The organism is Sphingomonas jaspsi DSM 18422, from assembly GCF_000585415.1.
GTDB lineage: Bacteria > Pseudomonadota > Alphaproteobacteria > Sphingomonadales > Sphingomonadaceae > Sphingomicrobium > Sphingomicrobium jaspsi.
On the sequence record NZ_KK073876.1, the window covers coordinates 810,975 to 920,831 of the forward strand.

The following is a 109,857-nucleotide window of genomic DNA, read 5'->3' on the forward strand; positions in this document are numbered from 1 at the left end:
CGCGACCGGCTAGCGGCGCAGCTCGCGGGCCTTGGCGACGGCCAGAGCGAACGTGCGGCCATCGAAGAGGCGCAAAAGGCCGGCGAAAGGGCCGCGAAAGAATTGGCCGAAGCCGAAGCCGCGATGGCGACGGCGGAAACAGCGCGCGCCGAGGCCGCCAGCGCACGCGACGAAGCGGAAAGCGCGCTCGCCGCAGCCCGGGCTGCTTTGTCGGCGGCCAAGGCCGAACGTGACGCGCTGGCCCGTGCTCTCGCCCATGGCGGCGGAGCGGCGCTGAGCGAATTGAAAGCCAAGCCGGGCTATGAACGCGCGCTAGCGGCGGCGCTGGGCGAAGATATCGAAGCGGTGCTGGGCAAGGACGGCCCGCGCCGCTGGGAAGGCAGCGAGGCGCAGGCAGGCGATCCCCCGCTTGCGTCCGGCCTCGACAGGCTGATCGACCATGTCGAAGCGCCCGCCGCATTGCGCCGCCGCCTCTCGCAGGTCGGCGTGGCGGACAGCGACAGCGGCCAGCCGCTCGCCGTCGGCCAGCGCATCGTCACCCGCGACGGCGTGATGCGGCGCTGGGACGGCTTCGTCAGCGTCGGTGGCGGCGCGGCGGCGGCCGAACGGCTGATGCGCGCCAACCGCCTTGCCGAAATCGACAAGCAATTGCCGGGGCTAGAAGGCGCGGTTGCCGAGGAGCAGGGTGCCCGCGACGCCGCCGCCGTAGCGGTCGAAACCCACCGCCGCGAAGCCGAACAGGCCCGGCAAGCAGCAGCCCAGGCCGAACGCGCCCAGCGCGACGCGGCGCGGGCAGGGGACAGCGCCGCCACCGCGCTCGAACGGCTCGACGGTCAGCGCGCTGGTCTCGAAGAGCGACAGGCAGACCTCCGACCCTTGATCGAGGCGGCCGAGGAAGCGGTCGCGGCGGCAGCCCGTTCGCTCGCCGCGCTGCCCGACCCCGACGCCATGCGGCACGAGGTCGACGACGCCCGCGCCAAGGCCTCGGCGGCTGGCGAGGCGGTTGCCGATTGCCGCGCCCGATCCGCCACCCGCGCCCGCGAAACCGCCGCAGACCGCGAGCGCCACGCCGCCGCCGGTCGCGAAAAGGGCGAATGGCGCGCGCGTTCGCTGCAGGCCGAGCAACGCCTCGCCGAAACCGCCGGTCGTGCCATGGCGCTGGAGGAAGAGCAGGAAGAGCTGACGGGCGAGCCCGAACGCCACGCCGCCGAAATCGAGCGGCTGGAAAAGGACAGCGCCGCCAGTGAAGCCGAAGTCGCCAAGGCCGCCGATGCCGAGCGCGACGCGCAGGAAGCCGTCGGTATCGCCCAGCGCGCGCTGGCCCAAGCGGGGGAAGCATTTGCCCTAGCCCGCGAGTCCCGCGCCGGGGCCTCGGCCCGCGCCGACGCCCAAGTTGCCCGCCGCCAGGAATATGCGCAGCGCTGCGGCGAACTGTTCGAATGCCCGCCGCCGCTGTTGCCCGAACGAATCGGCTTCGACGGCGACGACCTCGGCGATCCCGACGCCGAGAAGGAGACGCTCGAGCGCCTCACCGCCGAGCGCGAACGGATCGGGCCGGTCAACCTCGTCGCCGAACAGGAGCTGGCCGAACTCGACACCAGCCGCGAAGCCAATGTTGCAGAGAAAGAGGAGCTGGCGCAGGCCATCGCTCGGCTGCGCGGGTCGATCGGCAGCCTCAACCGCGAAGGCCGCATCCGCCTGCTCGACGCCTTCGAGAAGGTCGACGCCCATTTCCGCAGCCTGTTCAGTACGTTGTTCGGCGGTGGCGAAGCGCATCTGGAACTGGTCGAAAGCGACGATCCGCTCGAGGCCGGGCTCGAAATCATGGCCCAGCCGCCGGGTAAGAAGCTGCAGTCACTGACCCTGTTGTCGGGCGGCGAGCAGGCGCTGACCGCGGTGGCGCTGATCTTCGGCCTGTTCCTGACCAACCCAGCGCCGATCTGCGTGCTCGACGAAGTCGACGCGCCGCTCGACGATGCCAATGTCGAACGATTTTGCGACCTCCTCCAGCGGATGAGCGGCGAGACCGACACCCGCTACCTCATCGTCACCCATAATGCGGTGACGATGAGCCGGATGGACCGCCTGTACGGCGTCACCATGATCGAGCGCGGCGTCAGCCGGCTGGTCTCGGTCGACCTCGGCGGGGCGGAGGAATTGCTGGCCGCCGAATGAACGAGGCGCTTCCCAGTTATACCGATGCCGAGGTCAAGGCCGCGCTGCTCGCCGCGGGCGCATCGGGCACCATCTATTCGCTAGTCATGCCCGAAAGCGAGGCGGCGTTCGAAGCGGTGCTCGACCGCGACCGCGGCGGCTTGCTCGACCTGTACCGCGAAGCGTGGACGCAGAAGCAGGACGCAATGCACCGCGACTATTTCGACCTGTGGGTCGGCTGGTCGCGACCCGCGCTCGACTGGTCGCCGGACGCCTTTCCGTTCCGCTATCCCACCGCCGGGGCGAGCGAAGGCATCGTCAAGCTGATGGCCGAATATCTGGGCGATTGCCGCGCCGCAGGACGGGTGCCGCAGGTCCATATCTTCGATGGCGACTATGAAGGTTTCCCGGCCTTTGCCGCTTCGCTCGGCATCGCGGTGGTGCGGCACCCGCGGGAGGAATGGCAACGGGTCGCCGCCGCAGCCGTTCCCGCTGGCGCCCAATTCTGGATCAGCCAGCCGAGTGCGATCGACGGGATCGTCTGGCCGCATTTCGACGCCTTTGCTGCGGCGCTCGCGGCGTCGCAGCCTACGGCCGAACTGGTTCCTGATCTTACCTATGTCGGCAGCGTTGCGCGGGACTATCGCATACCGCTCGCTGCGCCCAACATCCGCGCCTTCGTGATGAGCCACAGCAAGCCGTTCGGTGGCTATTACCATCGCGTTGGCGGCGTCTTCGCCAAGGAAGAGCGACCCAGCCTGTTGGGCAACCGCTGGTTCAAGAACCTCTTGTCGCTGGCCTGGGGCAGCGAAATGATGCGTCGCCACGACGTGTATGATCTTCCGCGAAAGTATCGGCCGGTCCAGGAGGAGGCGGCCGGCCGCGTAGGCGCGGCGCTGGGGATCGAGTTGCAAGCGGCCGACGTCAACCTGCTGGCGACCGCGCCGTGGTGCGAGGGGCTCGGCCAGCCGCTAGCCAGCGTCGGCCGCGGCAGCGGCAGCGAAAAGGTCGTGCGGCTGTGCGTGACGGCGGCGATGGCCAGCCTGATCGATCCCGCGCTTGCGCCATCGACCGCGCCCGATTTGCTCGCCCGCTGGAAAGGCATGGCATGAAACTGGATTCGATCGTTCGCCTGACCGACCGCGCGGACATCCACGATTATGTGATGAGCCTGTGGAGCGACAGTCCGATCCGCCGCAGCCATGCCGAGGGCGGACTGGTTCACCGGGTCATCGACCGCTTCGCCCGCATGCCGCGCTTCTTCTTTGCGCCATCGGAGCAGGCGATCGAATGGACCCACTTTTCGCCTTGGTGGGGCGGAATCCTGCTCTGCGACTACGACAACCCGGTCATCCGCGACCTGCGCTACCTGCATGAAATCTTCCACGCCGCGACGATGCCCTATGTCCGCGATGCCAATGCCCCGACCTTCGAAGCGATGAATTTCCGCAACGAGCGCGAGGCGAGCAGCTTCACCGAACTGGCCATCTATTGCGAGTTGCCCGATCTGCGGCCCATCGCTTTCGACCATGTGATCTTCGCGGATCGATTCCTGTTCCCCAACGGCGACCGGACCAGCCTTGATCCGGAGTGGGCGGCGCGATGGAAGGAGGATAGGGGCCTCGCCTTCCAGGCGCTGATGTACGAACGGGCCAAGGTCATCCTCGCCAGTGACGAGGAAATCGATCCCGACGACCCACAGATCGTGTGGTTGCGTCGATATGGCGAGCAGGGCGCGGCCTGGGTGCGGATCTGGAGCGACCGTTTTCGCGACGTACAGCATGCCATGCTCGACCTCGAACGGCGCAGCCGCGACGGCGATCGCAGGGGCGCGCTTGACGCCCATCTCGATTGGCTTCTGGATGACTCGCGCACCGACCGCAGCACTGTCCCCTTCCGGCATGAAGCGGAAAGGTTCCGTACCACCTTCGACGATCTTATTCGGGTCTATGACGAAGCGATGCGCGCCCGCCACCAGACTGCGGTCAGCGGGAGAGGCGAAAACTGATCATATTCGCTATTGCGAATGACTATCAGTAACGATAATAGAGCCCTGCCAAAGTGTCCGGGTAGGGGAAGTTTTCGTGTTTCGTCCGTCGTTGTTCGCCATGCTCGCCGCAACCACCATGCACGGCGCACCCGCGCCGGCCCAAGCTGCGTCGAACGAAGAAGAACTGAAGCTGGCGATGGTCGATACGGTGGTCGTGACCGGAAGGCGCGACGGCTATGACCAGCACTCCACGTCGACCGCAACCAAGACCGACACCCCGCTGAAGGACGTGCCGCAGGCGGTCAGCGTGGTCACCGCCGAACAGATTGCCGATCAGGGGCTGCGCTCGGTCACCGACGTGCTGCGCACCGTGCCTGGCGCGACGGTCGCTTCGGGCGAAGGGCATCGCGACCAAATCCTCCTGCGCGGCCAGAACAGCACCGCCGACTTCTTCGTCGACGGCATCCGCGACGACGTCCAATATTATCGCGGCCTCTACAACCTTGAACGGGTCGAGGTGCTGAAGGGCCCTAACGCCATGATTTTCGGCCGCGGCGGCGGCGGCGGCATCGTCAACCGCGTCACCAAAAAGGCAAGCGACCGCAATTTCGTGCGCGGCGCGACGGGCCTCGACAGCCATGGCGGCTGGTTCGTCGGCGGCGATGGCAACGTGCGACTGGCCGACGGCCTCGGCGCCCGCCTCAATGCCACCTATGAAGATTTCAGCAGCTTCCGCGATCATGTCGACGGTCACCGTTTCGCGATCAACCCGACGCTGGGTTGGGACCTTGGCGACGAGACCCGCATCGACCTGTCGTACGAATATAACCACGACCGCCGCACCGTCGATCGCGGCATTCCGTCGCTGAACGGTCGACCGCTAAAAGGTGCACAGGACGATTTCTTCGGCGACCCGGACGTCAACAAGAGCCGACTCGACGCGCATGTCGTCGATCTTTCGGTCTCGCACCGCTTCAGCGACAGCATCCGCTGGTCGGGCAAGGCGCGCTATGGCGATTATGACAAGGCCTATGCCAATGCGCTGGCGGCGACCCCGGTTCAGGCCGACGGCACCGTGGGGATGGAAGCCTATCGTTCGACCAACAAGCGCCAGTCGCTGCTGATCCAGAACGACTTCATCGCCGACTTCGCGACCGGCCCGGTCCGTCACACGCTGCTGTTCGGCGTCGACTATGCCAACCAGGACAGCCGTGCGACGCGCCAGCAGGGCTATTTCGATGCCTCGCCAACCGCCGTCAATTCGCGTCGTCGCCTGTTCGTGCCGATCGCCAGCGCCGACGACCTGCCGACGATTACTTTCCGCGACGGCGCCACCGCCGCCACCGACGGCAGCACCGACGCGGTTGCCTGGGGCGTCTATGTCCAGGACCAGGCCAAGATCGGCGAGCATGTCGAGCTGGTCGCGGGCCTGCGCCGCGACTGGTTCAGCCTCGATTATCGAAACAATGTGAACGGCCAGAAGCTTTCGCGCGACGATGCGCTGTGGTCGCCGCGCCTCGGCCTGGTGCTGAAGCCAAACGAGAACGTCTCGGTTTACGGCAGCTGGTCGAAGAGCTTCTTGCCGCAATCGGGCGACCAATTCTCTTCGCTCGCTGCGACCACCGCGGCGTTCGAGCCGGAGGAATTCCGCAACCGCGAAGTCGGGGTGAAATGGGCGCTCGCGCCGCGGCTCGACCTCACGCTTGCCGCCTATGTCCTCGACCGCAGCAACACCCGCGCGATCGACAACAGCGGCAATACGGTGCTGAGCGGCGAGCAGCGTTCGAAGGGGATCGAGGCCAGCCTGTCGGGCAAGGTCAACGACCGACTGTCGATCGCCGCATCGGCTGCGCTGCAGCGCGCCCGTTACCGTACCACCAGCACCGCCGGGGCGGCGGGCAACGACGTCGCCAGCGTGCCGCACTTCACCACCTCGGTCTGGGGCCGCTACGATTTCGACCAGCGGTTCGGCGTCGGCGCAGGCGTCTATCACCAGTCGAAATTCTACGCCTCGTCGTCCAACGCGGTGAAGGTCCCGGGCTATACCCGCATCGATGCGGCGGCCTACATCGGACTGACCGACTATGCCGAGCTCCAGCTCAATGTCGAAAATTTGCTGGGCAAGGATTATATCGGCCTCACCCATACCGACAATAATCTGACCCCCGGCGCACCGCGCACGCTGCGCGGCACGGTCCGCTTCAGCTTCTAGGCCACTAGCGCCTCTGCACGGTCGCGGACGCGTTTGAGGTCGTCGATGAAGCGCGCATGCTCCAGCGTGCGTGCGCTTTCGTCGGGCAGGCGCAGTAGGTAGCTGGGGTGGACGGTGATCCACGCTTCGCTGCCGTCGGAGAGGCTTAGCGGCTGGCCGCGATTGGCGCCGACGGCCATCACCTTGCCGAACAGGCTGCGCGCTGCGGTTGCGCCCAGCGCGACGGTCAGCGGCGGGCGGACGATCTCGCGCTCCCGCTCCAGCCACCAGCGGCAATGCTGGATTTCGCCGGCGTTGGGGCTTTGGTGAAGCCGCCGCGGCCCGCGCTGGATATATTTGAAATGCTTGACCGCGTTGGTGACATAGGTTTGTCGCCGGTCGATCCCTGCCGTCACAAGCGCTTGATCGAACAGCTCACCCGCCGGGCCGACGAACGGGCGACCGGCCAGATCCTCCTGGTCCCCCGGCTGTTCGCCGACGAACATGATCCGCGCGTCCAGCGGTCCTTCGCCGAACACCGTTTGCGTCGCGCAGCGGTGGAGGTCGCAGCGGGTGCAGCGCATCGCGTCGGCGCGCAGCGCGGCCCACGCTGCGTCGGCGTTGCTCGGCGGGGGTGCGGGCATCGCCGCGCTGCGCTCGATCATCGCCGCTTCGCGCGCCTGCGCACCCGCCAGCAATTCGCCGACCAGCGCGGTCTCCGGCATGTTGGCCCAATATTTCTTGGGCATTTCCTTCAGCATCGCCTTCACCTTGACCCGCGCCGGGTTGAAGATGTTGGCATAATAGGTCTTCCACGCCTCCTCGGTCGGATCGCCGTCGGGCGCGTCGGCGCGCGTCGCCCCGGGGCCTTCGCTGACCCGCTCGCCGTCCCAGTGGATCGACAGTTCGGGTGTCAGGATCGACCAGTGCATCCCGGCGAAGCGGCGGACAAAAAAGCCCGCTTCGCGCCGGACGATGTGATGGTCGGGTTCGAAAAATGCGACGAAGCGCGGCTTGCCGTGATCGCCCTCTACCTCGCGGAAACGAACGAAGGCATGCATCTTGTGCGCGTCGCGCCGCACTTCCTTCGCCAACTTTTCCAGCCGATCGACGAGCGGATCCGCGCGATCCTCCATCGCCCGCCGATTGCCGCGGATCTTCATCAGCAGGCGATACAGCAGCGCGAACCGCTCGGGATCGGAATGGCAGATGGCGGCCTTGGCCAAGGCGACAAAATCGCGGGGGACGGCAAAGCTGGCACCGGCTTCGGGCGGCGCAGCGCCGATGGCGAACAATTCGCCGTCCTCACCGTCGACCTGCCAGCTGATCGCATCGGGGGAAACGCCCGCTTCGGCCAGCCCGCGCGCGGCGTCGCGCCAGCCGTCGAAATCGTCAGGAGTGGAAAGGCGGACGTGGAACCGCTGCCGGGTCGCGTCCGCCAATCCCATCAACCGATCTTTTCGTTGATCTTCTCGTCGCAGCCAGCTTCGGCGCGTTCGATTTCCTGCGGCTTCTGCGCCTCGAATTCGGCGGTCAGCTCGACCGCCCGCTCTTCGCCAATGTCCTTCAGCGCGTCGGTGAAGATCGTCTCTTCCTCTTCCTTCAGGTGGTTGAGATATTCCTTCTTCAGCGTCGCGAACTTGTTGAGCCAGCCGGACGAGGCCATGTCCATCTCGTCGAGCTCCTTGAACAGATTCTCGATCTCGTGATGGTCCTTCGCCGCATGCTGGGCATAGGCGCGCATCTTACTCTCGCCCATCAGGTCGTGGTACAGCGTCAGCTCTTCGGTCGCCGCATGGGCGGTCGCGTCGGTCTTGAATTCGGCGAACAGGGCCTGGCGGTCGTCGCTATCGCCGGTCGTTTCCTCGATCTTCGCGATGAGGTCGCGGTGCTTGTCGTGATCGGCCTTCAGCCGTTCGAAAATATCGGTCGCCATAGAAAGTCTCCTTCGCCCCGCTCAACGCGTCAGGCGGCGAACAGGTCCAATTGCTTGGCCTTGGGCGCCACCAGCAGGCGCAGGTCGGCGCGATCGGTCAGCAATGTCGGGCGCCAGTCGGAGGTCACGATGAAGGGACGGACCTTGGCGATGCTGACCGTCAGCCGCGCGACATCGTCGAGCGTGATCGATCGCCAGCGACGGCTTTTGAGGATCCGGCCGACCGCCTTGGTCCCGAGGCCCGGAACGCGCAGCAACTGCTCCTTGGTCGCGCGATTGACGTCGACCGGAAAGCTTTCGCGAAACTTCAACGCCCAGGCGAGCTTGGGATCGATGTCGAGCGGCAGCATCCCGCCATCGGTCGCCGCGACCACTTCCTTCGGCTTGAACCCGTAAAAGCGCATCAGCCAGTCCGACTGATAGAGCCGATGTTCGCGCATCAAAGGCGGACGCTTCAGCGGCAGCACCGCGCTCGGCGAGGGGATCGGTGAAAAGGCGCTGTAATAGACCCTGCGCAGGCGGAAGCGGTCGTAAAGCTGGCTCGCCCGCATCACGATCGCGCCGTCGTCGGCGGCATCGGCGCCGACGATCATCTGGGTCGATTGGCCCGCCGGCGCGAATTTCGGCGCGTGCTTGAAGCGCTTGCGATTGTCTTTCCCCTCTTCGATCGCGCCCTTCATGTTCTTCATCGCGCCTTCGATCTGGGGCACGCTCTTTTCGGGCGCGAGGTCGATGAGGCCGCGCTCGGTCGGCAGCTCGACGTTGATCGACACGCGGTCGGCGAACAGGCCCGCCTGCCGCACCAGTTCCGAGTCGGCGTCGGGAATGGTTTTGAGGTGGATATAACCGCGGAAGTCATGAACCTCGCGCAACTGCCGCGCGACCTCGACGATCTGCTCCATCGTATAGTTGGACGAGCGGATGATGCCCGACGACAGGAACAGGCCCTCGATATAGTTGCGCTTGTAGAAGGCGAGGGTGAGCTGGACGATTTCTTCGACCGTGAAGCGCGCGCGGCGGACGTTCGAGCTCTTGCGATTGATGCAATAATGGCAGTCGAAGATGCAGCTGTTGGTCAGCAGGATCTTCAGCAGCGAAATGCAGCGCCCGTCCGGCGCATAGGCGTGGCAGATGCCCATGCCTTCGGTCGAGCCGATGCCACCGCTGCGGCTGTCGCGTTTGCTCGTGCCCGACGAGGCGCAGGACGCGTCATATTTCGCCGCATCGGCGAGAATCGCGAGCTTCTGGCGCGTGTCGAGCTGGGCCATGCGTTCACTTTACGTTCCCGCTTCGAAAAGTCGAGACCGCTAGCCGACACAAGCGCGCAACTCAGCGCAGGATGAGCGTTTCCGCCGCGGCGTAGCGCCGGGCAATCTCGCTTGCGGGTACCCGCCGCCCCTGGTCGATCCAGTCACGCAGCAACGACAGGAACCCAGCCGCCAGCAGCGATGCGATCGTCCGCCGGTCGGTCGTATCCAGTGCGGGCCGCCGCGCTTCCAGTCGCTGCTCGGCGACGCGGCGCAGCGCCTTTTCTCCGGCCAGCGACATGGCCGGGAAGTTGCGGTTGGTGGCCAGCCGGTCGGCACCGGCACCGGCGGCGGCGACATGGTCGAGGATCGATCCGACGGGAAGGATCGCCTCGCTCCGCTCCCCGTCGCCGCGCGCGAAATGCTCCAGCATGTCGGCGAAGCTGCGCGCCAGATAATCGTCGAGGCCCTGATAATGGGCGTAGAAGGTCGATCGGGCGATCCCCGCCTCGCGCGCAAGGTCGCCGACGCGAATATCGTCGATCGCGCGCAACCCGCCGAGCCGCAGCAGCGCCTCGCCAAGCCGCATCCGCGTTTCGCGCGCGCGCCGATCGATCTGGCCGTTCATGGACAGCGGGCCCCCTTTCGTCCGGCATCATGGGCTGATCGCCGCGGTCCGCGCAAGCTAGTCCTTGGGCCTCAACAACGGGGAACAATCATGACCAATTGGATCTGGGGCGGGCGGGCGCTGATCGCCATCGCCATCGCCACCATCATTACCTTCATCGTCCATCCGGTGCGCGGCGGCGACCATATGGTGGGCGCGTTCGATGCCAATGTGCTGACCCATGGCTTCGCCCTGATGTTCGTGCCACTGATCGCGTTCGGAAGCTACGCCTTTGCCGAATCGCTGGGCCTTGACCGTCCGGTCGTGCGCCTGGCACTGACCTTCAACCTTCTCGCGGTGGCACTGATGGCCATTGCGCCGCTGATTTCGGGGTGGGTGACCATGGCCGGTTTCGAACTCAGCGAGGAAGCGGGGCATCTCTCGGCACTGCTCAATCAGGCGATGGACCGCGGCTATGTCTGCTACAGCGCGGTCGCCATGCTGCTCTACGGCTTCGCGATCGATCGCCGTCGCATTGGATTTCGAATCCTCAGCTGGGTGGCGGGTGCGCTGCCGCTTGCCTGGCTCGCCAGCGGCCTGTTCGCACCGCATGTCCATGCCATGCTGATCCTCGCCTTCCTGCAGGGAAGCTGGTTCATCGTCGCCGGGCGCAGCCTGACGCAGGCTTCAGCCGAATAGCCAGTCGCCCAGCAACCGCCCGAACGGGAGGGTGAAGAACCCGGCCACCAGCAGGGCGCCCAGGACCATGCCGCGCACCGCAGACTTGTGGCGCGCGGCATCGTGCCGGCGTGCGGCCAGGATGATCACCGGCACCTGGATGATGGTCCAGATCGACAGCAGGTGGATGATCGAAAAGCCGCCGCGATTGATGCCGCGGATGAACAAGGTGTCGATGGCGGTCAGGAACATGGCGCCCGCCCAGACCCATCCCAGCCGCCGGTGCAGCCGGTCGCCGCGCCGCCGCAGCAGCATGACCGGCGTCAGCACCATCGCCACCGCGATCGTTGCAAGGTGGAACCAGATGACAGCCGGGATTCGCGCCCAGTCGTCATGCCCGCGCGCGACAGCAAGGGCCAGCACCACCGCCATCGCCACCGCGCCGGCGGCGAGCAGCCGATCGAATGGCGTGACAGCCAGCGGCGAATGCCGGATCGGCGAATTGGCGGCAGTGGCCATGATATTTCCCCCCGTTTCGGAATTGACCGACAGGCCGCCTCCGCTGCCATGCTACCACGGTCATGTTACGGTCCAAGCCCCGATTCCACCGTTAGTCGAACAGGCTTTGCCTACGCGGTCCGCGCGCCTAGTCTCCCGCCCAACAGGGAGGCTCATCATGACCATTCGTACCGTGCTGCTCGCCGCAACCATGCTCGCCGCTACGCCCGCGCTCGCCGCGCCGGTCGACGATTTCAAGCGGCTGCAGGACGATTATTGGGCCGCCTATCTGAAGGACAATCCGGCGACCGCGACCTCCGTCGGGGTCAGCACCTACGACCGCGAACTGGGGACGTTTACGCTGGCCGAAATGGACCGCCAGGCGGCGGAGGCAAAGGCGTTCCTGACCCGCCTCGACGCGATCCCGCTGTCGTCGCTGCCGCCGTCGGAAAAGGCCAATTACGCCATCCTCAGGGACAATCTGCAAAGCCAGATCACGGCCAACGGGTTCGGCCAGCGGCAGGTCAACTATTCGATCCTCGGCAGCGTTCACAGCGGCCTTGCCGGGATGGGCGAGGGCCAGCCGTTCCGCACCTATGCCGACTATGACAACTACCTCGCGCGCATCGCCCACGTGCCGCAGGTCATGGCCGACTATTCGGCGATGAGCGTCAAGGCGGCCAGGGAAGGTTATACTCAGCCGTGCGTCGCGATGGTCGGTTTCGACCAGACCATCACCGGCGTCATCGCTGCCGATCCCGCCAAGTCGCGCTTCTACGCACCCTTCGCGACCGACAAGCCTGCCAGCGTCACCGACGCACAATGGGCCGACCTGCAGGCGCGGGCCAAGGCGCTGATCGCAGGCAAGATAAACCCCAGCTACCAGGCCTTCGCCGCGACCTACGACCGCGACATCAAGGGCCGTTGCCGCACCAATGCATCGATCTCGTCGATGCCGCAGGGCAAGGACTATTACGCCTTCCAGGTCCGCCAGCAGACGACGACCAACCTCACGCCCGACCAGATCCACGACATCGGATTGCGCGAGGTCGCGCGCATCCGCGCCGAGATGGTCGAAGTCGCGAAAAAGGCCGGCTTCGCCAGCCGCGAGGCGATGATCGCCGATATGCGGACCAATCCCAAATATTATGCCAAGACGCCCGAAGAGCTGATGGCCGCCGCCTCGCGCATGGCCAAGATCATCGACGGCAAGATGCCCAGCCTGTTCACCCGCCTGCCGCGGCTGCCCTACGGCGTGAAGGAGATCCCTGCCGAAATCGCCGCCGGCACGACCACGGCCTATTACAATCCGGGCAGCCCCGACGCGGGCCTTGCCGGCTTCTATTTCGTCAACACCTCGAAGCTCGATCAGCGCCCGTTGTGGGAGCTTCCGGCGCTGACCGTCCATGAAGCAGTGCCCGGCCACCACATGCAGATCGCGACACAGCAGGAACTCGACACGCCGGCGTGGCGCAAGGCGACGGCATTTTACACCGCCTTTGTCGAGGGCTGGGGCCTCTACTCCGAACGGCTCGGCATCGAAATGGGCATCTACGACACGCCGCAAAAGAACATGGGCCGGCTAAGCTACGAAATGTGGCGCGCCTGCCGCCTGGTCGTCGACACCGGGATCCATGCCAAGGGCTGGACAAAGGAGCAGGCGGTAGCCTTCATGAAGGACAACAGCGCGCTGACCGATGCCAACATCGATGCCGAAGTGAACCGCTACATCAGCAATCCCGGCCAGGCGCTGGCGTACAAGCTGGGCGAACTCAAAATCCGCGAACTGCGCGCGCGGGCAGAAAAGGAACTCGGGGCCAAGTTCGACCTGCGCCGGTTCCACGATGCCGTGCTGGGGCAGGGTGCCTTGCCGCTCGACGCGCTGGACACGCAGATCAACGACTGGATCGCGGCGGAAAAGGCGAAGGGGTAGGCGTTAAGGCCTATCCCAATCACTCCTCGGGCGCAGTGTCGGCTTGGTTTTGCTCGCCGCGTTCGTTGAACGCTTGGGCAATGATCTGCTGGTTGCAGCCGGTAAAGCCGCCCGGGCCGACCGGGGAGCAGCTGTTGATGCCGTTCTTGCCGTAGGTTTCGAGCGCGATGGCGCGATTGGCCCAGCTCTGGCGCGATTGCAGCGAGCCGGTCGTGCGCAGCTTTTCGGGAATGCGGTAGCGTTCGGCCTCGGGCTTGCGGGCGCAGACGACCACTTCGTCATCGGTCGATCGCGGGCACGGATCGGTGCCGTAGACGATGATTTCGCTGATCTTGGCGCCGCTCTGGGCCTGCGCGGGCGCGACCGGAGCCAAAGCGGGAATCGCCAGCACGGCGGCGGTCAGGGTGAGGGACAATTTGCTCATTTCACTCGTCCTTTGCTCTGGTTCCAGCGCATGAAGCCCGCGGCCGGTTCCGTCATATCCTCTTCGACAGGGCGATGGCGACCCGGCATCCCGCGCGGATTGCGGCAGTCAGCACCGGATAAGCGATGGCCTGCTGCGCGCCATGTTCGCGGGCAGTTTCGCGATGCTCCAGCTCCTCGGCCTGGAAATCGGCGATGTCCGCCGCCAGTTCCGGATCGCTGTCGCCCAGTTCGGCCAGTTGTTCAGCGTAATGGCGGTCGATCTCGGTCTCTACCGCGTCGGTGCAGGCCATTGCCGCCTTTTCGCTGATCAGCGCGGTCGCGGCGCCGAGCGCGAACCCCGCGACGTTCCAGATCGGCTGCAGCGCGGTCGGGCGCACGCGGCGTTCGGCCAAAAGGTGGTTGAACCGCTTCAGATGACGCTCTTCCTGCGCCGCCATGCGCGCGATCTGATGCGCTGCGGGGCTGCCGCGGCCGAGGACCGCCAGCTGGCCGGCATAGATGCGGGTCGCGCCATATTCGCCGGCCTGGTCGACGCGCAGCATCGATTCAGTGGCGGGCTTTTTCTGGCCGGGCTGCCAGCGGCTCATGCGCTTTTCCGCAAGGCCAAAACAGCGATAACCGCTGCCGAGGTAAGCGAGACGATCGCGTTCCAGCCGGCGATCGAAATACCGAACAGCGACCAGGGAATTTGGTCGCAGCGGATCAGCGGCTGGTTCATCAGCTCGTCCAGCGTCATCGCACCGCCCGCCGTGCAAGTGGTGAGGCCCTCCCACCATTTCTGCTCGACCCCGGCGTGGAAGACGCCGATCCCGCCCGAGATTGCGATTGCCAGCGCCGCCAGCAGGACCAGCGGACGCGCCTTTGCCGGGCCCACGGCGAAGGACGCCAGTGCGATCAGGATGGCGGCGAAATGCGGATAACGCTGCCACCAGCACATCTCGCACGGCGGCAGGCCGCCGACATATTGGAATAGGTAAGCGCCGCCGATCAGCGCCGCCGGCACCAGCAGCGCCAGCAATCGCGCCTGCTTCAGGCGCACCGTCGAGGCGTCGCGCGGCGGGGCCAGCATCAGCGCGTCGCCACCTTCGCCGGCGCGGCCGCGGGCGGCGCCAGCCGCTTCAGCGTCTTCAGGGCGTAGTCGAGCTGGAAGTCCTTGACGCCCTTCTTCTCAAGCTCTTCCGCCGTGGCGGTGAAGCGCGGATCGGACGTCGTATCTTCTTCCAGCACGTCGTCCTTGATGTTCGCCTGGCTCAGCAGGTGGCGGCGAAGGTCCGCTTCGCGAAGCCGCGGCCGCTTCTTGGCGAAATCGGGGTCGCTCAGCTGCGGCACGGCAATGTCGGGATCGATCCCGCCCGCCTGCACCGACCGGCCCGACGGCGTATAATAGCGCGCGGTGGTCAGGCGCAGCGCGGCCTGCGGCCCCATCTGCACCACCGACTGGACCGAACCCTTGCCGAAGCTGCGCTCGCCCATGACGATCGCGCGGCGATGATCCTGCAGCGCGCCGGCGACGATTTCGGCCGCCGAGGCGGTGCCGGCGTCGACCAGAATGATGATCGGCTTGCCATGCGACAGGTCGCCCGGCTTGGCATAGAAGCGCTCGATATCGCTCGGGTCGCGGCCGCGTTCGGACACGACCTCGCCCTGCTCGAGGAAGGCGTCGCTGACCTCGACCGCCTGGTCGAGCAGCCCGCCCGGATTGTTGCGCAGGTCGATGATATAGCCGGTGGCCTTGCCGCCCGTCGCCTGGTCGATGCTGATCAGCGCTTCACGCGTCAGCGCGCCGGTGTTGGCCGAAAAGCCATTGATGTTGATGACGCCGACATTGTCCTTGACCTCCCACTTGACCGGCTTCAGCTCGATCTTCTCGCGGGTGACCTTGACGTCGAACGGCGCGTCGCGGCCGGGGCGGACGATGGTCAGCTTGACCGTCGTGCCCGGCTTGCCGCGCATCTTGTCGACCGCCTCGTCGAGCGAATAGCCGTAGAGGAATTCGCCATCGATATGGGTGATATAGTCGCCGGCCTTGACCCCGGCGCGGTCGGCCGGGCTGTCTTCGGTCGGGGCGATCACCTTCACCGCGCCGTCTTCGGTCGACACGGTCAGGCCCAGCCCGCCGTAATTGCCTTCGGTGGTGGTTCGCAGCTGGGCGAAATCCGCGGCCTCGGCATAGCTCGAATGCGGGTCCAGCGCCGACAGCATGCCGTCGATCGCGCCCTTGATCAGCGTATGGTCGTCGACCTTGTCGACATAATTTTCGCGGACCCGTTCGAAGACGCTGAAAAATGTTTCCAGCTCTTTCTGGGTGTTGCTTTCGGATGCGGCCATCGCGGTGGTCGCGATCGGCACCAACGACAGCGCGCCGACCAGGGCCAGCGGCGGAAGCAGGTTCGACAGGCGTGACTTGGTCATGATTCCCTTTAAGGCTCCTTGCCGCCCAGCCTAGCGGGCTTTCCCGGCATTGGACAGCGGTACAGATGAAGCTGCGATGAAGGCAGGCGATTTTGGCACGCCCTTGTCCCGAAATTCGACAGACAGCGGTCCCAGCGCGCGTCCGATCTGCTCGCCCGCCCTCACACGGCTTCCGGCCTTGAGGTCAGACGACAGGCCCAGCAGCATGGTCGACCGGCCACCGCCATGGTCGATGATCATCACCCCGTCGTAACCGCGATAGGGCGCCGCGAAGAGGATGGTACCGTCCGCCGGCGCGCGCACGGCGGCGCCGCGGTCGGTGGCGAAGGTGACCCCGCGTGCGACGATCCCGCTCGGGCTGACCGAACCCAGCCCGTCGCTCACCGGCGCGTCGACTGGAAGCATGTAGGGCAGGGGCGCACGATAAGGCTCGCCCTCCGGCCCCGCCGGTCGGGGCGGTGACAGGCCCATCGGCACCAGTTCGGCGGCCATTGCCAGCGCATTGCGCCGCAGGGCCGCGCTCTCTTCGGCGCCGGACAGCGTCTCGCTGCTCGCCAGCACGGCATCGCCCGCGACCAGCGACTGGCCGGCCAGCGCTTGTTGCCGGGCGATCGCTTGCCGCTCCAGGTCGGCGAAGCGGACGCGGCGCGATTCCAGCAGTCGCCGGTTCTCGGCCAGCGCCGTGCGTGCGTCCGCGGCCTGCCGTGCCAGCGCCGTCCGCCGGTCGAGGTCGGCACGCAGCGCGGCGCTGCGCCGTTCGATCACCGGCCGGGTCGCATCGACCAGCGCCTTTACCCGCACCAGCTCCTCCACACCGCCGCCGTCGGCCAGCACCAGCAGCGGCGGCTGGCGGCCCATCGTGACCAGGCCCGCCAGCAGCGATGCCAGCGGGGCGCGGCGCTCGGCCAACCGCCGCTCGGATAGCGCCCGTGCTGCGTTGGCAGCCCGGACTTCGGCCTCGGACTGGCTGATCCGCGCTTCGGCCTCGTCGATGGCGGCGCCCGCGGCCGCCTGTTCGCGGCGAAGGCGCGACGCCTCGTCGCCGGCCCTGGCGGCATCGCCCTCCAGCTTCGCCAGGCGGTCGGCGGCGGCCCTGGCGTCCTTGCGCGCCGCCGCAACCAGCGCATCGCTCGTCGGGATCGACGAGGTCACGGGCCCGCTGGCGGCAATGGCCATGCACGCCAGCGCCGGGAGAAGGGCCGCCGCCCGCATCAGCCTTCCCGATGATAGGGGTGGTTGGCGAGGATGCTGGTCGCGCGGAACAACTGTTCGGCCAGCATCGCGCGCGCCATCATGTGCGGCCAGGTCGCGGGCCCGAAGCTCAGCAGCAGGTCGGCGTCCGCCTTCAGCGCCTCGTCATGCCCATCGGCGGCGCCGATCAGGAAACGTGCCTCGCGCCGGCCGGTATCGCGCCAGCCTTCCAGCTTTTTCGCGAAGTCCATCGACGACAGCGGCTTGCCGCGCTCGTCGAGCACCACCGTTACCGCATTGGACGCGGCCTCGGGCAGCGTCCCGCCGCGGTCGGGCAGCTCGCTGACCTTTGTCGGCCAGCTTATCCGTTTCAGGTAGCGATCGGTCAGTTCCGCCTCCGGCGACCGACCGATCTTTCCGCGCGCGATGATGTGGAGCAGCATCGCTAGCTCAGGGCCTGTTCGTCAGGCGCCGGGCGTGGCCGTCTTGGCCGGGGCGTCGTCGCCGAACGCCCACATCCGCTCAAGATTGTAGAAGGTGCGCACTTCGGGGCGGAACAGGTGGACGATGACGTCGTCGGCATCGATCAGCACCCAGTCGGCGACCGGCAGGCCTTCGATCCGCACGATGCGGCCGAACTGCTGCTTGATCTTTTCGGCGAGCTTGGTCGCCATCGACGCGACCTGGCGCGACGAGCGGCCCGATGCGATCACCATATGGTCCGCGATCGACGATTTGCCGGCCAGCGGGATGGTCACCATCTCCACCGCCTGGTCGTCGTCGAGGCTCTTGAGGACGAGCTGGTGCAGCGCCTCCACATCGGCATCATTCGCCGCGGGTGCAGGGGGCGCAGTTACGGGATCGGCCAAGGTCACTCCTTTGGATGCACGCGCGGTGCGCCGGGATTGGCGAAACGGCGGTGCCAGTTCGGGTCGAGCGCGCGCAGGCGTGTGGCAGAGGTCCGGTCGGGCGGCAGGCGAAGGAAGATAATCGCCGGTGCACTCCAGTCCGTCCACTGCCTTGCCATGGCCGAGGGTCGGACGAATTTCCTCAACCAGCCCATCGCGCGCGCCGCGCGGGCATCGTCATCATAGCTTGGACGGCTCAGCACCGCAATCGGCACGCTCCGCACCAGGCGTCGCCAGTCCTTCCAGCGATGCAGATCGGGGATCGTATCCTCGCCCATCAGCCAGATGAAGCGGTGCATCGGCCAGCGTTTCAGCAGCGCCGCGACCGTGTCGACGGTGTAGCGGGTGCCCGCCTCGCGCTCGAAATCGCTCACTTTGATCCGGCTGCGCCGCGCCATGACCCGCGCCGATGCCAGCCGGGCGTCATAGGGTGCCATGCCCTTGGCGGGCTTCAGCGGATTGCCCGGGCTGACCAGCCACCACACTTCATCCAGCCCCAGCGCCGCCATCGCCGCCAGGCTCATCCGCCGGTGGCCGCGGTGCGCGGGGTTGAAGCTCCCCCCCAGTAGGCCGATGCGCTTGGTCATTCGCGTGTCTGGCTAGCATCCCCCCTTGGCGCGCGCCACTGCCCCGGCTTAAGAGGGCGGCTCAAGGGGGACATGATGGGCGAATTCGAAGCGATCGGTGATGTGGTGAGCGGCGGCATGCTGGGCCGGGCGGTCGAGCCGCGCGCCGGCGAAGTCGGTGCCGACGGTCACACCCACGAAACCGAATGCCTCAATTGCGGCACCGCGCTGCAGGGCGAATTCTGCCACGCCTGCGGCCAGCACGGCCATGTCCATCGCACCTTGAGCGCCTTCTTCCACGACATCCTGCACGGTGTGCTGCATTTCGAGGGCAAGACCTGGCGCACCCTGCCGCTGCTGGCCTGGCGTCCGGGCGAGCTCACCCGCCGCTACATCGACGGCGAACGCGCCAAGTTCGTTTCGCCGATGGGCCTGTTCCTGTTCAGCGTGTTCCTGATGTTCGCCGTCATCGGCTTCACCAACATCGTCCATTTCGCCGAAGCGCCCGAAGTGCGGAGCCAGATCCAGGCCGACGTGGCCAAGGACGAAGCGAAGCTGAAGGCGCTCCAGGCCGACCGCGCGGCAGCCAAGGCGGCAGGAAAATCGACCGCCGCGATCGACGATCGCATGGCCAAGGTCGAAGAAGACCTCAAGGTCGAGCGCGAAATGGTCAAGCGCGGCGTCGTCCAGGGCACGGTCAACAAGGTCAGCACCGATATCCCCGGCCCGATCGGGGAGGCCATTCGCAAGGCCAACGCCAACCCCGACCTGTTCCTCTACAAGCTGAAGTCCAGCGCCTACAAATGGAGCTGGGCACTGATCCCGCTGTCGATTCCGTTCATGTGGCTGCTGTTCCCCTTCAGCCGCCGCTTCCGCCTTTACGATCACACTGTGTTCGTGACCTATTCGCTGTGTTTCATGACCTTGCTGGCATGCGTCGCCGCGATCTTCGGCGCGGTCGGGCTTGGGCCGGTGGCGGGGCTCATGGTGCTGGTCCCGCCCGTCCACATCTATCGACAGCTGAAGGGCGCCTACGGCCTCGGCCGGTTCGGCGCGCTTTGGCGCACCGCCGTGCTCGTGGTAGTCGGCTTCGCCGTCCTGGTTGGCTTCATCATCCTGCTGGCCGCGCTAGGCCTGTTCGAATGATCATTTTCCGCAGGGGAATTTGACCGCCAGAATGCGGTTGGTCGCCTCGGTCATGTTGATCTTCGCCCGATCGGCCGCGGGGATCGCGCCCAGCCGCTGCATGAATTCGTCGGACGTCATCTTCTGCGGTCCCGGCGGCGGGCAATAACGGCGGGGCTGGCCAGCTTTTTCTGCTGCCAGACGCTGCTGTCGAGCCGCCTCGCCCGACGCCTGGCCCTCGTGCATCAGCGCCTTGATCTCGCCACCTGAGAATAGCGCCATCGCACCCTTTGCCTTTAGCGCGGTAGCGCGGCGGTGAAACTCTTCCGCATTCATCGACTGGGCCTGCGCCGTGCCCGCAACACTCACCAACGCCAACACCACCGCAACATATGCACGCATGAAAAAACCCTCCCTGCCTCTTACCGCTGGCGACCAAGGCAGGGAGGGGATGAACGCAGGTTTAACCGCGGCTCAGGCGCCGGCCGGGGCCGCTCCGCCAAGGCCGGTCTTTGGCCGCTTGGCTTTCGGGATCGACGATCCGGCGGTCGGCAGGTTGGGCTTGGTCGGCCCGCTGCGGTCGATCTTGCCGCCACCGATCAGCGTCTTGATCTCCTCGCCGGTCAGCGTCTCGAACTCCAGCAGCGCCTGGGCGATCAGGTGCAGCTGGTCGATGTTGGTGGTCAGGATATGCCGCGCCCGTTCAAGGCCCTGCTCGACGAAGCGCTTCACCTCCGAATCGATCAGCTTGATCGTTTCGCCCGACATCCGCTTCTGTTGGGGCGCGAAATAACCCGTCGGGGTCTCGTCGCCTTCGGAGAAGTCGAGCGGGCCGAGCTTGTCCGACATGCCCCATTTGGTGACCATCGCACGGGCCAGCCGGGTCGCCTGCTGGATGTCGCTCGATGCGCCCGACGACACCTTGTCGTGGCCGAAGATGATTTCTTCCGCCGCGCGCCCACCGAAGGCGACGGCGATATCGGCATGCATCTTGTCACGGTGGTAGCTGTAGCTGTCGCGTTCCGGCAGCGGCTGCACCATGCCCAGCGCGAAGCCGCGCGGGATGATGGTCGCCTTGTGGATCGGGTCGGCCGTCGGCTCATGCGCGAAGACGAGGGCATGACCGGCTTCGTGATAGGCGGTCATCTTCTTTTCGTCGTCGGTCATTGCCATCGACCGGCGCTCCGCGCCCATCATCACCTTGTCGCGCGCATCGTCGAATTCCTGCGCCGCGACCAGCCGCTTGCCGCGGCGGGCCGCCAGTAGCGCGGCTTCGTTGACGAGGTTGGCGAGGTCCGCCCCCGAAAAGCCCGGGGTTCCGCGGGCGATGGTGCGAGCATCGACGTCGGGCGCCAGCGGCACCTTCTTCATATGCACGCCAAGGATCTGCTCGCGCCCGTCGATGTCGGGACGCGGCACGACGACCTGGCGGTCGAAACGGCCCGGGCGCAGCAACGCGGGGTCGAGCACGTCGGGCCGGTTGGTCGCGGCGATGATGATGATGCCTTCGTTGGCTTCGAAGCCGTCCATTTCGACCAGCAGCTGGTTCAGCGTCTGTTCGCGCTCGTCGTTGCCGTTGCCGAGGCCGGCGCCGCGATGGCGACCGACTGCGTCGATTTCGTCGATGAAGACGATGCACGGCGCCGACCGCTTGGCCTGCTCGAACATGTCGCGGACACGGGATGCGCCGACGCCGACGAACATCTCGACGAAGTCCGAACCCGAAATGGTGAAGAAGGGCACGCCCGCTTCACCCGCGATGGCGCGGGCCAGCAGCGTCTTGCCGGTGCCGGGGCTGCCGACCAGCAGCGCACCCTTGGGGATCTTGCCGCCCAGCCGCGCAAACTTGCCCGGGTCCTTCAGATATTCGACGATTTCCTGCAGCTCTTCGCGCGCTTCGTCGATGCCCGCGACGTCGGCGAAGGTCACGCGGCCTTCCTTCTGCGTCAGCATCCGCGCGCGGCTCTTGCCGAAGCCCATCGCCCCGCCGCCCGCATTTTTCTGCATCTGGCGCATGATGAAGAAGCTGATGCCCAGGATCAGCAGGAAGGGCAGCGAATTGTAGAGGAGGAGGAGCCACAGGCTCGACCCTTCCTCGGCCTTCACCTGAACCGCGACGCCCTTGGCGATCAGACGGTCGGTGAAGTTCGCGCCCGGGGGCGAAATGGTGTGGAAGGTCTTGCCGTCCTGCATCTTGCCGCTGATCGCGGCGCTGCCGGTGGTCGATGTGGCGATGGTGATCGACTGCACATCGCCTTCGTCGGCGGCCTTGATGAACTGCGAATAGGTGATGCTGTCGCCCGGCGCTGCGGTGCTGCCACTGTCGAAAGCGCGTACGAACAGGATCAGCCCGAAGATGATCGCCATCCAGATCAGCAGCGACTTGGTCCAGGGATTGCCCGGCTTCTTGTCTTGATTCTTCTCGTCCACGGACGTGAGTCTCCTTATCCGCCCTAAGATAGGCGCTGCCGCCTCAATGACAATGGACCGCCGATCAGGCGCGGCGGGGCGGTTCGCTCGACACGCGCCATGGCGTCCCGGCCCTGACCAGCAGGCCCGACAGGCTGGCGTTGCGGCCCTCGTCGAGTGCGGCGATCGCCCGCATCAGCTCGGCCCCGCGCGGTTCGCTGGCGCCAAGTCGCCGAAACGCCGCCACCAGCAGGCGACGTACCATGTCGCGTGGCAGGCCCGCAGGGTCGATCGTGACCGCATCGCCATCGATCACCATCCGCTCCGCGATTAGCTTTTCCATTGCCCATTGCAGCGCCTGTTCGGCATCGGACAGGGCTTCGGCGCTGGTCGCCAGCCGGTCGACGTCGAGATCTGCACCTGTCATCCATTGGCGAACCCGCGCTCGGTCGTGGCGCGGATCGCAATTGCTCGGATCGTCGACCGGCTCGACCCCGGCCGCCTCGCAGAGTGCGACCAGTTCCCGCTTGCGCCAGCCCAGCAGCGGCCGCACCAGCCGTAGCCCGTCGTCGCGCCGCATGTCGGCCCTGACCCCCGCCAGCCCCGATAGCCCCGCACCGCGGCCCAGCCGCATCAACAGCGTCTCCGCCTGGTCGTCGGCATGGTGCGCCGTCGCCACCGCCGGCAAGGCCCGCTCGTCCGCCCACGCGGCCAGCAGCCGATATCGTTCAGCGCGTGCGCGGGCCTGGACATTGGCGGTCGGCACCTCATCCCATTGCGCTTCGAGGGCGCGGTGCGGGACGTTCAGGCGGCTGCACAGCGCGGCGACCATCGCCGCTTCGTCCGCCGCGGCTTCGCGCAATCCGTGGTCGACCGTCGAGGCTTCCACCAGCCCCGGTCGCGCCGCTGCGGACAGCAGCAACAGCGCAAGGCTGTCGGGCCCGCCCGATACGGCCAGCCCGATCCGCGTACCGGGCGCGATTAGGGCGTCGAGATCGTGCCCGAAGCGGCGCACCGCCTGCGGGTCGGGCGTCATCGACCCAGCGGCACGCTGCGTGTCAGCGGCACCGGGCCTCGGCCTTGGCCGCCGGAAGCTCGGCGGCTAGCTGCGGACGGATCTGGCCGCGATAGACTTCTTCCAGCTCGGCGTAGGCCTTGCACGCCTGCCCGGCCTGGCCAAGCTTCATCAGCGACTTGCCGAGGTAGAAGACGCTGTCCTGCGCCCGCTCGCCCTTGGGGTCGCGGCGGTAATTGGCCAGCAGCGCTTCGGCCGCCGCGCGCGGCTGGCCCTTGTCGAGCATCGCCCGGCCGGCCAAATTGTAGGCCCAGCTTTCGCGGCGGTGGCCCGGATATTTCTTGGCCATCGCATTGAGCGCGGTGATCGCCTGGTCGTACTTGCCCTGCTGCCACAGCTGGAAGCCGGCATCATAGGCCGCTTCGCCGGCGGCGTCGAAATCGCTCGACGCCGGCGACACCGGCGTGACGGCGGCGGGCTTGGGATCGCGCTTGTTGTTTTCGACCTTGGGACGCGACGGCGGCGGCGGACCGTCGTTCGTCGTTTCCTGGACCGGCTCGGCGGAATCGTCGCCCGCCGGGTTGGCGTCGCCGCCATTTTCGACCCCGCGCAACCTTTTGTCGTAGTCGGCGCGCATCCGGAACAGTTCGGTTTCCAGCGTCGACACGCGATTGGCATTTTCTTCCGACGTGCGGACGATGTCGGCCATTTGCCGCTCGATCGCGTCGAGGCGGGTCATCAGGCCGTTGACGCTGTCCTGGGTCGCGGCGGGGTCGTCGCTGAACCCGGCAGTGTCGGCCGGCTGGCCCTTGGGGAAGACCTGCTTCTGCACTTGGCGGACCTGCTTTTCCAGGCGATCGATACGCTGCTCCGGCGTCGGCGGTGCCTTGGCCAGCGCGGGGCCGGTCAGTGCGGTCATCGCCATCAGGGGAATCAGAATCTTGAAACGCATCGTCCGGGGTCCTTCAGGGTCTTCGAAACAGGCGCGACTTGGATGCCAGACGGCGGCTGTCGCGCGGGTGAATATCATTCGGTGATGTTGGCCTGTTCGCTGCTGTTGCCGCCGCTCGCGGTCGTGGCCGCCGGTTCTGGTGAAGGCTGGACGGACGGTTGCGCCTTGGGCGCCGCGGGCCGGCTTGCCGGCCGCTTCGGAGCGTCGGCGGCCGGCGCGGTCGCGGCCGAGGGCGGCGGCGCGGGTGTCGTCGCGGCGGCTGGCGCTTTCAGCAGGTCCTCACCCTTCAGGCTGACGTCGGACGCGCGCTGTCCGGCCGGGCCGACGGTGGGCACCGCCTGATCGCCGACCATGATCTGCAGCGCTTCGGGGCGGCTGGTGGTCAGCGTCGGGGCAATCGCCTCGGCCGGCACGTCATAACGTTCGCCCGCGGCCAGTTCGCCCTGTTTCAGGATCGCCTGCCCGTCGCGGATGTCGATCCACACGCGGTCCTTCGCGGTGATGCTGACGAGCGGGGCAGCAACCGGGGTCGGCGCAGCGATTGCGGCGTTGGCCAGCGGGTCTTCGCTTGCCGCCACCGGCGCCGGATCGGCTTCGAGCGACCGCGTCCGCGCCCACATCAGGCCCGCCACGACCAGGGCAAGCAGGATCAGCGCACCGATCACCAGTCCCTTGGGCATCGAGCGCGCCGGATCGGCGGCTTCATAGACTTCGGGCTGGCCGTAGATCGGGCGGCTGCCGCCCATCTCTTCGCGCAGCGCATCGCCGATCTCGGTCCGGTCGAGCCCGACCGCGCCGGCGTAATTCTTGGCGAAACCGATGCTGTAGGTGGCGGCCGGCAGCTTGTCCCATTCGCTGTTTTCCAGCGCCAGCAGGTGGCGCGTCGGGATCCGGGTCGACGCCGCAATTTCCTCGACCGAAAGTTTCCTGGCCTCGCGCGCCTCGCGCAGCCTCTGGCCGACCGTCAACGCCGTCACTTCCACCGTCTCGTCCATTCCCATCCCCCGGGCCTATCAGCCTGATTTCGCGTCTGTTGTCGGGGCCGTCGGAGGCGCTGTCAATGGCCGCCCGCGCCGCCGGTCAGCCCAGGTCAACGCCTTGTCTTTTTGCCCAGTCGGCCAACGACTTGCGCATGTTGGGGGGCGGTTTGGCCAGCAGGCCTTTCAGCTTCTGGGCGACCGCCCCGGCGTCGAGCGAGCGGACCATCGCCTTGATCGGTCCGACCGCCGCGGGGGTGATCGACAGGCTGTCGACCCCGATCCCGATCAGCGCCATCGCTTCCAACGGCCGGCCGCCCATTTCGCCGCAGACGCGGACGGTGACGTCGGCGTCCTTGCACTGCTTCACCACGCGCGAAAGGAAGCGCAGGATTGCCGGGCTCAGCCAGTCGTAGCGCTCGGCAAGGCGCGGGTCGGCACGGTCGGCGGCGAACAGGAATTGGGTCAGGTCGTTGGTGCCGATCGAAATGAAGTCGACCCGCGGCAGCAGCTGGTCGAGCATCTCGGCAAGGCTCGGCACCTCCAGCATCGCGCCGTACAGGATGCGCGAGGGAAGGGGCCGCTTAGACTTGTGCAGCCATTCGACCTGTTCCTCGAACAGCTTTCGCGCTTCTTCATATTCCCACGGTTCGCTGACCATCGGAAACATGACGCGCAATATCTTGCCGTCGGCGGCTTCCAGCAGCGCGCGCGCCTGCGCCTTCATCAGCGCCTGCCGCTCCAGGCTGAGGCGGAGCGCGCGCCAGCCCATCGCCGGGTTTTCCGCCTCGTCGCGGTCGTCGCTGAGGTAGGGCAGCGCCTTGTCGCCGCCGATGTCGACCGTGCGGAACACCACCGGCCGGTCGCCGGCAACGTCGAGGACCGACTTGTACAGCCGGTACTGGCTTTCGCGGCCGGGCAAAGTGGCGGCAACCAGGAACTGGAATTCGGTACGGAACAGGCCGATCCCTTCCGCACCCGAACTTTCGAGCAGCGCGACATCCTCGGCCAGCCCCGCATTGACCATCAGCCCGACATGCTTGCCGTCCTTGGTTTCCGACGGCTTGGTTTTCAGCGCGGCATATTCGGCGCGGCGCTTCTGGCTCATCGCCATGCGCTGGTCGAAGCTGTTGGTGATCGGACGGGTCGGGCGGACGATGATGGTGGCGGTATCGCCGTCGACCAGGATCGGATCGCCTTCGTTGGCGATATGGCGGATGTCGGTCACACGGCCGACCACCGGCACGCCCATGGCGCGGGCGACGATGGTAACGTGCGCGGTCAGGCTGCCTTCTTCCAGCACCACGCCCTTCAACCGCCGCCGGTCATATTCCAGCAGTTCGGCCGGCCCCAGGTTGCGCGCGATCAGGATGGTGTCTCGGGCCAGACCGGTCTGTGCGGCGGTGCCCATCCGCCCGCTGACGATGCGCAGCAGCCGGTTCGACAGATCCTCGAGGTCGTGCATCCGCTCCTTCAGCAGCGGGTCGTCGATTTCGCGCATCCTTGCGCGGGTGCGTTGCTGGACCCGCTCGATCGCAGCTTCGGCGGTCAGGCCGCTGTCAATCGCCTCGTTGATCCGCCGCGACCAGCCTTCGTCGTAGGCGAACATCTTGTAGGTCTCGAGGATCTCGTTGTGCTCGCCGGTCGTGCCGAATTCGGCCTCGCGGGTCATATTGTCGATCTGTTCGCGCATCCGGCGGAAGGCGGCGTAGACTCGCGCGCGCTCGGCCTCCGTATCCTCGGCGACGGTATGCTCGATGACCACCTTGGGCTGGTGGAAGACGGCGACGCCCTTGGCCATGCCGGTGACCAGCTTCAGCCCGGTTTCGCGCTGCATGCCGGCACCGCGATCGCCGGTCCGACTGCCGTCGACCAGCCGGGCGCTGGCCATCAATTCGCTCAGCACCATGGCGACCGTCTGCAGCGCCTCGATCTCGACCTCTTCATACCGGCGCGGATCGGCATGCTGGACCGCCAGCACCCCGATCGCGCTTTCGCGGCGGATGATCGGCACCCCGGCAAAACTGTGAAACCGTTCTTCGCCGGTTTCGGGGCGATAGGCGAAGCTGGGATGGTCGGCGGCTTCGGCCAAATTGAGGATGCGCCCTTCCTCGGCGATCGTCCCGACCAGCCCTTCGCCCAGCGCCAGCCGGGTGACATGCACCGCTTCCTTGCGCAGGCCGTGCGTCGCGAACAGTTCAAGGCCCTGGTCGCGCAACAGGTAGATCGAACAGACCTCGCTGCGCATCGCCTCGGCGATAAGGTCGACGACATGGTCAAGCTTGCCCTGCGCCGACCCGCGCTTGGCCATCACGTCGTGAAGGCCGGTCAGAATCTCCCGGGCGGCGGTGGCGGCAGTTGGCATCGCCGACAGGGCTAGCAGGGAAGGGGCCGTTTTTCCAAGCGCTGACGAACGCATCCGTTTCGGTTTGATGCGAAACAGGCCGGTAAGTCGCTGGCCCCACGGTGCCCGGCGACCAGTCCGGGAGTAAAGCGATGCCCAGTACCGCCAACCTGCGCCGCCAGCATGACGCCGCCATGACCCTTGCCTCGCAGATCATCGACCTGATGGACCGGTGCGAAAGCTGCAACGACGCCTATCGGATCTCGCTGGCGCTGGCCAAATTGCTCGGCTTGCTGCGCATCCACCTCGCGCAGGAAGACCAGGGGCTTTACCCGGCGATGATCCGTTCGGGCGATGCCGACGCCGCGGCAACCGCTCAGGCATTCGCCACCGAAATGGGCGGATTGGCCGAACAGCTTGAACGCTTCGCCGCTCGCTGGACCTGCTCGGCGGCGATTTTCGCAGCGCTCGCGGAATTCAGGGCCGAAGCGATGGCGGTGTTCGCCGCCCTCGCAACCCGCATTCACCGCGAAAATGAAGAGCTTTATCCGCTCGCGCAGCGGGTCGTCGCCGCCCGCATGCACCAGGACGCGGCCTAGCGCGCCCCCAGCGCGTGCGCCGCCTCGTCGACCAGTTCCCTGACGATGTCGGCCACGGGTTCCTCGCGCTTGACCATGCCCACCGACTGGCCGGCCATGACGCTGCCGCTCTCGACGTCGCCGTCGATCACCGCTCGGCGCAGCGCTCCCGCCCAATAATGTTCGATCTGCAGCTGGGCCTCGCCCATCTCGATCTCGCCGCTGTCGAGCTTGGCCGCGACTTCGCGTTGCTTGGCCGAGAAATTTTCCATCTCGCGATTCTTCAGCGCGCGCACCGGGATCACCGGCAGGCGCGGGTCGATCTGCACCGACGGGATCGCGTCGCGGGCCGAGGCGCGCAGGAACGCCTTCTTGAAATTGGGGTGCGCAATGCACTCGGTCGCGCAGACGAAGCGAGTGCCGAGCTGGACGCCGACCGCACCCATCTCAAGGTATGCCGCCATCGCCTCGCCGCGGCCGATCCCACCGGCGACGAACACCGGCACCTGCTCTGCGACTTCCGGCAAAATCTCCTGCGCCAGCACGCTGGTCGACACCGGACCGATATGGCCGCCAGCCTCCATCCCTTCGATTACCAGCGCATCGACGCCCGAGCGAATGAGCTTCTTGGCCAGCGCCAGCGCGGGCGCAAAGGCGATCAGCTTGGCGCCGCTCGCCTTGATCCGCTCGATCGACCCCGCCGGCGGCAGCCCGCCCGCCAGCACGACATGGCCGACCTGATGCTTGGCGCAGATATCGATCAGCTCGTTCAGCTGCGGGTGCATGGTGATGAGGTTCACGCCGAATGGCTTGTCGGTCATCGCCTTGGTTGCCGCGATTTCCTTGTCGAGCAGTTCGGGCGGCATCGCGCCGCAGGCAATGACGCCGAACCCGCCGGCGTTCGAAATCGCGCTGACCAGGTTGCGCTCGGAAATCCAGCTCATCGCCCCGCCGAGGATCGCCCATTCGGTGCCAAGGAATTCGCACCCGCGCGCCATCAGTTCCTTCAGGCGCAGCATCCCCGCATCGCCATGCATGACGCGCGCTTCCGCGATCAGGCCTTCACCGCTCATCCTTATTCTCCCCGCGGCGCGTCGAGGCCGAAGGCGGTGTGGAGCACGCGCACGGCCAGCTCCATCTCGTCCTCGGCGACCAATGCGCTCACCTTGATCTCGCTCGCGCTCACCGCCAGCAGGTTGATGTTCCGCTCGGCCAGCGTCGCGAACATCCGCGCCGCCAGTTCCGGATTGGACCTTATGCCGACCCCGACGATCGACACTTTCGCCACCGCATCGTCGGTCAATATGTCGCCCTCGATCCCCGCGCTCTTCAGCACGCTCACCGCCTGCGCAAGGCTCGCGCGCGGCACGGTAAAGGTAAGGTCGCTCGACCCCGCACCCTCGGTCGCGGCGTGGACGATCATGTCGACCTGGATACCCGCATCGGCCAGCGGTCCCATCACCGCCGCGACCGTCCCCGGCCTGTCGGCGATGCGGGTCAGCGTGATGCGCGCCTCGTTGCGGTCCGCGGCGATCCCCGCGATGGCGTTGCGCTCCATATCCTCTGCTCCCAGTTCGGGGACGATCTCGGTCCCCGGCAAATCGTCGAAGGCGGTAAGCACGCGCAGCGGCATCCGCTCGCGCATCGCCAGCCCCACGCTGCGCACCTGCAGCACCTTGGCCCCGACCCCGGCCAGCTCCAGCATTTCTTCAAAGGTGATGCGGTCCAGCTTCCTCGCCCGTGGCACGATGCGCGGGTCGGTGGTGTAGACCCCGTCGACGTCGGTGTAGATGTCGCAGCGGTCGGCCTTGACCCCGGCCGCGATCGCCACCGCGCTGGTATCCGACCCGCCGCGGCCCAGCGTCGCCACGCGTCCGTCCTCGCTGACGCCCTGGAAGCCGGGGATGACGCAGACCATGCCGCCTTTCAGCGCCTCGTCCAGCGCGCCGCCCTCAACATCCTCGATCCGCGCGTTGCCATGGACGCCGCTGGCGCGAACCAGCTGCCAGCCCATGAAGCTGCGCGCCTTCACGCCCATATTCTGCAGCGTCATGGCCAGCAGCCCGCTGGTGACCTGCTCGCCGCTGGCGACGACCACGTCATATTCCTTGGGGTCATGGATGGCGGCGGCTTCCTTGCAGAATTGGACCAGCCGGTCGGTCTCGCCCGCCATCGCCGATACCACCACCAGCACTTCGTTGCCGGCATCGGCCTCGCGCTTCACCCGCGCCGCGACCGACCGGATGCGCTCGATCCCGGCCATCGACGTTCCGCCGAATTTCATGACGATGCGGGGCATGGGCTGGACGTTTTCCTCGTGACCTCGTTGCGCCACGCCTGTTAGGGAGAGGGCATGAGCAAGACAAGCATTGTCGATCACGAAGCCGCCCATTTCGGCAGCATGGCGGGCGATTGGTGGGACCCCAACGGCGCCTCGGCGATGCTGCACAAGCTCAACCCGGTGCGCCTGTCTTACGTCCGCGACATGGTCGACCAGCATTGGAGCGGCGACGAATGCGGCTTCCGCCCGCTGGAAGGCAAGAGCGCACTCGACGTCGGTTGCGGCGCGGGGCTGCTGGCGGAACCGCTCGCGCGGCTGGGCGCGACAGTCACCGCCATCGACGCCGCCCCCGAACTCATCGCCGCCGCCAGGGCCCATGCGGAGGGCGCGGGGCTCAGCATCGACTATCGGGCGATGGGCGTCGAAGACCTCGGCGGCCAGTACGACCTCGTCACCTCGATGGAGGTGATCGAACATGTCGCCGACCCGCAGGCATTCGTCACCAGCCTCGCCGCGCGGCTGGCGCCCGGCGGCCTCCTCATCCTCTCCACCCCCAACCGCACCGCCTGGTCGAAGCTGCTGACGATCACCCTGGCGGAAGGTTTCGGGCGGATTCCGAAAGGCACCCACGACTTCGAAAAATTCATCGACCCCGACCAAATGCGCGGCCTTCTAGCCAACGCGGGGCTCGAAGTGATCGACGTCGAAGGCATCGCAGTGAGCCCGATGAAGGGCCTGCATTTGAGCGAGGACACGCGGCTGAATTATCTGATTGCGGCCCGTCGACTTAGCTAGGGGCCAAAGGGGGGCATAATGTTTGGACGGAAGAAGTCTCAGGTCGACCGTCACCGTGATGAATTGTCCGCAATCGCCGACAACGTCGCAACGCTGGCGTCCTTGCTGTCGAAGGTGAAGGCGCATCAGGCGAGGCTCGGGGCCCGGCCGCTGTTAGACGTTGGGATAAAGGGCGCTGAAACTATCACCCGGGTCTACGCAAACATCACCCAGCTTTATCGCACGACCAACAACGAAAGCCCGGTCTTCGATCAGACGATGGCCGCTTTCCGGGAAAACCTTCCCGTACAGCTCTCGCTGATGTCTTATTTCGCCATGCTGGGTGACGGCATGTTGCTTGCGGAATCGACAGGAAAAACCTCTCCATCGGACGGAGAGGCCTGGAATGCATTGCTCGATTATGCAGACGATCAGGTGGTGAAGATGCGCGCCGAAATCGCCTCGCTCGAAAATCTGAAGGCCGATCATCAAGAGATTTGGCCTGCAATACTGGACCTCGCGGCGATGCGGGCGGGAACAGACGACAAGGCGGAGGCGCTGTCGCATTATCGCGATAATGTCGCAGCACATGGCGATTTGCCGCGACCCTCCGCCGCGACCCTCGGCGAAATCATCGGCACCTTCACCAACAGCTTCGATATCATCCAGACCGAACGGCAGAACTTGGCCATGACCATCGCGGCGCGATCGGCCTTGCGGCAACACGATTAGCCTGTCTCGCAGGCCGCCCTTGGCGCTCCGACGCTGATCAAACTGTCAATGACTGCTTTTCGCTGTCCTACATCCGCCCATTTGTGCGAGCGTCTGCTTCGGCTCTTTAATCCCGTTGCATAATCTCCCACTGTCGCGGCGGACGTCGTCATGACCGTGAAAAGTGTGAAAAGTCGCGGTGTCCATGCTCGCCAGTCCCCCGGACAGGCTGCGCGAGGCCTTAAGTTCACGCAAACTGCCCAAAATGGCCGTTTTCGTGAGCCGATAGTGAAGTTAAGTACCGAGCTATGCGCGCGCATTAGGTCATTTGCCCTTGCCCGTGCTACAAGGTCGTATCGCGCCCTTATCCAGTAGGCATTGCGCGACTGAGAGACCGACTTGCGCTCCCGCTTACACGCCCGGAGCCCCAATGGACCTCAACTACATCTACGAACGCCACGCCGTGTCGCTGCGCAATGCGGAGCAGGCGGTCTGCGCGCCGTCGCGACTTGCTCATCATGAGCTGGCGGCAGGCTATGCCCGCCTCATCGCGCGGGCGAAAATCCATGGCACGCGGACGTGCCGCCCATGACCCGCTGGATCACGCGCCGCGAAGCCGCCGAGGAATCGCGCGACCAGGCCCAGTCCTTCCGCGAACTCGCCAGCCGGGCCCGGACCGCCAGTGGCGCGACGGCCCTGGCGGCCGTTTCACGCTTCTTCGATGACGATGCGCGCCGGATCGATCCGGCCAGTGAGCGTCGCTCATGAGCCGGGTGCTGTTCTTGGCGATGGATGAAAGCGAGATCATCGCCCGCTGCAAGACGGAAGCCGTCGGCATCTCGACCATGGAAAGCCTGCCGGCCGGCGGCACGCGCCTGGTGTGCATGAGCATGAGCGGCGCGGACGCGCTGCGGTCCAAGCTCAAATCGAAATTGATCAAGGGGGCAGTTTCGAGGGACAAGTTCCGTCCGCGAACACCGCTTTGGTGATCGGCGCTGGGGACAGCGCCGATCATCATGATGTTATCCCAGCACTTCCATCGCGGCGGCATAGGCCACCCGGTTGCGGATCATGGGGACGGTGCGCGACGGGGCGCGCACGGGGGTAAACTTGCGGGCGGTTCGTTCCGCCTTCTTGAAAATCGTCTTCATCATTCTTCCTGCGGCTGGGCCGCCTTTTCACTTTCTCTTGCCAATCGTTTGGCTTCGGTTGCGGCGAGACGGTCGCCAAGGACCGTCCACGCCTCTTCGGAACGGCGGCAACGCTCGCGCACATGCTCGAGCGTTGCAGCCTCTCCATCGCGCCGCGCGTCAGCCGCGCGGTCGCGATAGAATTGGAGGGTGGTGTTGGCCAACCGCTGCCTTACTCGGCCGCGGTTTCGGCGGCCTTGAGGTTGCACGCGCTCATCTTGCCACGGCGATCTTCTTCGAGATCGTAGGCGATGCGGTTGCCTTCCCGCAGCGTGCGCATCCCGGCCTTTTCGACCGCAGTGATATGCACGAACGCGTCCTGGCCGCCTTCATCGGGCGTGATAAAACCAAAACCCTTGGTTTCGTTGAAAAATTTAACAGTGCCTGTGGTCATGTTCGGTTCCTTCGATAGGGAACCGGACGTCGGCTCCCCTCAGCTAAGAGAGGCTAGGGAAGGAAGTGGAGCCGCAAAGCGCCGAAGACCATCAATTGCGACTGGTAGCGCGACTTATATAGTCCATCGGGCCCGAAATAGATAGGGCGGGACAGAAATGAGCGTTCGGAGATCGATATTCCGGATCGGCTGAAACGCTAAACATCATCTGGTAACGCCCCAGTAGAACGCCGGCCCATCGACATTTTCTGCTCTTCGCGCGGCGACTTCAACGGTTGTCCGACCACCGCAAATCGCTGGATTTGTTGAGTTGACGAAGAATTTCGGCGAGGCGACCCGGCTCAATGGCTGCGGCAGGAACGCCCGGTTGCGCAATTGGCCGGGATGGGCGATGGTCCGGCCAGCCACGACGCTGCCGACGTCGGGCTGTGGTGGGAGTATTGGGGCTGGCGAACATCTTCCTGAGCTATGCACGTGAAGACCGCGACGCGGCCGAAGGGCTAGCAGCGGCGATCGCCGCCGCGGGCCACGACGTGTGGTGGGATCGCCAGATCAACGCCGGAACCAGCTTTAGCGAGGAAATCGACCGCGCCCTCACCGAAAGCGAGGCGGTTGTCGTCCTTTGGTCGCCTGCCGCGATCGCCTCGACCTGGGTACTCGATGAAGCTGCCGAAGGGCGCGATGCGGGCAAGCTGGTCCCGGTCACGCTCCGCAATTGCAAGCCGCCGCTCGGCTTCCGCCAGTTCCAGACCATCGACGTCACCGGCTGGACGGCGGGCAGCGCGCTGCCATCGGACCTTGCCGACGCCATCGTCCGCCTGTCGAAGCACAAGCCGCCCGCCGCCGCGCCCAAGGCCGCCGAGCGGAGCCGGATCGCGATCTGCGTCCTGCCCTTTCTCAACATGAGCGGCGACCCCGAACAGGAATATTTTTCCGACGGCATTTCCGAAGACATCATCACCGACCTGTCGAAGGTGTCCGCCCTGTCGGTCGTGGCTCGCAACACCGCCTTCACCTTCAAGGGCGAGTCGCTCGATGTGAAAGACGTCGCCCGGCAGCTGAATGTCAGCCACGTGCTTGAAGGAAGCGTTCGCAAGGCCGGCGGCCGAGTCCGCATTACCGCCCAGCTGATCGACGGCAAGGCCGGCGACCATTTGTGGGCCGACCGCTACGACCGCGACCTCGATGACATCTTCGCCATCCAGGACGAAATCAGCCAGGCGATCGTGGCGGCCCTGAAGCTTAAGCTGCTGCCCAAGGAAAAGTCCGCGATCACCCAGCGCGGCACCAACAATGTGGAGGCTTACAACCTCTACCTGATGGCCCATCAATATTGGATCCAGGGGAATTGGGGCGACATCCGCCAGCTCGAGTTGGTGGTGAAACTGTGCCAGCGCTCGGCCGATTTGGACGCCCGCTATGCTCGACCGCTGGGCCTGATGGCGATTGTCCAAAACATCCTGCACAATGCCTTCGACCATAGCGCCGACGACGGTTTTGCCGCGGCCGAGCGGGCCTTGGCGCTGGATCCGACGCTGGCCGAGGCGCATTGCGTCGTCGCCCGCCGCAAGTTCGAAGAAGGCGACGTCGCTGGTGCCGAGGAAGCGATTACCCGCGCCTTGGCGCTCGATCCTGACAGCTGGGCGGTGCACAAGGAAGCCGCGCGGCTCGCCTATCACAAGGGCGACAATCCGACCGCGGCCCTCCACTTTGACCGCGCGGTCGAAATAGACCCCAAGGATTTCTACACCTGGGGAATGTTGGTCGGCCTCTATCCGGCGGTCGGCATGGAGGAAAAGCGCCAGCACGCCGCGAAAATGTCGGTAAGCGAATCCGAGCGCGCGCTGCAGCAGGATCCGACCAACGGCGCGGCGATCATCAGTGGCGTCGCCGGCCTCGCCGCGCTGGGCCAGCACGACCGCGCCCGCGAATGGATCGCCCGCGCGCAGGTGATGTGCCCGGATAACGACATCCTGCGCTACAACCTCGCGTGCTGCCTTGCGGACCTGAAGGATGTCGAAGGCGCGCTCGACATGCTCGAAACGGTCAAGAACCCGACTTCGTGGATCCTTTACGCGATCAATTCCGACCCCGACCTCGCGCCGCTACGCAGCAATCCGCGTTACAAGCCGATCGTCGAACGCCTGACCGAAGGCGTCAGTCTCCCACCGGTCGCGCCCAAGCCCTAGTGTCTACCGCCAGTCGATAGCGGCTTAGAAGTCGACCTTGTCGTAATGCTGCGGGGGGACGATGACTTCCATCCGCTCGCCCAGCAAGGGGCGGAAGCAGGGACGGCTCTTCATCACCGCGTACCAGTCCTTGGTCTGCTTGTGCCCGCGCCAGTCGAGCGCGCCGAGATAATCGACCACGCTCAAATGCGCCGCCGCGGTGAAGTCGGCGAGGCTTAAGGACGGCCCCGCGATCCAGCGGCGGTGGTCGAGGAGATAGTCGAGATAGTCGAGGTGGCCGTTGGCGATCCGCATCGCCTCGCGCAGCACGCGTGTGTCGGGGCTTTCGCGGCTAACCAGGCGCTTCCTCATCCGCTCGTACATCAGCGGCTCGACCACTTCGCGGAACAGCTTTTCGTCGAACCATTGGGTAAGGCGGCGGATTTCGGCGCGGGCGGGAGCATTGCCGTGGATCATCGGCACCTTGTCGACCGTCTCTTCGAAATATTCGACGATCGGCTGCGATCCGATCAGCGTGATGCCCGCGCTGGTGTCGACCAGCACCGGGGTTTCGCCCGCGGGGTTGAGGTCGATGAACTCGTCGCGGCGCTCCCACGGGTTTTCGCGCACCAGTTCATGCGCCACGCCCTTCTCGCCAAGGACGAGGCGGACTTTGCGGGAGAAAGGACAAAGCGGGAATTGGAACAGCTGCCACATGTTGGTCGCCAGCTTTAGCGACCACGAAGCTTACGTCCACCGCCCGCGCGGCAAATATTTCAGCGTTTGGGATAAGTTGGGTCGGGGATGTTCGACACCGCCCGGTCGATCTCGGCCTCGACGCCGTCCAGCGCCTTCATGATGCCGGGCAGGGCCTTGATCATCGCCTGAGCGCCGGCCTGCATCATACGGCCCGATTGCGTAGCCTTTGCCTCGACCTGCCGTTCGGCGTCGGGGCCGCCGATGGCGTCGCGAACGCGGCGATCGCGGTCGGCGGCAGTCGGCTCGCGCCCCTCGACGGCGGCCTCAACCTCGCCCACCGGCATGTCCATCAACGCCTTGGTCAGCGCGCCGGCCACCTTGCCCAGCTTGTCGGCCATGGCAGGGTCGCTCAGCTCGCGCGGCAACTCCGGCGCCGGGGCGGCGGTGGCAGGCAGGGCGATGAGGGCGAGGGGTAGGGCAACAACAGCAGCGCGCATGACGAAACTCCCGCGAATCGCGTGGCAGGTCAGCAGCTTATAGCGATCGGTACGCTTGCGGCAGGCTGAACGGCCTAGCGCATGCCCAGCCATACCAGCGCGGCCGCGCCGGCGATGATGCGATACCAGGCAAAGGGCGAGAAGCCGTAACGCTGGATGATCGCGACGAAGGCTTTGACGACCACCACCGCGACCACGAAGCTGACCAGCGCGCCGAGCAGGATCAATTGGCCCATGCCCGGCGGCATGTCGTGGCCATGCTTGTACAGCTGCAGCGTCGTCGCGCCCGTAAGCGTCGGGACGGCAAGGAAGAAGCTGAACTCCGCCGCGGTCTTGCGGTCGACGCCCATGCCCATCGCGCCGAGGATGGTCGCGCCTGATCGGCTGACGCCCGGGATCATGGCAAGGCATTGGACCAGGCCGATGCCGATCGAATGCTTGAGGGTGACATTGGCGACCCCGCCCTTGTCGGTCGGCTTGGCCAGCTTCTCGACGATCAGGATGGCGACGCCGCCGATGATCAAGGCCCAGGCGACGATGGTCGCGCTGCCGAGCAGCGTTTCAAGATAGTCGCCGAACGCCAGCCCCAGCACCACGGCCGGGATGAAGGCGACGATGAGGTTGCGCACGAAGCGCCATGCACTGGGCTCCGCCTTGAACATGCCCTTCAACACGTCGAGGAAGGTGCGCCAGTAGAGCACGACGATGGCCAGGATCGCACCAGGCTGGATCGCGACGTTGAACAGCGCCCATTTGTCGGCATCGAACCCCATCAGCTCGGTCGCGAGGATCAGGTGCCCGGTCGAGCTGACGGGCAGATATTCGGTGACGCCCTCGACGATGCCGAGGATGATGACGAGCCAGAGGATGGGCATGGCTTACGCGGTCGCGCGCGGAGCGAAGCGGCCGCCGGTGCGGAAGCGGCCGAGCCATTCGCCCGCAACCGATCCAAGCGCCGTCGGCGCGATGCCGAAGGCCTTGAGGTCGGTGCCGCCCTTGGCGACGACATTGTCCTTCTGCAGCATGATCCACTGGTCGCGGGTCAGCGGCGCGCCGGGCAGGAAGCCGAGGCTGGCCATGGCCGAACCGGCAAAGTCGGGCAGGTCGACGATCTGCGGCGACTGGCCCGACAGGTCGGCGATGGCGCCGACCAATGCACGCATGGTCATGACGTCGGGTCCGCCCAGTTCGTAGGTCTTGCCGCCATGCGTCTTGGGATCGAGCGCCGCGGCGGCGATCGCCTTGCCAAGGTCGGCGGCAAAGATCGGCTGGAACCGGCTATTCGGCGCGACCACCGGCAGCACCGGGAATCTGGCGAGGCCGGCGAAGCGATTGGTGAACTGGTCTTCCGGCCCGAACACCACGCTGGGGCGGATGATCGTCGCCTTGGAATAGGCTGCACGGACCGCTTCTTCGCCCATGCCCTTGGTTTTCCCGTAGCCGGATTCGCTGGCGGCATCGGCGCCGATGGCGCTGACATGGACGAAGGCCGCGCCGTTGGCCTTGGCGGCCTCCGCGATGGTGCGCGGGCCGCCGACATGGATCGCCTCAAGGTCGCCCTTGAATACCCCGACCAGGTTGACGACCGCATCGGCTCCTTCGACCGCCAGGGCGACCGTGGCCGGCTTGGTGACGTCGGCAGCGATGGTCTGGACCATGCCGACCCCGCCCAGCGGCTGCAGGAACCAGGCCTTGCGCGGATCGCGTTCGGCAACGCGGATACGGGCACCGGCCTTCAGCAGCGCTTCGCAGACATAGCGGCCGACAAAGCCGCTGCCGCCGAAAACGGTGACGAGCGGTGGGATTCCGGGGTTGGCCATGGCGAACGCGAGTCCTCTTGAAAAACGAACGGAAAATGCGCTGCGTCCTTGGGCCAAGCGGCTTTTCTTCGCAAGGGGCGATGCGGCCTGTTGACAGACCCCCGCGCCGCCCCCTAGAGGCCGCCGCCTACCGAGCGATGCTCCTGTGCCCAGGTGGCGGAATTGGTAGACGCACCGTCTTCAGGTGGCGGCGCTGGAAACGGCGTGGAGGTTCGAGTCCTCTCCTGGGCACCATCATCACGCACAGGATTGCCGGGGGCAATCCGAGCATGATGATCATTTCATGACCCCCAATTCAAACCTTTGAAATCGCGTCGCGCCATTGGCTCAGCCGCGCGTCCCGGGTGGCGCCATCCATCCGCGGTTCGAATCGCTCGAGCTTTCCGCGCATCGCCGACGTCGCGCAGGCGAGGTCGGGATATAGGCCGCAGCCTACCGCCGCCAGCATCGCCGCACCGAGCGCGGTGGTTTCGACGTTGGCGGGGCGCTCGACCGGCAAGCCGGTGATGTCGGCCAGGTCCTGCGCCAGCCAATTGTTGGCGATCATGCCGCCGTCGACGCGGATGCTGTCCCAGACGATGCCGTCTTGGCGGTATGCCATCATCAGGTCGTGGATCTGGTGCGACTGCGCCTCAAGCGCGGCGCGGACGATATGCGCCTTGGTCGTAGCGAAGGTCATGCCGGTGACCAGCGCCCGAACATCGGCCCGCCAGTGCGGTGCGCCGAGCCCGGACAGGGCAGGGACGAAGCAAACGCCGCCATTGTCGGGCACGGAAGCCGCCAGCGCCTCGCTTTCGGGCGCGGTGACGATGAGGCCGAGCGAATCGCGCAGCCATTGCATCAGGCTGCCGGCGACGAAAATGCTGCCCTCAAGCGCATAGGAGCGTCGTCCGTGCTGCTGAAGCAGGACGGTGCCGAGCAGGCGGTGGGCCGACGCCGGCGGTGTATCGCCGGCATTGGTCAGGATGAAGGCGCCGGTGCCGAAGGTGGCCTTGGTCGCCCCGACGGCGAGGCAACCCTGGCCAACGGTCGCCGACTGCTGGTCGCCGATCATGGCAGCGATGGGGATGGCGCGGCCGAACAGAGATGGGTCGGTCTGGCCGATGATGCCGAGGCTGTCGACGATGGTTGGCAGGGTGGCGGCGTCTACGCCGAACAGCGCGCACAGCTCCGCGTCCCACCCGCCGGTCAGGCCCATCAACATGGTGCGGCTGGCGTTGCTGGCGTCGGTGGCGTGGGTCCGCCCGCCGGTCAGTTTCCAGGCGAGAAAGCTGTCGATGGTGCCGAAGGCGAGTTGGTCGCAGGCGGCGACGGCGGGCTCGTTTTCCAGCAGCCATTCCATTTTCGACGCGCTGAAATAGGGGTCGAGCAACAGGCCGGTCTTGCGCTGGATGTCGGCCTCGTGCCCCGCCTCGCGCAATTCGGCGCAGCGGGCGGCGGTACGGCGGTCCTGCCAGACGATGGCGCGGGTCAGTGGTTCGCCGGTGCTCCGGTCCCAGGCGACGACGGTTTCGCGCTGGTTGGTGATGCCGATGGCCGCAATGCAGTCCGCGCCGCCGACCGAGGCGATCGCCTCGCGTGCCACCGCCAGCGTGCGGTCCCAGATTTCGGACGCATCCTGTTCGACCCAGCCGGGCTCCGGATAATATTGGGTCAGCTGGGCCTGCACGGTGGCGACCGGCGTGCCATCGATGTCGTAGACGATGGCGCGGGTCGACGTGGTCCCTTCGTCGATGACAAGGATGCGGTCGGCCATCCGGTCAGCCCCGGCGCATCCGGTCCTTCATCATTTCGAACACCGACGGGTAGAGCGGGCGGTTGAATTCGACCCCCGCAATCCACTCTTTCACCCAGCGCACCTTGCCCTCGATCGTCTCAAGGCCGGGCAGCGACAGGAAGATGGCATCGCCAGCCTGGACATGGACAGGGACTTCGACGCGGCATCCTTCGGGCGAGAAATCGAGGATCGGGGCGCGGTAGCGGTGATCCCCGGGCCGACGAATGTCGATATCCGCCTTCAATTCGTGACGATCCGACTTACGATCCCGTTGATTGTCGTCCACTCACATCCCCCATCTAGGCCGAGCGCGACGACTATACGCCTTCTGTGGCCGCCCGGAAGGGGACGCGTGACAGACACGGCAGAATTGGCCTAGCGTTACCGATATGCCGCTCTATTCCTTCCGCGATACGGCCCCGACCCTTGGCGAGGGCGCCTGGGTGGCGCCGTCGGCCGACCTGATCGGCGATGTTCGATTAGGTGCGGGTGCCAGCGTCTGGTTCGGCGCGGTCATTCGCGCCGACAACACGCCGATTGTCCTCGGCGACGGGACCAATTTCCAGGACGGGGCGATGGGGCATAGCGACCCGGGCTTCCCGCTGACCATCGGCGCGCGCGTTACGGTCGGGCATCATGCGATCCTCCACGGCTGCACGGTTCATGACGAAGCGCTGATCGGCATGGGATCGCGCATCCTCAATGGGGCGGTGATCGGCGAGCAGTGCATCGTCGGGGCGGGTGCGCTGGTGACCGAAGGCAAGACCTTCGAGCCGCGCAGCCTGATCGTCGGTTCGCCCGCGCGGGCGGTGCGGACGTTGACCGACGAGCAGGTCGCAATGCTGCGGCTGTCGGCGCTGCACTACTGTGAAAAGGCAGCCGCCTATGCCGCCGAATTGCGGTTACACGGCTGACACTTGAAAGGGGGGCGGGCGACGCGCCATCTTCCCGATCATGATCGACATCAGACCCTTCGAAACGCTCGGCCACGCCAACCACGGCTGGCTCGATGCCCGTCACCACTTCAGCTTCGCAAGCTATTACGAACCGGCCCGTATGGGCTGGGGCGCGATCCGCGTGTGGAACGACGATACGATCGCGGCCAAGAGCGGCTTCCCGCCGCATCCGCACCGCGACATGGAAATTGTCACCTACGTCCGCACCGGCGCGATCACCCATCAGGATTCGATGGGCAACAAGGGCCGTACCGGCGCCGGCGACGTACAGGTGATGAGCGCCGGTCGCGGCGTCCAGCACGCCGAATATAACCTTGAGGACGAAGCCACGACGCTGTTCCAGATCTGGATCGAAACCGACCGGCCGGGGGTCGAGCCCGGCTGGGGGCAGATGCCCTTCCCCAAGGAAGCGCGCGAGGGGAGTTTCCAGCTCCTCGCCAGCGGTAATGCCGACGACGACGCGCTGACAATCAACGCCGACGCCAAGATCCTCGGTGCGACGCTCAAGGCCGGAACCAGCCTCGACTATACGGCGAATCCCGCGCGGCACCTCTACCTCGTCCCGTCGGCGGCCGTGACCGTGAACGGAGTCGCTGCCAAGGCCCGCGACGGAATCGCCATCACTGGCGAAGGCAGCATCCGGATCGAAGCGGAAGCCGACGCGGAATTGGTGCTGGTCGACGCACGATAGGCGCCTAACCCCTTGCCCTGCCGCGATGTTCGCGCCAATAGCGGCTCGTCATCGCGCGGGCGCCAGGGGGCGGAGCCGGGCGATGTCGATCCCAACAACGGGTGAGGCGGGGACATGACGGCTATTCGCCGGATCAGGATGAAGGCACGTGGCGCGGCGCTGGCCGTCGGCGCCCTGCTGGCCGTGCCCGCGACGGCGCAGAATAGCGAACAGCCGGTCGACGTCACCGCCGCGCCGCCGCCCTCGTCCGGGACGGTCGGGCCTTCGCAGCTGCGCGACTTCAGCATCGGCGGGCAGGTCAGCCGCCCTGTGCCGCAGCCGGCCCAGCCGGTGCCGGCCCCGTCAAGCGCCACGCAAGCGCCGCCGGCCGACAACCCGCCGGCAAGCAGCAGGCCCGAGCGACCGACGGCCGGTCGGGCGGTTGCGAGCCCGGAAACGCGCCAGGCCGCGCCGCAGTCGCCGCCGACGCCGTCGACCAACCGGGCCACGGCAACGCCTGACGTCGAAGCGCCGACTGCCGCCGCCACGGACAGCGTCGATGTCGCGCCGCCCGAAGCGGCCGCGCCGGCGCCGGTGACCGCGGAACCGACAAGCGTCACCGCTTCGGGACTATCGCCGTGGCCGTGGCTCGTCGCGCTGCTTGCGGCGCTGGGTGCCGGGGCGTTCTGGTGGTTCCGCCGCAATCGCGATCGACGTTACGCCGACCCGGGTCGAATGGCGTTCGCCGCCGCCGGTGCCGATGTCGCGACGATGCCGTCCCCGCGCGCCATCCCAACCCCGCCGACGCCGGCGCCAAAGGCGCCTGCTCAGCCGCCGGTCGCGGCCCCCGTCGCGCCGCCGGTCCCAGCACCCGCGCCGGCGCCCAAGCCCAAGTCGGACGGCCTCATCACGTCGAGCGCCCTGAAGCCGGCGATCGAGCTGCGCTTCGTCCCCGACCGGGTCGTGATCGATGGCCGCGACGCCATCGTCCAGTTCGACGTCATCGTCGCGAACGTCGGATCCGCGCCCGCGCGCAACATCCTGGTCGAAGCGCTGATGGTCTGTGCCAGCCCGACGCAGGACCAGGAAATCGCGGAATATTTCCGCCGCCCGAATACGCTGGGCGACCGCATCCCTGGTATTGCGCCGATGGACAGCCTGACCCTGAAGAGCGCGGTCAAGCTGCCGCTCGACGAGGTAAAGAGCTTCGAGGCGGGCGGCCGCAAATTGTTCGTGCCGCTGGTCGCGTTCAACGTGGTCTACGGGGCGAGTGACCAGCAGGTGTCGGCCAGCTTCCTGGTCGGACGCGGCAAGGAAGGCGATGCCAAGCTTGCGCCATTCCGGCTCGACCTCGGACCGCGCATTTTCCGCGGCCTCGCGGCCCGGCCGCACAGCAGCGGCCTCAGCGCCGCCGCCTAAACCGCGGTTCCCACATTGTTGTAGCTGTGCCAGGCGAGCACGGCGGCAGCGCCGCGATGCGGACGCCACGCTTCGGCCCATTCGCGCAGCTGCTTTTCCGATGGCCGCTCGTCGAGGCCCATCAGCTTGCCGATCTCGATCTGCACCGCAAGGTCGCCCGCCGGAAAGGCATCGGGCCGACCCTCGGCGAACAGCAGGTAGATTTCCGCGGACCAGCGGCCGATGCCCTTGATCTTCGTCAGCTGGGCAATTGCTTCTTCATCGTCTTCGGGCAGGTGGGCGAGATCGAGTTCGCCCGACAGGACCAGCCCGGCGAGGCTGCGCGCATAGCCCGCTTTCTGGCGCGACAGGCCGGCTTCGCGCAGTTCCTCGTCGCTGGCGGCATTTAGCGCGGCCAGGTCGACCGGCTGGCCGAACTTTGCGATCAGCTTGTTCCACATCGAACGGGCGGCGGCGACGCTGACCTGCTGGCCGACGATGGTGCGCAGCAGCGTTTCCACGCCCGGATCGCTCATCCGCGGTTCGGGATGGCCATGAATTTCGAGCACCCGCGCAAAGCCGTCATGAAAGCCGGCAAGCGCATCGCAGCTGGCGTGCAGGCTTTCGCGCGTGCGGACCATCAGGCGACGCTGGCCGCGTAGAGCGAAATGGCGGCGGCATTGGACACGTTGAGGCTTTCGACGGCGTCACTGATCGGCAGTTTCGCCAGCGCGTCGCAATGTTCGCGCGTGTTGCTGCGCATGCCCGGACCTTCGGCGCCAAGCACCAGCGCGACCCGCTGCGGGCCGAGCGCGTCCTTGAGGTCGGTGTCGGCCTCACCGGCGAGGCCGATGCGCCAAAATCCAGCCTCGGCGATTTCCTCCAGTGCACGGGCGAGGTTGACGACGCGGACCCACGGCACGCGTTCGAGCGCACCCGAGGCAGCCTTCGCCAGTGCACCGCCTTCAGGCGGGGAATGACGGTCCTGCGTGACGATCCCGATCGCACCGAAAGCGGCGGCCGAGCGAAGGATCGCGCCCACATTGTGCGGGTCGGTGACCTGGTCGAGCACCAGCAACGTCGCCTTTTCCGGCGCGTCGGCAAGGACGTCGCCGAGCCACAAGTCTTCCAGCGGCTCGACCTCTATCACCACGCCTTGGTGCGGCGCGTCGTGGGGCACGAGGCGGGCGAGGTCGGTCACCTCCGCCATGGTGACCATGACGTCGGGCGGGAACTGCATGAAGTTCGCTGCCTCGCGCGTCGTCCACGCTTTCAGGACGCGGCGGTCAGGATTGTCGAGCGCCGCCGCGACGGCGTGCTTGCCCCAGAAACGCGGCCGGTTGGGGTTGCCGCCGCCCTTGTGCTTGTTCTTGCGAGCCATGACTGCCCCCTAGCTCCGACCACGGCGCAAGGGAAGCGGCAGCCTAGTTGGCGGCGTCCAGCGAATAGCCGGCCGACCGCACCGTGCGGATAAGGTCGGGCTCGCCCATCGCCAGCCGCAGGCGGCGGATATGGACGTCGACGGTTCGCAGCTCGATCTCCTCACTGTGCGGCCAGACGGTGTCGAGAAGCTGCTGGCGGCTGAACACCCGGCCCGGATTTTCGAGGAAGTGGCGCAGCAGGCGATATTCCGTCGGCCCGAGCTGCAGCGTCACGCCGTCGCGCTTCACGCGGTGGGCGGTGAGGTCCATCTCGATCCCGGCATAGGCCAGCGCACTGGCGGCCAGCGCCGGGCGCACGCGGCGGAGCACGGCCGAGGCACGGGCGATCAGCTCCTTCGGGCTGAACGGCTTGGTCAGGTAATCGTCGGCGCCGGTTTCGAGCCCGCGAATCCGGTCGTCCTCTTCACCGCGTGCCGTCAGCATGATGATCGGCACGTTGGCGGTCGTCTCGCGACGGCGCAGGCGGCGGCACACCTCGATCCCGCTGATCCCTTCGATCATCCAGTCGAGCAGGATGAGGTCGGGCCGGGTTTCCTCGGCCAGGATAAGCGCTTCCTCGCCGTCGCCCGTGCGGGTGACGGCATAGCCGGCGCGGTCGAAATGGAAGGTGACCAGCTCAGCGAGCGACCGGTCATCCTCAACAAGAAGCAGTCGCTTGACACCCACCGGTCTTACTCCGCTTTCTGGTCCAGCGGATCGGCACCCTTGGGCCGGTCCACATAATGTTGGCCGGTCGCCGCGTAATAGACCATTTCCGCGATGTTGGTCGCATGGTCGCCGACGCGCTCGACATTCTTGGCGATGAACATGAGATGGGTCGACTGCCCGATGTTGTTCGGGTTCTCCATCATGTAGGTCAGCAGCGTCCGGAAGATGCTGTTGTAGAAATCGTCGACCGCCTGATCGCGCTCAATCACCTTCACCGCCGCTTCGGCATCGCGGTTGACGAATGCGTTGAGCACATCGTGCACCATCTCCGTCGCGATGCGCGCCATTTCCGGCATCAGCGACAGCGGCTCGATATTGCCGACGCTGTCGATCAGCGGAATGCGCTTGGCGATGTTCTTGGCGTAATCGCCGATACGTTCGACGACGCCCGAAATCTTCATCGCGGCGACGACGTCGCGAAGGTCGCCGGCCATCGGCGCGCGCAGCGCGATCAGTTCGACCGAGCGCCGCTCGGTTTCGATTTCCAAGGCGTCGAGCTTTTTGTCCTCGATCACGATGCGTTCGGCGCCGTCGAGGTCGCGCTGCTGAAGGCAGCGCATCGATTCACGAATGGCATGTTCGGCCAGCCCGCCCATCTGGCTGATGAGCGCGCGCAGCCGGTCGAGATCGTCGTCGAACGCCTTGAGGGTATGTCCGCTGGTGGTCGCCATGTTACTCGCTCCGATCAGCCGTAGCGGCCGGTGATATAGTCCTGGGTCCGCTGCTGGCGCGGGTTGGTGAAAATCTCTTTGGTCTTGCCGTATTCGACCAGCTCACCGAGGTGGAAGAAGGCGGTCCGCTGCGACACGCGCGCGGCCTGTTGCATGTTGTGCGTGACGATCGCGATCGCGTAGCGGCCGCGCAGTTCGTGGATCAGCTCCTCGATCTTGGCGGTTGCGATGGGGTCGAGCGCCGAGCAGGGCTCGTCCATCAGGATCACCTCGGGGTCGACCGCGATGGCGCGTGCGATGCACAGCCGCTGCTGCTGGCCGCCCGACAAGGCGGTTCCGCTGTCGTCGAGGCGATCCTTGACCTCGTCCCACAAACCGGCGCGCTTCAGCGACTTTTCGACAATTTCGTCCAGTTCCGATTTACCCGCGGCGATGCCGTGGATCTTCGGGCCGTAGGCGACATTGTCGTAGATCGACTTGGGGAAGGGGTTGGGTTTCTGAAACACCATCCCGACCCGCGCGCGCAGCTGCACCACGTCCATCGACGGGGCGTAGATATCTTCGCCGTCGAGCGCGATCTCGCCGGTCACCCGCGCGCCGACGATGGTGTCGTTCATGCGATTGAGGGTGCGCAGGAAGGTCGACTTGCCGCAGCCCGACGGGCCGATGAAGGCGGTGACCTTGTCGTCATGGATGTCGATGTCGACGCCCTTGATGGCTTCCTTGTCGCCATAGAAAACGCGCACGTCGCGTGCGGTCATCTTTGGCGCACGATTGTCGAGGGCCGGTTCGGCGGTCTCGGTCGGGGTTGGGGCGATGGTGTCGATCATGTCCATTCCTGCCTACCAGCGGCGTTCGAATTTGTTGCGGAGATAAATGGCCAGCCCGTTCATCAGCAGGACGAACACCAGCAGCACGATGATCGCGGCGCTGGTGCGTTCCACGAACGACCGGCTGACTTCGTCCGACCACAGGAAAATCTGCATCGGCAGGACGGTCGCTGGGTCGGTGACGCCTTGCGGCGGCGTGGCGATGAATGCGCGCATGCCGATCATCAACAGCGGCGCGGTTTCGCCCAGCGCGCGGGCCATGCCGATTATGGTGCCGGTCAGGATACCGGGCAGCGCCAGCGGCAGGACATGGTGGAAGACGACCTGCATTTTCGACGCGCCGACGCCGAGCGCCGCGTCGCGGATCGACGGCGGCACCGACTTGATCGCGTTGCGGCCGGCGATGACGATCACCGGGAAGGTCATCAGCGCCAGCGTCATGCCACCGACCAGCGGCGACGAACGCGGCATGTCGAGGGTATTGAGGAACAGCGCGAGTCCGAGCAGACCGAAGATAATCGAAGGCACAGCGGCAAGGTTGTTGATGGTCACTTCGACCACGTCGGTCCAGCGGTTCCGCGGCGCGAATTCTTCGAGGTAGAGCGCCGACAGCACGCCGATCGGGAAGGCGATGCCCATCGTCACGATGATGGTCAGGAAGCTGCCCTTCAGCGCCCCCCAGACACCGGCCATTTCGGCCTCGGTCGAATCCGAATTCATCAGGAAGTCGAGCGACAGGCCATGCGCCCCCTTGCTGAGCATCGTGACCAGCAGGAAGGCGAGGAAGCCGATGCTGATGGCGACGGCAAGCAGGCCGAGCAGCTTGAAATTGCGTTCAGCGGCGTAGCGGCGGGCGATGCGCTTTTGCATCGCGGCACCGGTCCAGCGCTGCGTCTGTTCGATGCTAGTCATACGCTTCCCGATATTTGCGCACGACCCGCAGCGCGACGAGGTTGAGGATCAGCGTAACTATGAACAGGATGAGGCCCAGCGCAAAGGCGGCAAGCGTCTTGGCGCTGTCGAATTCCTGGTCGCCGGTCAGCAGCTGTACGATCTGCACGGTGACGGTCGTGACGCTCGCGAACGGATTGGCGGTAAGATTGGAGGCGAGCCCCGCGGCCATCACCACGATCATCGTTTCGCCGATCGCGCGGCTGACAGCGAGGAGAATGCCGCCGACGACGCCAGGCAGGGCGGCAGGCAGCAGCACCTTCTTGATCGTTTCCGACCGCGTGGCGCCAAGCGCCAGGCTGCCGTCGCGCATCGATTGCGGGACCGCGGTGATGCTGTCGTCGGACATCGAACTGATCAGCGGGATGATCATGATGCCCATGACGAGACCCGCGGCCAGCGCGCTTTCGCTTGAGGCGCTGGTGATGCCGATGCCGACGGCCAGGTCGCGAATGGCCGGGCCGACGGTCAGCGCGGCGAAATAGCCGTAGACCACGGTCGGGACGCCGGCGAGTATTTCGAGCGTCGGCTTGATCCAGCGGCGCGCGGTGGAGGGGGCGTACTGGGTCAGATAAATGGCGCTCATCAGGCCGAGCGGCACCGCGACGATCATGGCGATGATCGCGCCAATGAAGGCCGTACCCCAGAACAGGCCGATCGACCCGAAGCTGCCCGGGTGTCCGGCCGGACTCCACACCGATCCGGTGAGGAACTGGAAGATGCTGACTTCCTTGAAGAACAGCAGGCTTTCGAACAGCAGCGACAGGATGATGCCCAGCGTGGTCAACACCGCCACCATCGAGGCGGCGACCAGCAGCGTCATCACCCAGCGTTCGACCGCGGTCCGGGCGCGGAATTCGACGCCGCTGCGACGTGCGGCCAGAAAGGCGCCGGCAGCCGCGAGCAACGCGGCGACCAATGTGCCGGCCCAACCGACCTTGGCCGACTGGCTTTCGATGATCGGGGCCAGCGCGTTGGCTTCAGGATAGATGCCCACGGTCTTGGCGCCGCGGGCGATATCGTTCGCTTCGGCCAGGATCGCGTTGCGCTGCATGTCGAAGGCGGGAAGCGCCTGACCCGCAGGCGACGACAGCACGGCCTGATTGACGATCGACTTGCTGATCGGCGCCCAGGCGGCGACGAACACAAGCGCGGGGAAGGCCGACCACAACAGGACGTGGACGGCGTGGTAGATGGGAAGGCTGTTCAGCTTGCCGCCGCCGGCACGCAGGCCCGCCGCCCGTTTCCGGACGACGGCGCCTGCGGCCAATGCGATGGCCAGAACCGCGAGGATCGCGATCAGCGTCATAAGGTCTCGCGGCTCTCTCTTCGCTTACTTGAGCGTCGAGGGGTCGAGCGGCTTCAGCGCGGTCGCTTGCGCGGTCGCTGCGCCGGCGTCGGCACCGGCGAAGGGAACGAGGCCCTTCTTTTCGAGCGGACCGCCCGTGCCCCAAGCCTTCGAATAGGCTTCGATGAACTTCTTCATCGCCGGCTTCGCGGCCAGATGCTCGCCCTTCAAGTAGACGTAAAGCTTGCGGCTGCCCGGGTAGCTGAGGTCGGCAATGGTCGCTTCGGTCGGGAGCACGCCCTTGAGGGCGACCGGCTTCACCTTGTCGGCATTTTCCTCGAGGAAGCTGTAACCCAGCACGCCGAGCGTGCCCGGTTCCTGGCTGACCTTCTGCACCAGCAGATTGTCGTTTTCGCCGGCTTCGACATAGGCGCCGTCGGTGCGGATGCCGGTGCAGATTTCCTTCTGCTTCTTTTCATCCGACTTCTTGAGATCCTTCATCGCGGTGTCGCTTTCGCAACCCTTGGTGAGGATGAGGTCGGCCAAGCTGTCGCGGGTGCCGCTGGTGGTCGGCGGGCCCATGACCTTGATCGCAATGGCAGGAAGCGCCGGATTGACGTCCTTCCATGTCTTCGCTTTGTTCGGACCCTTGCCGAACGGATTGGCGGCCAGCGCCTTGTAAATGTCGTCGACGGTCAGATTGAGGCCGGGGCCGTCCTTGCCTTCGATGAAGGTCAGGCCGTCGATGCCGATCGGCACTTCGATGATGGTCTTCGCGCCATTGGCGGCGCAGGTTTCATACTCGCTGGCCTTAAGCTGGCGCGAGGCATTGAGCATGTCCGGGAACTTGTCGCCGATGCCCGCGCAGAACAGCTTGGCGCCCGCGCCCGTGCCGGTCGATTCGACGACCACGCGCGTGCCGGCATTGTCCTTCATGAACGCTTCGGCGATGGCAGTGGTGAACGGGTAAACGGTCGACGAGCCGACAATCTTGATGTCGCCGCCAGCCGCATTCGAGTCGTTGCCGCCGCAAGCCGCAACCAGCGCCACCAGCGGCAGCGCAACCATCAGTTTCTTCATCGTAAAAAGCTCCCTCATGGCCATCCTTCAGGCCGATTGGCTAGCTCGCTGGACTGCCAATGCTGGCTCCCTGTGACGGCAAGGTTACGGTTTCGTGACAGCGTCCGGTTCGGCAGCTGGCAAATCGACCTGCACGGCAGTCCCCGCCCCGGGTTTCGAGCGGATGCTCATCAGGCCGCGATGACGTTCGACGATATGTTTGACGATCGCCAGGCCCAGCCCCGTGCCGCCCGAATCGCGACTCCGCCCCGGGTCGACGCGATAGAAGCGTTCGGTAAGGCGCGGCAGATGCTCGGGCGCGATCCCGTCGCCATAGTCGCGGACCGACACCCGCACCCGCTGACCGAGGCGAGTGACCTGCACATCGATTCTGGTCGACCGTTCGTTGCAGCCGTAACGCAGCGCATTCCCGATCAGATTGTCGACCACCTGCCCCAATTGCCCCGCATCGCCGATGACGACGTGCGGACCGCCATCGGCATCGAGGCCGATCGTCGCATTCTTCTGATCGGCAAGTTCGGCCATGTGCTGAATCGATGCCTTGGCGATATCGTCCATTTCGACCCGGTCCGACGGCATGCGGTAGCGCTCGGCCTCGATCCGCGACAGGCTCATCAGGTCGTCGACGATGCGCTGCATCCGCCGCGCCTCGCGGTTGATGGTCTCGCCGAATCGCACCCGGAGTGCCTCGTCCAGCGGGCCGGGCTCGGCCAGCGTTTCGCCGTAACCGATCAGCGTGGCGAGCGGCGTGCGCAGTTCATGGCTGGCGTTGGCGACGAAGTCGGTCCGCATGCGCTCCGACGCGACGATGCCGCTGCGGTCGGACAGGCGGACTAGCAATAGGCGGCGGCCTATATTGTTGATCTTCATCTGCCATGGGCGGTCGGCCGATCCGATTCCGACCAGGTCGATCGATGCCTCGCGCCCCGCAAGGATGAAGTCCAGCGCCTGGGGATGACGGATGGCGATGCGGACGTCGCGCCCGATGATGGCGTCGCCGAGGAGGGAGCGGGCGGCAAGGTTGGCGGCATCGACCGTACCATGGTCGATGATCAGGGCCGGCTCGCCCAACGCGTCGAGCAGGGCAGCAAGGAATGGCGTCTGTCGCGACATGGGGCCGTCATAGGGGCGGACGTCGCCGCCGACCAGCCACTGAACGTCAGGTCGCCGGCGTCAGCTCGGCGGCGCTGTTGCGGCGATGGGCGCGCCAGGTGCCGACGATCAGCGCCAGCAACATCGGGTAAATCCAGAAACGCTCCGCGGCCGCATAGACCCGCGGGATGAGGTCCCAGTGGATCGCCTTCATCGCGTGCGACATGACCGACGTCAGCTGGAACCCGGCCACCCACAGCGGCCAGAAGCGCGACGACATAAGGGCGACGCCGACGAAACCGGCGAGGGCAGCGACGTCGACCATGAACAGGCCGGTTTCCATCCCCTCGAACCGTTCGGTCGGGGGGGAATAGACCAGGACCGTAAGGACGGACGCGGCGACGATGATCGACATGACCAATCGTTCATCGCGCGAACCGCGGCTCAGGGCGAAGGCCGAAACCGCCAGGAGCAAAATCCAATAGGCGAGGGGGCTAAGCATCCAACGATTCCTCATGCATCATCTTCATGCCGCCCCCCCGAAATCCCTTGTTACGCTACGATCCGCAGGCCGGCCTGGCCGGTGGCCGGCGGGCATTCGGCGCCTTCGCCAAGACCGGTCGTGCGAAGGCCCGGGACAAGCTGCGTGGTCTGTTTCAGGATGCCGTGGCAGCTTGCCATGCCGCCGCGCGCGGTGACCAGAGCCATCGTCGCCGATGCCAGCTGCTCCATCGCTTCGTGACCGGTCGACGTCGCAACGCCGGCCACGGCCCGTGCGCGAATCATCCGGCCCTGCAGTTCGGCGATTTCGGCGAGCGCATGTTCGATGGCGTCTTCCACTTCGCGCACCTGGGTCGCGACTTCGAAGGCTGCGTTTTCGATCAATTGTTTGCGCATGTCAGTCTCCTTCCGGTCGACGCCGCCCCGACGGCGTGCTGGCTGTCCCAGCGAGCGGAAGGCGCCTAACCCTGAAGGAGTCGCGAAAGGCTTTCCAGTCCGGCCAGATACATGCCGACGGAAAAGGCCGATCCGATCGCGATCAGGAAGATCCAGAGGAGCCTCTGGCCAACGCCCATCTCATTGCTGGGATGGCTTCTTGTTGCGAACGGCATTTGCAGGGGAGGCCGGGACATTCCCGATCTCTGCTCGGTTTTGACACCGGGAGGTCCAGCCTCCCCCACACGATCAGCGTGCCGAATCTGATTGCTGACCGCCCCGGCTTGGTGTCCGTTTGCCGGGTCGGGGTCGATGTGCGGCGATTGATGTATCAACCGCTGATATGCGTCCTTCGCTGGATCTAGAACGGCGGCGACCATGCGCGCCGCCTCGCCGCGCCGCTCGACGCCCAGTTTTTCCAGGGCGCCGCGGATACGCTGGTCCACGGTGTGCGGGCTGATGCCGAGCTTGAGGGAGATTTCCTTGCTGCTGAGATGCTGGTCGACCAGCAGAAGACAGTCGATCTGTCCCTGGGACAGGCGGCCCACACGAGCCGCGTCCTCACCGCCATCAAAAGGCCGGACCCCAGAAAAACCGTCTGTAGGCACCTGCATCACCTGCTTTTACTCACTCTTTGCTACAAACACGCCCCTACGCGGCGATGCTCATTTACGGTGCTTTTTATCCGAAAGCGAGAACGGCACCAAATAAACTCGGATAACGTAGGGTAAACCGGGTTTTATCCGCGAAGAAGCGGGATCGATCGATTTCGAATGATTTTGGAAGAGTGGTGGACAGGGCTGGATTCGAACCAGCGTACGGGAAACCCGGGCAGATTTACAGTCTGCTGCCTTTAACCACTCGGCCACCTGTCCAGATGGGCCATGTCCATGACCGCAGATGGCGGCCGGCACGGCTGGTGGCGCGCTCCTTGGCGGGCGCGACGCGGACTGTCAACCGGCGGGTTCGGGAAATGCTGAATAGTCGACCAAGTTTTTAGTCGGGAGCCAAAGTCGCCGCTAGGCCTTGGCCTAGCGCGCTCCAAAATCGAAAAGTCCCGCGGACATTTGCGCAGGTCGCCCTTCGCTGCGCTCTGGCGCTCCAAAATCAAGACTGCCCCCGTCAGTCAGGATTTTGGAGCGGGTGAAGGGAATCGAACCCTCGTCGTAAGCTTGGAAGGCTTCTGCTCTACCATTGAGCTACACCCGCTCGCGCTCGTTCGAGCGTCCGGCGCCTTTGCCATTGCTTTCGCCAAGCCGTCAACCGGGAACGACTCACGGCCTGAACGATTGAATCGGATGCGAATCGAAATGGAGACATGTCATGGCGGCGCGGCCGAGTTGGCGCGGGCAGATCAAGCTGGCGCTGGTATCGATCCCGGTGGAAATCTATCCGGCAACCAAGGCTGGACGATCGATCGCCTTCCACCAGGTCCATGAACCGTCGGGCCAGCGCGTTCGCTATGAGAAGGTGGTGCCCGGCATCGGTCCGGTCGACCGCGACGAGATCCTCAAAGGCTATGAGGTCGAAAAGGGCGAATATGTCCTTCTCGACCCCGAGGAGATCGAAAAGGTCAAGCTGGAGAGCCGCAAGACGCTGGAGCTGACGCAGTTCGTCGACCTCGCCGAGATCGATCCCATCTATTACGACAAGCCCTACTTCGTCGTGCCTGCGGACGATCTTGCCGAAGAAGCGTTCGTGGTGCTTCGCGAGGCGCTGAAGAAGACCAAGAAAGTGGGCATCGGCCAGTTGGCGATGCGCGGGCAGGAATATGTCATCAGCCTGAAAGCCTGCGGACGCGGCATGGTGCTCGAAACGCTGCGCTACGCCGACGAGGTCAACAAGGCGTCGAGCTATTTTCGCGACATTGGCGATGCAAAGCCCGACGCGGACCTGCTCGAACTGGCCGAAACGCTGATCGAGAAGAAGGCGAGCGACTTCGACGCCTCCGAATTCCACAACCGCTATGTCGATGCGCTCAAGGCACTCATCGCCGAGAAGCAGAAGAAGAAAGGCAAGCGCATCATCCAGGACAATAGTCCGGATGCGCCGGCGAAGGGCAGCAATGTCGTGGACCTGATGGCGGCGCTCAAAAAGAGCATCGAAAGCGGCAAGCCCACCGCGAAGCCGGCCGCCAAGAAGGCCGCGGCCAAGAAAGCGGCGCCGTCGCGCAAGCGGGCGTGACGCAAGTGGCGCGCAAGCTCGATATCGATACCTACAACGCCAAGCGCGACTTCACGAAGACCACCGAGCCCAAGGGTCGCAAGCTAAAGGGCAAGGGCAACAGCTTTGTGGTACAGAAGCATGAAGCGTCGCGGCTGCATTGGGATTTTCGGCTGGAACTGGACGGCGTGCTGAAAAGCTGGGCGGTGCCGAAAGGTCCAAGCCTTAATCCCGACGACAAGCGGCTGGCGGTGCGCACCGAGGATCATCCGCTCGATTATGCCGGGTTCGAAGGCACGATCCCCGACGATGAATATGGCGGCGGGACCGTGATGCTGTGGGACCGGGGCACCTGGACGCCGGAACCGGGCAAGGATCCGTCGAAAACGATCGAGGAAGGGCATCTCCATTTCCGTCTTGATGGCGAGCGAATGAAGGGCGACTGGGTGATGTTCCGCCTGAAGGGACGACCGGGCGAACGGCAAGAGCCGTGGATGCTGAAGAAGGTCGACGACGATTTCGCCGGCCCGGGCGAAGAACTGGTCGAACGCTGCCTGACCAGCGTCGACACCGGTCGGACGATGGAAGAAATCTCTTCCGGCAAAAATGTGGGCCGCAAAAAAGTTATCGGCAGGAAAACGTCGGTGAAGTCGTCTGCCTTCCGGCCGGTGCAGTTGGCGACCCTAGTCGATGCCGTGCCGTCCGGAAGCGACTGGATCCACGAATATAAATATGACGGTTACCGGCTGCTGCTTGCCACCGGCGACGGAGCGGCAACCGCCTTTACCCGCAACGGCAAGGACTGGTCGGAACGGTTTGCCAGCATCGTCGCCGCTGCCGCCGCGCAGCTACCGCCGGGCTGCCTGATCGATGGAGAGGCCGTCGCGCTGGACAAGGACGGAAAGCCGGACTTCGCGCTGCTCCAGGCCAGCCTGAAGGATGACGGGTCGGCCGACCTCGACTTTTTCGCCTTCGACCTGCTGGTCGACCAGGGCGAAGACATCGCCAAGCTGCCCAACATCGAACGCAAGGCGCGCCTCGCCGCGTTGATGCAGCGGGCCGCGCGCCCGCTCCATTATGCCGACCATATCGTCGCCAAGGGCGAAGAGCTGTATCGTGCAATCTGCGCCGAGGGCGGCGAGGGCATCATTTCGAAGAAGGCCAGCGCAGCCTACTCCGGGCGGCGCGGCCGCAACTGGCTGAAGATCAAGTGCATCAACCGCCAGGAATTCCTGATCGCCGGATGGACCGCGAGCGACAAGAAGCGCGGCTTCAAGTCGCTGATCCTCGCCACCCGCGACGGCAAGGCGCTCCGCTACGCCGGGAAGGTCGGCACCGGCTTCACCCAGGCGCTGATGGACGAACTGCGCGACAAGATGGCGTCGCTTCAAACCGAAGCGCCGGCCATCGATGTCCCCCGCGCCGATGCGCGCGGCGCGACATGGGTGCAGCCGTCGCTGGTGGCGGAAATCGCCTTCACCGAATTCACGCCTGCCGGGACGCTGCGCCACCCCAGTTTCATCGGCCTGCGCGAGGACAAGCCTGCCGCGACGGTCAAGCGGGAGAAGGCCGAACCGCTTTCCACGACTGAGGTCGCGGCGGACCGCTTCGGCGTCAGGATCAGCAGCGAAGACCGACAGATCTTCCCGGAAGCCGAGCTGACCAAGGGCGATCTTGCCGACTACTATGCCAAGGTCTCAGCTATCTTCCTGCGCGACGCCGCCAAGCGTCCGATGACGTTGGTCCGCTGTCCGCAAGGCCGCGGCAAGCAATGCTTTTTCCAGAAACACGACACCGGCGGGCTGGGCGAGCATGTCCATCACGTCCCGATCAAGGAGAAGGACGGGACCAGCGAAGATTATCTGTGGTTCGACGACCCGCGCGGCGTATTGGCCTGCGTGCAGATGGGCACGATCGAATTCCACGGCTGGGGTAGCCGGATCAAGCCGCTGGAAAAGCCTGACAGGATGGTCTTCGACCTCGACCCCGACGAAGGGCTCGACTGGGACTTCGTGCGCAGAGCGGCGAAGCGATTGCGAGAGGTGCTGGCGGATATCGGACTGGTCAGCTTTCCGATGCTATCGGGCGGAAAGGGCGTGCACGTCGTCGTTCCGCTCGACGCCGGCGCGGCCTGGCCCAAGGTGAAGGATTTCGCCGAGCGCTTCAGCCGCGCCATGGCCGAGGCGGAACCCGACCTGTTTACCGCCAACATTCGCAAGAAAGAGCGCAAGGGCCGCATCTTCCTCGACTGGCTGCGCAACCAGCGCGGGGCGACGGCGGTGATGCCCTATTCGGTTCGTGCGCGGGAAAATGCACCGGTAGCTGCCCCGATAAACTGGTCCGAACTGGACAAGATTTCCGGCGCCAACGTCTACACCATCAAGGATGCCGACCTGTTGTTGAGACGCGCGGCGTCAAAGTCGCTCGCCGGCTGGGGCGAGGCCAAGCAGGCGCTGCCCGATTATTGACCGGCGAAGCGGTCGGTCGCGCGCACCAGCCCGTCCGTGATCCCCGGTTCGGTGTAGAGATGCCCGCCGTCGGGCACGATCTGAAGGTCGACCTCCGGCCACGCCTTCTCAAGATCCCATGCCGCCGCGGGCGGGGTGCAGCAGTCGTGGCGACCTTGGACGATCACGCCGGGGATGCCCTTCAGACGGTCCGCGTTGGCGAGCAACTGCCCCTCGTCGAGCCAGCCTTTATATTTCATATAATGGTTCTCGATCCGCGCGATCGCGATGGCGTGGCTGTCCTCGGTGAAATCGGCCAGCATCGCTTCGTCGGGCAGCAGGGTGACGGTGACGCCTTCCCACATGCTCCAGCGCTTGGCGGCTTCGAGCTGGACGGCTTCGTCGGTGCCAGTCAGCCGCTTGCGATAGGCTTCGACCAAGTCGCCGCGCTCGGGCTCGGGAATGAAGCCGACGAACTTCTCCCATTCTTCAGGGTAGAGCTCCGACGCGCCATATTTGTAGAGCCAGTCGACCTCGCGCTGGCGGAACAGGAAAATGCCGCGCAGCACCAGCTCGGTAACGCGATCCGGATGCGACTGGGCGTAGGCGAGGCTTAGGGTCGAGCCCCAGCTGCCGCCGAAGACCATCCACTTTTCGACGCCCATGACCGAAGTGCGCAACCGCTCGATATCTTCGACCAAGTCCCAGGTCGTGTTGTCGTCCAGGCTGGCGAACGGCGTCGAACGACCGCAGCCGCGCTGGTCGAAGAGCAGGATGTCGTAGCGCGTCGGGTCGAACTGGCGGCGCTGGCCGGGGCTGATGCCGGATCCGGGACCGCCGTGCAGGAAGACGACCGGCTTGGCGCCCTTGGTCCCGCAGCGTTCCCAGTAGAGCGTGTGCCCGTCGCCGACGTCCAGCATGCCGCTGTCGTAAGGTTCGATGGCCGGATAGAGGGTGCGGCGCTCGTTCATCAACTTCCCCGTTGCACAAAAAAGGCGGCGGATGCGTAGCGCACCCGCCGCCCCAAGGCGATGTCTAAGATTGGCGTCTTAGAACTTGTAGCCGAACTCCACGCCCCAGATGCGCGGTTCGTTGACCATCGCGGTGAGGTTGTTGAAGTCGATGCCGCTGACCGCGCTCTTGTCGTTGAGGATGTTGCGGCCGAAGGCGGCAACATCGAAGCGGTCAGTCTTGTAGCCGACGCGAAGACCGCCCTCGGTCAGCTGGTCGTCAGAAAATTCGACCGACTGGTATAGGAAGAAGTTGATCTTCGAGCGGTGGTACCAGTCGGTGAAGACGTAGAGCGAGCCATCGCCGACCGGATGTTCGTAACCGGCCGACCAGTTGATTGTCCACTTCGGCGCCTGCGGCAGCTGGTTGCCGTTGATGTAGACCTCGCCCGGATCGAACGGCACCGAGGGAACCGCGAACGGATCGGTCACGGTGCAGGCCGCGCCGCAGACTTCGACCGTCAGGTTCTTGTCGTGGATCTTGGCGATGTTGAGGCTGACGCCGCCGGTCAGCGTCAGGCCGCGGACCGGGCGCGCTTCCAGTTCCGCTTCGAACCCATGGCCCTTCACCGCCTTGGCGTTGAGCAGCAGATTGGCGTTGTTGGCGCCGCCCACGGCCGACAGCTGCAGATCCTTGGTCTTGAAGAAGTAACCGGTCAGGTTGAAGCGCAGCTTGCGGTCGAGGAGAACCGTCTTGATGCCGGCTTCGTACGACATGGTGTTTTCGCTGTCCGCCGTCGACACGTCGCGGTCGAACAGGATGCGGCCCTGGATTGCCGGGGCGCGATAGCCCTTGGCGACGCGGGCGTAGACGTTGACGTCGGGGTTCAGTTCCTGGATCGCCGACACGTCCCAGGTCAGCACGCTGTCCTTGACGCGGGTGGTCGTTTCCGGGACCGGACCGCCGCCGACGAAGATCGGACGCACGTCGTACAGACGCTCGGCGGTCAGCTTTTTCTTGTCGTGGTTCCAGCGGGCACCGGCCTGGACGGTCAGGCCGTTGTCGGTCTTGTAGTTGACCGAGCCGAAGATGCCGAGCGCGCGGGCTTCCTGGCGCTGGTTGACGATCGCCGACGGGTCGGTCGCGGTAGGCGAGCCGAAGTCGAGGCTTTCGATGTCGGTGTTTTCGTTGAAGTAGAAAACGCCGGCCTGGTAGCCGAGGCCCGTCGTGTTGTTCGACGCAATGCGCAGTTCCTGCGTGAACTGGTCGAGGCTCGGGATATTGTCCTGGCTCTGCGCCTGGAACGGGATGAAGCCCGGGCCGGTGTCGGTGCCGCCGTCGATGTCGCCGCGGCTCTTGACCGTGCCGTGCCAGTAGCTGGTGACCGAATAGAAGGTCGCCGGACCGAAGTCATATTCGATCGTGCCGGCCAGGTTCTGGGTCTTCAGCTTCTGGAAGTTGAGGCCGTTGGTGCTGACCTTGTCGCGCTTGAACTTGCCTCCGTCGAGGCCGACCAGCTTGTTGCTGCCGGTTTCGAAGGCGTTTGCGCGGAACAGGCGGGCATCGCCGTCAAGGTCGCGCAGCTGGCCGGTCAGGCGAATCTTTAGCTCGTCGGTCGGGCGGAATTCGACCTGCGCGCGCAGCGCGATGTCGTCATAGCCTTCCAGGTCGTGCTTGCCCGGTTCGCTGACATTGTCGACCCAGTTGCCGCGGTGCTGCCACAGGCCCGACACGCGGACCGCCACCTTGTCGCTGACCTCGCCGCCGACGGCACCTTCGGCATTGATCGTGCCCAGCGTACCGGCAGTCAGCTTGACGTAGCTCTTGCCCTTGCCCGGCTTCACCGTGTCGAACTTGACGATCCCGGCCGGCGTGTTGCGGCCGAACAGCGTACCCTGCGGGCCGCGCAGTACTTCGACGCGGTCGAGGTCGAATACCGGGAAGCCCTTCAGGATCGGGCTTTCCAGCACGACGTCGTCATAAACGACGCTGACCGGCTGCGACGCGTTGAGGTCGAAGTCGGTGTTGCCGAGGCCGCGAATGTAGAAGCGCGGGAAGGTACGGCCGAACGAGCTTTCGATGTTGAGACTGGGGACGCGGCCGGCCAGCGCGCGGATGTCGCTGCCGCTCGACGTGATCGCGTTCAGCGTGTCGTCGTTGACGGTCGCGACCGACAGCGGAATGTCCTGCAGGTTTTCGCTGCGGCGCTGCGCGGTGACGACGATTTCGCCGAGCTGGTCGCTGGTCGCAGTATCCTGCGCCGGGGCGGGCTGCGCCGCGTCCTGGGCAAAGGCCGGCACGGCGAACAGGCTGGCAGTGGCCAGCGCGAGGATGGAAATATGTGAGATGCGGCGCATCGGAATCGCTTTCATTATCTGTGCGATGGGTGAGCGCCCCCCCGCGGGCCGCTCCGATGCTTCGGCGCCTGTAACCAAGCCGACACATGAGTCAACGCGCGGCGGCGGGCGGCGTTAAGAATTCACGCGTGCTGTGGCTTTGAGGTCAAAAGGAAAATTCGTCGTAGACCCGGCTGACGTCGCCATTCCAATCGCCGTGATACCGTTCCAGCAGACGGTCGGCGAAAGTCTTTCCGGTCGCCACCACGTCCCGCAGCGGATCGAGGAATCCGCCTTCATTGTCGCCGCTGGCATTGAGCTGGGCGCGGTCGGTAAGGCCGGCGGCGGCGATGTCGAGCACGCGCGCGGCAAGGTCGCGCACCGTCCCGCCGCCTGGCACGGACGCTTCCAGCGCCTGGCGCGGTACCGCGTGGCGCAGCGCTTCGCGCTCCTCGATCGACCAGTCCTTGCAAAGGTCCCAGGCTGCATCGAGCGCCGTATCGGAATAGAGCAGGCCGACCCACAGCGCGGGAAGCGCGCAGATGCGGCCCCAGCGCCCGCCGTCCGCGCCGCGCATCTCGAGGAAGCTCTTCAAGCGTACTTCGGGGAAAGCCGTCGACAGATGGTCGGTCCAGTCAGCGATGGTCGGCTTTTCGCCCGGCAGGACACTCAGCTTGCCGTCGAGGAAGTCGCGGAAGCTAAGCCCCGCCGCGTCGATATACTGGCCGTCGCGAAAGACGAAATACATCGGCACGTCGAGCGCATAGTCGCAGTAGCGTTCGTAACCGAACCCGTCCTCGAACACGAACGGCAGCATGCCGGTCCGGTGCGGATCGGTGTCTTCCCAAATATGGCTGCGGAACGATTTGAAGCCGTTGGGCTTGCCCTCGGTGAAGGGCGAATTGGCAAAGAGGGCGGTCGCCACCGGCTGCAGCGCCAGCGACACGCGGAATTTCTTCACCATGTCGGCCTCGCTCGAATAGTCGAGGTTGGTCTGGATGGTGCAGGTGCGCAGCATCATGTCGAGGCCCAGCGTGCCGACGCGCGGCATGTGGTTCAGCATGATCTTGTAGCGGCCCTTGGGCATGATCGGAAGTTCGGCGCGGGTCTTGTCTGGCCACATGCCGAGCCCAAGGAAGCCGAGACCTAGGCGGTCGCCGATCGCCTTCACCTGTTCGAGGTGGCGACCGCTTTCGCGGCAGCTCTGGTGCAGATCCTGCAGCGCCGCGCCCGACAGTTCTAGCTGGCCGGCGGGTTCGAGGCTGATGGTGCCGTCCTGGCCCGACAGGGCAATGACGTTGCCATTCTCGATTACGGGCTCCCAGCCGAATTCGGTCATGCCCATCAACAGGTCGCGGATGCCGCCGGGCTCGTCATAGCTCGGCGCGCGATAGTCGCTGGTGCGATAGACGAACTTCTCGTGCTCGGTCCCGATGCGCCAGTTCTGGCGCGGCTTTTCGCCCTTCGAAAAGACCGACAGCAGGTCGTCGCGGGACTCGATCAGCGGGCTCGCCGAAGTGTCGGTACGCGTCGTCATTGAAAACCCCCTGATGCGCGGACCGTCCCGCGTCAACGCGCATATGGTATCAATGTGAAACTATTGCCAGTCCCCCGCGACGGCCATCCACGTCGCGATCGCGGCCAGCGCCGCCGTCTCCGCGCGGAGGATACGCGGGCCGAGCGAAATGGCGATGCTGTTCGGCTGGGACCGAGCAAGTTCGCGCTCTTCGTCGGTAAAGCCGCCTTCAGGGCCGGTGAGGATGATCGCAGGGCCGGCCTTCAAGGCTTTTGCTGCGGGCTCGCCGCCATTTTCGTCGGCGAAATAGAGTGTCGCCCCTGGTTCGCGCATTTTGAGGAAGTCGGCGAGCGCTATCGGCTCTGCAATGGTGGGCAGGCTGGTTCGGTTGCACTGCTCGGCCGCCTCAATCGCGATGCTTCGAAGCCGCTCGATCTTGACCCGCTCTGCCACGGTGCGTCGGGTCATTACGGGTTGCAGCCTAGAAATACCGAGCTCGGTCGCTTTTTCGACGAGCCAGTCGGTCTGCGCCCGTTTCACCGGCGCGAAGGCAAGCGTGAGGTCGGGGACATGTTCCTGCTCGCGCGTGCGTTCGGCGACGGCCAGCGTCATCCGCTTCTTGCCCACCTCGGCGACCTTCGCCAGCCATTCGCCGTTCGCACCGTCGAACAGCAGGGCCGCCTCGCCCTGCTTCAACCGCATGACATTGCCAAGGTAATTGGCCTGCGCGCCGTCGAGCGCGACCGTCGCGCCCTCACCAAGCGGCGTGTCGACGAACAGGCGCGGCAGGCTTTTGGGCGGCCAGGCGGGGGTGGCGATCATCGCCTTTCCGCATAGCTTCCGCGTCGCGCCGGTGCTAGCCGTCGCGCGACCATGACCATCGACCTTATCTGCCTCGATGCCGACGACACGCTGTGGCACAACATGCGCCACTTCCACGCGACCGAGGATGCGCTGGTGGCGATGCTGGAGCCGTTCGTCGACGCGGGTGTTGCGCGCGACGCGCTGCTGGCGACCGAGCTCAAGAATCTCAAGCTCTACGGCTACGGCGCCAAGTCCTTCACCCTCTCGATGATCGAAACGGCGTTCGACTTGGGCGGCGACGACATCCCTTCGTCCGTCATCCGCGATATCCTTCATGCCGGCCGCGCGCTGTGCGATCATCCGGTCGAATTGCTCGACGGGGTTGCCGACACGATGCACGCACTGGCCGAACGCGGGCGGCTGGTGCTGGTGACCAAGGGCGACCTGTTCCACCAGGAAGCGAAATTGGCCGCATCGGGCCTCGGCGACCATTTCGCCGGGATCGAGATCGTCAGCGACAAGAAGGCGGACACGTTTCGCGCCATCTTCGACCGCTACGGTTCGGCACCCGACGCCGCGATCATGGCCGGCGATTCGATGCGCAGCGACGTGAAGCCCGCGCTCGAGGCTGGGGCGTGGGCCGCCTACATCCCGCAGCCGCTGCAGTGGAGCCATGAACAGGGCGACCCGCCCGCCGATCATCCGCGCTACCGCGAACTGCCGTCGCTGGCCGCACTGGTGAACTGGATCGACGACATAGGGCGGGCTGCGTGAGCGAGACGGAGATCGTCCCCGACAGCGAGCGCACCGGCCTGATCGGCGCGCTGCCGCGACCGCTGCGACCCTATGCCTCGCTGATGCGGCTCGACCGGCCGATCGGGACGTGGCTACTGTTCTGGCCATGCGCGTGGGGCGTCGCTCTGGCCGGGGTGCGGGGGCAGTGGCCGCTGTTCGCCTGGCTCGCGCTTGGCGCTTTTGCGATGCGATCGGCGGGCTGCGCCTATAACGACATCGTCGACCGCGACCTCGACAAGAAGGTAGAGCGCACCCGCCTGCGTCCGCTGGCGTCGGGGCGGGTTTCGCTGAAGGCCGCGTGGGTGCTGGTGATTGGCCTCTCGCTGGTCGGGTTGGTGGTGCTGCTCCAGCTCAAACCCGTGGCACAACTCGTGGCGCTGCTCAGCCTAGCGCCGGTCGCGGCCTATCCGTTCATGAAGCGCATCACCTGGTGGCCGCAAGCGTGGCTGGGGCTGGTGTTTGGCTGGGGCGCGCTTGTCGGCTGGCCCGCGGTGACCGGCGACTTCGCGCTAACGCCGCTGCTGTTGTGGGCCGGCACCATTTTCTGGGTCATCGGCTACGACACGCTCTACGCCATCCAGGACATCGAGGACGACGCGCTGGTGGGCGTGAAGTCCAGTGCGCGGGCGTTGGGTGGCAAGGCGCGGCAAGGCGTCGGGCTGCTTTATGCCGCAGCGCTGATCGGCTGGTCGGCGGCGATCTGGTCGGTCATTCCCGATTCCCTGGCGCTGGTCGCGCTGTTGCCGGCCGCGCTGCATCTTGGCTGGCAGGTGGCCAAGGCCGACCCCGCCGACGGTGCGCTGGCGCTCCGGCTCTTTCGCTCCAACCGCTTCACCGGCCTGTTGCTGTTCGCCGCCTTTTTGACGGTCGGCTTGTCGGCGGCGCGGTGACCCTCTAGGCCGCCCGTCATGCTCAGTCCCGCCGATGCCCGCGCCAAAGCCGAAATGCTGGTCGACCTCGCCCGCAAGAAGGGGGCCAGCGCCGCCGACGCCGTCTATGTCGGCGAACGATCGCGCGGCGTAACCGTCCGTATGGCCGAACTGGAAGACGTGCACAGCAGCGAAGGCGAGGAAATGGGCCTGCGCCTCTTCATGGGACAGCGCAACGCCAGCGTCGCTTCGTCCGATCTGAGCACCGAAGAGCTGGAGGCACTTGTCGACCGCGCCGTGGCGATGGCGCGTGAGGCACCGGAGGACCAGTTCGCAGGCCTGGCGCCCGCTGACCTGCTGTTTCATGGCGACCGTGCCGAGCTGGACGTCGACGACGGCGGCGATCCTGATCCCGCGTCGTTGCGCGAGCGCGCGGCCGAGGCCGAAGCGGCGGCGCGGGGCGTCGAAGGCGTGACCAACAGCAATGGCGGCAGCGCATCTGCCTCGGCCTCGACCTTCGCCATCGCCACCAGCCACGGATTTTCCGGCGCGACCCGCGCCACCGGCTACAGTTGTTCGGCCAGCGTCGTCGCGGGTGAGGGGGCGTCGATGCAGCGCGACTATGCGTGGCACAGCGCACGCTATCAGGCCGACCTTGAAAGCGCCGACGACATCGGACGCCGCGCCGGGGAACGCGCGGTGGGCCGCCTTGACCCGCAACGGGTGAAGCCCGGCGTCATGCCGGTCCTATTCGACCCGCGCGTCGCGACGACCCTGCTCGGCCATTTCATCGCGGCCATCGCCGGATCGTCGATCGCGCGCAAATCCAGCTTCCTGCTCGAAGCGCTGGACAGCAAGGTGTTCGCCGACGGCGTGACGATCGCCGACGACCCGTTCCGCAAGCGCGGGCTGCGCAGCCGGGCGTTCGACGGCGAAGGTCTGGCCGTCGCACCGATGAACCTTGTCGAGGATGGCGTGCTCAAGACTTGGCTGGCCGACAGCGCCGCCGCGCGGCAGCTCGGCCTTATGCCGACTGGTCACGCCATTCGCGGCGTGTCGGGATCGCCGGGTGCGGGTCCGTCCAACCTGACGCTGCAGCCGGGCACGCGGAGCCGAGAGGTGATGATTGGCGCGGTTCGCTACGGCGTCCTTGTGACCGAGTTGATCGGGCAGGGGGTCAATGGCGTGACCGGCGACTATTCGCGCGGGGCATCGGGCTTCCTTATCGTCGACGGCGAAATCGGGCCGCCGGTGGCCGAAATCACCGTCGCGTCGAACCTCAAGCAGATGTTCGCATCGCTCGAGCCTGCGACTGACCTCAGGATTCGCCGCGGAATCGACAGTCCGACCGTGCTAGTTCCGGAAATGACGGTAGCGTCGGCCTAGACCGTCGGCTCGCCGACCGGCTTCAGGTGGAGCCGGGCGAACTCGATCTTGGGGCAGTGGTCCATCACGACCTTGAGGCCCGCCTCCTCGGCGCGCGCCGCGGCGGCCTCATCGATCACGCCCAGCTGCATCCAAACCGCCTTGGCCTTGGCGGCGATGGCCTGGTCGACCGCGGCGCCCGCCAGCTCCGAATTGACGAAGATGTCGACGATATCGATCGGTTCGCCGATCTGGGCAAGCTCGCGCCAGACATATTCGCCGTGGACATGTTCGCCGGTGATGCGCGGATTGACCGGGATGACGCGGTAGCCCTGTTCCTGCAGGAAATGCATGACGCCGAAGCTGGCGCGGCCAGGATTGTCGCTGGCGCCGACCATGGCGATGGTCCGGGCGCCTTGCAGCAGGGCGGCAATGTCTTCGTCGCGGGTGAGGGGCATCGGGTTTCTCCTTTGCCCCATCAATGCTTCAGCCGCCGACTTTCTCCAGCGACGCCATCATTTGCGCGGCGATGGCGGCGAAGGCATCGGCGGCCGGGCCCTCGCCGGCGGCAGGCGGGCGCCCCGCGTCGGAGGCTTCGCGAAGGCTGGCCGACATCGGCAGGCGGCCGAGGAATGGCACGCCCAGCTGCCTGGCCGATACCTCCGCGCCACCCTGGCCGAAGGGATCGCTGCTCTCGCCGCAATGGGGGCAGGCGTAGCCCGCCATATTTTCGACGATGCCGAGGACCGGAACGCTGGTCTTGCCGAACAGGTCGATGGCCCGCGCCGCGTCGATCAGCGCGAGGTCCTGAGGGGTCGAAACGATCACCGCGCCGTCGGGCCGCGCCTTCTGGATCAACGACAGTTGGACGTCGCCGGTGCCGGGCGGCAGGTCGACGAGGATGAGGTCGGTGTCGCCCCACTCGCCATCGATCAGCTGGGTCAGCGCGCCCGCTGCCATCGGCCCGCGCCACGCCAGCGCCTGGCCGCCCGGTACCAGCTGCCCGACCGACAACAACTTCACGCCGTAGGGGGTGTCGCCGGCGAACAGCTTTTCCTTTTCGGCGCGGGGCTTGGCGTGCGCGTCGAGCAGCGTTGGCTGCGACGGACCATATATGTCGGCGTCGATGATCCCAACCTTGTTGCCTGCCCGTGCCAGCGCCACGGCAAGGTTGGCGGTCAGCGTCGACTTGCCGACCCCGCCCTTGCCCGACCCGACGGCGATCACGCGCCGGTGCGGTTTGGATGCGGTCAGCGCGATCCGCGCCTCGCTTACGCCCGGAATAGCAACCACCGCCGCCCTTAAACGGGCCTCAAGCGCCTGGCGCGCAGGCTCGTCCAACCCGGATGCGTCGGCAACGATGGTGGCCATGGTTCCGACCAGGCGCCGCGTCCGGATCCGCGCGGCGTCGGGCAGGGTGTCGAGGACGGAAAGCAGGTCGGCATCGGTCATGGCGCGGCCCTTAGTCGGCTTTTCGACGGGCGGCACTGTTTTTCGGCGAAACCCTACCTATTATGGGTTCATGACCATCTTTTCCGGTTGGGCCGCGCGGGGCCGCGGCTTCTTCAGCGACAACAAGGGCCCGTGGGGCGCTCCGCCCAGCGGCAATGGCGGCAACGGCGGCGGCGACGAGCCGCCCAAGGGTCCATGGGGATCGGGCGGCAAGCCAAGACCGCCGCGCCGGTCGGGCAACATCTCCTCGCTCGACGAATTTCTGCAAAAGAGCCGCGGGCGCTTCGGCGGCAGCGGCGATGGCGGGGGCTTCGGCCCGCTCGGCTCGCCCAGCGCCTCGCTGATCGGCTGGGCCGTTCTCGGCCTCGTTGCCTTGGTCCTTCTGCTGTCGACCGTTCATTCAATCGCTGCCGCAGAGCGCGGGGTCGTGACGCAGTTCGGGCGTTACAGCCGGACGATCAATCCGGGCGTCGGCTTCACGCTGCCCTGGCCGATCGAGCGGGTGCAGAAGGTCGATGTGACCGACAACCGCCGGATCGAGGTTGGGACGACCGGCGATCAGGGTGAAACGCTGATGCTGACCGGCGACCAGAACCTGATCGACATCGCCTACCAGGTCCGCTGGAACATCAAGAACCCGGAAAATTATCTCTTCGAACTGAAGGATCCGGAAAAGACGGTCCAGCAGGTTGCGGAAAGCGCGATGCGTCAGGTGATCGCCAACGTCTCGCTCGAAGGTGCGATGGGTCCCCAGCGTGGTCTTATCGAAGCGCGCGTTGCCGAAGAAATGCAGCGCATCCTCGACGGCTATAAATCGGGCGTCCAAATCCTCGGCATTTCGCTGCGCCAGGCCGATCCGCCGGCCAAGGTCAACGACGCCTTCAAGGAAGTGACGGCCGCGCAGCAGGACGCGCAGACCGAAATCAACAATGCCAACGCCTACCGGCTGCAGCTGAAGCAGATTTCGGAAGGCGAGTCGGCCGCGTTCGACAAGGTCTACGAGCAGTATAAACTGGCCCCGGGCGTGACCCGTCGCCGCATGTATTATGAAACGATGGAGCGGGTGTTGAAGAACGTCGACAAGACGATCGTCGAAACCAATAATGTGACGCCCTACCTGCCGCTGAACCAAGTCCAGCAGGGACAGAAGGAGGGCGCGCGATGATCGGTTTCGTCACCCGCCATCCGATCGCGCTGGGCGTCGCGGCATTCGCGCTGCTCGTCACCGTCCCGAACACAGTTCGCATCGTCAAGGAAACCGAGCAGGGCGTGGTGACGCGCTTCGGCAAGCCGGTACGGATCGTCAACCGCTATGACGCCAAGTCCGACTTCGGGTCGTGGGGCGCGGGCATCAACTTCCAGCTGCCGTTCGCCGAAAATATCGTGTGGATGGACAAGCGCGTCCGCGACCTCGACATGGAAAAGCAGCAGGTGCTGTCGACCGACCAGCGCAGGCTGGAGGTCGATGCCTTCGCCCGTTTCCGCATCGTCGATCCGCTGCGCGCCTACATCGCCGCGCGCAACGAGGATAATGTCGAAGCGTCGCTGCGCCCGATCCTCGGTTCGCAGCTTCGCAACGAACTCGGCAAGCGCCCGTTCGCCTCGCTGCTGTCGCCCGAACGCGAAGGGGCGATGGAGAATATTCGCGACGGCCTTAACGGCGTGGCGCGGCAATATGGCGTCGAAATCGTCGACGTGCGGATCAAGAAGGCCGACCTGCCCGATGGCGCACCGCTCGATTCCGCGTTCGAGCGGATGCGCACTGCGCGTCGCCAGGAAGCGCAGTCGATCCGCGCCAAGGGCATGCGCGACGGCCAGATCATCCGCGCCCAGGCTGATGCCGAAGCGGCGCAGATCTACGCCGCCAGCTTCGGCAAGGACCCGGAATTCTACGATTTCTACCGGGCCATGCAGAGCTATGAAAAGACGTTCGCGGCCAATGGACAGAAGCCGACGACGATCATCATGAGCCCGAACAACAGCTATCTGAAGGAATTTTCTGGACGGTAGGGCCCGACACTGTTCAATTCGCGTTCATGCGCTTGACCTAGCGTCGAACATGGATCGCAAACGCCAAGCGAAGGAATTTCCAAGGATGAATCGGACGAAGGAGTTTCGACCATTGCGCTACGTTTACGGGGTCGCCACGGCCCTCCTGCTCGGAGGCACCGCCTTTTCGGTCGCGACCGGCCAGGCCGGCGCGCAGGTTGCGCAAAATTCACCGACGGCGATTGCGCCGCGACCGGGTGCGCCGGCCAGTTTCGCTGACCTAACCGCCCGCCTGCAGCCGGCGGTCGTCAACATTTCGACCAAGCAGCGCGTTGCGGTGAAGCGTCAGGCCGATCCGTTCGAAGAATTCTTCCGCCGCTTCGGCGGGCAGGTGCCGCAGGGCCAGGGCCAGGGGCAGGACCAGCAGCCGCAAACCCGCGAAACCGGGTCGCTGGGTTCGGGCTTCATCATTTCGGCCGACGGCTATGTCGTCACCAACAATCACCTGATCCAGGGCGCCGACGGGCAGGGCACGGTCGACAGCGTCACCGTCATCCTGTCGGACCGCAAGGAATATCCCGCCCGCATCGTCGGGCGCGACACGGCTTCGGACCTTGCGCTGCTGAAGATCGAAGGACGCAACTTGCCCTTCGTCCAGTGGGGCGACAGCACCAAGGCGCGCGTCGGCGACTGGGTGATCGCGATCGGTAATCCTTACGGCCTCGGCGGCACCGTCACGGCGGGCATCATCTCCGCGCTCCACCGCGGCGGCATTTCGAATAACGGTGCCTACGACCGCTACATCCAGACCGACGCCAGCATCAACATGGGCAACAGCGGCGGACCGATGTTCGACATGGCCGGCAACGTCATCGGCATCAACTCGGCGCTGATCTCGCCGACCGGTGCCAGCGTCGGCATCGGCCTTGCCATTCCCGCCGAAGCGGCCAAGCCGGTGATCGACGCGCTGCGCCGCGGCGAACGTCCGCAGCGCGGGTATCTTGGCGTCGGCCTCCAGCCGATCGACGAAGACATCGCTGCCAGCCTGGGCATCGAAAAGGAGCGGGGCGAACTGGTCCGCACCATCGTCCCGGGCGAAGCGGCCGCCAAGGCGGGCCTCCAGCAGGGCGACGTCATCATGCGCGTCAATGGCCAGGCGGTGACGCCGGACGAAACGGTCAGCTACCTGATCGCCAACACGCCGGTCGGCACCCGCGTCCCGGTCGACATCATCCGCGACGGCAAGCCGCTGCGCTTGTCCGTGCAGGTCGGCCAGCGTCCGACCGAAGAGGAACTGGCCAAGCAATCCGGTGCCGGTCAGCCCGATGAAGGTCAGGCGCTGGGCAGCGAAACGCCCGTCGCGCCGGGCGCGGCGCTGGGCCTCTCGCTGCAGCCGCTCAACGGCCAGATCATTCAGGCACTTGGCTTGCCCGCGGGTCAGAAGGGCGTCGTGGTGACCTCTGTCGATCCCAACAGCGACGCCGCGACCAAGGGCATCCAGCGCGGCTTCGTCATCGTCTCGGTCAATCGCCAGGCGGTGAACACCCCGCAGGACGTCAACGCCGCGATCGAAGCCGCGCGCCGCGCCGGCCGCAGCAGCGTGTTGCTGCTGGTCAAGCCGCGTCAGGGGCCGGAAGCCTTCGTCGGCGTAGAGATCGCCCGCCGCTAAACAAGCGGGCTTGTTGCCACCTCTCCTTGGGCCTAGGCTTCACGCCAAAAGCCCAGGGAGAGATGGGACGATATGGCCAGTCAGCCGCCAACCAGTATCTTTATCGGCGCCGCTTCGGGCGGCGCGAAAGCCCAGCAACTCGAACTGAAGCGCGCCAACCGGCACGGCCTGATCGCCGGGGCGACCGGGACGGGCAAGACGGTGACCCTGCAGGGCATCATCGAAGGCATGTCGGCGGTCGGCGTCCCGACGTTTGTCGCCGACGTGAAGGGCGACCTAGCCGGCCTCGCCATGCCCGGCTCCGCCACCGCCAAGCCGCATGAAGCCTTTGCCGCGCGCGCCGCCGACATCGGCTATTCCGGCTGGGCGTACGAGGCGATGCCCGTGCAATTCTGGGATCTGTTCGGCGAGCAGGGTCATCCGATCCGCACGACCGTCAGCGAAATGGGCCCTTTGCTACTGGCCCGGCTGATGAACCTCAACGACGTGCAGGAAGGCGTTCTGACCATCGCTTTCCATGTCGCCGACAAGGAAGGGCTGATGCTGCTCGACCTCGACGATCTGCAGGCGATGCTGGTCAATATCGGCGAGCGGGCGGACGAGCTGACGCTCGAATATGGCAATGTGTCGAAGATGAGCGTCGGTGCCATCCAGCGCTCGCTGCTTCAGCTGCGCGGACAGGGCGGCGACCATTTCTTCGGCGAACCGGCGCTCGATCTAGAAGATTTCTTCAAGCTCGACGAAGCAGGCAAGGGCATCGTCAACGTTCTGGCCGCCGACAAGCTGATGGCGTCTCCGCGGCTCTACTCCACCTTCCTGCTGTGGCTGCTGAGCGAGCTGTTCGAACTGCTCCCCGAAGTCGGCGATCCCGATAAGCCCAAGCTATGTTTCTTCTTCGACGAGGCGCATCTGCTGTTCGACGATGCGCCGCCGGCACTGCTCGAAAAGGTCGAGCAGGTCGTAAGGCTGATGCGGTCGAAAGGGGTCGGCGTTTATTTCATCACGCAAAACCCGATCGACATCCCCGACAAGGTCGCCGGCCAGCTCGGCAACCGCGTCCAGCACAAGCTCAACGCCTTCACGCCGCGCGACCAGGCAGCGGTCAAGTCGGCGGCCGATACCTTCCGCCCCAACCCGGAAATCAACGTCGCCGAGGCGATCACCGAATTGAAGATCGGCGAGGCTTTGGTGTCGCTGCTGCTTGCGGACGGTTCGCCGGCGCCGGTCGAACGCACCCTGATCAAGCCGCCCAGCTCGCGGGTCGGTCCGCTGACGGCCCAGGAACGCGCGATCCTCATCCAGACCGATGTCATCGGCACCAAATATGACACGGTGCTGGACCGCGAGAGTGCCGAGGAAATCCTGAAGGCCAAGTCCGACGAGGCGTCCGCCGCGGCGGCCAAGGCCAAGGCCGACACGGACGCGGCCAAGGCGGCAGCGGAAGCGGCCAGACTGCAGGCGATCGCCGACAAGGAAGCCGCCCGTCAACGCGCAGCCGCCGACAAGGAGGCCGAACGCGTCCGCCGTGAAGCGGAAAAGGACGAGGAACGTCGCCAGCGCGAATATGAGCGGGAGGAGGCCCGGCGCGCGCGCGAAGCAGCGAAGCCGAGCGCGTTCGACAAGGCCGTCCAGTCGGCAACGCGCTCGGCCGCTTCGTCGATCGGCCGCCAGATCGGCAACAGCCTGCTGCGCGGGATCTTCGGAGGCCTCATTCGTGGTCGCTGATTCGCCCTGCATCGACGTCCGCGATCTCGAACGGCAGTGGCGCGACGCGCTCGTGGCGAAGGACGAGGCAGTCCTGCGCAAGCTGATCCATCCGCTGTTCAAGCTGGTCGGCGTTCGTTCGACCGGGTCGGTCGCGGTCAACCTTGAACAGTGGATCGAAGCGCTGCGGCGGATGGACATCGCCAATCTCGACGTGCGGGTCACCGAATGCGTCGCGCTGGACAACACGATCGTCGCCACCGTCGATGCGCAATGGAAGGTGCGCTACCTAGGCCAGCTGATCGACGAACGCGTCCTGCTGACCGATGTGTGGGTCCGCGAAGCCGGGCAGTGGCAGGTCGTCAGGCGGCACAGCTCGCCGGTGCCGTCCGGGGTCCGCATCGATTGATTTGCCGTTGATTTTCGTCACGAAACAGTCATCCTCCCCTTCGCAGAAGCGATCCATGGGAGGGGTTTCAGGATGTTGATGCTTGCGGTGGCGCTCGCGGTGGCAGCGCCCAGTCCCGACAGTCTCGTCGCGCCGAGGAAGGCCTATGCCGCCTGCCTCAAGGCGTTCGAAATGAAAAGCGCGTCGGACAAGATGGCGGCCGACGCCTACGCCGAAGCGGTCAAGACCGCCTGTCCGACCGAACTGGAAACTTTCAAGGCGGCGCTGATCCGCTTCGACACCGGCATGGGGACCAAACGGGCTGTGGCCGAAGCCAATGCCCAGCGCGACGTCGAGGACTATTGGGCCGAAAGCAGCGACCGCTTCAAGGATCGCTGAGGCCGCGCCAGCGGTCGATTGGGGCTAGGCGGATCGCCACGTCTGTGTTTTGTGTCGCCCTCTTCATTTGAGGGATCGAATTTCCATGGCCACTGCACCTGCCGGCGTATCGGCACCCAGCCTGAAAGAACTGACGCTACGCGGCGTTATTCTCGGCGGGCTTATCACCCTGCTGTTTACAGCGGCCAACGTCTATCTGGGCCTCAAGCTGGGCATCACCTTCGCGACGTCGATCCCGGCCGCGGTGATCTCCATGGCCATCCTCAAATTCTTTTCCGGATCGACCATCCAGGAAAATAACATCGTCCAGACGATCGCTTCGGCGGCGGGGACGCTGAGCGCGATCATCTTCGTCCTGCCCGGCCTGATCATGATCGGATACTGGACGCACTTTCCCTACTGGTTGAGCGTCGCGGTGATCGGTCTCGGCGGCATCCTGGGCGTCATGTATTCGGTGCCGCTTCGCCGCGCGCTGGTGACGGGGAGCGACCTGCCTTACCCCGAAGGCGTCGCCGCAGCCGAGGTGCTGAAAGTCGGCGCAGGCGTCGGCGGTGAAGAAGAGAATAAGCGCGGCCTCGTCGCCATCGTCTGGGCGGCGCTGGTGTCGGGCGGCTTCTTCATGCTGACCAAGACGCGCTTGATCGTCGACACGGCGGGCAAGACCTTCAAGGTCGGCGCAGGCGCGAGCGGGGTGACCGCCAGCCTGTCGATGGCACTGATCGGCGTCGGCCACCTGGTCGGCATGGCGGTGGGCATCGCCATGCTGGTCGGCATCATCATCAGCTGGGCGTGGCTGATGCCGTCGCTGACCGTGTCGGGTATCGCCGCGGGCACGGGCATTGAGGACGTGATCGGCGACATCTTCGTCCACAAGGTCCGCTTCATCGGTGCAGGCACGATGCTGGTCGCGGCGCTATGGACGCTTGCCAAGGTCATCGGCCCGATCATCAAGGGCATCATGCAGGCACTGGCCGCCAACCGCGCGCGTGCGGGCGGGCAGGAACTGGAACTGACCGAACGCGACCTGCCGATCACCGTCGTTGGCGGCACCATCCTCGCCTCGATGATCCCGATCGGCCTGCTGCTCGCCGGCATCGCGCGCAGCGGGGCGGTGGCCGACCATGCCCTGCCGCTGGTGGCGCTGTCGCTCGGCTACATCATGATCGCGGGCCTGATTATTGCGTCGATTACCGGTTATATGGCCGGCCTCATCGGCGCGTCGAACAGCCCGGTCAGCGGCGTCGGCATCCTCACCGCGCTCGGCATCTCGCTGATCCTTCTCGGCCTGTTCCAGGGCGCGGGACCGGCGGCAACCGAGAGCCTGGTCGCCTTCGCCCTGCTGGTCACCGCCGTCATCTTCGGCGTCGCGACTATCGCCAACGACAATCTGCAGGACCTCAAGACCGGCCAACTGGTAGGCGCGACGCCGTGGCGGCAGCAGGTCGCGCTGATCATCGGCGTCGTGTTCGGCGCGCTGGTTATCCCGCCGATTCTCGACCTGCTGAACAGCGCGTTCGGTTTCGTTGGTGCCCCGGGGGCCGGGCCCGATGCGCTCAACGCGCCGCAGGCGGCGCTCATTTCGTCGATCACGCAGGGTGTTCTAGGTGGCAGCCTCGACTGGGGCCTGCTGAAGCAGGGTGCGCTGATCGGCATCGTCATCGTCGCGATCGACGAAGTGCTGAAGAAGGTGTCGGACAAGAAGTACAGCCTGCCGCCGCTGGCCGTCGGCATGGGCATGTATCTGCCGATGGAAGTCGACCTGTTCATCCCGCTCGGTGCGCTGCTCGGTTGGTATTACGACCGATGGGCGCGACAGTCCGCCAATCCCGCCTTCGCCGAGCGGCTGGGGACGCTGATGGCGACCGGCCTGATCGTCGGCGAAAGCCTGATGGGCGTCGCCTATGCCGCGCTGGTCGCGGCGGCGTCGGGCGCGGGCAAGGAAGACAGCGCAGGCGTCATCGCGCTGTTCAAGGAAGCACCATCCTTCGCGATGCCGCTGGCGATGGCTCTGTTCGCGCTGGGCGTGGGCGCGCTCTACGTCTGGACGAAGGGCCGCGCCGCTGTGCCGCTGCCTGACGGCGACACGCGAGCCGACGAAATCGCAGCGGTTCGCTAACCGCGACCGCGGTAGGGTTGTACACCCTGGTCGGGCAGCCACAGCCCGGCCGGGGGTTCGCCCGACTGCCAGAACACATCGATCGGAATGCCGCCGCGCGGATACCAGTAACCGCCGATGCGCAGCCATTTCGGCTTCATCTCGTCAAACAGCCGCTTGCCGATGCCGACGGTGCAGTCCTCGTGGAAGCCCGCGTGGTTGCGGAACGAGCCAAGGAAGAGCTTCAGGCTCTTCGATTCGACGATCGTCTCGCCCGGTGCATAGTCGATGACGATATGCGCGAAGTCGGGCTGGCCGGTGACCGGGCAGAGCGAGGTGAATTCGGGCGCGGCGAAGCGGACGAGGTACAGCTCGCCGGGGCGCGGATTGGGCACATAGTCCAGCTCGGCTTCGTCGGGCGAAGCGGGGAGGGCGCTGGTCTGGCCGAGATGCTTGGGGGTCAGGCTCATGGGGCAGCGCTCCTAGCAGGGACGGGCGCGGACCGCTATCCTGCACCAAAGGGAGGCGTTTCGATGGACGATCTGGTCACGACCCACTGGCTGGCTCAGCATCTGGCCGATCCGGACGTTGTCGCCGTCGACAGCAGCGCATTCCTTCCGACCGACGGGCGCGATCCGGCGGCCGAGTTCCTCGACGCGCACATCACCGGAGCGCGTTTCCTCGACATTTCCAAGGTTGCGGACACATCGCATCCCGCCCCGCACATGCTGCCTTCGGCCGCCGACTTCGGGGCGGCGATGACTGCGCTTGGGGTCGGCCGCGACGACCGCATTATCGTGTACGACAACAGCCACTTGCGCACCGCGGCGCGCGGCTGGTTCATGTTCCGTCATTTCGGGGCGGAGCGGGTCGCAATCCTCGACGGCGGCCTGCAGAAGTGGCGGGCGGAAGGGCGGCCCGTCGAGCAGGGACCGGCAAAGCCGCGCACGGCGCGGTTCGATGCGCAGGAACGGGGCGGCGAGGTGATCGACAAGGCGGCCATCCTGGCTGGTGCGCCGCTCCCCATCGTCGACGCGCGCGGCGCGGCGCGGTTCGAAGGCACCGATCCCGATCCCCGGCCGAATGTCGCACCGGGCCACATCCCGGGTGCGCGCAACGTCCCTCTTTCGAATCTCTACCGTGACGACGGCACCTTCCGCTCCGACAGCGAACTGCGGGCGGCGTTCGAGCAGGCGGGGGTCAATCCAGGGTCGGCCTTCATTGCCAGCTGCGGGTCAGGGGTTACCGCCAACAGCCTGATCTTCGCGTCGCGACGGCTCGGCGGGCGCGGGCATCTGCTCTACGATGGAAGCTGGAGCGAATGGGGCGCCGACCCGGCAACGCCCAAGGCGACCGGCAAGGCCTAAAGGCTGAACAACCGGTCGATGCCGTCGAGATCGGCCTGCAGTTGACCCTTCAGTCGCTGAACCGCGACGGGATGCGGCTCGATGCCCCGGTCCTGCAGCGACGCCAGCACTTCAAGCCCAGCAGCAGCCGCCGACGCCGCGCGCGCCGAACGGGCGTCGTAGCAGCGCTGGCGGGCGGGGTTCGCGACCGGCCAGCCGGCAGCCAGCTTGGCCTCGACCATCGATTCCGACGCCGCTTCCCCGGCGACCTGCTCGACGCAGGCCAGCGCCTGGCGAACCGACGCGAGGCGCGCGACGGCTTCCGCATAGGGGCCCGATTCCGGGCTTGCGGACAGGTCCAATGCCTCGGCGGGCGAATCGGGCAGGAAATGGATCACGCACGCCTTATCGCAGGCGTCGGTAAATCATCGGTGAATCGTCGATCCGCATCGGTCCGGCCTCAGGCCGCGTTGGCGCTTTCGACGTCGCGCAGGATCCAGCCACGCTGCGGAATGGTCTCGATGAATTCCGCCCCGCCGCTGGCCGACCGCAGCTTCTTGCGCAGCTTGGAGATGAAGACGTCGATGATCTTGGGCTGCGGCTGGTCGTCGGCGCGGCGATACAGGTGCTTCAACAGCATCTGGCGCGTGACGACATTGTTGCGGGCGAAGGCCAGCAGTTCGAGCACGCGATATTCCATCTCGGTAATGCCGATCGGATGACCGTCGATGCGGATCAGCCGCTGGATCGGGTCGACCGCCAGGCGGCCGCCGCACAGCGTTTCGGGGAGTTCGCCGCCATTGGCCTTGAGGCTCGCGAGCAGGCGCGAGGCGACTTCCTCGCTATCCTCGGCCGACAGCGAAACGGGCGATCCGATCAGAAGCTGCTGCACTTCGGCCAACGCCTTGTGCGCCTCTTCGACCAGGCGCGAGCCTTCGTCGAAACGACGGCGCGAGCGGTCGAGCATCGCTTCGATCTCGACCAGCCTTGCGGACAGCGTTTCCTGGCTCATGCGCTTCCCCCTGTTACCCGTTTATTGCTGCGGCGTCTGGGCCGAGGCCGTCTGGCCGTCGCCTTCCGGCGCAGCGATGATGGTCTGGGTTGCCTGGCCCTTGTCGACGACGCGGGTGTTGGGGTCGCCCACGGTCGAGCGGATGCCGAGCGCCGCGCGATCGCGACCGGCGGTGTCGAGGATCTGCGCTTCCGACGCACTGCGCGGGGCAGGGCCGCCGAACAGGGCTTCGATCGCCTGGGTCTGCGCGTCCTGCGCCGTCAGGCTGACGGTGCCGGCGACGGGCGGGGTCAGCGAATAGTCGGGCGGGATGACCAGCGGCGCGTTACGCGCGACCGCGAACTCGTCGAGCGTTTCGCGCTTGCCGCGGAGCGCACCGCAACCCGCGAGCATGACCGCGGGGACGAGCAGGATGAGAGCCTTACGCATGTTCGTTCGTTCCTTCAGGCGCCTTTTCGCGAACGAAGAGGGCGCGGAGCAGCAAGATGACAACGCCGATGCTAATCGCGGCGTCGGCGACATTAAAGACATAAAAGGGCTTCCACGCCCCGAAATGCAAGTCGAGGAAGTCGAGGACGTAGCCGAAGCGCACCCGATCCACGATATTTCCCAGCGCACCGCCCAGAATCAGGCTGAGCGCCAGCTGGTCCCCGCGCTTGTCCTCGCGCGAAATCCACCAGGCGACAGCAAGCGCGATTGCGCCGGTCATCGCCACCAGCAGCCAGCGGCCAAGGTCGCTGTTCGCCTGCAGCATGCCAAGGCTGATGCCCTCGTTATGGACGCGGGTGAAATTGAAGATCGGCAGCAGGGTTATGAAGTCGCCCTCGCGGGTCAGGCCGAGCGGTCCGGCGACCGCCCATTTGCTGGCCTGGTCGACCAGGAAAACGATCAGCGCCGACAGATAGGCGGTAGTGCGGTTAGCCATTCACGACGCTTTCACAACGGTTGCAGAGGTCGCCGTCTTCCGTGACCTCGGGCAGGAGGCGCCAGCAGCGACCGCATTTATGCTTGTCGGTCTTGGCGACCGCCAGCGTATCGCCCTGCTTCACCGACGATACGATGAACAGTTCGGCGAGGAGGTCGGCATCGCCGTCCAGCGGCAGCGTGACTTCGGCTTCGAGGCTGGAGCCGATGACCTTGTCGCGGCGCAGCGGTTCGATCGCTTCGGTGACGGCCTCGCGCGCTTCACGCAGCTTGGCCCACTTCGCTTCCAGCGCCTCGTCGCGCCAGTCGGCGGGGACTTCGGTGAGTTCAAGCAAATGGACGCTGCCGCCGTCGGGATAGCGCGTCCCCCACACTTCCTCGGCGGTGAACACCAGCACCGGCGCGGCGTAACGGACCAGCGCGTGGAACAGCGTGTCGAGCACGGTGCGATAGGCGCGGCGCTTCGGGTCGGCCGGGCTGTCGCAGTAGAGACAGTCCTTGCGGATATCGAAGAAGAAGGCCGACAAATCGTTGTTGCAGAAGTCGGTCAGCGCGCGGGTGTAATCGTTGAAGTCGAAATCATCGATCGCGGTGCGCATCCGCGCGTCGAGCGCCGCCAACTGCGAGAGCATGTAGCGCTCCAACTCGGGCATTTCGCCATGCGCGATCCGTTCGTCTTCGCCAAACCCGTCGAGCGCACCAAGCAGGTAGCGGAAGGTGTTGCGCAGCTTGCGATACTGGTCGGCGACCCCGGCGAGGATTTCCTTGCCGATGCGATGGTCCTCGGTGAAGTCGACGCTGAGCGCCCACAGCCGCAATATGTCCGCGCCATAGTCGCGCATCAGGTCGAGCGGACTGATGGTGTTGCCGAGGCTCTTGGACATTTTCATGCCCTTCGAATCCATCGTGAAGCCGTGGGTCAGCACCGCGTTATAGGGCGCGCGGCCGCGGGTGCCGCAGCTCTCGAGCAGGCTCGACTGGAACCAGCCGCGATGCTGGTCCGAGCCTTCGAGGTAGAGGTCTGCGGGCCAGCGCTGCTCGGGCCAGTCGCCGCTTTCCAGCGTGAATACATGGGTACAGCCGCTGTCGAACCAGACGTCGAGGATGTCGGTGACCATCTCATAATCGTCGGGGTTGCGACCCGAGCCGAGATATTCGGCCGCGCGGGTTTCCTCCCACGCGTCGACGCCTTCGGCGGCGATGGCGGCGACGATGCGCTGGTTCACCTCGTGGTCGACCAGCAGCTGGCCGGACTCGCGATCGACGAACAGCGCGATCGGCACGCCCCAGGCGCGCTGGCGGCTCAGCACCCAGTCGGGACGGCCCTCGACCATGCTGCCGATGCGGTTGCGGCCTTTTTCAGGCACGAAGCGGGTGTCGGCGATGGCGCGCAGCGCGAGCTGGCGAAGCGTCGGGCCGTGGCCCAGCGCGCCGCCTTCGTAGTCCCAGCGCTTTTCGGCGAAGCTTTCGCAATGGTCATCGGGCAGGGGGCGATCCATCGCCACGAACCATTGCGGGGTGCAGCGGTAGATGACCTTGGCCTTCGACCGCCAGCTGTGAGGGTAGCTGTGCAGATAGTCGGCGGACGCGGCGAGCAGGGCGCCGGCCTCGCGCAGGTCGCTGCAGATCGGGCCGTCAGGGGCGTTGAACTTGGGGTTGATGACCGACCCCTGTCCGCCCAGCCACAGCCAGTCGGCGCGATACTTGCCGTCGCCTTCGACCGCGAAGACCGGGTCGATGCCGTTCGCCTTGCACAGGTCGAAATCGTCCTCGCCATGGTCGGGCGCCATGTGGACGAGGCCGGTGCCGCTGTCGGTGGTGACGAAATCGCCCGGCAGGAAGGGACGCGGCTTGGCGAAGAAGCCATCAGGATAGAACGGCCGCATCGGATGTTTGGCAACGGTTCCGGCCAGATCGTAACCCTTGAGGATTCTGTCAGCTGAAACAAAGACTGAACCTGTCCGCTTCTCGAACTCAGCGACAAGCTCTCGGGCTACAAGGTAGCGGTTTCCGTTCAATTCGCCTTCGTCAGTGAATAAGACGTATTCGACGTCCGGCCCGTAAGCGATGCCTTGGTTGACCGGGATCGTCCACGGCGTAGTCGTCCAGATCACCGCATGCGCGCCGACCAGTTCGGGGATCGGGCTTTCGACGATCTCGAACGCCACGTCGATCTGGGTCGAGGTGATGTCCTCATATTCGATTTCGGCCTCGGCCAGCGCGGTCTTTTCGACCGGGCTCCACATCACCGGCTTGGCGCCGCGATAGAGCTGGCCGCTCTCCGCGAACTTGAACAATTCGCTGACGATGGTCGCTTCGGCCTTGGGCGCCATGGTGAGGTAGGGCTTGCCCCAGTCGCCGGTGATGCCGAGACGCTGGAACTGCGCCGACTGCACATCGACCCAATGCTGGGCATAGGCGCGGCATTCGGCGCGGAATTCCTTGGCCGGCACCTCGTCCTTCGACTGCTTCTTCTTGCGATACTGCTCCTCGATCTTCCATTCGATCGGAAGGCCGTGGCAGTCCCAGCCGGGCACATAGGGCGCGTCCTTGCCCAGCAGCGTCTGGGTGCGCACCACCATGTCCTTGATGGTCTTGTTCAGCGTATGGCCGATGTGGATGTCGCCGTTGGCGTAGGGCGGGCCGTCGTGAAGGATGAACTTCTCGCGGCCTTCGCGGTTCTTGCGGACCTGTTCGTACAGCTTTTCCGCCTGCCAGCGCGCCAGGATCACCGGCTCCTTCTGGGGGAGGCCGGCCTTCATCGGGAAATCGGTCTTCGGCAGGAAGACGGTCGATCGATAATCGGGTTTTTCGGACATGCGTGGAGGGCCTTAGCGGCCCTTCATCGCCTTGCAAACACCCCGCATGACGCGGTGCATCAATTCATGGCTTCGCGGCGGCGCTTCAAGCCCGCCTCTGCGGCCTTCTGCTGGGCTTCGGTGCGGAAGTCCTTGCCGGGGCGCAGCGCGGGTCCGACCGTCCAGATATCGTCGACCCAGATATAGCCTTTGAAGGTGTTGGGAATCTCGCCCAGCTGTTCGGGAAGCTTGAGGCCGCGCCCCGCCTCTTCTCCATGCGGGCCGATGACGACCACTTGCCCGCCGACGCTCTGGATCCGCTGGATCAGCCGGTTGGGCCAACCCCACATCGCCCATTGGTAATTCAGGGGCACGAACAGCGTCCCGTTGCGGCAGGCCTCGGGAACGATGCCGGTCCAGCCGTACAGGCCATAGGCCTTGGTGCAGGCCTTGGCGCCTTCCATGCTGAACGCCCAGTTCTTGGGATAAATCTGGCGGATGCGGTTCACCGGCCCGTCGGCGCCATAGAAGGCGTCGCGTCGTTCCTCGACATCGCGGCGCGCGGCCTTGAGCGCGGCGGCGAGCAGGTCGGCTTCGTGCGGGTCCTTGCTCTTGAAATTGAAGCTGATCGGCGTGTTGCGCAGCGCGACCAGCGCCTCGTCGAGGCTGGCGATATGCTCGCCCTTGCCGCGGAAAGGGAAGCTCTTGCCGCCGTCCGCGGTGTAGCCGTAACCGGCGTCGAGCGCCTGCAGCTCGGCCAGCGTCTTCGACCGCGTTTCGCCCTTGCCTTCGGTGCGGCAATCGACGGTCCAGTCGTGGAACACCGCGATCTTGCCGTCGGCGGTCGGCGCGATGTCGATCTCGACCATGTCCGCGCCTAGCCGCACCGCCGCTTCCATCGCGCGCGGGGTATTTTCGAGATAGTCGTGGACCGGCTGTTCGATCCGGGTGGCGGTGCAATCGTCGCGGCCGAGGTCGTGATGATCGTAAAGCTGCGACACGCCGCGATGCGCGACCATCTTCAGCCCGCCGACGGGCGCAGGCGCGAGCCAGCTGGCGTTGACGAAGGTGAGGAGGAGCAGGGCCACGGCCAGAACGAACGCCAAACGGCTGAGCCAATATTTCATGCGCTGAGCAATTCCTTCGCCTGGGCCGCGTCGGCGGCCATCTGCGCTTTCAGCGCGTCGAGGCTGTCGAACTTCTCCTCGCCGCGCAGATAATGGTGGAGCGCGATCTCGACCGTGCGGCCGTAAAGGTCGCCGTCGAAATCGAAGAGGTAGGTTTCGAGCAATAACTTGGGCGGGTCGAACATCGGCCGCACGCCAAGGCTGGCGACGCCGTCATGCTCACTGCCGTCATCCAGTCGCGCGCGGACGGCGTAGATGCCGTATTTCGGGCGGAGATAGGTGCCGAGTTCCATGTTGGCGGTCGGCCAGCCAAGCTCGCGCCCGCGCTTGTCGCCGTGGATCACGGTCCCTTCGATGGCGAAGGGGCGGGTCAGAAGTTGCGTCGCGCCGTGCGGGTCGCCGGACTGAAGCGCTTCGCGGATCCGGCTGGAGGAGACGACCTCGCCTGCCAGCGTTACCGGCGCGACCGTCTCCGCGACGATGCCGTGCGCCGCCCCGATGTCGCGCAGGACGTGCGGATTGCCGCCGCGCGCCTTGCCGAAGGTGAAGTCCTCACCGGTCACGACGCCGGTCGCGCCGATCTTGCGGGCGAGCAGGTCGGCGATGAAGTCTTCGGCGCTGGTCGAGGCCAGTGCGTCGTCGAACCGGAACACCAGCATCGCGTCCGCGCCTGCAGCCAGGAACATCCGTTCGCGCTGGTCGAGCGTGGTCAGGCGAAAGGGCGCTGCGTCGGGGCGGAAATGTCGGACGGGGTGCGGATCGAAGGTGGCGACGATCACCGGCCTCCGCTCATGCGCGCCGCGCTGCACGGCGCGGCCGACGACCGCCTGGTGGCCGAGGTGAAAGCCGTCGAAATTGCCGAGCGCGACGATCGCGCCGCGCAGGGCGTCGGGAATCGGGCCGGGAAGGGTCAGGCGGCTCATCGCGCCGCCCCTTGCCCCAGTTCGGGCATCGGCACCAGCCCGCCGCGAAGGACGCGGATCGCATTGCCGCCCATCACCGCGCGGATATCGTCGGGCGTAAAGCCTTCGTCCATCAGCGCCTGCGTCACCTGCACCAGCTGCGACGTATCGAAGCGGGTGGTGACCGATCCGTCGAAGTCGCTGCCCAGCGCGACATATTGGATGCCGACGAGGTCGCGGACGTGGCGCATCGCCTTGGCGGCCGCTCGGGGCGACGTGTCGCAGATGGCTGCGTCCCAATAGCCGACGCCGATCACGCCGCCGGTCCTCGCGACGCCGCGGATTTCCTCGTCGGTGAGGTTGCGGTTGATCTTGCACGTCGCCTGCACCCCGCCGTGGCTCGACACGACGGGCCGACGCGCCATCGCCAGCACTTGGGCAACGCAGGCGTGGCTGCAATGGGCGATGTCGACGATCATCCCCTTGGCTTCCATCGTGCGCACGATCTGGCGGCCGAAGCGGGTCAGGCCGCCTTTCTTTTCGCCATGCATCGACCCGGCAAGCTCATTGTCGAAAAAGTGCGTCAGGCCGGCCATGCGCACGCCGGCATCGTAAAGACGGTCGAGGTTGCCCGCCTTGCCTTCAAGATCGTGGAGTCCTTCGACGCTTAGCAGGGCGCCAACCGGCCCCGGCATTCGCGCCCGCAGGGCGATCAGCGTGTCGAGGTCGCGAACCGACGCGACCTTGCGCAACCCGCCGTGCGACGCCGCCACGGCCCGATCCAGCTTTTGGCCATGCCATAGCGTGCGCTGGAGCAGCGATTGCCACGTCCTGACCGGCTGCAACTGGCCGATCGCGAGACGGGTGATGTCGTCGTCGGAATCGGCGCTGTTGCGGTCGTAATTGAGGCCGTGCGGCGACTTCGTCACCGAGGAAAATACCTGCAGCGCGACATTGCCCCGTTCCAGGCGCGGCAAGTCGACCTGTCCGCGCTCCGCCGCTTGGTTGAGCGGGCGCTTCCACAGCAGCGTATCGGCATGAAGATCGACGATGGTCAGCGTCTGGTGAAGGGCCTCGGCTTCCTCGCTGACCGCCAGCAGCGGCTTGCCGTCGATCCGGTTCTGCCCACGCTCGACCCAGCCGGGGACGTAGAGCGCCGCCCCGACGAACAGCGCGTAGGCGATCAGCAGCGCCCAGCCTAGCTTTCGCATTTGCCTGCCGACATACTTCCCCCGTCCATCGGGACAGGGAGTAAGCCCCCGATTTCGCTTGTCCAGCACCTTGAGCGGCATCTTGACTCTGGCCTGCCCGAATCATAGATAGCGGCCATCCCGTTTCGCGGCATGCCGGCGGCGCTTCTTAGCGCGCGCCGTTTTTCCGTTGGTATGGGACACACACGCTACGAGATGGATTCGTCGGGTGCCCGCGGATCTGTGGAGCTAGGAGAATATAGTTCATGGCACGTATTGCGGGCGTCAACCTGCCCACCAACAAGCGCGTTTTGATCGCGCTTCAATATATCCACGGCATTGGTCCGGCCAAAGCCAAGGAAATCACCGAAAAGCTGAACATCGCTTCGGAACGCCGCGTCCAGGACCTGTCGGACCAGGAAGTGCTGCACATCCGTGAAACGATCGACGCCGACTACACCGTCGAAGGCGACCTGCGTCGTGAGACGGCGATGAACATCAAGCGTTTGATGGACCTCGCCTGCTACCGCGGTCTGCGCCACCGCAAGGGCCTGCCGGTCCGCGGCCAGCGCACCCACACCAACGCCCGCACCCGCAAGGGCAAGGCGAAGCCGATCGCTGGGAAGAAGAAGTAACAAGCGAGCGACCGTCCGGGGGACGGTTGCGAGACGTTACTCATCCTTTTCGTCGCTTAGACAGAACAAGATTTAGGGATTTCCACCCATGGCACGTGAACCCCAGCGCCTTCGCCGTCGCGAGCGCAAGAACATCACCGCCGGCGTCGCCCATGTGAACGCCAGCTTCAACAACACCATGATCACCATCACCGACGCGCAGGGCAATGCGATTGCCTGGTCGAGCGCCGGCATGATGGGCTTCAAGGGCAGCCGCAAGTCGACTCCGTATGCGGCGCAGGTCGCCGCCGAAGACGCCGGCCGCAAGGCCGCCGAACACGGCGTGCGCACCCTCGAAGTCGAAGTGAAGGGTCCGGGTTCGGGCCGCGAAAGCGCGCTTCGTGCGCTGCAGGCGGTCGGTTTCCAGATCACGTCGATCCGCGACGTGACCCCGATCCCGCACAACGGCGTTCGCCCGTCGAAGCGCCGCCGCGTCTGATCTGTCGGCCGGGGTCTTGATCCCGGCCTTCGAATACCGACGTCGAAGAAGTTCAAAATCCGGGTTTCGCGGGACGCCGCCAAGCCCACTGCCAAGGAAGAAACATGGCCGTCAACGCAAAGAACTGGCAGGAACTCAAGAAGCCGAACGCGCTGGAGCGCAAGCCGGGCACCGACAATCGCCGCAAGGCGGTGTTCGTCGCCGAACCGCTGGAACGCGGCTTCGGCATGACGCTTGGCAACTCGCTGCGCCGCGTGCTGCTGTCCTCGCTGCAGGGTGCGGCGGTGACCTCGATCAAGATCGAAGGCGTGCTTCACGAGTTCTCGAGCCTGGCCGGCGTCCGCGAGGACGTGACCGACATCATCCTCAACGTGAAGCAGATCGCGCTGAAGATGGAAGGCGAAGGCCCCAAGCGGCTTCAGCTGTCGGCGACCGGCCCGGGTGAAGTCACCGCCGGTCAGATCGCCACCACCGGCGACATCGAAGTCACCAACCCGGACCTCGTCATCTGTCACCTCGACGATGGCGCGACGCTGAACATGGAACTGACCGCGGACGTCGGTAAGGGCTATGTCCCGGCGGCGATGAACCGTCCGCTCGACGCGCCGATCGGCCTGATCCCGGTCGACAGCCTGTACAGCCCGGTCAAGCAGGTCGCCTACAAGGTGGAAAACACCCGCGTCGGCCAGGAACTGGACTATGACAAGCTGACGCTGACCATCGAAACCGATGCGACCGTCACCCCGGAAGACGCGTTGGCCTATGCCGCCCGCATCCTCCAGGACCAGCTCAGCCTGTTCGTCCATTTCGACGACAGCCAGATCCGCGCCGCCGCTCCGGCGATGGCGGGCGGTGCTGTCGCGACCGACGGCGCCCCGGCGACCGACACCAACCAGCTCAACCGCTACCTTCTCAAGAAGGTCGACGAACTGGAACTGTCGGTGCGTTCGGCGAACTGCCTGAAGAACGACAACATCATCTACATCGGCGACCTGGTCCAAAAGACCGAGGCCGAGATGCTCCGCACGCCGAACTTCGGCCGCAAGAGCCTCAACGAGATCAAGGAAGTCCTTGCCTCGATGGGCCTGCGCCTCGGCATGGACATCCCCGGCTGGCCGCCGGAAAACATCGAGGAAATGGCGAAGAAGCTCGAGCAGGAATTGCTCGGCTAAGCCACCACCTTTCGGTGAAGGTTCAAAGGGTCGTCCCGCAAGGGGCGGCCCTTTTCCATTTGACCCAAGCGGAATGGTCATTCACGCCGTCGGCATGCGCGACCATGCCCAGATCCCTTACACCCAGCTCCCCACGCTCAGCGACGAGGAACGTATCAAGAGGGCGCGCAGCTTCATGCGGGACATGGCGACGCGGCGAACCTGCCGCATGTTCGCCGACACGCCCGTTCCGCGCGACATCATCGAGGCGGCGATCGTCGCGGCCGGCACCGCGCCGTCCGGGGCCAACCACCAGCCGTGGCATTTCGCCGTTATCTCGTCGCCCGAAGTCAAAGCGCAAATTCGCGCCGCCGCAGAGGAAGAGGAACAGGCCTTCTATGCCGGCAAGGCGGGCCAGGAATGGCTCGAGGCACTGGCACCGCTCGGCACCGACGACGACAAGAGCTACCTCGAAACCGCGCCTTGGCTGATCGTCGTATTCGGCCAGCGAAAGGGCGGGATCGAGCCCGGCGACATGAAGCAGAACTATTATGTCACCGAGAGCGTCGGCATCGCCTGCGGGCTGTTGCTCGCCACCCTGCACAAGGCGGGCCTCGCGACGCTTACCCACACGCCGTCGCCGATGGGTTTCCTGCGCGATATCTGCGGGCGGCCGGACCATGAAAAACCGGTGATGGTGGTCGTCGCCGGTCATCCTTCGCCCGATGCCACCGTCCCGGTTCACGCCACCATCAAGAAACCGCTGGAGCAGATCGCAAGCTGGTTGTAGCCACGGTGCCCTAAAGCGTGGGGGCTATCATGAACCGTCGTTTTTCATCCGATCCGGCCACCGCGCGCGGCTATCATCGGGTCATCGCCTGATGACGACGACCAGTTCCTCCAGCGACCGCATATTCAGCTTGGATGCGATCCGGGGCGTCGCGGTGATGGGCATCTTCTCGGTCAACGTCATCGCATTTGCGATGATCGAAGCGGCCTATTTCAATCCCGCGGCCTATGGCGGCCATCGCGGGATCGACCTGTTCGTCTGGGCGGCCAACATGCTGGTCATCGACGGCAAGATGCGCACCCTGTTCTCGATGCTGTTCGGTGCATCGATGCTTCTGGTCGTCGATCGGGCCGAGCAGGCGGGTCTTTCCGCGGCTGCCGTTCATAATCGCCGGATGGCAGTGCTGCTGATGATCGGCTGCCTGCACTATTTCCTGCTGTGGTTCGGCGATATCCTCGTGCTCTACGCATTGAGCGGCATGATCGCCTATGCAGCCCGCGACAAATCGCCGCGCGCGCTGGTGGCTAGGGGCCTGTTCCTGACCGTCCTGCACATGACGCTGTTCGGCTTCTTCTTTGCGCAGCAGGCCGGCGCCGACCAGGCGGCCCATGCTGCCGGGGCCACCGCGCGCGCCATTGACGAATGGAACGGAGGCCTCGGCAGCTTCTACCCGTCCGCGTCGATGCTGGCGGAAGACAAGGCTCTTTACCTGTCAGGCTTCTGGGCGATCGCGGCGGCGAAGCTGAGCGACTGGCAGAACATGATCACCAGCAACCTCGTCTTCCTGCCCGACACCGTGGGACTGATGATGTTCGGCATGGCGGGTTACAAATCGGGTTTCCTGACGGGCCAGTGGGACGACCGGCGCTATCGCCTGTTGGCCGGGGCGCTCATCCCGCTCGGGCTGGCGGCGTTCGCGGGACTGGTCTGGACCGATGTCACGACGCATTTCTACGTCGTCGCGATGATGGTCGGATTCGTGGTCGTCGCAACGCCGTTCATCACGCTCCAGGCGCTCGGCTATGCCTCGCTCATCATCCTTCTGACCCGGGGACGCGGCTGGCTTGCGCAGCGCGTGGCGGCCGCCGGTCGCTGTGCGTTCAGCAATTATCTCGGCACGTCGGCCATTGCCACCTTCGTTTTCTACGGCTGGGGGCTTGGTCGTTACGGCAGCGTCAGTCGCGCCGAGGCGTGGCTGCTTGTGCCGTGCGTCTGGGCGCTGATGCTGCTGTGGTCGAAGCCGTGGCTGGAACGATATCGCTACGGCCCGATGGAATGGGTGTGGCGCAGCCTGTCGCGCGGATCGCTCCAGCCGATGCGGAAGGCGGTCGCGACCGCCTGAGCCGGTTCAGATGCGGCCGAAGCCCTGGTTGGCGACCTTGCGGCCGAACCCGACGGTGGGGGCGTTGCGGCTGACCAGCGGATTGACGGCCTTGTCGAACGCATCGACCGTCTGGTTCCACAGCTTGCGCAGCTGGACCACGTCGGGGACGAGCTCGTCCGGAAAGCGGTGCGTTTCGATGCAGCGACGCGCGGTGCTTTCGATATGTTCGGCGACGTCGGCCATCTGGTTGGCACCGAACTGCCGCGACTCACCCTTCAGCGTATGCGCGGGAATGACCAGCGCGACGGTATTATGTTCGTGCATGGCCTGTTCGATCGCGGCGAGGCTCTTGGCCCCGTCCTCCCGAAAATAGCCGAGAATCTTGATAAAGCCGGGGCCGAGTTCGGCCCGGCTGCGCTCAAAATGCACCCAGTCGATCAATTCCGAGCTATTATCCACTTGGCTCCGCTCCATGGCGCCCGCTGGTCACGGGCACAGTTCCACCGGCTGTCTTTACGATGCCAATGGTAAAGGGAGGGTTATTGGCCGTCCTTGCGATCGTAGGGATTTTTGGGCGCGCGCATGGTCAGCCGCAGCGGCACCGGACCCAGCTTCAGGTCGCGGCGCATCGAATTGAGCAGGTAGCGCTGGTAGCTGGTCGGCAGCTGGTCGACGCGGGTGCCAAAAATGACGAAGCTGGGCGGCCGCGTCTTCACTTGCGTGATGTAGCGCAGCTTGATGCGCTTGCCGCCGGGGGCGGGGGGCGGATTGGCCTCGATCGCCCGTTCGAACCAGCGGTTGAGCTCGCCGGTCGACACGCGCCGCGACCAGCTGTCGCGAATCTCCATCGCCGCGCCGAGCAGCTGGTCGATGCCCTTGCCGGTCTTGGCCGACACGGTCAGGACCGGGATGCCCTTGACCTGCGACAGGCCTTCTTCGAGCGCGGCCTTGACCCCGTTGAACAGCGAGGAGGCATGTTCGGCCACGTCCCACTTGTTGAGCGCGATGATGAGGGCGCGGCCTTCCTGTAGCACCTGGTCCGCGATCTTGAGGTCTTGCGCCTCCAGGCCACGCGTCGCGTCGAGCAGGAGGACGACGACCTCGGCGTAATCGATTGCACGGCGGGTGTCGGCGGCGCTTAGTTTCTCGAGCTTGTCGTCGACCTTGGCGCGTTTGCGCAGCCCGGCGGTGTCGACGAGGCGGACCGGCTTGGTGGTTCCATCGGGACTTGTCCATTGCCAGTCGATGCTGATGCTGTCGCGGGTGATGCCTGCCTCGGGCCCGGTGATCATCCGGTCTTCGCCGAGCATCTTGTTGACCAGCGTCGACTTGCCCGCATTGGGGCGGCCGACGATGGCAATCTTGAGCGGGCCGCCCTCGACGTCTTCCTCTTCCTCCTCTTCCTCGTCCTCGCGGTCGATGAAGGGGCGCAGCGCTTCGAACAGGTCGACCAAGCCTTCGCCATGTTCGGCCGACAGCGCGAACGGCTCGCCGAAGCCCAGCGCATAGGCTTCGAGACGGCCGGATTCGCCGGCACGGCCTTCCGCCTTGTTGGCGGCGACGATTACCGGCGTGGATTCGCTGCGCAGCCAGCGCGCGATTTCCTCGTCGAGCGGGGTCAGGCCTTCGCGGCCGTCGATCAGGAACAGCGCGACATCGGCTTCACGCACCGCCGCCTCGGTCTGCTGGCGCATCCGGCCGGGCAGGCTGTTGGGGTCCTCGTCCTCGAAGCCCGCCGTGTCCATGACGCGGAAATTGAGGTCCAAGAGCTTGCCCTCGCCCTCGCGCCGGTCGCGGGTCACGCCCGGCCGGTCGTCGACCAGCGCAACGCGCTTGCCGACAAGGCGATTGAACAGCGTCGATTTGCCGACGTTCGGGCGGCCGACGATGGCGACGGTGGGTTGGGGCATGGCGGGCACGCCCTGCCCGCATGGCGGCGCTAGGTCAATGGCAGACAATGGAAAAGGCGGGCCGGACCCAGGTCCGTGCCCGCCCATCCGTGTGCGTCGTGCGGCCTTAGCGGTAGGCGATCAGCCGCCCGCTGTCGGTCAGCAGGTAGAGCGTGTTGTTGGCCACCACCGGCTGGAAGCTGATGCCGTCCTTGACGTCGACCTGGCTCTGGAAGCTGCCGTCGGTCGGGTTGATGTTGACCAGTGCACCGTTCGACCCGGCCAGGATCAGGCGATCGCCGGCCAGCACGGGGCCGACGTAGTAGATCGGGCCCTTCTTCGACTTTTCATTTTCGAAGCGTGGCAGCTGGTTGATCCACTTGATCTTGCCGTTGGCGCGCGACACGGCCGCGACCTGGCCCTTGTCGTTGACCGCGAACAGCCAGTCGCCCGCGACCCACGGCGTGGCAATGCCGCCGAAATTCAGTTCCCAGATGCGCTGGCCCGAGAAGAGGTCGAGCGCCACCATGCGCCCGCCCTGGCCGACGGCATAGACCGCGCCGCCGTCGATCACCGGATCGGCGTCGATATCGCTCAGCGACGACACGCTGGTAGTGATCGACGTGCGCGACAGCGCGTCCTGCCACACCTGGCGACCGTTTTCGTAGCGATAGGCGTTGAGCTCGCCCGACGAGAAGCCGGCGATCACGGTGCCTTGGCCGATGGCCGGGGCGGCCGAGCCGGAGATACCGGCGATTTCGAGCGCGGCGGCGTTCGACCAGTTGGTCGAGCCGTCGGCGGTCTTGAGCGAGAAGATCTGATTGTCCTGGCTCATCACGTAGACCGTGTCGCCGAGGACCGAGGGTTCGCCGCGCAGCGGGCCGCCCGGCTTGACGGTCCAGACCAGCGACCCGTTGGTCGCGTCGATCGCCGCGACGTAGCCAAGGCCGTTGGTGGCGTAAACGCGGCCGTTGTCGACCGCCACGCCGCCACCGAACACCGACGATTCATTGTCGCCGATGGTGCCGAACCGGGTCGACCAGACTTCGCCGCCGTTGCGTTCGTCGAAGGCGCGGACCGTACCCTTGGTGTCGATCGTGTAGACTCGGCCGTCGGCGACGACCGGACCGCCGCCGAGGCGCGCCTTGCGGTCGCTGCCCGCGCCGATCGAGGCGGTCCAGGCGACGCCGAGCGAATTGCCCAGCGCGACATGGCCGACCGACTTGCGCGAATTGCCGCCAGACTGGCCCCAGCTGGTGTTCACTTCAGCGGCCGGCAGGCTGATCGGCAGCGCGGCAGTGGCCGGATCGACCGAAATGTCGAGCTCGTTGACCAGCACGGCGACGCGCTCGCCGAGGACGGTGGCCTTCGGCTTCTTCTTGAACAGCCCGCCCCCCGCGCAACCGGCCAGCAGGCTGGCCGACAGGAGGATGATGATGGCGTTGCGATTATGCTTCATCGTGAAACTCTTGTCCTACTGGGCAGGAAGTGCGGCAGGGTCGCCGCCGGGCATGGATGCGGTCGCGTCGATGCCCAGCGAGCCGGCGACCTGGACCGCGCGGCTGCGGATGGAATCGGGCACGCCTTTGTCGGCGGCAATACGGGCGAACAGCTGGCCGGCGCCGGCCTTGTCGCCCTTCTTCAGCAGCGCCATGGCGGTCAGCTCGCCGGCGGTACCGAAATAGGGCTTGCCCGGCTTGGCCAGCGGCTTGAGGCGGGCGATGACGTCGTCGGGGCTGATGGTGTCGAATTCGGTCGCCACGGCGCGGACGGTCGCAAGATCGCGATAGGCGTCGGGAAGGCCGCTGTCGTCGGCGATTTTCTTGTACAGGTCGACCGCGGTCTTGCGGTCGTTCTGCTGCAGGGCGATCGCCGCGCGGGTGAACAGCGCGCTGGCGCGCGTCGTGTCGATCGAGCTGTCCTGAAGCTTGGCAAGGTCGTCGGAAGCGGCCTTGGGATTGCCGTTGCCGACGCGTTCGAGCGCCGCGGCGATCGCTTCGCTGTCCTGGCGGGCCTGCGACTGCTGCCGGCTTTCCCACACGAAATAGCCGCCGGCGACCAGCAGGATGAGGGCGACGAGGCCGCCGATCCACTTGCCGTTCTTCTGGAAAAATTCCTTGGCCTGGTCTTCGCGAAGCTTTTCGTCGACTTCGCGGACAAAACTTTCGGCCGTATCAGGGGGAAGCGCCAAATCGATCCTCTATGCGTTGCCGGTGGGGGCCGCCGTTCGCTTCATTTCCCACCACGGATGAACAGAAGCTGGCGGGCATCCGTCTAGCGCGGCGGGCGCGAAAGGCAAAGGGGCATCAGCCCTTGGGGCGGTAGGTTTGCTCGTCGGTCGGAAACGACCGGTTGCGGACCTCGTCGCGAAACGCTGCGGCGGCGGCGCCAATCTCCCCGGCGAGGTCGGCATATCGCTTGACGAAGCGCGGGGTGCGCTCGAACAGACCCATCATGTCTTCGGTCACCAGCACCTGGCCGTCGCAATTGGCCGACGCGCCGATACCGATGGTGGGGATGTCGACGGCGGCGGTGACCTTGTCGGCCACCACGTCCATGACCCCTTCGACCACGACCGCGAAGGCGCCCGCATCGGCGATCGCCTTGGCATCGGCGACGATCTTGTCGGCTTCGCCCTGCGTCTTGCCGCGTGCGCCATAGCCGCCAAGCACGTTGACGGCTTGCGGCGTCAGCCCGACGTGGCCGATGACCGGGATGCCGCGCTTGTTGAGGAAGTCGACCGTCGGCGCCATCGCTTCGCCGCCTTCCAGCTTCACCGCCGCGCAGCCGGTTTCCTGCATGATGCGCGAGGCGCTGGCGAAGGCCTGTTCGGGGCTGCCTTCATAGCTGCCGAACGGCATGTCGACGGCAACCAGCGCATGCCAGCTCCCCCGGACCACCGCCGCGCCGTGATTGCACATCATGTCGAGCGTCACCGGCAGCGTCGAGGGCAAGCCGTAAATGACCTGGCCAAGGCTGTCGCCGACCAGCAGCATCTCGCAATGCGCGTCCAGCAGTTGCGCCATGCGCATCGTGTAGGCGGTCAGCATGACCAGCGGTTCGTCCGTCCGCCCCAGTTTCTTGCGGGCGCGGATCGACGGGACCGTCATCCGCTTGCCGGGAACGGGAGTCGGCGTCGCGCGGCTGGTCGCGCTGTCGATGGTAAAGGTAGACATGGCCGCGTTCATAGCGGCTGAGCGGTGGCTCAGCCAGTCCCGCGCTAGGCGACCTCGACGCCCTTCCAAAAGGCGATCCGGTCGCGAATGTCGGCGGCTGCCGGCTTGGGATCGGGATAATACCATGCCGCGTCGCGGTTGGTCGCCCCGCCGACCTCCAGCGAATGATAGTGGGCGACACCCTTCCACGGGCATACCGTCGTCGTCTCGCTCGGCCGCAGCAGGTCTTGTCGGACCGACTCCCTGGGAAAATAGTGGTTGCCTTCAACGACCACCGTATCGTCGCTTTCCGCGATGATTTCACCGTTCCAGCGTGCCACCGTCATGATTAGCCTCCCGTCGATTCAGAGTCCTGACGCTTCGTAATCGGCGGGTTTGAAGCCGACCAGAAGTTCGCCTGCGCCCTCGACCACCGGGCGCTTGATCAGCGAGGGATGGGCCAGCATCAGCGCCCGTGCCTTCGCCCGGTCGATGTCGAGCCGATCTGCTTCATCGAGCTTGCGGAACGTCGTCCCGGCGCGATTGAGCAACCGCTCCCAGCCGACCTGATCGATCCAGCGGTCGAGCGCAGCCGCGTCGACGCCGACCTTCTTATAGTCGTGGAAGGCCACCGCATGGCCGCGCTGGTCGAGCCATTGGCGCGCCTTCTTCACCGTGTCGCAATTGGGTATGCCGAATAGGTCGAGGCGCATCAGCGAAGCCATCCCCTCTTTTTGCCCAATAGGGCGAGATGAAAAATCCCGTAGCAGACCAGGAAGATGACGACCGGCAGCAGCAGCATGTCCGACGAAATATTGCCCGAAAGGTCGGGAACGACGATCAGCGCGCTGAACTGCACTGCTACGGCCAGCAGCGAGACGAACAGCAACGGCACCGACTGGCGGCGGACGAGGATCAGCAGGACCGCACCCACCAGGCCGACCCAGACGGCGATCGCATAGGCGCCGATCGACCAGGCCGGCGTTGCATTCCACGTGGCGCGCTGGTCGAGCGGGAGCGTCGCCGGATCGACCGTCACCTGGCTCAGATACATGAAGCAGCCGAACGCTTCCCACAGTGCTGCGAGCACCGCCAATATGCGAAACCATGCAGGCGGCGGGGCCGCACCCGGATCGGTATCGCTCATCTCTTGCCTCCCCTGATTTTCGCCTACGGCTTTTGCGCGCCGATTCCGTCCAAGTGGTCGACGGCCGCCAATCATGTCCGGTTCATGCGCGATATGCTAGGCAAGAGGCTGCGAATTTGAGGAGACTGGCCATGCGTGCTGCCCTGTTGTCGCTTCTTCCCTTGGCGCTGCTGGCGACGGCCGGCGACGCGTCGCCGCGCCAGAGCGGTGAGGAAAGGCTCGCCAAGATGCTCGAAGGACGCACCGCGGGCGCCCCCGTCGACTGCGTGCGCACGCTGCCCAATACCGACATGACCGTGATCGACGGGACCGCCATCGTCATCAAGCGCGGCGGCACGATCTACGTCAACCGCACCAGCGATCCGAGGTCGCTCGACGACAGCGATTATCTGGTCCTGCGCCGTTTCGGCGATGGCGGGCAGCTTTGCTCGATCGACACCATGACCGCCTACGATCGCGGATCGAACATCTATTCGGGCAATGTCTTCCTGAGCGAATTCGTGCCCTACACCAAGGCGAAGTAGGTCATTCCCACTCGATCGTGCCGGGCGGTTTCGAGGTGTAATCGTAGACCACCCGGTTGATGCCCTTCACCTCGTTGATGATCCGCGTCGCGGTGCGCGACAGGAAGGCGGCGTCGAACGGGTAGATGTCGGCGGTCATGCCATCGACGCTGGTCACAGCGCGCAGCGCGCAGACGCTGTCGTAGGTGCGGTAATCGCCCATCACGCCGACTGTCTTGACCGGCAGCAGGACCGCGAACGCCTGCCAGATCGCGTCGTAGAGGCCCGCGCTCCGGATTTCGTCGAGGTAGATGGCGTCGGCCTTGCGCAGGATGTCGCAACGCTCCTTGGTCACTTCGCCCGGAATGCGGATGGCAAGGCCGGGGCCGGGGAAGGGGTGGCGGCCGACGAACAAATCGTTGAGGCCCAGTTCCTTGCCCAGCAGGCGAACCTCGTCCTTGAACAGTTCGCGCAATGGCTCGACCAGCTTCATGTTCATGCGTTCGGGCAGGCCGCCGACATTGTGGTGCGACTTGATCGTCACCGACGGGCCGCCGGTGAACGACACCGATTCGATCACGTCCGGATAAAGCGTTCCCTGCGCCAGGAAATCCGCGCCGCCGAGTTTCTTCGCTTCCTCCTCGAACACTGCGATGAATTCCGCGCCGATGAACTTGCGCTTGGCCTCGGGGTCGGTGACTCCGGCGAGGCCGGCGAGGAACCGCTCTTCGGCATCCACCACCACCAGCGGGATGTTATAATGGTCGCGGAACAGGCTTTCGACCTGTTGCCGTTCGTTGAGGCGCAGCAAGCCATGATCGACGAATACGCAGGTCAGCTGGTCGCCGATCGCCTCGTGAATCAGGATCGCCGCGACCGATGAATCGACGCCCCCCGACAAGCCGCAGATGACGCGCTTGTCGCCGACCTGTTCGCGGATTTCGGCAACCTTGGTGTCGCGGTAGGCGGCCATGGTCCAGTCGCCGGCGATCCCGCAGACATGGTGCACGAAATTGGCGATCAGCTTGGCCCCGTCGGGCGTATGCGCGACTTCGGGGTGGAACTGGGTGCCGTAAAAGCGGCGTTCTTCGTCGGCGATAACCGCGAAGGGCGCGCCGTCCGACACGGCGACGATCTTGAAGCCCGGCGCGAACTCGGTGACCTTGTCTCCGTGGCTCATCCACACCTGGTGCCGCTCACCGACTGCCCACAGGCCTTCGAACAGCTTGCATTCTTCGGTGATGGTGATGAACGCACGGCCGAACTCGCCGTCCCATTCGCCGTCCTTGCCCGCTTCGACCCGGCCGCCGAGCTGGTGGCTCATCACCTGCTGGCCGTAGCAGATGCCGAGGATCGGCAGCCCGCTGTCGAACAGGATTTGCGGGGCGCGGGGGCTGCCTTCTTCGGGCACGCCGGCGGGCGATCCCGACAGGATGATGCCCTTGGGCTGCATCCGCTTGAATGCCGCCTCGGCCATGCTGAAGGGGGCGATTTCCGAATAGACGCCTGCTTCGCGCACCCGCCGCGCGATGAGCTGGGTCACCTGGCTTCCGAAATCGACGATAAGGATGGAATCGGCGCTGTGATTCTGGGGGGGCTGGACCGTCATGGCTGGCCGATAGAGAGAGCGGGCGAATCTGTAAACCGCTGAGGCCGCTGGACGGCGCGGGCGGGGCGGGTTAGCCTCGGTTCCGAATGGGGGACCCTCAACACTCGGGGGCCGATCAAGCGGCCATGCTGCCCGTGCCCTGGATCGCGGTCGGGGTAACGGGCCATCGCCATCCGCGCCTGCCCGTCGCCAACAGCGACGCGGTCGGCGACGCCATCACTTGGTGCCTGACGCGGATCCGCGACGAGGCTGCGGCGCTCGTCGCCGGCGACGACGACTGCCTTGCCGATGCTGCGCTGCATTGTCGCCTGGTCACGTCGCTGGCGGAAGGGTCGGATACCATCGCCGCCAACCGGGCACTGCTCGCGGGCTATCGCATCGACGCTTGCCTGCCGTTCGAGCGTGACGAATTCGCCAGGGACTTCGGTGCGGAAGCGCTGACCGCGTATCGCGCCGCCTTGTCGTCATGCCGGACCGTCACCGAACTTCCCGGCAACCGGCGCGACGAGCTCGGCGCCTATGAGGCGGCGGGCAGGATGGTGCTGGACCAGAGCGACCTTCTGATCGCGGTGTGGGACGGCAGTCCGGCGCTGGGCCGCGGCGGGACCGCCGAAATCGTCGCCGAAGCCGTGCTGGCCCATGTGCCGGTGGTCATCATCGATGTCGACGGGGCCCTGGCGACGATGCTGTGGAGCGGGCTGGACGAAGCGGGGCACGACCGGCCGACTGTGGAAGGCGTCCCGCGCTGCGCCTTCGACCAGTGCATCGGGCGGGTCATGCAAACGCTGATGTCCCCGCCGACCAATCCGCTCGATCTGGCGATGATCGGTCGGTGGCAGCGCGAAACCGATCACCGCCGTTCGCCGGCGCTGGGTTACCCGATCCTGCTGGCGATGGTCGCCGGCAAGCCGCTGTCGCGCCCCGATTTCCGGCCCAGCACAGCGGCCGATTGCCGCCGGCCGTTCGACGAATGGATCGCCCAGCTTCCCGACATGGGCCAGCTCGGCGGCCGATTGAAGCAACTGGTGGCGCCACGGTTCGGCCGCGCCGATGCCTCGGCAAGCTATTTCGCCCAGCTGTTCCGGTCCGGTTTCATCGTCAACTTCGCCTTTGCCGCGCTGGCCGTCCTGCTCGGGCTGATGGGTTTGTTGGTGCCGCACGGGAAGCTCTATTTTGCCATCGCCGAACTCGGCGTGATCGCCGTAATCCTCGCCAATACCCGCTCCGCGCGAAACCGCGGCTGGCACGAACGCTGGATGGACAACCGCCACCTTGCCGAACGACTGCGGGTGTTGGCGCTGTCCGCAGCGCTTGGCGATCCGGAATTGCGGGTCGGCGTCGACGATGCCGGCTCTTTGCCAGGCTGGGTGCAGTGGATGGCGCGGGCGACCGGGCGTGAGCTGGGGCTGCCCGCGGGACGGATCGACCAAGGCTATCTGGAGCGGGTGAAAGCCGCGATGCTGACGCTGGTCGACGAGCAAATCGCCTATAACCATCGCAACGCCCGGCGGATGGAGCGGGTGGAACGGCGGCTGCACAACTTCGGCGAATTGCTGTTCGCCGTCACGGTCCTGGCCTGCGGCAGCTGGATCATCGCCAAGCTGGTCAGGCCGGACCTCATGGTCGGCGAAGGGGTGGGGCCGACCCAGTTCGTCACCGTCGCCACCGCCTTCTTCCCCGCGCTTGGCGCCGCCATTTACGGCATCCGCATGCAGGGCGATTTTCATGGCATGGCCCATCGATCGGAAACGACCGCGCGGCTGTTGGCCCGGCTGAAGCGGGCGATCGAATGCGACGCGCCGGACTATGACATCATGAAGGACCGGGTTAAGCGGCTCGGCGACATCTTGCTGATGGACGTCGAGGGTTGGCGGACCACCTACCAGGCGCGGCCGCTGCACCTTCCCGGATAAAGGAACGCGCACCCCGGGGGTGGCCGGGATGCGCGTCCTTGTTCAATTCGCCGCAGTGGCGAAAGGCTTACCAGCCGTAGCCGTAGCGGTATCCGGCCATGTTGCGATCGATATCGATATCGCGGACATAGCCATTGGCCTGGACTTTACAGGTGAAGCGGAGCGACGGAGCGCCGTAGCCGTTCACATAGCCCGAGCCATTGCCGAAGCGGTCGGTGGCAACGCCGTTGACCTTGAAGCCATAGCTCTTGCGTTCGACGCGGCTGATGCCGGCGACGCGGGCCTGGTTGTAGCCCTGGTTGTAACCGTAGCCCTGATTGTAGCCATAGCCCTGGTTGTAGCCATAACCATTGTTGTAGCCGTTGTAGCCATAACCCTGGTTGTAGCCGTTGCCGTAGCCGTTCAGGCGGGCTTCGACCGCGCGGGCGCACTGGTCGACGGCGACCTGCTGGGTCTGGTAGCCATATTGGCGCTGGCCGTAGCCATAGTTGCCATAGGGGTAGCGGCCATAGCCGAGGATCTGGCCGAGGATCTGGCCGAGCGCGCCCGAACCGTTGCTGTAGCCATATCCGGTACCCGGATAATATTGGGCGGAAGCCGGGCTAGCGATCCCAACCACTGCGGCAAGACCGGCAGCTCCGGCCAGGAACATCTTCTTCGCCGACATCGGCAATCTCCTCATCGTTACGCGTCACTTGCGGGCAGACGATGTCCCGCTGACTGATGAAACGCATGTAATCGATTCGGGCTGCATTGATTCTGAATGCGGACGAGTCCGCTCGTTCATAAAGGTTAACGCGCGGGCGAAACGCCTGTGCCGAGCAGCTTGCCGTCGACCGTCTGGCCGTAATAGCTTTTCTGGTCCTTGAAGTTGGCTGCCGCATTGGCGGCGACGGTCCCCGTCTGCCGGGGATCCTTCGGCCGTTCATGGCTGTCGATGAAGGCGGCGACATCCCATGCCTCCTGGTCGCTGAGGCTGCCCGGTTCAGTAAAGGGCATGTTGGCGCGAATGAATCCGGCCGCCAGGTCGATGCGAGCCATCCCGGCGCCCCAGTTATAACTGCTGGGACCCCACAGGGGCGGGTAGGTGACGCTGCCGTCAGGCTGGCGCGCCCCAGCGCCGTCGCTGCCGTGACAGGCGCTGCACTTCTGTTCGTAGATGGCGGCGCCGCGCTTCGGGTCATAGCCGCCTTCGGCGAGCGCAGGCTTGGGATAGTTGGCACCCTTCAGCTTGACGCCGGTCCGCGCGCCGGTCGCCAGCCAGTGGAAATAGGCTTCCAAGTCGCGATAGATGTCGTGCCCCGGCGGTGGCGGTCCGCCCGAACTGCTGTTCGGCGCATTCATCGAATAGCGGAAACAGCCGAGGATGCGGTCTTCCATCGTGTTGATGCTGTTGTTCTTTTTTCGATATTGCGGATAGGCCGTCCACGCCGCCCACATCGGCGAGCTGTCGGGCTTGCGTCCGCTGTCGAGGTGGCAGTTCTTGCAGGCCATGGCATTGCCGACGAACGGCGCGGCATGGGTGCGCGGATCGTCGAAGATCGCCTTGCCGCGGCGGATCGCATCGCCTTCGGGCCCGTCGGGAATGGTCGCTTCGTCGGGCGGCGTGAAGGACGCCGATACTTCGACCGCATCGCTGTCGGGCGGCGACGTCGGCAGGGTTGAGGCTGGCTTCATCACGCTGACCAGCGCGATGCTAGCCACCGCCGCCCCGGCGATCACCAGCCCTGCCGCCGCGCCGAGGCGCAGCAGCGGTCGCTCATGATCGGCCACCCATTTCGATCCGCCTGCCGCGATCTTGCCCGCCTCGTTCTCGCGCTCCACGCCCGCCTCCCTGCCGCGCCAAGCGTCTGCGCGTCCGGGCTAGTCGTCAAGCCCGGTGAAATGGCCGAGGAAGGCGTAGACGTCGCTATATTCGTCGATGATCTTGCTGACCGGCTTGCCGCTGCCATGGCCGGCGCGGGTTTCGATCCGGACCAGGTGCGGCGCCGTGCCGACATCGGGTTCGGCCTGCAGGCGCGCGATATATTTGAAGGTGTGTCCCGGCACCACGCGGTCGTCGGTGTCGGCGGTAACCGCGATTAGCGGCGGATAGGCCCGACCGCCCTTGATATTGTGGTAGGGCGAATAGCGCAGCTGGGTGCGGAAATCGGCTTCCTTGGCCGGGACGCCATAATCGTCGACCCAGAAGCGGCCGGCGGTGAACTGGTCGAACCGGATCATGTCCATCACGCCGACGCCCGGGCTGACCGCGTCGAACAGGTCGGGGCGCTGGTTGGTGACGGCACCGATCAACAGGCCGCCGTTCGACCGGCCGATCGCCGACAAGCCCTTGGGCGTCGAAATGCCGTTGGCCTTCAGATATTCGGCCGCCGCGATGAAGTCGTCGAACACGTTCTGCTTGTTCTGCAGGCGGCCGCCGTCGTGCCAAGCATTGCCATATTCGCCGCCGCCGCGAAGGTTGGCGACCACGAAAATGCCGCCCTTTTCGACCCAGGCGAGGTTCGGCGCCGAAAAGCCGGGGGTGAGCGATATGTTGAACCCGCCATAGCCGTACAGCATCGTCGGCGCCGGACCGGTCACATCCTTGCGGCGGACGATGAACATCGGCACCCGGGTGCCATCCTTCGATGCATAGAAACGCTGTTCGACCACGATGGCGTCGGGATCGAACGTCAGTTTCGGCGCGGCCCATTCGGTCGCATGCCCGGTCCTGACGTCGTAGCGATAGATGGTCGCCGGCCGATTGTAGCTATTGAAGCTGAAGAAGGTCTCGCTGTCCGTATCGCGGCCGCCGTAGCCGCTGGTCGAACCGATGCCGGGCAGGGCGACCTTGGTCAGCAGCTTGCCGTTTACATCGTAAACGCGGTCCTCGCTTTTCGCGTCGACCAGGTAGTTGGCGATCAGGCGGCCGCCGACAAGCCCGACGCCGGTGAGGGTCTGCGCCTGTTCGGCGATGACAGGGGTGGGGGCGATCGTCGCCTTGGCGAGGTCGATCGACACCACCCGCTTCAGCGGTGCATCCTTGTCGGTCTGGAAGAAAAAGCGGCTGCCTTCGTTGCCGACGACATACCATTCGTTGGTCAGGCCGGTGAAGATCGGACGCGGCTTGGCGCCGGGCTTCTTGAGGTCGAGGATGGCGACGTCGTTCTGGTCACCGGCATCGCTGGTCGAAATGACGAGGTAGCGACCGTCGTCGGTTACCGCCGCATAATGGGTATATTTGGGATGGTCGGGGGTCGCGTAAACCAGCCGATCGGCCGCTTGGGCGGTGCCGAGCTTGTGGAAGTAGACGCGGTTGTTGAAGGTCGATTCCTGATAGGCATGGCCTTCGGGTTCGGGGAAGCGCGAATAGTAAAAGCCGCTGCCGTCCTTGGCCCAGCTGACCGACCCCGAATATTTCAGCCACTTCAGCTCGTCGGGCAAAATCTTGCCGGTCGCGACGTCCATCACCTTGACGCTGCGCCAGTCGGTGCCGCCGTCCTGGACCGAATAAGCGAGCAGCCTGCCGTCCTCGCTCGGCGTCCATTCGGCCAGCGCGGTCGCCCCGTCGGCGGACCAGCCGTTGGGGTCGATCAGCTGCTTGCCTTCGCCGTTCAGCCCGTCGCGGTAGAACAGGACCGACTGGTTCTGCAGGCCGCTGTTGTGGGTGTAGAAATAACGATTGCCGAACTTTCGCGGCAGCCCGTAGCGCTCATAATCGTAGAGCGCCGTCATCCGCTCCTTGAACGCCGCGCGCAGCGGCAGCGTTTCGAGGAAGGCGTTGGTGACCTTGTTTTCATCCTCGACCCATTTGGCGACCTCGGCATCGGTGCGGACATCGTTTTCAAGCCAGCGATAGGGGTCGGCGACCTTGGTGCCGAAATGATCTTCGACAAGGTCGACCTTGCGCGCTTGCGGATATTGGATGGCGGCAGCCTCCTTGGGCATTTCGGTGGCGGTCAGTTCGGGCGGGGGCGGCGGTGCGGGCGGGACCGTGGCGCAGGCACTGGCAAGCAACAAGGTGGCTACGGGCAAGGCGTTACGCATCGACATCTCCGGGGGGAAGGCATAAGAAAAGGGCGCGGGTCAGACTAACCCGCGCCCTTCGCTTTTCAATTGCCGTTCGTCGAAAGCTTAGGCTTCGACGCCCTCGTCATCGACGAGGACCGGACCCGAGTCCTGGCCCTTGGCCGAGACGTCGCGGTCGACGAATTCGATGATCGCCATCGGCGAGGCGTCCGACTTGCGGATACCGGCCTTGACGATGCGGGTGTAACCGCCGTTGCGGCCTTCGTAGCGCGCGGCGAGCACGTCGAACAGCTTCACCAGCTGCGCATCGTCGAGGAGGCGCGCATGGGCGAGGCGGCGGTTCGACAGGCCACCCTTCTTGGCGAGCGTCACCAGCTTTTCCACGTACGGGCGAAGTTCCTTCGCCTTGGCGGTGGTGGTGGTGATCTGCTCATGCTTGATGAGGGCCGCGGCCATGTTGCGGAACATGGCAAGGCGGTGGGCGGAGGTGCGCTGCAGCTTACGGCCGCCAACACGATGACGCATAATCTTTTCCTTCGTTCGTCGGGGGTCCGTATCAGGTAACCCCGGCCAGGCGGACTAACGGGAGCCGCCCCTTTTCCCTTCAAAAACAAAAGCGGAGCATCGGCCCCGCCTCGTCGCGGCTCCTCAACAGCAAAGCGGCCGAAGAGTCAAGCGTCGGCGACTACCGCCGTTCCTTGCGGATCATCAGCTTGAGGGCCGACCACACTTCGTCGATTGCGCAGACCTTGACGTCGACCCAGTCTGTCGTCGGCAAGATCGCCGCGCGAATGACGTCTTCGGTAATGTCGGTCGGTACCTTCGATGCTTTCTTGGGCCAACTGACCCACACGAAGCCCGAAGGGTCGATGAGGGTGCGAAGTGCCGCCAGCTTGGTTTCCATCGCCGCGCGTTCGGTAACGAAGATGTGCGCGGCGTCCAGCGCCGGTTCGGGGACGAACAGCCAGTCTGGTTTAATGTCCACGCTTTGCTCGACGGCGTGGCGGATCGGGTCGGCCATGCCGTCGACGTAGACGCGCATGGCGTCGCGATAGCCGAGCTTCTTGCCCAACGGCGTGCCCGAATAGCCCGCCGCCGTCGGCATCAAAGTTCGTTCGACATCAGCGCCGGGAAAAAGCCCTCATGCGCAGCACGGAGATCGGCGAGCGAGACCTCGCCGTCGGTCGCGACTTCGGCATCGCCAAGGTAGATGGTGTCGCCGCCGGTCCAGCCGATGAAGCAACAACCGATACCGGCATCGCGCGCCATTCGCTCGACAAGGTCGCGGTCGAGCGGTTCGGTGACAACGTAGCGACCCTGGTTTTCGGCGAACAGCGACCAGTCGTGGCGAACCACTTCATTGTCCACCTGGTCTTCGAACCTCGCCATCAGCAGGCGCGCACCGATGTTTCCGGCAAGCGCCATCTCGGCGACCGCGACCAAGATGCCGCCATCCGAAACGTCATGGACGGCAGTCACCAGTCCTTCGTCGATCAGGCGGCGCACGAATTCGCCATTTGCCCGTTCACGAGCAAGGTCGACCTGCGGCGGATGGCCTTCGCGGCGACCGTGGCAGACGTCGAGCCACATCGATTGGCCGATTTCGGGCGTCGCCTTGGGGTCGGCGCCGATTAGCAGGATCTTCTGGGCTTCGGCCTTGAACGCGATGGTCGCAGACTTGGTCCAGTCCTTCATCAGGCCGACGCCACCGATGGCAGGGGTCGGAAGGATCGCGCTGCCACCGCCCGTCGCCTTGGATTCGTTGTACAGGCTGACGTTGCCGCTGACGATTGGGAAGTCGAGCGCACGGCAGGCATCGCCCATGCCGCGCAGCGCTTCGACGAACTGGGTCATGATCTCGGGCCGCTGCGGATTGCCGAAGTTAAGGCAGTTGGTGACCGCCAGCGGGGTCGCGCCGACGGCCGAAAGGTTGCGATAGGCCTCGGCGATCGCCTGCTTGCCGCCTTCGTAGGGGTCGGCGAAGACGTAGCGCGGGGTGCAATCGGTCGAGATGGCGATCGCCTTGTCGGTGCCATGTACGCGAACCACCGCCGCGTCGCCGCCCGGCTTCTGGACCGTATCGGCCCCGACCTGATGGTCGTATTGCTCCCAAATCCAGCGGCGGCTGGCGAGGTTGGGGCTGGCCATCATTTTCTTGAGGTCTGCGGTGACGTCGGTCGAGCGCGGCTGCGCGGACAGCGGCTTGACGCCGGTCCAGGCCTTGTAGTCGGCAAGGCCCAGATAGGGCCGCTCATATTCCGGCGCATCGTCGGCCAGCGGACCAAGCGGGATGTCGCACACCACGTCGCCGTTGAACTCGAGCACCATATGGCCGGTGTCGGTGACTTCGCCGATCACCGCGAAGTCGAGCTCCCACTTCCTGAAGATCGCTTCGGCCATCGGCTCCTTGCCGGGCTGGAGCACCATCAGCATGCGCTCCTGGCTCTCGCTCAGCATCATTTCGTAAGGGGTCATGCCCTCTTCGCGGCACGGCACCTTGTTCATGTCGAGCCGGATGCCGGCGCCGCCCTTCGACGCCATTTCGACCGAGGAGCTGGTGAGGCCCGCCGCGCCCATGTCCTGGATCGCGACGATGGCGTCGGTCGCCATCAGTTCGAGGCAGGCCTCGATGAGCAGCTTTTCGGTGAACGGATCGCCGACCTGCACGGTCGGGCGCTTCTCGTCGCTGTTTTCGTCGAAGTCAGCGCTGGCCATCGTCGCGCCATGGATGCCGTCGCGGCCGGTCTTGCTGCCGACATAGACGATCGGATTGCCGAGGCCGGTCGCGGCCGAATAGAAAATCTTGTCGGTCTTGGCGACCCCGACGGTCATCGCGTTGACGAGGATATTGCCGTCATAGGCGGCGTCGAAATTGACCTCGCCGCCTACCGTCGGAACGCCGACGCAATTGCCGTAGCCGCCGATGCCGCTGACGACGCCGCTGATCAGGTGGCGCATCTTGGGGTGGTCGGGCCGACCGAAGCGCAGCGCGTTCATGTTGGCGACCGGACGGGCGCCCATGGTGAAAACGTCGCGCAGGATACCGCCGACGCCCGTCGCCGCGCCCTGATAGGGCTCGATGTAGGACGGGTGGTTGTGGCTCTCCATCTTGAAGATCGCCGCGTCGCCGTCGCCGATGTCAATAACGCCCGCGTTCTCGCCCGGCCCCTGGATCACCCACGGTGCCTTGGTCGGCAGTTTCTTCAGGTGGAAGCGCGACGACTTGTAGCTGCAATGCTCCGACCACATGACCGAAAAGATGCCGAGTTCGACCAGGTTGGGCTCCCGCCCAAGCGCGTTCAGGATGCGCTGATATTCTTGGTCGTTCAGACCATGGTCGGCGACGATCTGCGGCGTGATGGTGGGGGCTTCTGCGACAGTCATGCGCCGCCCCTTAGCGACGATAGGCGCTGAGGGCTAGGCCAGCCGGTGCCGATCGTGGCTGACCGACTTTCCGCCATGCCGGGCTTTCGACCTGACGAGGGACAGTAGAGGCTTTTCAAGGTGGCGGTGGACGAGCAGTCCGACCCCGATCGCCAATACGGCAAGGAGGGTCCAGGGGATGAAGGCGGCCAGCGGCGCGATCACCAGCATATGCACCAGATAGATGGAATAGGACGCGTCGCCGCCGTAGGCGAGCGCCGATGCCGCGCGTCCCTTGAACAGCGGTTCGAGCTGAAGTGCGCCCCATACCAGCACCGCCGCCGGGACGCCCCAGAGGACGGCGCGAAGCGGCTGGCTGACATCGAACACGCCATAGGGGTGGCTGAGCTGCGGCGTGGTGAACAGGACGATGGCTGCGATTCCGCCCATCACCGCACCGCCACCGATTGCGGGGCGCGCACCGGGCAGGCGAGCGATGAGAACGCCCATCAGAAATTCGAGGATGATCGGGTTGCCGACGAAGGCCAGCAACGGTGTCCCAACTGCAAGCGCACCGGCAAGGGCCACGACATAGGCAAGCGTCAAGACCGGTGCCGCGCGCCGATCTACCAGAACGAGACTCGCGCAGACATAGAACAGCATCTCGAAGCAAAGCGTCCAGCCGACGAACAGGTAGGGGACGGTGAAGTCGCCCATGACCGGCCACAGCGTGATCGACGTGAAGGCCCGCGCGGCGTCCCATTTGCCGTTGACGACGATCTGATAGACCATTTTCGGCAGCAGGATTGCCCACCAGAACGGATATATTCGAGTCAGGCGCGATCGGAGGAAGCTGGTCGGCGTATGCTTGGGTAGCAGGCTGGCGATGATGAAGCCCGAAATGACGAAGAAAATGTCGCAGCCGACATTGCCCAGCGGAAAGGCGTGCGAGGCATGCGTGACGACCACCAGGCTGGCGGCGATGAAGCGTAACGCCTGTATCGATTGCAGTCTGCCGTGCACCATCGTCCCTCTTCGCCGCCGGACGATAAAGTTGAATGCCTAAGAAACCATGTTCGCGGATCGCGACCGCCTGCACAGGCCGCCGCCAAAGAAAAACCCCCGGCGGGTTAGGCCGGGGGTCGATGGTGGGTTAAACCTTGGCGTTACGCCTTGCAGCTCTTGCCGTTCAGCGTGATCGTGGCGCTGGTCGCGTCGCCGGTAAGGGCGCCTTCGGCTGGCGCGGCGCCGACGTCGGTCTTGCTTTCCTTGACGCGGGCGGTGCCGTCGCTCAGCCAGTCGATGTAGACCAGGCTGTTATCCTTGCAGCGATAGGTCTTGGCGGCCTGGATCGAGGGCGGAAGTTCGACCGGCGCGGCGTTCGCCAGCTGGTCGGCCATCGGGTCGGCAGGGCCGGCGACGATCGTCTTGTCTTCCTTGTTGCACGCGGCAAGCGCCAGCGCAGCAACGGCGGTCAGGGTCAGGGTGCGAATCATGGACGCGCTATTAACGATTTAAGGGGGGCGGCGTAAAGCACGCATCGTTGCATTGGCGCGAAGCCTCTCATATCTTGGCCAGAATGGACGGAGCGCAGAGGGAGGAGCGCAGACAGCGCGTGCGCATAGGCCTGACCGGCCTCGCGTTCGTGTTTCTGCTCGTTTTGCTGGGGACGGCGATCAGCCGGTCGGGCAACGACACGTCCGGGCCGATCGCCAATCTTGAAAATATGGTCGACGCCGATCCCGACGATCCGCTGGCGCAGATCGGCGCGGCGCCGGGCGTCGCCAAGGCCGACAATAGCGCACTTCCCGCCGATGAACCCAAACAGGGGTCGAAAACCAAGTGAACCGATTGCTGTTGTCGCTGGTCGCTGCGGCCGCAGCCGTCGGCGGTGTGGCCTTTTGGCAGGCTGATCGACTGTCGTCGGCGGGCGGCGACGCGAAGGGCGCGGCGGCGATTGGCGAAAAGCCGACGCTGGCGCTGCTTACTAGCCTTCCGATCATGTTCGGCGAGCGGTTCGGGCTCGACGGCGGGGCAGGCGGCCTGTCCGCGGCACTGGCCGGCGATTATGAGCTTCGCTCGATCGCCGTTACCGACGCAGCCTCGCTCCAACCCTTCCACCTGCTGCTGATGGCCCACCCGAGGGCGCAGCCGGCGGAGGCGCTGGTCGATCTCGACAATTGGGTACGCGGCGGCGGCAGGCTGCTGCTGCTCGCCGATCCGCGGCTCGACTGGGACAGCGACCGGCCGATCGGCGACAAGCTGCGTCCGCCGCCGGACTTCGCCGATACCGGCCTGCTTGCGCATTGGGGCCTGACCCTCGCCGGGCCAAGCGCCGACGGCCCGGTCAGCGTCGACGCCGACGGTCTGCCGATCGTCGTTTCAAGCCCGGGGCAGCTGTCGGCGCGCAACCGGCGCTGCGCCATCGCGGCGGGCGGGCTGATCGCGCGCTGCCAGGTTGGCGAGGGCGACGTAACCGTGATCGCCGACGCCGACTTCATCAATGTCAGCGGCGCGGGCGCGCTGGACGGGCCGACGGACCGGAATCTTGAGCTTGTCACGCGTGAACTCGCGCGCCTTGCGCGTTAACGCGCACCCCTGCACGCCGCCGCGCCCGCGTTCACGCCCACGCGCGCGGATCATAAGGTGAGGCGCCTTTTCCAACAGGGTTATCCACAGGGTTGTCCCGCAAGAACAACCATGGAACAAAGGGTAAAGAAAACACTAAAAAACCGTTGAAAATCCGCCACAGGGCATCAAAACCCACGAAATGGCATCAAAACCCATTGTATCCCGCAGGTCGTTGAGTTACCAACAACGACTGTAGAGCGGGGCAAACCTGTATTGAGTCGAAACAGGGCCGGGCGCGCGGGATGCCGCGCACCCGCCGCAGGGGACGCTTTGCCTACGCTTTGGGAGCAGGACGTGGGCTTAGAGCATCTGTTTCAAGGCAGTGCTTTGAACGCGGTGGACGCGAAGGGTCGCGTTTCCGTGCCCGCTTTCCTGCGTACCGTGATCGAACGCCGCGGCGACGCCCGCGCCATCGTCCTGGCCAAGCACGACCAGTTTCCCTGCCTCAGCGCCTATGATCCTGCCTACGCCGCGCTGAAGCATGCGAAGATCGAGCGCCTTGCCGAGAAGCAGGAAACCGACCCCGCGTCGGAGCTTGATTATCTGC

The 109,857-nt window shown here is 65.6% G+C and carries 114 protein-coding genes and 3 tRNA genes (2 of these 117 running past the window's edge); 41 read left to right on the forward strand and 76 right to left on the reverse strand.

Annotation, left to right across the window (positions count from 1 at the left end; genetic code table 11):
- The 4 genes from smc to G570_RS04110 all read left to right on the forward strand — a co-directional run.
- Positions 1–2,175: the 3' portion of a chromosome segregation protein SMC gene (gene smc, locus G570_RS04095; RefSeq protein WP_037499434.1), read on the forward strand. Its footprint begins 1,239 nt before the window's first position; 2,175 of the gene's 3,414 nt are visible here — the last part of the coding sequence; its start codon lies off the left edge, out of view; its stop codon occupies positions 2,173–2,175.
- Positions 2,172–3,266, forward strand: coding sequence for a hypothetical protein (locus G570_RS04100; protein WP_037499438.1), 1,095 nt, complete (start codon positions 2,172–2,174; stop codon positions 3,264–3,266). The genes smc and G570_RS04100 overlap by 4 nt, the downstream gene beginning before the upstream one ends.
- Positions 3,263–4,162, forward strand: coding sequence for a hypothetical protein (locus tag G570_RS04105; protein ID WP_037499441.1), 900 nt, complete (start codon positions 3,263–3,265; stop codon positions 4,160–4,162). Before G570_RS04100 ends, G570_RS04105 begins: the two co-directional genes overlap by 4 nt.
- Positions 4,163–4,238: 76 nt before the next feature.
- Positions 4,239–6,356, forward strand: coding sequence for a TonB-dependent receptor (locus G570_RS04110; protein ID WP_245600255.1), 2,118 nt, complete (start codon positions 4,239–4,241; stop codon positions 6,354–6,356).
- Here G570_RS04110 and G570_RS04115 read toward each other — a convergent pair.
- The 4 genes from G570_RS04115 to G570_RS13090 all read right to left on the reverse strand — a co-directional run bounded on the left by G570_RS04115 (position 6,353) and on the right by G570_RS13090 (position 10,146).
- Positions 6,353–7,783 (reverse strand): UdgX family uracil-DNA binding protein, encoded by a 1,431-nt coding sequence (locus G570_RS04115; protein ID WP_051504017.1) that lies wholly within the window; start codon positions 7,781–7,783, stop codon positions 6,353–6,355. The genes G570_RS04110 and G570_RS04115 overlap by 4 nt on opposite strands.
- Positions 7,783–8,271 (reverse strand): hemerythrin domain-containing protein, encoded by a 489-nt coding sequence (locus tag G570_RS04120; protein ID WP_037499444.1) that lies wholly within the window; start codon positions 8,269–8,271, stop codon positions 7,783–7,785. The genes G570_RS04115 and G570_RS04120 overlap by 1 nt, the downstream gene beginning before the upstream one ends.
- 29 nt (positions 8,272–8,300) lie before the next feature.
- Positions 8,301–9,539: a putative DNA modification/repair radical SAM protein gene (locus tag G570_RS04125; RefSeq protein WP_037499447.1), complete on the reverse strand. Its 1,239-nt coding sequence runs from the start codon at positions 9,537–9,539 to the stop codon at positions 8,301–8,303.
- 61 nt (positions 9,540–9,600) lie between these two features.
- Entirely contained in the window at positions 9,601–10,146 is a 546-nt protein-coding gene (locus G570_RS13090; protein ID WP_051504018.1) for a TetR/AcrR family transcriptional regulator, read from the reverse strand.
- Between the two features lie 90 nt (positions 10,147–10,236).
- Between G570_RS13090 and G570_RS04135 the strand changes: the two genes are divergently transcribed.
- On the forward strand, positions 10,237–10,824 hold the full coding sequence (locus G570_RS04135; RefSeq protein ID WP_037499449.1) for a hypothetical protein: 588 nt from the start codon (positions 10,237–10,239) through the stop codon (positions 10,822–10,824).
- Here the strand turns inward: G570_RS04135 and G570_RS04140 are convergent.
- Positions 10,813–11,322 (reverse strand): DUF2306 domain-containing protein, encoded by a 510-nt coding sequence (locus G570_RS04140; protein ID WP_037499452.1) that lies wholly within the window; start codon positions 11,320–11,322, stop codon positions 10,813–10,815. The genes G570_RS04135 and G570_RS04140 overlap by 12 nt on opposite strands.
- Positions 11,323–11,479: 157 nt before the next feature.
- On the opposite strand from G570_RS04140, the gene G570_RS04145 reads away from it, so the two are divergent.
- Positions 11,480–13,234, forward strand: a complete 1,755-nt coding sequence (locus G570_RS04145) for a DUF885 domain-containing protein (protein ID WP_037499455.1) — start codon at positions 11,480–11,482, stop codon at positions 13,232–13,234.
- Between the two features lie 19 nt (positions 13,235–13,253).
- Here the strand turns inward: G570_RS04145 and G570_RS04150 are convergent, their stop codons facing one another.
- The 8 genes from G570_RS04150 to G570_RS04185 are packed head-to-tail and all read right to left on the reverse strand — an operon-like array spanning position 13,254 to position 18,758.
- The gene (locus G570_RS04150) at positions 13,254–13,658 is read right to left on the reverse strand and encodes a hypothetical protein (RefSeq protein ID WP_051504019.1); all 405 of its coding nucleotides are present in this window, start codon (positions 13,656–13,658) and stop codon (positions 13,254–13,256) included.
- A 52-nt stretch (positions 13,659–13,710) separates the two neighbouring features.
- A complete protein-coding gene (locus G570_RS04155) occupies positions 13,711–14,247 on the reverse strand; it encodes a demethoxyubiquinone hydroxylase family protein (RefSeq protein ID WP_037499458.1) in 537 nt (178 codons plus the stop codon).
- On the reverse strand, positions 14,244–14,729 hold the full coding sequence (locus G570_RS04160) for a disulfide bond formation protein B (protein WP_037499461.1): 486 nt from the start codon (positions 14,727–14,729) through the stop codon (positions 14,244–14,246). Before G570_RS04160 ends, G570_RS04155 begins: the two co-directional genes overlap by 4 nt.
- Positions 14,729–16,072, reverse strand: coding sequence for a S41 family peptidase (locus G570_RS04165; protein ID WP_051504020.1), 1,344 nt, complete (start codon positions 16,070–16,072; stop codon positions 14,729–14,731). The genes G570_RS04160 and G570_RS04165 overlap by 1 nt, the downstream gene beginning before the upstream one ends.
- A 30-nt stretch (positions 16,073–16,102) precedes the next feature.
- A complete protein-coding gene (locus G570_RS04170) occupies positions 16,103–17,284 on the reverse strand; it encodes a murein hydrolase activator EnvC family protein (protein ID WP_037499464.1) in 1,182 nt (393 codons plus the stop codon).
- A complete protein-coding gene (locus G570_RS04175; RefSeq protein ID WP_037499467.1) occupies positions 17,284–17,706 on the reverse strand; it encodes a 23S rRNA (pseudouridine(1915)-N(3))-methyltransferase RlmH in 423 nt (140 codons plus the stop codon). Before G570_RS04175 ends, G570_RS04170 begins: the two co-directional genes overlap by 1 nt.
- A gap of 21 nt (positions 17,707–17,727) precedes the next feature.
- Positions 17,728–18,132 (reverse strand): ribosome silencing factor, encoded by a 405-nt coding sequence (rsfS, locus tag G570_RS04180; protein ID WP_037503718.1) that lies wholly within the window; start codon positions 18,130–18,132, stop codon positions 17,728–17,730.
- A gap of 2 nt (positions 18,133–18,134) precedes the next feature.
- Positions 18,135–18,758 (reverse strand): nicotinate-nucleotide adenylyltransferase, encoded by a 624-nt coding sequence (locus tag G570_RS04185; RefSeq protein ID WP_037499469.1) that lies wholly within the window; start codon positions 18,756–18,758, stop codon positions 18,135–18,137.
- 72 nt (positions 18,759–18,830) lie between these two features.
- On the opposite strand from G570_RS04185, the gene G570_RS04190 reads away from it, so the two are divergent.
- On the forward strand, positions 18,831–19,883 hold the full coding sequence (locus G570_RS04190; protein WP_037499472.1) for a DUF3667 domain-containing protein: 1,053 nt from the start codon (positions 18,831–18,833) through the stop codon (positions 19,881–19,883).
- Here G570_RS04190 and G570_RS04195 read toward each other — a convergent pair whose 3' ends face one another.
- The 6 genes from G570_RS04195 to ptsP all read right to left on the reverse strand — a co-directional run bounded on the left by G570_RS04195 (position 19,884) and on the right by ptsP (position 27,580).
- Positions 19,884–20,264, reverse strand: coding sequence for a hypothetical protein (locus G570_RS04195; RefSeq protein ID WP_037499475.1), 381 nt, complete (start codon positions 20,262–20,264; stop codon positions 19,884–19,886). It lies immediately after the preceding gene.
- A 72-nt stretch (positions 20,265–20,336) separates the two neighbouring features.
- Entirely contained in the window at positions 20,337–22,229 is a 1,893-nt protein-coding gene (ftsH, locus tag G570_RS04200) for an ATP-dependent zinc metalloprotease FtsH (RefSeq protein ID WP_051504513.1), read from the reverse strand.
- Positions 22,230–22,356: 127 nt separating this feature from the next.
- Entirely contained in the window at positions 22,357–23,307 is a 951-nt protein-coding gene (gene tilS / locus G570_RS04205) for a tRNA lysidine(34) synthetase TilS (RefSeq protein WP_037499481.1), read from the reverse strand.
- Positions 23,308–23,329: 22 nt separating this feature from the next.
- Positions 23,330–24,238 carry a tetratricopeptide repeat protein gene (locus G570_RS04210; RefSeq protein WP_037499484.1) on the reverse strand — a complete coding sequence of 303 codons (909 nt, stop codon included), beginning with the start codon at positions 24,236–24,238 and terminating at the stop codon, positions 23,330–23,332.
- Positions 24,239–24,312: 74 nt separating this feature from the next.
- Positions 24,313–25,233, reverse strand: coding sequence for a helix-turn-helix domain-containing protein (locus G570_RS04215; protein WP_051504021.1), 921 nt, complete (start codon positions 25,231–25,233; stop codon positions 24,313–24,315).
- A gap of 85 nt (positions 25,234–25,318) precedes the next feature.
- Positions 25,319–27,580, reverse strand: a complete 2,262-nt coding sequence (gene ptsP / locus G570_RS04220; protein WP_037499487.1) for a phosphoenolpyruvate--protein phosphotransferase — start codon at positions 27,578–27,580, stop codon at positions 25,319–25,321.
- Between the two features lie 131 nt (positions 27,581–27,711).
- Here ptsP and G570_RS04225 point away from each other — a divergent pair, with 131 nt between their 5' ends.
- Entirely contained in the window at positions 27,712–28,158 is a 447-nt protein-coding gene (locus tag G570_RS04225; RefSeq protein WP_051504022.1) for a hemerythrin domain-containing protein, read from the forward strand.
- Here the strand turns inward: G570_RS04225 and G570_RS04230 are convergent.
- Positions 28,155–29,210, reverse strand: a complete 1,056-nt coding sequence (locus tag G570_RS04230) for an NAD(P)H-dependent flavin oxidoreductase (RefSeq protein WP_425423547.1) — start codon at positions 29,208–29,210, stop codon at positions 28,155–28,157. The two genes, G570_RS04225 and G570_RS04230, sit on opposite strands and share 4 nt — an antisense overlap.
- 2 nt (positions 29,211–29,212) lie before the next feature.
- A complete protein-coding gene (locus G570_RS04235) occupies positions 29,213–30,436 on the reverse strand; it encodes an aspartate kinase (RefSeq protein ID WP_037503730.1) in 1,224 nt (407 codons plus the stop codon).
- Between the two features lie 54 nt (positions 30,437–30,490).
- Between G570_RS04235 and ubiG the strand changes: the two genes are divergently transcribed.
- The 5 genes from ubiG (at position 30,491) to G570_RS04255 (ending at position 32,892) form a co-directional block, all read left to right on the forward strand.
- Positions 30,491–31,213 (forward strand): bifunctional 2-polyprenyl-6-hydroxyphenol methylase/3-demethylubiquinol 3-O-methyltransferase UbiG, encoded by a 723-nt coding sequence (ubiG, locus tag G570_RS04240; protein ID WP_037499490.1) that lies wholly within the window; start codon positions 30,491–30,493, stop codon positions 31,211–31,213.
- 18 nt (positions 31,214–31,231) lie between these two features.
- The gene (locus G570_RS04245) at positions 31,232–31,924 is read left to right on the forward strand and encodes a hypothetical protein (protein WP_037499493.1); all 693 of its coding nucleotides are present in this window, start codon (positions 31,232–31,234) and stop codon (positions 31,922–31,924) included.
- Between the two features lie 409 nt (positions 31,925–32,333).
- Positions 32,334–32,495 carry a hypothetical protein gene (locus G570_RS13575; RefSeq protein ID WP_156930315.1) on the forward strand — a complete coding sequence of 54 codons (162 nt, stop codon included), beginning with the start codon at positions 32,334–32,336 and terminating at the stop codon, positions 32,493–32,495.
- The gene (locus G570_RS04250) at positions 32,492–32,671 is read left to right on the forward strand and encodes a hypothetical protein (RefSeq protein ID WP_037499495.1); all 180 of its coding nucleotides are present in this window, start codon (positions 32,492–32,494) and stop codon (positions 32,669–32,671) included. The genes G570_RS13575 and G570_RS04250 overlap by 4 nt, the downstream gene beginning before the upstream one ends.
- The gene (locus G570_RS04255) at positions 32,668–32,892 is read left to right on the forward strand and encodes a hypothetical protein (RefSeq protein WP_037499498.1); all 225 of its coding nucleotides are present in this window, start codon (positions 32,668–32,670) and stop codon (positions 32,890–32,892) included. Before G570_RS04250 ends, G570_RS04255 begins: the two co-directional genes overlap by 4 nt.
- Before the next feature lie 33 nt (positions 32,893–32,925).
- Here G570_RS04255 and G570_RS14065 read toward each other — a convergent pair whose 3' ends face one another.
- The 3 genes from G570_RS14065 to G570_RS04265 are packed head-to-tail and all read right to left on the reverse strand — an operon-like array spanning position 32,926 to position 33,487.
- Positions 32,926–33,057: a hypothetical protein gene (locus tag G570_RS14065; RefSeq protein WP_281169496.1), complete on the reverse strand. Its 132-nt coding sequence runs from the start codon at positions 33,055–33,057 to the stop codon at positions 32,926–32,928.
- Entirely contained in the window at positions 33,054–33,257 is a 204-nt protein-coding gene (locus tag G570_RS04260; RefSeq protein WP_037499501.1) for a hypothetical protein, read from the reverse strand. The genes G570_RS14065 and G570_RS04260 overlap by 4 nt, the downstream gene beginning before the upstream one ends.
- 8 nt (positions 33,258–33,265) lie before the next feature.
- Positions 33,266–33,487, reverse strand: a complete 222-nt coding sequence (locus tag G570_RS04265) for a cold-shock protein (RefSeq protein ID WP_037499504.1) — start codon at positions 33,485–33,487, stop codon at positions 33,266–33,268.
- A 440-nt stretch (positions 33,488–33,927) separates the two neighbouring features.
- Between G570_RS04265 and G570_RS04270 the strand changes: the two genes are divergently transcribed.
- A complete protein-coding gene (locus tag G570_RS04270) occupies positions 33,928–35,676 on the forward strand; it encodes a TIR domain-containing protein (RefSeq protein WP_169731728.1) in 1,749 nt (582 codons plus the stop codon).
- A 24-nt stretch (positions 35,677–35,700) separates the two neighbouring features.
- On the opposite strand, the gene G570_RS04275 is transcribed toward G570_RS04270, so the two are convergent.
- From G570_RS04275 to G570_RS04290, 4 genes are all read right to left on the reverse strand, one after another.
- Positions 35,701–36,372, reverse strand: a complete 672-nt coding sequence (locus G570_RS04275; protein ID WP_037499507.1) for a glutathione S-transferase family protein — start codon at positions 36,370–36,372, stop codon at positions 35,701–35,703.
- Between the two features lie 59 nt (positions 36,373–36,431).
- Positions 36,432–36,851 carry a hypothetical protein gene (locus G570_RS04280; protein WP_156930316.1) on the reverse strand — a complete coding sequence of 140 codons (420 nt, stop codon included), beginning with the start codon at positions 36,849–36,851 and terminating at the stop codon, positions 36,432–36,434.
- 74 nt (positions 36,852–36,925) lie between these two features.
- Positions 36,926–37,726 carry an undecaprenyl-diphosphate phosphatase gene (locus G570_RS04285; RefSeq protein ID WP_037499512.1) on the reverse strand — a complete coding sequence of 267 codons (801 nt, stop codon included), beginning with the start codon at positions 37,724–37,726 and terminating at the stop codon, positions 36,926–36,928.
- A 3-nt stretch (positions 37,727–37,729) separates the two neighbouring features.
- Positions 37,730–38,671, reverse strand: coding sequence for a complex I NDUFA9 subunit family protein (locus G570_RS04290; RefSeq protein ID WP_037499515.1), 942 nt, complete (start codon positions 38,669–38,671; stop codon positions 37,730–37,732).
- A gap of 147 nt (positions 38,672–38,818) precedes the next feature.
- Here G570_RS04290 and G570_RS04295 point away from each other — a divergent pair.
- Positions 38,819–38,905 (forward strand) — tRNA-Leu (locus tag G570_RS04295).
- Positions 38,906–38,966: 61 nt separating this feature from the next.
- Here the strand turns inward: G570_RS04295 and G570_RS04300 are convergent.
- Positions 38,967–40,427: an FGGY family carbohydrate kinase gene (locus tag G570_RS04300; RefSeq protein ID WP_037499518.1), complete on the reverse strand. Its 1,461-nt coding sequence runs from the start codon at positions 40,425–40,427 to the stop codon at positions 38,967–38,969.
- Positions 40,428–40,431: 4 nt separating this feature from the next.
- A complete protein-coding gene (locus G570_RS04305) occupies positions 40,432–40,734 on the reverse strand; it encodes a PilZ domain-containing protein (RefSeq protein ID WP_037499521.1) in 303 nt (100 codons plus the stop codon).
- A 103-nt stretch (positions 40,735–40,837) separates the two neighbouring features.
- Here G570_RS04305 and G570_RS04310 point away from each other — a divergent pair, with 103 nt between their 5' ends.
- The 3 genes from G570_RS04310 (at position 40,838) to G570_RS04320 (ending at position 43,493) form a co-directional block, all read left to right on the forward strand.
- Positions 40,838–41,362 (forward strand): gamma carbonic anhydrase family protein, encoded by a 525-nt coding sequence (locus tag G570_RS04310; RefSeq protein WP_037499524.1) that lies wholly within the window; start codon positions 40,838–40,840, stop codon positions 41,360–41,362.
- 40 nt (positions 41,363–41,402) lie between these two features.
- Positions 41,403–42,095: a pirin family protein gene (locus G570_RS04315; RefSeq protein ID WP_037499527.1), complete on the forward strand. Its 693-nt coding sequence runs from the start codon at positions 41,403–41,405 to the stop codon at positions 42,093–42,095.
- A gap of 114 nt (positions 42,096–42,209) precedes the next feature.
- Complete coding sequence (locus G570_RS04320; protein WP_156930317.1) at positions 42,210–43,493, forward strand: superantigen-like protein SSL4; 1,284 nt, start codon at positions 42,210–42,212, stop codon at positions 43,491–43,493.
- On the opposite strand, the gene G570_RS04325 is transcribed toward G570_RS04320, so the two are convergent.
- From G570_RS04325 to G570_RS04390, 14 genes are all read right to left on the reverse strand, one after another.
- The gene (locus tag G570_RS04325) at positions 43,490–44,113 is read right to left on the reverse strand and encodes a DNA-3-methyladenine glycosylase family protein (RefSeq protein ID WP_037499532.1); all 624 of its coding nucleotides are present in this window, start codon (positions 44,111–44,113) and stop codon (positions 43,490–43,492) included. The two genes, G570_RS04320 and G570_RS04325, sit on opposite strands and share 4 nt — an antisense overlap.
- Positions 44,113–44,853: a 23S rRNA (guanosine(2251)-2'-O)-methyltransferase RlmB gene (gene rlmB, locus G570_RS04330; protein ID WP_037499534.1), complete on the reverse strand. Its 741-nt coding sequence runs from the start codon at positions 44,851–44,853 to the stop codon at positions 44,113–44,115. Before rlmB ends, G570_RS04325 begins: the two co-directional genes overlap by 1 nt.
- Positions 44,854–44,896: 43 nt before the next feature.
- Positions 44,897–45,580 (reverse strand): phosphate regulon transcriptional regulator PhoB, encoded by a 684-nt coding sequence (phoB, locus tag G570_RS04335; protein ID WP_037499535.1) that lies wholly within the window; start codon positions 45,578–45,580, stop codon positions 44,897–44,899.
- Positions 45,581–45,585: 5 nt separating this feature from the next.
- Entirely contained in the window at positions 45,586–46,293 is a 708-nt protein-coding gene (gene phoU, locus G570_RS04340; protein ID WP_037499536.1) for a phosphate signaling complex protein PhoU, read from the reverse strand.
- Positions 46,294–46,307: 14 nt separating this feature from the next.
- Positions 46,308–47,054, reverse strand: coding sequence for a phosphate ABC transporter ATP-binding protein PstB (pstB, locus tag G570_RS04345; RefSeq protein WP_051504514.1), 747 nt, complete (start codon positions 47,052–47,054; stop codon positions 46,308–46,310).
- Positions 47,055–47,135: 81 nt separating this feature from the next.
- Positions 47,136–48,035 carry a phosphate ABC transporter permease PstA gene (pstA, locus tag G570_RS04350; protein WP_084607518.1) on the reverse strand — a complete coding sequence of 300 codons (900 nt, stop codon included), beginning with the start codon at positions 48,033–48,035 and terminating at the stop codon, positions 47,136–47,138.
- Positions 48,028–49,383: a phosphate ABC transporter permease subunit PstC gene (gene pstC, locus G570_RS04355; RefSeq protein ID WP_037499538.1), complete on the reverse strand. Its 1,356-nt coding sequence runs from the start codon at positions 49,381–49,383 to the stop codon at positions 48,028–48,030. Before pstC ends, pstA begins: the two co-directional genes overlap by 8 nt.
- Before the next feature lie 24 nt (positions 49,384–49,407).
- A complete protein-coding gene (locus tag G570_RS04360) occupies positions 49,408–50,442 on the reverse strand; it encodes a substrate-binding domain-containing protein (RefSeq protein ID WP_051504024.1) in 1,035 nt (344 codons plus the stop codon).
- A gap of 84 nt (positions 50,443–50,526) precedes the next feature.
- Positions 50,527–51,555 (reverse strand): ATP-binding protein, encoded by a 1,029-nt coding sequence (locus G570_RS04365; RefSeq protein ID WP_051504025.1) that lies wholly within the window; start codon positions 51,553–51,555, stop codon positions 50,527–50,529.
- A 46-nt stretch (positions 51,556–51,601) separates the two neighbouring features.
- A complete protein-coding gene (locus G570_RS04370) occupies positions 51,602–52,036 on the reverse strand; it encodes a hypothetical protein (protein WP_156930318.1) in 435 nt (144 codons plus the stop codon).
- 50 nt (positions 52,037–52,086) lie between these two features.
- Positions 52,087–52,431 (reverse strand): hypothetical protein, encoded by a 345-nt coding sequence (locus G570_RS04375; RefSeq protein ID WP_037499542.1) that lies wholly within the window; start codon positions 52,429–52,431, stop codon positions 52,087–52,089.
- Between the two features lie 65 nt (positions 52,432–52,496).
- Positions 52,497–53,084 (reverse strand): helix-turn-helix domain-containing protein, encoded by a 588-nt coding sequence (locus G570_RS13095; protein ID WP_051504026.1) that lies wholly within the window; start codon positions 53,082–53,084, stop codon positions 52,497–52,499.
- A 174-nt stretch (positions 53,085–53,258) separates the two neighbouring features.
- A tRNA-Tyr gene (locus G570_RS04385) sits at positions 53,259–53,345 on the reverse strand.
- A 260-nt stretch (positions 53,346–53,605) separates the two neighbouring features.
- Positions 53,606–53,679, reverse strand: a tRNA-Gly gene (locus G570_RS04390).
- Positions 53,680–53,793: 114 nt separating this feature from the next.
- Between G570_RS04390 and ku the strand changes: the two genes are divergently transcribed.
- Together ku and ligD are read left to right on the forward strand one after the other, a co-directional pair.
- Positions 53,794–54,654, forward strand: coding sequence for a non-homologous end joining protein Ku (gene ku, locus G570_RS04395; RefSeq protein ID WP_037499544.1), 861 nt, complete (start codon positions 53,794–53,796; stop codon positions 54,652–54,654).
- Positions 54,655–54,659: 5 nt separating this feature from the next.
- Positions 54,660–57,101 (forward strand): DNA ligase D, encoded by a 2,442-nt coding sequence (gene ligD / locus G570_RS04400; protein ID WP_037499547.1) that lies wholly within the window; start codon positions 54,660–54,662, stop codon positions 57,099–57,101.
- Here ligD and pip read toward each other — a convergent pair.
- The 4 genes from pip to G570_RS04420 form a co-directional block, all read right to left on the reverse strand.
- A complete protein-coding gene (gene pip / locus G570_RS04405; protein ID WP_037499550.1) occupies positions 57,095–58,051 on the reverse strand; it encodes a prolyl aminopeptidase in 957 nt (318 codons plus the stop codon). The two genes, ligD and pip, sit on opposite strands and share 7 nt — an antisense overlap.
- 78 nt (positions 58,052–58,129) lie before the next feature.
- Positions 58,130–60,388, reverse strand: coding sequence for a TonB-dependent receptor (locus G570_RS04410; protein WP_037503750.1), 2,259 nt, complete (start codon positions 60,386–60,388; stop codon positions 58,130–58,132).
- A gap of 145 nt (positions 60,389–60,533) precedes the next feature.
- Positions 60,534–61,904 carry a glutamate--cysteine ligase gene (locus tag G570_RS04415; protein ID WP_037499553.1) on the reverse strand — a complete coding sequence of 457 codons (1,371 nt, stop codon included), beginning with the start codon at positions 61,902–61,904 and terminating at the stop codon, positions 60,534–60,536.
- 60 nt (positions 61,905–61,964) lie between these two features.
- Complete coding sequence (locus tag G570_RS04420) at positions 61,965–62,705, reverse strand: 16S rRNA (uracil(1498)-N(3))-methyltransferase (RefSeq protein WP_037499555.1); 741 nt, start codon at positions 62,703–62,705, stop codon at positions 61,965–61,967.
- 51 nt (positions 62,706–62,756) lie between these two features.
- Here G570_RS04420 and G570_RS04425 point away from each other — a divergent pair, with 51 nt between their 5' ends.
- Genes G570_RS04425 through G570_RS04435 form a run of 3 tightly spaced genes read left to right on the forward strand, consistent with a single transcriptional unit; the run spans position 62,757 to position 65,737 of the window.
- The gene (locus tag G570_RS04425; RefSeq protein WP_037499557.1) at positions 62,757–63,461 is read left to right on the forward strand and encodes an HAD family hydrolase; all 705 of its coding nucleotides are present in this window, start codon (positions 62,757–62,759) and stop codon (positions 63,459–63,461) included.
- Complete coding sequence (gene ubiA, locus G570_RS04430) at positions 63,458–64,372, forward strand: 4-hydroxybenzoate octaprenyltransferase (protein WP_037499560.1); 915 nt, start codon at positions 63,458–63,460, stop codon at positions 64,370–64,372. The genes G570_RS04425 and ubiA overlap by 4 nt, the downstream gene beginning before the upstream one ends.
- 18 nt (positions 64,373–64,390) lie before the next feature.
- Entirely contained in the window at positions 64,391–65,737 is a 1,347-nt protein-coding gene (locus tag G570_RS04435; RefSeq protein WP_037499563.1) for a TldD/PmbA family protein, read from the forward strand.
- Here the strand turns inward: G570_RS04435 and G570_RS04440 are convergent.
- Both G570_RS04440 and G570_RS04445 read right to left on the reverse strand, forming a co-directional pair.
- Positions 65,734–66,174: a CoA-binding protein gene (locus G570_RS04440; protein ID WP_037499565.1), complete on the reverse strand. Its 441-nt coding sequence runs from the start codon at positions 66,172–66,174 to the stop codon at positions 65,734–65,736. The genes G570_RS04435 and G570_RS04440 overlap by 4 nt on opposite strands.
- A gap of 28 nt (positions 66,175–66,202) precedes the next feature.
- Complete coding sequence (locus tag G570_RS04445) at positions 66,203–67,168, reverse strand: Mrp/NBP35 family ATP-binding protein (protein ID WP_037503753.1); 966 nt, start codon at positions 67,166–67,168, stop codon at positions 66,203–66,205.
- A 70-nt stretch (positions 67,169–67,238) separates the two neighbouring features.
- Here G570_RS04445 and hflK point away from each other — a divergent pair, with 70 nt between their 5' ends.
- From hflK to G570_RS04480, 7 genes are all read left to right on the forward strand, one after another.
- Positions 67,239–68,333 (forward strand): FtsH protease activity modulator HflK, encoded by a 1,095-nt coding sequence (gene hflK, locus G570_RS04450; RefSeq protein ID WP_037499568.1) that lies wholly within the window; start codon positions 67,239–67,241, stop codon positions 68,331–68,333.
- Positions 68,330–69,178, forward strand: a complete 849-nt coding sequence (gene hflC / locus G570_RS04455) for a protease modulator HflC (RefSeq protein WP_037499572.1) — start codon at positions 68,330–68,332, stop codon at positions 69,176–69,178. The genes hflK and hflC overlap by 4 nt, the downstream gene beginning before the upstream one ends.
- An 85-nt stretch (positions 69,179–69,263) precedes the next feature.
- Positions 69,264–70,826, forward strand: a complete 1,563-nt coding sequence (locus G570_RS04460; RefSeq protein ID WP_245600256.1) for a Do family serine endopeptidase — start codon at positions 69,264–69,266, stop codon at positions 70,824–70,826.
- Positions 70,827–70,898: 72 nt separating this feature from the next.
- Entirely contained in the window at positions 70,899–72,551 is a 1,653-nt protein-coding gene (locus G570_RS04465) for a helicase HerA-like domain-containing protein (RefSeq protein WP_037499579.1), read from the forward strand.
- Entirely contained in the window at positions 72,541–72,939 is a 399-nt protein-coding gene (locus G570_RS04470) for a nuclear transport factor 2 family protein (protein ID WP_037499581.1), read from the forward strand. The genes G570_RS04465 and G570_RS04470 overlap by 11 nt, the downstream gene beginning before the upstream one ends.
- Positions 72,940–73,011: 72 nt before the next feature.
- Positions 73,012–73,317, forward strand: coding sequence for a hypothetical protein (locus tag G570_RS04475; protein WP_037499584.1), 306 nt, complete (start codon positions 73,012–73,014; stop codon positions 73,315–73,317).
- Between the two features lie 85 nt (positions 73,318–73,402).
- Positions 73,403–75,433 (forward strand): OPT family oligopeptide transporter, encoded by a 2,031-nt coding sequence (locus G570_RS04480; RefSeq protein ID WP_051504028.1) that lies wholly within the window; start codon positions 73,403–73,405, stop codon positions 75,431–75,433.
- Here the strand turns inward: G570_RS04480 and queF are convergent.
- Positions 75,430–75,882 carry a preQ(1) synthase gene (queF, locus tag G570_RS04485; protein ID WP_037499587.1) on the reverse strand — a complete coding sequence of 151 codons (453 nt, stop codon included), beginning with the start codon at positions 75,880–75,882 and terminating at the stop codon, positions 75,430–75,432. The genes G570_RS04480 and queF overlap by 4 nt on opposite strands.
- A gap of 63 nt (positions 75,883–75,945) precedes the next feature.
- Between queF and G570_RS04490 the strand changes: the two genes are divergently transcribed.
- Complete coding sequence (locus tag G570_RS04490) at positions 75,946–76,779, forward strand: sulfurtransferase (RefSeq protein ID WP_037499589.1); 834 nt, start codon at positions 75,946–75,948, stop codon at positions 76,777–76,779.
- Here the strand turns inward: G570_RS04490 and G570_RS04495 are convergent.
- The 8 genes from G570_RS04495 to G570_RS04530 all read right to left on the reverse strand — a co-directional run bounded on the left by G570_RS04495 (position 76,776) and on the right by G570_RS04530 (position 84,732).
- On the reverse strand, positions 76,776–77,156 hold the full coding sequence (locus tag G570_RS04495; protein WP_037499592.1) for a hypothetical protein: 381 nt from the start codon (positions 77,154–77,156) through the stop codon (positions 76,776–76,778). The two genes, G570_RS04490 and G570_RS04495, sit on opposite strands and share 4 nt — an antisense overlap.
- Before the next feature lie 62 nt (positions 77,157–77,218).
- On the reverse strand, positions 77,219–77,770 hold the full coding sequence (locus tag G570_RS04500; RefSeq protein ID WP_051504029.1) for a winged helix-turn-helix domain-containing protein: 552 nt from the start codon (positions 77,768–77,770) through the stop codon (positions 77,219–77,221).
- Between the two features lie 21 nt (positions 77,771–77,791).
- On the reverse strand, positions 77,792–78,199 hold the full coding sequence (locus tag G570_RS04505) for a DUF3035 domain-containing protein (protein ID WP_037499595.1): 408 nt from the start codon (positions 78,197–78,199) through the stop codon (positions 77,792–77,794).
- On the reverse strand, positions 78,192–78,695 hold the full coding sequence (lspA, locus tag G570_RS04510; RefSeq protein ID WP_037499598.1) for a signal peptidase II: 504 nt from the start codon (positions 78,693–78,695) through the stop codon (positions 78,192–78,194). Before lspA ends, G570_RS04505 begins: the two co-directional genes overlap by 8 nt.
- Positions 78,688–81,513, reverse strand: coding sequence for an isoleucine--tRNA ligase (gene ileS, locus G570_RS04515; RefSeq protein WP_037499601.1), 2,826 nt, complete (start codon positions 81,511–81,513; stop codon positions 78,688–78,690). The genes lspA and ileS overlap by 8 nt, the downstream gene beginning before the upstream one ends.
- A gap of 59 nt (positions 81,514–81,572) precedes the next feature.
- On the reverse strand, positions 81,573–82,619 hold the full coding sequence (locus G570_RS04520) for a glycerophosphodiester phosphodiesterase family protein (RefSeq protein WP_051504030.1): 1,047 nt from the start codon (positions 82,617–82,619) through the stop codon (positions 81,573–81,575).
- On the reverse strand, positions 82,616–83,542 hold the full coding sequence (locus tag G570_RS04525) for a bifunctional riboflavin kinase/FAD synthetase (protein ID WP_037499604.1): 927 nt from the start codon (positions 83,540–83,542) through the stop codon (positions 82,616–82,618). The genes G570_RS04520 and G570_RS04525 overlap by 4 nt, the downstream gene beginning before the upstream one ends.
- A complete protein-coding gene (locus G570_RS04530; protein WP_037499608.1) occupies positions 83,539–84,732 on the reverse strand; it encodes a dipeptidase in 1,194 nt (397 codons plus the stop codon). The genes G570_RS04525 and G570_RS04530 overlap by 4 nt, the downstream gene beginning before the upstream one ends.
- 245 nt (positions 84,733–84,977) lie before the next feature.
- Between G570_RS04530 and rpsM the strand changes: the two genes are divergently transcribed.
- The 5 genes from rpsM (at position 84,978) to G570_RS04560 (ending at position 89,107) form a co-directional block, all read left to right on the forward strand.
- Positions 84,978–85,346, forward strand: a complete 369-nt coding sequence (rpsM, locus tag G570_RS04535) for a 30S ribosomal protein S13 (RefSeq protein WP_037499611.1) — start codon at positions 84,978–84,980, stop codon at positions 85,344–85,346.
- A gap of 88 nt (positions 85,347–85,434) precedes the next feature.
- Entirely contained in the window at positions 85,435–85,824 is a 390-nt protein-coding gene (rpsK, locus tag G570_RS04540) for a 30S ribosomal protein S11 (protein WP_025502672.1), read from the forward strand.
- 104 nt (positions 85,825–85,928) lie between these two features.
- Complete coding sequence (locus G570_RS04545; RefSeq protein WP_037499615.1) at positions 85,929–86,996, forward strand: DNA-directed RNA polymerase subunit alpha; 1,068 nt, start codon at positions 85,929–85,931, stop codon at positions 86,994–86,996.
- 94 nt (positions 86,997–87,090) lie between these two features.
- Positions 87,091–87,765 (forward strand): nitroreductase family protein, encoded by a 675-nt coding sequence (locus tag G570_RS13100; protein WP_051504517.1) that lies wholly within the window; start codon positions 87,091–87,093, stop codon positions 87,763–87,765.
- Positions 87,766–87,856: 91 nt separating this feature from the next.
- Positions 87,857–89,107, forward strand: coding sequence for a DUF418 domain-containing protein (locus tag G570_RS04560; protein WP_037499621.1), 1,251 nt, complete (start codon positions 87,857–87,859; stop codon positions 89,105–89,107).
- Between the two features lie 6 nt (positions 89,108–89,113).
- Here G570_RS04560 and G570_RS04565 read toward each other — a convergent pair whose 3' ends face one another.
- The 8 genes from G570_RS04565 to G570_RS04600 all read right to left on the reverse strand — a co-directional run bounded on the left by G570_RS04565 (position 89,114) and on the right by G570_RS04600 (position 95,280).
- On the reverse strand, positions 89,114–89,548 hold the full coding sequence (locus tag G570_RS04565) for an Hpt domain-containing protein (RefSeq protein WP_245600257.1): 435 nt from the start codon (positions 89,546–89,548) through the stop codon (positions 89,114–89,116).
- Between the two features lie 80 nt (positions 89,549–89,628).
- On the reverse strand, positions 89,629–90,999 hold the full coding sequence (gene der / locus G570_RS04570; RefSeq protein ID WP_037499627.1) for a ribosome biogenesis GTPase Der: 1,371 nt from the start codon (positions 90,997–90,999) through the stop codon (positions 89,629–89,631).
- Between the two features lie 106 nt (positions 91,000–91,105).
- Positions 91,106–92,437 (reverse strand): outer membrane protein assembly factor BamB family protein, encoded by a 1,332-nt coding sequence (locus G570_RS04575; protein ID WP_037499630.1) that lies wholly within the window; start codon positions 92,435–92,437, stop codon positions 91,106–91,108.
- Positions 92,438–92,452: 15 nt separating this feature from the next.
- On the reverse strand, positions 92,453–93,169 hold the full coding sequence (locus G570_RS04580; protein ID WP_037499633.1) for a tetratricopeptide repeat protein: 717 nt from the start codon (positions 93,167–93,169) through the stop codon (positions 92,453–92,455).
- Between the two features lie 115 nt (positions 93,170–93,284).
- Positions 93,285–94,154: a 3-methyl-2-oxobutanoate hydroxymethyltransferase gene (gene panB, locus G570_RS04585; protein ID WP_037503764.1), complete on the reverse strand. Its 870-nt coding sequence runs from the start codon at positions 94,152–94,154 to the stop codon at positions 93,285–93,287.
- Positions 94,155–94,198: 44 nt separating this feature from the next.
- Positions 94,199–94,480, reverse strand: a complete 282-nt coding sequence (locus G570_RS04590; protein ID WP_037499636.1) for a DUF427 domain-containing protein — start codon at positions 94,478–94,480, stop codon at positions 94,199–94,201.
- A gap of 18 nt (positions 94,481–94,498) precedes the next feature.
- Entirely contained in the window at positions 94,499–94,846 is a 348-nt protein-coding gene (locus G570_RS04595) for an ArsC family reductase (protein ID WP_037503767.1), read from the reverse strand.
- Positions 94,846–95,280, reverse strand: coding sequence for a hypothetical protein (locus tag G570_RS04600; protein ID WP_051504031.1), 435 nt, complete (start codon positions 95,278–95,280; stop codon positions 94,846–94,848). The genes G570_RS04595 and G570_RS04600 overlap by 1 nt, the downstream gene beginning before the upstream one ends.
- A gap of 131 nt (positions 95,281–95,411) precedes the next feature.
- Between G570_RS04600 and G570_RS04605 the strand changes: the two genes are divergently transcribed.
- Positions 95,412–95,804: a hypothetical protein gene (locus G570_RS04605; protein WP_037499639.1), complete on the forward strand. Its 393-nt coding sequence runs from the start codon at positions 95,412–95,414 to the stop codon at positions 95,802–95,804.
- 1 nt (position 95,805) lies between these two features.
- Here the strand turns inward: G570_RS04605 and guaA are convergent, their stop codons facing one another.
- Positions 95,806–97,392, reverse strand: a complete 1,587-nt coding sequence (guaA, locus tag G570_RS04610) for a glutamine-hydrolyzing GMP synthase (RefSeq protein ID WP_037499642.1) — start codon at positions 97,390–97,392, stop codon at positions 95,806–95,808.
- A 125-nt stretch (positions 97,393–97,517) separates the two neighbouring features.
- Between guaA and G570_RS13105 the strand changes: the two genes are divergently transcribed.
- Positions 97,518–99,305 carry a hypothetical protein gene (locus G570_RS13105; RefSeq protein WP_051504033.1) on the forward strand — a complete coding sequence of 596 codons (1,788 nt, stop codon included), beginning with the start codon at positions 97,518–97,520 and terminating at the stop codon, positions 99,303–99,305.
- 67 nt (positions 99,306–99,372) lie between these two features.
- Here the strand turns inward: G570_RS13105 and G570_RS13580 are convergent, their stop codons facing one another.
- From G570_RS13580 to G570_RS04655, 8 genes are all read right to left on the reverse strand, one after another.
- Positions 99,373–99,972: a hypothetical protein gene (locus G570_RS13580; RefSeq protein WP_051504034.1), complete on the reverse strand. Its 600-nt coding sequence runs from the start codon at positions 99,970–99,972 to the stop codon at positions 99,373–99,375.
- A 125-nt stretch (positions 99,973–100,097) separates the two neighbouring features.
- Positions 100,098–101,129, reverse strand: a complete 1,032-nt coding sequence (locus G570_RS04625) for a c-type cytochrome (protein WP_051504035.1) — start codon at positions 101,127–101,129, stop codon at positions 100,098–100,100.
- 39 nt (positions 101,130–101,168) lie between these two features.
- Complete coding sequence (locus G570_RS04630; RefSeq protein ID WP_037503783.1) at positions 101,169–103,334, reverse strand: prolyl oligopeptidase family serine peptidase; 2,166 nt, start codon at positions 103,332–103,334, stop codon at positions 101,169–101,171.
- Positions 103,335–103,421: 87 nt separating this feature from the next.
- A complete protein-coding gene (rplQ, locus tag G570_RS04635; protein WP_037499644.1) occupies positions 103,422–103,841 on the reverse strand; it encodes a 50S ribosomal protein L17 in 420 nt (139 codons plus the stop codon).
- A gap of 160 nt (positions 103,842–104,001) precedes the next feature.
- Positions 104,002–104,421, reverse strand: coding sequence for a hypothetical protein (locus G570_RS04640; RefSeq protein WP_037499647.1), 420 nt, complete (start codon positions 104,419–104,421; stop codon positions 104,002–104,004).
- Positions 104,421–106,700, reverse strand: coding sequence for a phosphoribosylformylglycinamidine synthase subunit PurL (gene purL, locus G570_RS04645; RefSeq protein ID WP_037499649.1), 2,280 nt, complete (start codon positions 106,698–106,700; stop codon positions 104,421–104,423). Before purL ends, G570_RS04640 begins: the two co-directional genes overlap by 1 nt.
- A gap of 33 nt (positions 106,701–106,733) precedes the next feature.
- Entirely contained in the window at positions 106,734–107,705 is a 972-nt protein-coding gene (locus G570_RS04650; protein ID WP_037499652.1) for an acyltransferase family protein, read from the reverse strand.
- A gap of 140 nt (positions 107,706–107,845) precedes the next feature.
- Positions 107,846–108,175 carry a hypothetical protein gene (locus G570_RS04655; protein WP_037499654.1) on the reverse strand — a complete coding sequence of 110 codons (330 nt, stop codon included), beginning with the start codon at positions 108,173–108,175 and terminating at the stop codon, positions 107,846–107,848.
- Positions 108,176–108,294: 119 nt separating this feature from the next.
- On the opposite strand from G570_RS04655, the gene G570_RS04660 reads away from it, so the two are divergent.
- The 3 genes from G570_RS04660 to G570_RS04670 all read left to right on the forward strand — a co-directional run.
- On the forward strand, positions 108,295–108,525 hold the full coding sequence (locus G570_RS04660) for a hypothetical protein (RefSeq protein ID WP_245600258.1): 231 nt from the start codon (positions 108,295–108,297) through the stop codon (positions 108,523–108,525).
- Positions 108,522–109,268, forward strand: a complete 747-nt coding sequence (locus G570_RS04665) for a hypothetical protein (protein ID WP_037499657.1) — start codon at positions 108,522–108,524, stop codon at positions 109,266–109,268. Before G570_RS04660 ends, G570_RS04665 begins: the two co-directional genes overlap by 4 nt.
- 402 nt (positions 109,269–109,670) lie before the next feature.
- Positions 109,671–109,857, forward strand: the start of a protein-coding gene (locus tag G570_RS04670) for a division/cell wall cluster transcriptional repressor MraZ (protein ID WP_169731729.1). Its footprint extends 233 nt past the window's final position; the window shows 187 of its 420 coding nt (coding positions 1–187); it begins with the start codon at positions 109,671–109,673; its stop codon lies beyond the right edge, outside the window.

What these genes read in the sequence shown, in the direction of transcription:
- G570_RS13090 (WP_051504018.1), bottom strand. Translation starts at nt 10,146, where the DNA reads ATGAACGGCCAGATCGATCGGCGCGCGCGCGAAACGCGGATGCGGCTT.
- pip (WP_037499550.1), bottom strand. Translation starts at nt 58,051, where the DNA reads ATGAACGAGCGCCGCACCCTCTATCCGGCCATCGAACCTTACGACAGC.
- G570_RS04490 (WP_037499589.1), top strand. Translation starts at nt 75,946, where the DNA reads ATGGACGATCTGGTCACGACCCACTGGCTGGCTCAGCATCTGGCCGAT.
- G570_RS04280 (WP_156930316.1), bottom strand. Translation starts at nt 36,851, where the DNA reads ATGCGCGCTGCTGTTGTTGCCCTACCCCTCGCCCTCATCGCCCTGCCT.
- G570_RS04170 (WP_037499464.1), bottom strand. Translation starts at nt 17,284, where the DNA reads ATGCGGGCGGCGGCCCTTCTCCCGGCGCTGGCGTGCATGGCCATTGCC.
- G570_RS04375 (WP_037499542.1), bottom strand. Translation starts at nt 52,431, where the DNA reads ATGCGCAAACAATTGATCGAAAACGCAGCCTTCGAAGTCGCGACCCAG.
- G570_RS04235 (WP_037503730.1), bottom strand. Translation starts at nt 30,436, where the DNA reads ATGCCCCGCATCGTCATGAAATTCGGCGGAACGTCGATGGCCGGGATC.
- rpsK (WP_025502672.1), top strand. Translation starts at nt 85,435, where the DNA reads ATGGCACGTGAACCCCAGCGCCTTCGCCGTCGCGAGCGCAAGAACATC.
- G570_RS04575 (WP_037499630.1), bottom strand. Translation starts at nt 92,437, where the DNA reads ATGAAGCATAATCGCAACGCCATCATCATCCTCCTGTCGGCCAGCCTG.
- pstC (WP_037499538.1), bottom strand. Translation starts at nt 49,383, where the DNA reads ATGACGCTGATCGCGATCCTCGCGGTTCTGGCCATCGCATTGGCCGCA.
- lspA (WP_037499598.1), bottom strand. Translation starts at nt 78,695, where the DNA reads ATGGCTAACCGCACTACCGCCTATCTGTCGGCGCTGATCGTTTTCCTG.
- G570_RS04150 (WP_051504019.1), bottom strand. Translation starts at nt 13,658, where the DNA reads ATGAGCAAATTGTCCCTCACCCTGACCGCCGCCGTGCTGGCGATTCCC.
- G570_RS04225 (WP_051504022.1), top strand. Translation starts at nt 27,712, where the DNA reads ATGCCCAGTACCGCCAACCTGCGCCGCCAGCATGACGCCGCCATGACC.
- G570_RS04445 (WP_037503753.1), bottom strand. Translation starts at nt 67,168, where the DNA reads ATGACCGATGCCGACCTGCTTTCCGTCCTCGACACCCTGCCCGACGCC.
- G570_RS04155 (WP_037499458.1), bottom strand. Translation starts at nt 14,247, where the DNA reads ATGAGCCGCTGGCAGCCCGGCCAGAAAAAGCCCGCCACTGAATCGATG.
- tilS (WP_037499481.1), bottom strand. Translation starts at nt 23,307, where the DNA reads ATGACGCCCGACCCGCAGGCGGTGCGCCGCTTCGGGCACGATCTCGAC.
- G570_RS04630 (WP_037503783.1), bottom strand. Translation starts at nt 103,334, where the DNA reads ATGCGTAACGCCTTGCCCGTAGCCACCTTGTTGCTTGCCAGTGCCTGC.
- G570_RS04175 (WP_037499467.1), bottom strand. Translation starts at nt 17,706, where the DNA reads ATGCTGCTCCACATCATCGCGCGCGGAAAGATCGGTCGGTCGCCGGAG.
- G570_RS04105 (WP_037499441.1), top strand. Translation starts at nt 3,263, where the DNA reads ATGAAACTGGATTCGATCGTTCGCCTGACCGACCGCGCGGACATCCAC.
- G570_RS04500 (WP_051504029.1), bottom strand. Translation starts at nt 77,770, where the DNA reads ATGAGCCAGGAAACGCTGTCCGCAAGGCTGGTCGAGATCGAAGCGATG.
- G570_RS04650 (WP_037499652.1), bottom strand. Translation starts at nt 107,705, where the DNA reads ATGGTGCACGGCAGACTGCAATCGATACAGGCGTTACGCTTCATCGCC.
- G570_RS04315 (WP_037499527.1), top strand. Translation starts at nt 41,403, where the DNA reads ATGATCGACATCAGACCCTTCGAAACGCTCGGCCACGCCAACCACGGC.
- G570_RS04255 (WP_037499498.1), top strand. Translation starts at nt 32,668, where the DNA reads ATGAGCCGGGTGCTGTTCTTGGCGATGGATGAAAGCGAGATCATCGCC.
- G570_RS04185 (WP_037499469.1), bottom strand. Translation starts at nt 18,758, where the DNA reads ATGACCAAGCGCATCGGCCTACTGGGGGGGAGCTTCAACCCCGCGCAC.
- G570_RS04420 (WP_037499555.1), bottom strand. Translation starts at nt 62,705, where the DNA reads ATGATCGCCACCCCCGCCTGGCCGCCCAAAAGCCTGCCGCGCCTGTTC.
- ubiG (WP_037499490.1), top strand. Translation starts at nt 30,491, where the DNA reads ATGAGCAAGACAAGCATTGTCGATCACGAAGCCGCCCATTTCGGCAGC.
- G570_RS04370 (WP_156930318.1), bottom strand. Translation starts at nt 52,036, where the DNA reads ATGCTTAGCCCCCTCGCCTATTGGATTTTGCTCCTGGCGGTTTCGGCC.
- G570_RS13580 (WP_051504034.1), bottom strand. Translation starts at nt 99,972, where the DNA reads ATGTCGGCGAAGAAGATGTTCCTGGCCGGAGCTGCCGGTCTTGCCGCA.
- G570_RS04440 (WP_037499565.1), bottom strand. Translation starts at nt 66,174, where the DNA reads ATGCCCCTCACCCGCGACGAAGACATTGCCGCCCTGCTGCAAGGCGCC.
- G570_RS04600 (WP_051504031.1), bottom strand. Translation starts at nt 95,280, where the DNA reads ATGAGCGATACCGATCCGGGTGCGGCCCCGCCGCCTGCATGGTTTCGC.
- rpsM (WP_037499611.1), top strand. Translation starts at nt 84,978, where the DNA reads ATGGCACGTATTGCGGGCGTCAACCTGCCCACCAACAAGCGCGTTTTG.
- G570_RS04210 (WP_037499484.1), bottom strand. Translation starts at nt 24,238, where the DNA reads ATGCGTTTCAAGATTCTGATTCCCCTGATGGCGATGACCGCACTGACC.
- G570_RS04195 (WP_037499475.1), bottom strand. Translation starts at nt 20,264, where the DNA reads ATGCGTGCATATGTTGCGGTGGTGTTGGCGTTGGTGAGTGTTGCGGGC.
- hflC (WP_037499572.1), top strand. Translation starts at nt 68,330, where the DNA reads ATGATCGGTTTCGTCACCCGCCATCCGATCGCGCTGGGCGTCGCGGCA.
- G570_RS04215 (WP_051504021.1), bottom strand. Translation starts at nt 25,233, where the DNA reads ATGGACGAGACGGTGGAAGTGACGGCGTTGACGGTCGGCCAGAGGCTG.
- G570_RS04590 (WP_037499636.1), bottom strand. Translation starts at nt 94,480, where the DNA reads ATGACGGTGGCACGCTGGAACGGTGAAATCATCGCGGAAAGCGACGAT.
- G570_RS14065 (WP_281169496.1), bottom strand. Translation starts at nt 33,057, where the DNA reads ATGATGAAGACGATTTTCAAGAAGGCGGAACGAACCGCCCGCAAGTTT.
- ftsH (WP_051504513.1), bottom strand. Translation starts at nt 22,229, where the DNA reads ATGGCGATCATCTTCGGGCTGATCCTGTTCGTACGCGCTTTCGACAGT.
- G570_RS04100 (WP_037499438.1), top strand. Translation starts at nt 2,172, where the DNA reads ATGAACGAGGCGCTTCCCAGTTATACCGATGCCGAGGTCAAGGCCGCG.
- G570_RS04525 (WP_037499604.1), bottom strand. Translation starts at nt 83,542, where the DNA reads ATGAGCCGCCTGACCCTTCCCGGCCCGATTCCCGACGCCCTGCGCGGC.
- rplQ (WP_037499644.1), bottom strand. Translation starts at nt 103,841, where the DNA reads ATGCGTCATCGTGTTGGCGGCCGTAAGCTGCAGCGCACCTCCGCCCAC.
- G570_RS04605 (WP_037499639.1), top strand. Translation starts at nt 95,412, where the DNA reads ATGCGTGCTGCCCTGTTGTCGCTTCTTCCCTTGGCGCTGCTGGCGACG.
- G570_RS04465 (WP_037499579.1), top strand. Translation starts at nt 70,899, where the DNA reads ATGGCCAGTCAGCCGCCAACCAGTATCTTTATCGGCGCCGCTTCGGGC.
- G570_RS04655 (WP_037499654.1), bottom strand. Translation starts at nt 108,175, where the DNA reads ATGATTCGCACCCTGACCCTGACCGCCGTTGCTGCGCTGGCGCTTGCC.
- G570_RS04160 (WP_037499461.1), bottom strand. Translation starts at nt 14,729, where the DNA reads ATGCTGGCCCCGCCGCGCGACGCCTCGACGGTGCGCCTGAAGCAGGCG.
- G570_RS04325 (WP_037499532.1), bottom strand. Translation starts at nt 44,113, where the DNA reads ATGGTCCGCACGCGCGAAAGCCTGCACGCCAGCTGCGATGCGCTTGCC.
- G570_RS04115 (WP_051504017.1), bottom strand. Translation starts at nt 7,783, where the DNA reads ATGGGATTGGCGGACGCGACCCGGCAGCGGTTCCACGTCCGCCTTTCC.
- G570_RS04265 (WP_037499504.1), bottom strand. Translation starts at nt 33,487, where the DNA reads ATGACCACAGGCACTGTTAAATTTTTCAACGAAACCAAGGGTTTTGGT.
- G570_RS04120 (WP_037499444.1), bottom strand. Translation starts at nt 8,271, where the DNA reads ATGGCGACCGATATTTTCGAACGGCTGAAGGCCGATCACGACAAGCAC.
- G570_RS04285 (WP_037499512.1), bottom strand. Translation starts at nt 37,726, where the DNA reads ATGCCCATCCTCTGGCTCGTCATCATCCTCGGCATCGTCGAGGGCGTC.
- G570_RS04520 (WP_051504030.1), bottom strand. Translation starts at nt 82,619, where the DNA reads ATGAAATATTGGCTCAGCCGTTTGGCGTTCGTTCTGGCCGTGGCCCTG.
- ku (WP_037499544.1), top strand. Translation starts at nt 53,794, where the DNA reads ATGGCGGCGCGGCCGAGTTGGCGCGGGCAGATCAAGCTGGCGCTGGTA.
- G570_RS13095 (WP_051504026.1), bottom strand. Translation starts at nt 53,084, where the DNA reads ATGCAGGTGCCTACAGACGGTTTTTCTGGGGTCCGGCCTTTTGATGGC.
- G570_RS04410 (WP_037503750.1), bottom strand. Translation starts at nt 60,388, where the DNA reads ATGCGCCGCATCTCACATATTTCCATCCTCGCGCTGGCCACTGCCAGC.
- G570_RS04595 (WP_037503767.1), bottom strand. Translation starts at nt 94,846, where the DNA reads ATGCGCCTCGACCTATTCGGCATACCCAATTGCGACACGGTGAAGAAG.
- panB (WP_037503764.1), bottom strand. Translation starts at nt 94,154, where the DNA reads ATGTCTACCTTTACCATCGACAGCGCGACCAGCCGCGCGACGCCGACT.
- ptsP (WP_037499487.1), bottom strand. Translation starts at nt 27,580, where the DNA reads ATGCCAACTGCCGCCACCGCCGCCCGGGAGATTCTGACCGGCCTTCAC.
- G570_RS04135 (WP_037499449.1), top strand. Translation starts at nt 10,237, where the DNA reads ATGACCAATTGGATCTGGGGCGGGCGGGCGCTGATCGCCATCGCCATC.
- purL (WP_037499649.1), bottom strand. Translation starts at nt 106,700, where the DNA reads ATGACTGTCGCAGAAGCCCCCACCATCACGCCGCAGATCGTCGCCGAC.
- G570_RS04290 (WP_037499515.1), bottom strand. Translation starts at nt 38,671, where the DNA reads ATGGCCAACCCCGGAATCCCACCGCTCGTCACCGTTTTCGGCGGCAGC.
- G570_RS04165 (WP_051504020.1), bottom strand. Translation starts at nt 16,072, where the DNA reads ATGACCAAGTCACGCCTGTCGAACCTGCTTCCGCCGCTGGCCCTGGTC.
- G570_RS04505 (WP_037499595.1), bottom strand. Translation starts at nt 78,199, where the DNA reads ATGCGTAAGGCTCTCATCCTGCTCGTCCCCGCGGTCATGCTCGCGGGT.
- G570_RS04360 (WP_051504024.1), bottom strand. Translation starts at nt 50,442, where the DNA reads ATGAAGAAACTGATGGTTGCGCTGCCGCTGGTGGCGCTGGTTGCGGCT.
- rlmB (WP_037499534.1), bottom strand. Translation starts at nt 44,853, where the DNA reads ATGGCTCGCAAGAACAAGCACAAGGGCGGCGGCAACCCCAACCGGCCG.
- G570_RS04480 (WP_051504028.1), top strand. Translation starts at nt 73,403, where the DNA reads ATGGCCACTGCACCTGCCGGCGTATCGGCACCCAGCCTGAAAGAACTG.
- G570_RS13575 (WP_156930315.1), top strand. Translation starts at nt 32,334, where the DNA reads ATGGACCTCAACTACATCTACGAACGCCACGCCGTGTCGCTGCGCAAT.
- G570_RS04125 (WP_037499447.1), bottom strand. Translation starts at nt 9,539, where the DNA reads ATGGCCCAGCTCGACACGCGCCAGAAGCTCGCGATTCTCGCCGATGCG.
- G570_RS04415 (WP_037499553.1), bottom strand. Translation starts at nt 61,904, where the DNA reads ATGACGACGCGTACCGACACTTCGGCGAGCCCGCTGATCGAGTCCCGC.
- G570_RS04435 (WP_037499563.1), top strand. Translation starts at nt 64,391, where the DNA reads ATGCTCAGTCCCGCCGATGCCCGCGCCAAAGCCGAAATGCTGGTCGAC.
- phoU (WP_037499536.1), bottom strand. Translation starts at nt 46,293, where the DNA reads ATGGCGACCACCAGCGGACATACCCTCAAGGCGTTCGACGACGATCTC.
- pstB (WP_051504514.1), bottom strand. Translation starts at nt 47,054, where the DNA reads ATGACCGCACGCGACGTGCGCGTTTTCTATGGCGACAAGGAAGCCATC.
- G570_RS04310 (WP_037499524.1), top strand. Translation starts at nt 40,838, where the DNA reads ATGCCGCTCTATTCCTTCCGCGATACGGCCCCGACCCTTGGCGAGGGC.
- queF (WP_037499587.1), bottom strand. Translation starts at nt 75,882, where the DNA reads ATGAGCCTGACCCCCAAGCATCTCGGCCAGACCAGCGCCCTCCCCGCT.
- G570_RS13105 (WP_051504033.1), top strand. Translation starts at nt 97,518, where the DNA reads ATGCTGCCCGTGCCCTGGATCGCGGTCGGGGTAACGGGCCATCGCCAT.
- G570_RS04545 (WP_037499615.1), top strand. Translation starts at nt 85,929, where the DNA reads ATGGCCGTCAACGCAAAGAACTGGCAGGAACTCAAGAAGCCGAACGCG.
- ileS (WP_037499601.1), bottom strand. Translation starts at nt 81,513, where the DNA reads ATGTCCGAAAAACCCGATTATCGATCGACCGTCTTCCTGCCGAAGACC.
- hflK (WP_037499568.1), top strand. Translation starts at nt 67,239, where the DNA reads ATGACCATCTTTTCCGGTTGGGCCGCGCGGGGCCGCGGCTTCTTCAGC.
- G570_RS04250 (WP_037499495.1), top strand. Translation starts at nt 32,492, where the DNA reads ATGACCCGCTGGATCACGCGCCGCGAAGCCGCCGAGGAATCGCGCGAC.
- G570_RS04230 (WP_425423547.1), bottom strand. Translation starts at nt 29,210, where the DNA reads ATGAGCGGTGAAGGCCTGATCGCGGAAGCGCGCGTCATGCATGGCGAT.
- G570_RS04640 (WP_037499647.1), bottom strand. Translation starts at nt 104,421, where the DNA reads ATGCCGACGGCGGCGGGCTATTCGGGCACGCCGTTGGGCAAGAAGCTC.
- pstA (WP_084607518.1), bottom strand. Translation starts at nt 48,035, where the DNA reads ATGACTAGCATCGAACAGACGCAGCGCTGGACCGGTGCCGCGATGCAA.
- G570_RS04300 (WP_037499518.1), bottom strand. Translation starts at nt 40,427, where the DNA reads ATGGCCGACCGCATCCTTGTCATCGACGAAGGGACCACGTCGACCCGC.
- G570_RS13100 (WP_051504517.1), top strand. Translation starts at nt 87,091, where the DNA reads ATGCGCGACCATGCCCAGATCCCTTACACCCAGCTCCCCACGCTCAGC.
- guaA (WP_037499642.1), bottom strand. Translation starts at nt 97,392, where the DNA reads ATGACGGTCCAGCCCCCCCAGAATCACAGCGCCGATTCCATCCTTATC.
- G570_RS04140 (WP_037499452.1), bottom strand. Translation starts at nt 11,322, where the DNA reads ATGGCCACTGCCGCCAATTCGCCGATCCGGCATTCGCCGCTGGCTGTC.
- G570_RS04560 (WP_037499621.1), top strand. Translation starts at nt 87,857, where the DNA reads ATGACGACGACCAGTTCCTCCAGCGACCGCATATTCAGCTTGGATGCG.
- G570_RS04145 (WP_037499455.1), top strand. Translation starts at nt 11,480, where the DNA reads ATGACCATTCGTACCGTGCTGCTCGCCGCAACCATGCTCGCCGCTACG.
- der (WP_037499627.1), bottom strand. Translation starts at nt 90,999, where the DNA reads ATGCCCCAACCCACCGTCGCCATCGTCGGCCGCCCGAACGTCGGCAAA.
- G570_RS04365 (WP_051504025.1), bottom strand. Translation starts at nt 51,555, where the DNA reads ATGTCGCGACAGACGCCATTCCTTGCTGCCCTGCTCGACGCGTTGGGC.
- G570_RS04475 (WP_037499584.1), top strand. Translation starts at nt 73,012, where the DNA reads ATGTTGATGCTTGCGGTGGCGCTCGCGGTGGCAGCGCCCAGTCCCGAC.
- G570_RS04190 (WP_037499472.1), top strand. Translation starts at nt 18,831, where the DNA reads ATGATGGGCGAATTCGAAGCGATCGGTGATGTGGTGAGCGGCGGCATG.
- G570_RS04425 (WP_037499557.1), top strand. Translation starts at nt 62,757, where the DNA reads ATGACCATCGACCTTATCTGCCTCGATGCCGACGACACGCTGTGGCAC.
- G570_RS04530 (WP_037499608.1), bottom strand. Translation starts at nt 84,732, where the DNA reads ATGCGAAAGCTAGGCTGGGCGCTGCTGATCGCCTACGCGCTGTTCGTC.
- G570_RS04460 (WP_245600256.1), top strand. Translation starts at nt 69,264, where the DNA reads ATGAATCGGACGAAGGAGTTTCGACCATTGCGCTACGTTTACGGGGTC.
- G570_RS04245 (WP_037499493.1), top strand. Translation starts at nt 31,232, where the DNA reads ATGTTTGGACGGAAGAAGTCTCAGGTCGACCGTCACCGTGATGAATTG.
- G570_RS04275 (WP_037499507.1), bottom strand. Translation starts at nt 36,372, where the DNA reads ATGTGGCAGCTGTTCCAATTCCCGCTTTGTCCTTTCTCCCGCAAAGTC.
- G570_RS04320 (WP_156930317.1), top strand. Translation starts at nt 42,210, where the DNA reads ATGACGGCTATTCGCCGGATCAGGATGAAGGCACGTGGCGCGGCGCTG.